This window comes from Achromobacter ruhlandii (genome assembly GCF_902859695.1).
GTDB lineage: Bacteria > Pseudomonadota > Gammaproteobacteria > Burkholderiales > Burkholderiaceae_B > Achromobacter > Achromobacter ruhlandii.
Map to the genome: position 1 here is coordinate 115,344 of NZ_CADIJL010000005.1, position 112,085 is coordinate 227,428.

The window sequence follows — 112,085 nt, forward strand, 5'->3', positions numbered from 1 at the left end:
CGTGCTGCTGCTGGACCTGGACGTGCAGCCCACGCTGTCGAGCTACTTCACGCTGGCCGAGCGCGCGCCGGCCGGCATCTACGAGATGCTGGCCTACAACGAGCAGCGCGCCGAGCAACTGGTGTCGCGCACCGCGATCGAGCGGCTTGACCTGGTGCTCTCGAACGACGACCGCGGCGAGCTGAACACGCTGCTGCTGCACGCGCCCGATGGCAGATTGCGGCTGCGCCACCTGCTGCCCACGCTGGCGCCGCACTACGACCTGCTGCTGATCGACACCCAGGGCGCGCGCAGCGTGCTGCTGGAGATGGCGGTGCTGGCCTCGAACTTGGCGCTTTCGCCGGTGACGCCGGAAATCCTCGCGGCGCGCGAGCTGCGGCGCGGCACGCTGCAACTCATCGAGGACATCGCGCCGTACCGCCACCTCGGCATCGAGCCGCCGCCGCTGCACCTGCTCATCAACCGCGTGCATCCGGTGTCGTCGAATGCGCGGCTGATCCAGCAGGCGCTGCGTCAGGTATTCCAGGAGCAGCCTGGCGTGCGCGTGCTGGACACCGACGTGCCGGCGATTGAAGCCTATCAGCGCGCCGCGACGCGCGGACTGCCGGTGCATCGGGTGGAATACCGCCAGCCGGCGGGCCGCACGGCACCTGCCGCATTGGAGACCATGCGCGCGCTGGCCGGCGAGCTGTTCCCGGCGTGGCAGGAGCGCTTTGCGCTCGTCACCGGCCGAGGCGACGCGGGAGGGGCCGGCCATGGCCAGCGCACATGACCTGGCCCGCGGCCACAAGCGGCTGCGAGGGCTGATCGAGTTCGCCCTGGGAGAAGGTTGGAAGGTGGTGCGCACCCGCGGCGGGCACCTGCTGTTCACGAAGCAAGGCTGCGCGCCGATCTACACCAGCTCGACGGCGAGCGACCACCGCGCCGAGCGCAACGCCCGTGCGCAGCTTCGCCGCGCCGACCGACAGGCGGCCCAGGGTGTTGCAGCATCTCAGGAGAATGGCCGTGGCTGACCTGACGCCGCAGGACATGGCCGCCAATCTGCTGGCCTCGGGCTTCGAGCGCAACGGCCCTTCGGTCGCGGCCCTGAGCGACCCCATCGCCGACACGCCGATGGTGGTGACGCTGGACCAGTTGCGCCACTACGACCACGACCCGCGCGTGACGCGCAACCCGGCCTACGAGGACATCAAGGCCTCGATCCGCGAACGCGGGCTCGATGCGCCGCCCGCGATCACGCGCCGGCCCGGCGAACCGCACTACATCATCCGCAACGGCGGCAACACGCGCCTGGCGATCCTGCGCGAGCTGTGGAGCGAGACGAAAGACGAACGGTTCTTCCGCATCCCCTGCCTGTTCCGCCCGTGGCCGCAGCGCGGCGAAGTGGTGATGCTGACCGGGCACCTGGCCGAGAACGAGTTGCGCGGCGGGCTCAGCTTCATCGAGCGGGCCTTGGGCGTGGAGAAGGCGCGCGAGTTCTACGAGCAGGAAATGGGGCGGGACAGCGGCCAGCCGCTGTCGCAGAGCGAGCTGGCGCGGCGGCTTACGGCCGATGGCTTCCCGCTGCCGCAGTCGCACATCAGCCGCATGCAGGACGCCGTGCACTACCTGCTCCCGGCGATCCCCACGCTGCTGTACGGCGGGCTCGGCCGGCATCAGGTGGAACGGCTCGCGGTGCTGCGCAAGGCCTGCGAACGCACCTGGGAGCGGCGTGCCCTGAGGCGCAACCTGTCGATGGACTTCGCTACGCTGTTCCAGGACGTGCTGGCGCAGTTCGACACGCAGCCCGACAACTTCTCACCGCAGCGGGTGCAGGACGAGCTGGTCGGCCAGATGGCCGAGCTGCTGGAAGCGGACTACGACACGCTGAGCCTGGAAATCGACGACAGCGAGAGCCGGCAGCGCGCATTGACCAGCGATCCTGCGCCGCTGCAGGCGGCAAGACCTGCGGTGCCGGCCGGGCCACCGCGACCACCGTCACCGCCTTCGCTGCCGCCCGGCCCCTCGGTGCAGTCGTCGGAGCCTGGCCCTGGCCAGGCTGCGCAGGCCGGTTCCACGCCGGCCGCCAGCGACAAGGGCATGCAGCAGGATGACGAACGCCTGCAGGGTCACATCGTGTCCCCGGCCCCGACCACCGAACGCCTGCAATCCATCCAGCGCATGGTGGCCGATCAGATGGGCGACAAGCTGCCCGACTTCGAGGCCGACGCGCTGCGCGCGATCCCTGTGCAGGCGGGCGGGCTCTACCCCATCTCGGATGTCTGGTACATCGAGCCCGGCCTGGATGTGCCGGATCGGCTGCGGGTGCACATCGCGCAGTTCGCGCGCGAGATCGCCGAGGAAGCCGACGTGGCCGGGCAGGTCGAACCCAGCGAAGGCGGCATGGGCTTCGTCTGCGTGGCGCCCCCGGCGGTGCGCGCATTGCCTCCGTTCGCGTGTGCGGTGCTGACCTTGCTGCATGCGCTGTGCGCCGCGCCCCGACCCGCCCCCGGCTTCGATGGCGCCCGGCTGGCCGACGACCTGGCGGCCTTGCTGCATGGCGGCGGCGCATATCCGCGCCTGAGCGATGCCGGGCTGGTAAAGCTGTTCCGGCTGCTGCGCATGGCGCGCCGGCTGCTGGATCTGGAGACCGGCGCGGCCTCCAGCAACCCCCGCCACGGCGCCTGAGCAGAGGCCATCATGTCGGCACCGCATCCGCTCAACCAGGCCGTCATCGCACAGGCGCTGCACGACCTGCGCAATGGGCAACTGCGGCGCTGCAAGGCGATGGGCTTCGGCGAGGAGGAGCTGGACGCGCTCAAGCACCCCGAACTCGTGAGCATGCTGGTGAACGCCACGGTGTCGTGGTGTTCGGTGTCGGTGAACCGCGATGTGCTGAAGCGGCTGCTGAGCCAAGTGCACGACGTGGAGCGAGAGATCGCGACGGTCGACCGCATGCTGCGCCTGGGCGCCAGCACGGAGATGGTCAGCCGCTTCTACGGGCTTACGCACCAGGAGGTGGCCCTGCGCCGCGACATCCTCGGCCTGCCCAAGCGCAAGGGGCGGCATCCGGTGCTGGACGAGGCGCAGGACACGGCGCTGTGGAAGCAGTGGAAGGCCGGCGTCATGGAGCGCGGCATCGCGCTGGACGATGAGGTGGCGATGCTGACGCTGACCATGGACCTGGCCGAGACCTTGAACCTGCCGATGTCGGTGATCTGGTCGGCGATACGCAACTGGATCGACCAGGGGCTGGTGTAGGCCATGGCGACCGGCGGCGCACCCCGGCGCGATGGCCCCGTGGCGCTGTCGGCACTGTTCGACGACGCGCTGCGGGAACTGGTGCCACGGGCACCACCGACACCGCCAGCCCCGCGCGGCGCTGCTGCTGCATCGCCGGCCGCGCCGGTCAGCGACGGCTTCCTCTACAGCGGCAACCGGCACGAGAGCGTGCCGCGTGCGCTGTTCCTCGACCGGCGCCTGACGCCGCTGGAGCGCAACGCCTGGCAGGTGCTCCGCCTGCAGCTCCAGAGCGACGGCGTGACGGCGTTCCCGACCTACGACCAGCTTCGCCCCTACCTCGCCTCGATGCCCTGCGCGGCGCAGGCCTCGCACGAGACCGTGGCGCGCGCCTTGACGCTGCTGCGGCTGACGCGCTGGCTGAGCCTGGTGCGACGGCGCCGCGACCCGAAGACCGGGCGCATCCTGAGCAACCTCTACATGCTGCACGACGAACCGCTGACACCCTTCGAGGCGATGCAGCTCGACCCCGACTACCTCGGCCTGGTCGGCCAGGCGCTGACCCATGCGGCGAAGGCGGTGCAGATCGTCGGCATGAACACCCTGCGCGAGATCGCCGAAGACCCGATGCTCAACGGCCGCACGCTGCCCACGCGGCTGCAGGTGCTGGCACAGCGCATGGCGCGCAACGAATGGGCGGACGCGAGTTATCCACAAGCGCCTGTGGATCACGAATCCGAAGAAGGCCAGGACGGCCTGCTTCGGAATCTCGAAGGCCCGTCTTCGGAATCCGAAGCAGGGCTGAAATCCGCGCCAGACGGCTCACTTCGGAATCCGAAGGAGGACCGTACTGTACGTATGGATCGTATAAATCAAGTACGTACAGTACCGCGCGCGAAGTCGTTGCAGCACCTGCGCCTGCCCGAGCGCCTGCTGCGCTTGAAGGACGAGCAGCAAAGCGGCGCGATGGTGGCCTTGCAGCAGGTGGACGAGTCGCTGCGGCAGGCGGTGTTGGACGAATGGGATGCGCGCTGCCGCAACAGCGCGGTACGCAACCCGGCCGGCTATCTGTTCGGCATCATCCAGAAGGCGATCCGCGGCGAGTTCAAGGCCTGGGCCGGCGAAGGCGGTTCGCCATCGACGCCGCCTGCGCCGCCGCCACGGCCAGCCGCACCGGCACCGTCTGCACCGCCACCGCCCGCGCCGAACGGCCCTGGCCGCGAGGCAGCGCGGGCCTACCTGGCGAAACTGCGTTCAACCCTGGGCGATTCCTGAGCAGCTATCCCCAGGGGATAGCTGGGACACGAAGCCTTCCAGGCATCGGCTTCGGTTCTGTCATGCGTCGCACGGTCGCAGCCCGGCGCGGACCTATCCCCTGGGGATAGACGGAACACGCGACCTTCCGGGGCGACAACCGGGAGCGCACCCGCTGCGGTTTGTTGACTGACGCCCTTCCGGGCGATGCCGATGCTGGCGGCTCGTTCCCGTACCGCGAGTCGTCACCATGGCCAATGAATCCCAGCCGCCCCTGCAGTTGAATCTCGGATCGCTGCGCAGCGCGATGTCGCTGACGCTGCACACCCACCACGCTTCACGCATCTGGCATGGCCGAGCGCCTGCCGAGGGCCGGCCCGGGATCATCGGCCTGAACGGATACATCAGCGTGATGAACAAGATGAAGCGCGGCGCCGAGCAGGACGATCCCTACTCGGATTTCTGGATGCTGCGCATCGAGGACAAGCTGACGCAGACCAAGGACAGCTTGCAGGCGCTGCGTGAGCACGTGGACCAGGCGCTGGCCGACGTGCCGCCCGCGCTGTCGCTGGGCGAGAACATGAACGTGCAGCCCGTGAAGCTGCCGCTGTTCGTCAATGCGCAGCTCGGCTTCATGGCGGTGTACCTGCTGGCCGACTACGACGACCTGGCCCGCAAGCTGATCCTCGCCCACCACACCGCGCTGATCGACCGCAGCACGCTGGAACGCTGGCTCAACGACGGCGCGCATGCGCTGCGCAGCCTGTTCTCGCTGGCACAGCAGTACCGCTACTCCGGCGCGACGCGCGACGACTTCGCCTCGAAGAACGCGGTGGCGCGGGCGGCGCTGGAGAAGTTCGGCGAGTTGCCGCAGGACGTGCTCGAAGGCACGCGCCGCTCGCGCTTTGCGCCACCGATCGCACGGCGGTCGGGCAAGCCTGGTACAGCCGCGGATGCCGCACCCAGCGCTGGCGCAGCCGACGTGGCGGACGACGACCACGACCATGACGGCGAAGGCACGAAGGCATGACAGCATCGTCTTCCACCGGCCAACCGGCGCGCTTCCTGCCGCTGGAACAGGCGGACTTCCAGCGCCTGGAACACGGCTCCTACCTAAAAGGCCTTTTACAGCCTTTTAAAGGTAAGGGGAGTCTGGAGGCCTGGGCCAACCAGTGCACGGCGCTGCGCGACGACTTAATCGGGCTGGCGCAGCGGCGCGTGCTGCAACAGGCGCGGGCCTACCCCTTCTCGCTGCTCGACGTGCAACTGGCCCAGCAGACCACTGGCGCAGGCACGACCTTCCTGCGCTGGCGCAACCACGACCGTTCTTCCATGGGCGTGGCGCTGTGGGAATCGCTGCTCGACCGCCCGGCGACGCCTGCCTCGCTGATCGACGACCTGTACGCGATGGAGCTGCAGCGCATCGCTTTGAACATGCAGATCAGCCTCCTTCACACGCTGGGCCGCCAGGCCCAGGAGTGCGCCAGCAAGGCCGCGCAGGCCGAAGCGGCTTACCTGCGACGTGTCCACGGGCATGCCGCGTCGGTTCCATCCACCACCCCCAAGGAGTCTCCATGAGCACGCACTTCGTCGGCGAGGGCAACATCGGTTCCGCGCCGGACTATCGCGAATTCCCTAACGGCAACGACGAGCCGCGCCGGCTGCTGCGCCTGAACGTCTACTTCGACAACCCGATCCCAAAGAAGGACGGTGAATTCGAGGACCGCGGCGGCTTCTGGGCGCCGGTGGAGCTGTGGCACCGCGACGCCGACCACTGGAAAGACCTGTACCAGAAGGGCATGCGCGTGCTGGTAGAAGGCCGCACGGTGAAGGACGAGTGGGAGGACGCCGACGACAACGAGCGCACGACCTTCAAGATCGAGGCCCGCCGCATCGGCATTCTGCCGTACCGCATCCAGGCCGTGACCCTCAGCGCCAGGACGCTGGAACCCGAGGCCGCAGTACCGCCGCCGAAGGAGACCAAGGGGACGAAGGCGTCGAAGGAAACCAAGGCCAAGGGCTGATTCCCCGCAGGGGGCGGCTGTAGCAACCGTCAGACGCCCGCCATGCACCAGCTATCCCCAGGGGATAGCTCCAGGGTGTTCCACCGGGTTCCAGCCGCCCTCCCGAAACGACGCTCCCGCTGCGCCAGCCGTTGCGGCTTCGCGCATGCCGCTGCGGCAACGCATCGCCTGCCGATCACAAAGCGGTGTCTGCGCCAATCGGCTTCCTTGCTGCCGTCATCCGCTGGCCCGGCCAAGCTGGGGCCATCCGATGACCGCACACTTCCAAGGAGGCTTCATGCGCGTGTTCCTGTGCGAGAAGCCGTCCCAGGGCAAGGACATCGCCCGTGTGCTGGGCGCCGGCCAACGCGGCAACGGCTGCTACAGCGGTGCGGGTGTCGTCGTGACCTGGTGCATCGGTCATCTGGTCGAAGCGGTTCCGCCCGAAGGCTACGGCGAGCAGTACAAGCGCTGGGGCATCGAGCAACTGCCTATTCTTCCCGAGCGTTGGCGTGTCGAGCCCAAGGCGGCGACCGCGGCGCAGTTCAAGGTCGTGCAGCAGCTCGTCGCCAAGGCGGGCGAACTGGTGATCGCGACCGACGCCGACCGCGAGGGCGAGATGATTGCCCGCGAGATCATCGAGCTGTGCGGCTACCGCGGCCCGATCCAGCGCCTGTGGCTGTCGGCGCTCAACGATGCGTCGATCCGCAAGGCCCTGGGCACGCTCAAGCCGTCCGCCGAGACACTGCCGCTGTACTTCTCCGCGCTCGCCCGATCGCGTGCCGACTGGCTGATCGGGATGAACCTGAGCCGCCTGTTCACGCTGCTGGGCCGCCAGGCCGGCTACAACGGCGTGCTGTCGGTCGGGCGCGTGCAGACGCCGACGCTCAAGCTGGTCGTGGACCGTGATCGCGAGATCGCACGCTTCGTCTCGGTGCCGTTCTGGGCCATCGAGGTCGCGCTCTCGCATGCAGGCCAGTCCTTCGTTGCAAGCTGGACGCCGCCACAGGGCAGCACCGACGACGCCGGCCGCTGCTTGCAGCAGCCGGTGGCGCAGCAGGCCGCCGAACGCCTGCGCGCGGCCGGCACCGCCCAGGTGCTGTCGGTAGAGACCGAGCGCGTTCGCGAAGGCCCGCCGCTGCCGTTCGACCTCGGCACCTTGCAGGAAGTGTGTTCCAAGCAGTTGGGCCTCGACGTGCAGGAGACGCTGGACATTGCCCAGGCGCTGTACGAGACGTACAAGGCAACGACCTATCCGCGCTCGGATTCGGGCTACCTGCCCGAGAGCATGCTGGCCGAGGTGCCGGCCGTCCTCGACAGCCTGGTCAAGACCGATCCCGGTCTGCGGCCGCTGATCGACCGCCTGGACCGCCAGCAGCGTTCGCGGGCCTGGAATGACGGCAAGGTCACGGCGCACCACGGCATCATTCCGACGTTGGAGCCGGCCAATCTCTCGGCGATGAGCGACAAGGAGCTGGCCGTCTACCGGCTGATCCGCGCCCATTACCTCGCGCAGTTCCTGCCGCACCACGAGTTCGACCGGACGGTGCCGCAGCTCACGTGCGGCGGGCAGTCGCTGGTGGCGGTCGGCAAGCAGATCGCGGTGGCCGGATGGCGCCAGGTGCTGGCGGCGCCTGAGCCCGAGGACGGTGACGGTGACGGTGACGGTGAGGATGCACAGCGCGGACAGGTGTTGCCGGCGCTGCAGGCAGGTGCCGCCTGCCAGGTCGGCCAGGTCGAACTGAAGGCGTTGAAGACGCTGCCGTCCAAGCCCTACACGCAAGGCGAGCTGGTCAAGGCCATGAAGGGCGTCGCAAAGCTCGTGACCGACCCGCGCCTGAAGCAGAAGCTCAAGGACACCACGGGCATTGGCACCGAGGCCACGCGCGCCAACATCATCAGCGGGCTGCTGGCCCGCGGTTATCTGTTGAAGAGGGGTCGGTCCATCCGCGCGTCGGATGCCGCCTTCACGCTGATCGACGCCGTGCCTGCGGCCATCGCCGACCCGGGCACCACGGCGGTGTGGGAGCAGGCGCTGGACATGATCGAGGTCGGCCAGATGACGCTGGACACCTTCATCGCCAAGCAATCGAGCTGGGTCGCCCAGCTCGTGCAGCAGTACCGCGGCGCCACGCTGAACCTCAAACTGCCGCCCGCACCGAGCTGCCTGCAGTGCGGCGCACCGATGCGCCAGCGCAGCGGCAGGAGCGGCGCGTTCTGGTCTTGCAGCCGCTACCCGGACTGCAAGGGCACGCAGCCGGTCGAAGATACCGGAGCAGGCAAGCGCGGCGCATCCAGCCGTGCATCAGGCCCACCGCGTCGGCGCCCCAGGGCGAACTGACGCCCCCATCTCCCTCTGCCACGCCGGCTGCTGCCGACGGCGGGGCAAACCTCCCGCGCCTCGCGGGACTCCCCAGCGCGCGTTCCCTTCTGCAACGGTGTGCGCGTCCTGCACGGGCCGATCACGGCTGGCAGGGCGAGAAGGTCATTGTTCCATCGAATCGCGCTCGCCGCGATTCCGCTGATCGACGTGCTTCCGTCCATCCGCGAGCGGTCTCCTGACGCCTTGGCCCGCAAGGCTGCGAGGTGTCAGGAGACCGTTTGCGGTCGACGGTATTCGGTGCCGGTGCCCGCCGGCGGAACAACGGGTTCCCTTTGTGTGTGGATACACGCCAGAGGATGCCGGCCCCAGCCACGAAACGGGCCGGGTGAGATTGCTGACGCAGCGAATGGCTTTGACGATGGCCTGGCCTGCTTGCAGCCCACAGGTGGATTGATTTCTCTCCAGCCGAAGCCTTGCGAGGCTTCGGCGCCTTTGTCGTGGGCGAACGGAATCGTGCATCGCTGCTCTTGCCAGCGCTCGGCCCAAACTGGACGGCGTTCGGTTCCGTTTGATCAGCGACGGAGTGCCGCCGCGCTTTCATTCTTCCCGCATGTGTCGCTGACGGTCGTCAGCACCATGCCCTGGCAGCCCCGGTCCTCAAGGCTGCAACGCGGTTCGCCGCGTTGACCGATCCAGTCCGCTTCGCACCGACCACCGCGGACGCGCGTCGCCACGACGCGGGTGCTTTTCATGTTCAACCCTTCGGGAGGTATCCGCTCCCGTCAGGGCGTGGTGCTCCCGGTCTTCAACCAACAGGAGAAAACCATGTCCCTTGCGCTCGCATCGGCACCTTTGAGTGCTGAACAGGCCCGAGCCGAATCCATCGGCTACCAGGCCCTGGCCTGCGTCGGCAAGCGCCTGCCCCTGCAAGTGCTGTGCAGCGCAGCCGGCCACTACATCGGCACCGCCGATGCGGACGGCCCGGTCTCGCGGGAGTCGGTCAGCTACTTCCGCTCGCACCACGCCGCCGAGCACGCCCTGCAAACGGGCCGCTGGCAGCAGCGCCTCCACCCGTGATGTCCAACCACCAGGAGCCCATGTCATGAACCGTGCCCTGCCTCAAGAGGTACTTGATCAGATCGAGCTGGAACACCAGCACTTCGCCGCCGCGCCCCAAGCCTTCTTCGAGGCGTGGAAACGCGGCGTCGACATCGCCGGAGCCGAATGGTTCGGCGACGGCACCCGCGAAGGCCTGCAGCGTGCCACCACCAAGTGGGATCTGCGGCCGAAGCTGCTGATGCTCAACGATGCCCTCGGCGTCCTGAGCAGCGGCCAGCGGATGTTCCTGTCCGCGATGGTGAGCTTCTACAACGCCCGCGAGGGCGGGGCGATGCTCAAGCGTTGCGGCTTCGAGGGTCTGTCCGACCTGGGCGGCCTCGACCTGGAACGGCGCAAGGTCGTCGCCGACCTGACGCTGAACTACAACGGCTGGTGAGCCGCGCTGCGGCCTGCCGACGTTCTTCTTTTCTTCCCACCCCACGAGGGACATGCGTCCCTGCATGGGGCCATGTCCCTCCTTTTCTTGAAAGGAGTGATTCATGTCCCCTGACTTTTCCATCGGTCTGCTCGTGACCGACGACGACATCGATGCGGTCATCCTTGAAGGCTGGCCGGCCGACGTGCGCAAGCCGCGCATCGTGGTGCTCGACTACGCCGGCAATGATGTGCCCGACGAGTATGTGCTGCATGTCAGCAGCGGAACCCCGAATACCGGATTGACCGGGCGCGAGGTGTTCCCGGTCGAGTACGGACCCGACTGCCGCTACCCATCGCCCGCTGAAGTCCTTTCGGTGCTCGATGCACCTAAGCCGGCCGGAAAACCTTCCGCGCTGAGCATCGCCCGCAACGTGCACCAGAGCATCCTCAACCTGGATGCGCGGCTGGATCGCCTGGAGCAGGCGCCGACCGGCGACGACTACAACCGCCTGTACCAGCTTGCGAATGGCGGCCTGCTCGACCTGTTGAAGGCGCTGGGCGACCCGTCCTCTACCGCTGCCGACTGACCGGCTGCCACTTTATCCACCCGCTGGGGTTCAATCCCCAGCAGGGGATCGCCTCGGCCATCCTCTGCTGGAGAAATCCCATGTCCTACTCGAACAACAATCCCTTTATCCGCGGCTACGATGGCCTGTCGGTCGAGCGGCTGCTCGCCATCTCCTACGATGACGACTGCCCACTGACCTACCTGCCGCTGCATCCCTCGCAGTCGAATCTACCGGACAGCCAGATCGAACGGCGTAGCTGTGTCTTCTCGGACGACTTCGCGCTAATCACCGAAGACCAGGCCGTGCCTGCCGAGCTGGAAGCGCAATGCCGCAGTCACGGCCTCGCCCGCGACGTGGTCTATGCCGTCATGGCCGAGGAAGAAGGCAAGCCGCTGCACGTGGGCGATACCTACTCCGAGGAATCAGCCCGCGAAGTCGTGCAGCGCCTGCGCTTCGAGACCGGCTACTACAGCCGGTGCTGGGAGATCAGCAGCGCGCACCTCGACGTCGACGCGCATCGCTTCCTCGCCGAGCTGGCGGACATCGCCACGCCGACGCTGTTCCTGTTCGTCGCCTTCCGCATCCCGTACAGCCCGGCCATTGGGTTGAAGCTGATCGCCACGCCCTGGACCGACGAGAACCTGCGTGTGGTCGAAGGCATCACGGCCAAGCGGCTGATGCAGGAGCATCGCAAGAAGGGCATGCCGGAATCCCTCATGCACGTGCTGCACCTGGCCGCGCTCGCCGACGTGCGCATGCTGGTCTTCGATGCCGATGCGCAGGTGCTGGACGGCCTGCCGATCTACGACGACTGACACCACCTTTCGAGCCCCCACGCGGGGCTCGTATTCTTTCTGGACGAAGCCGGTGGACGCGCAGTGCCGATTCCCCCGCGTCGCTGGCCCACGCCTGACGCACGCTGCTCGCATGTTCGCTGGCGTTGCCGGCAAGCATGCCCAGGCAGTCGAGACCTTCGAGGCTGCGGCACGGTTCGCCGTGCTGGTTGCTATTCCTTCTCCGGGCGCATGTCGCGTCCATCCACCTCACCCCCAAGGGACACACCTCCCTTGCGGGCGGAAGTCCCTTGGTTGCCACAAGGAGTCTTCCATGGATACCCAAGCCATCCGCGCACAGATGCCGACGCTGGTTCGCGGCCACGTGCCTTCCAACGTCCGCAGCTTCAAGTTCAACATCTTCGACGGCCAGCCCAAGGTTTCGACGCTGGGCTTCCACGTTGATCCCAAGCCCTTCGAGGGCAAGGTCATCGCCACCACCGACGAGGCCATCGTCGTCAAGACGGGGCGGGCCGAGTTCGCGGTGCTCGACAAGGCCCTCGTCACCGACGTGCCCGACGAAGGCGCCAAGGTGCAGGTCGAACCGTATGCGCGGCGCCGCTTCGACGGCTTGCGCGCGGATACGCCCGAGGAGAGCACTGAGTTCACCGCCGACGGCCAGCCGTACACGGTGAAGCGGCTCATCCTGGGTTCCGCGCCGGCCAAGCTGCCGATCCCCGAGCCGCAGTGCCCCGAGCTGCAGGAGCTGATCCACCAACTGGAGCAGTTGCCCGCGCCCGATGGATTCCGCCGCATCACGCACCTGCTGGTGGATGCCGGCGCGCGGGACTTCACGGTGGTCGATCCGAGCCCCAGCAACATCATCGCCACGCCGCCGGCCATCGGCTTCACCGTCGCTTCGGCGAAGTTCCAGGGGCGCGTCACCGTGCTCTACGAACGCGGCCTCGACACCTACGCGGTGGAGCTGCATCGCGAAGGCGAGCTGGTCGAGCGGGTCGATGAAGTGTTCTTCGACACCTTGGGCCAGGTGCTGGAGCGGCTGATCGACGACGGGAGCTGGCGCCTCATCCGCGTACAGCGCCTGTCCGGTCGCAAGCCCGTCCAGCACTGATCCCCTCACGTCCCCAAGCGGCTTCCCGTCCTCGCGGCGGGAAACCTTCTTCCTTCACCGTTGGAGACCACTTCCATGACTGTTCGATTCAAAGGCACCGAGCTTCGGCCCGTGCTTGCCGAGGCGGCGGCCAACCAGTGCCGCGTCATCCTGGTCAAGGACCAGGGCGTGTATTTCATGGCCGAGCACGGCGAGAGCCGGCCCGATGGGCGGCGCAAGACCATCGCCTACGCCGTGGGCTGCAACCCCGATGTCGATGCGTTCGACGACTGGTGGGAACTGGCGCGCGCCGAATTCGGCGGCGACGACTTCGGCGAGTTCTTCGCCCTGCAGGAACGGGTCCTCACCCGTATCCTGCACAGCGAGGACGACCTCGAAGTGTCGGCCACGGTCACGCACCTGTCGATGCAGGCGGTATCCGCTGCACCGGCCGGCCACTGACCGTACTGCTTCCCAGCCCCCTTCACGGGGGCTTCTCTTTATCTCGTGCCGCGGCCCATGGCCGCATCGCACGCGCTCGTCTCCAGTCCGGCTCGGGCCGCTCACGCCGGCATCTGCCGGTGCCACCGCCTGGTGACGCCTGCATGCGAGACCCGTTCAAGATCGAGCAACCGACCTGCATCAGCTTCAGCGGCGGCCGCACCAGCGCGTACATGCTCTGGCGCGTGCTGCAAGCCAACGGCGGCCTGCCCGCAGATGCCGTCGTCTGCTTCGCCAACACCGGAAAAGAAGTGGAAGCCACCTTGCGCTTCGTGCGCGACTGCGCCGAGCACTGGCAAGTGCCGATCCACTGGCTGGAGTACCGGCCCATCGAACCGGGCTTCGTGGTGGTGGACTTCGATACCGCCAGCCGCGCGGGCGAGCCCTTCGAGATGCTGGTCCGCAAGCGGCAGTACCTGCCCAACCCGGTGGCGAGAGGGTGCCACTAATGCGGACAGCCGCCTGTGCCGATTGCCGCTCGCGCGGGCGCGCGCCTGGCGCCACGCTGCCGCCATGTTCCGCTGACGCCCGTCAGCAGCATGCCCAGGCAGTCTCGATCTTCAAGACTGCGACGCGGTTCCGACCGCGTTGATCAACCAGTTCGCTCCGGCATCCCAGCGCGAACAGCCATCGGTTCTCCCGATGGTGATGCCACCCAAGCTGTTCCTTCAACCCACGCGGGGGTTCCACACCTTCCCCGCCTTGGGTCGGGTGTGTCTCCGCCTCATTGTTCTCAGGAGATTCACCATGACCACTTCCACCGACAAGTCCTACTTCGACCTGCACATCACCGGACTCGGGTATCTCAATCGCATCCGCGAAGTGAAGCCCAAGAAAGGCGATGCGTTCCTGGCCTGCGACATCGCGGCGCTCAACGGCCCCAGCGATGACGTGGCCTACGTGCGTTTCGACACGCGCGTCTCGGGCTCCGAAGCGCAGCACCTCGTGCGCCGCTGCATCCAAGCGGTCGATGCCGAGAAGAAAGTGATGATCGGCTTCCGTCTGGGCGACCTGTGGGCCGACACCTTCACCTACTCCAAGGGCAAGCGTGCCGGCGAGCAGGGGGTGAGCTTCAAGGCCCGCCTGCTGTTCGTCAGTTGGATCAAGGTCGACGGCAAGCTCGTCTACAAGGCCGAGCCCAAGCCGACCGATGCCGACCAGCGCGACGAACGCGACGAACGCGACGTGCGTAACACGGATGTCCCCGCGACGTTCGCTGAGCCGCAAGCCGCTGCGTTCGAGCCCGCCAGGCCCGCCGCCGAAGCTGCCGACGAAGCCACTGCCGATGCGCCTGCATTGGAAGTTGCCGAGTCGTTCTGATCCGCAAGGCCCCGTCCCCTGGGGCCTTGTCTTCTTCCCACTCGCGTGCGCATGCGACCGTCGCCATGACGGCCGTGTGCGTGATCGCAGCTTCGTCCGCAGGAGTTCTTCATGATCACCATTCCCGGCCAATTGGCCATCAAGACCATCCACGGCCGTAACGGCGACTTCAACGTCGGGCGCCTTGCGACCTCCATCGGCGAGTTCGTCGTGAAGAACGCCGAACTCGACCAGTACGCCGAAGGCAAGTACGAGGGCGATTTCGCCATCGCGGAGATTCGCCCGTCCACGTACACCGCCAACGGCCGCATGGTCATTGAGATCCGCGCCCTCCTGGGTGGGATGACTTTGTCCAACATCGACGCCCTGAGCCGTGACGACGCCCGCCGGCTGAGTCCGCAGGAAGTCGATCCGATCGACGAGGAAGCGCAGACCGCCACGCCGACGCCGACGACCGCCCCCAAGGCGGCCGGCCGGAAGAAGGCGCGCAGCTCGCGCGACCCGCTGGTCGATACCACGCCGTTCGGCAGCGAGCCGGCTGCTGCGTCTGCCGAGGCTACGGCCCATGCGGACGACGACGGCGACGCGGCGCTGTTCGGCACACTCTGGCCGCTGGGCGATGTCGTCAAGCTCGATGCCACCGTGGATCGGCGCGTGCTGCGTCAGCAGCGCGACCGCCTCGGCGACCTGGGCTACGAGTTCGCTCCGCTGTCCCAGGACTGGCACCTCACCAGGGTCTGATCCCATCGCCATTTCACGCCGCATGCCTGCGGCTTTCCACCACCCGCCGGGGCTCCTTCCCCGGCGGGAGGACTCCGGCCCTTTCTCACAGGAGTCATTCCATGGGCTGGACATTCGTTCGATTGACGCGCGATCAGTTGATCCGCGAGCTGACCGCAACCGAGGAAACCGAGCGGTCGCGCAGTGAGGTCATCGACCACACGCTGGTCGGCAACGTGCTGTGGACGGTGGCGCGCGTCACCGCCAAGCAGGCCGGCGTCCTGGGTCTCGCACCCGGCGAGTCGGCCACCTTGATCGGCTGCCATCTGCTGGAAAGCGAGGGCCGCGAATGGGGCTACAAGTTCCTGGTCGAGGCCGAGCACCCGTACTACTACTCGTGCCCGCTGCGCTATCTCGACATGGCGCCGCAGCGCTGCGCCACCTGGCGCGCAAGGGTGCATGCCTTCCACCAGCAGCCGACGCGCAAAGCGGCCGGCGATGCAGCCACCGACTGAGGCGAACATGGACACCCTCATGTCGTCCTTGCCGCCCGAGCTGCTTCGCTTCGTCGAAGACCAGTTGGCCAACAACGAGGTTTCCGACGACGACGAACTGCGCGAGCACTTCATCGCCAACGGCCTGAGCGAAGAACAGGCGTGGCAGGCACTGACCTACCGCGCGCTGTACCTGCGACACGTCTTCCTCGACGGCTTCACGCCGATCCTCAAAGGCCAGGAAGCGCTTTGCTTCAACCCGCACAGCCGCGGCTGGGAGCCGGTTCCGAACCCATAGGCCGGCCTTCACGCGGCGCACTTCTTCATCCCTTTCATCAGGCCCTGTTCAGCAGGGCTTTTCTTCGTCCTACGCAATCGCGCGCATCCGGCCTCGGCCGCTGGATGCCGATTGCTCCATTCCGCAAGGAGATCATCATGCAACTCGCATCCCGCTTCGCCCCTCGTTCCCCGGTGCTGCGCGCCGACCATCCGTTGTCGGACGATCAGATTCGCACCGTGGCCCCATCCATCTTCGCGGACACCCCGCACGAAAGCCGCTCCGAACGGTACAGCTACATCCCCACGGCGGCTGTGCTGACCGAACTGCGCAGAGAAGGTTTCCAGCCGTTCATGGTGTGCCAGACCCGCGTGCGACACGAGGATCGCCGCGACTACACCAAGCACATGCTGCGCCTTCGCCACGCCAGCCAGATCAACGGCGCCGAGGCGAACGAGATCATCCTGCTCAACTCGCACGACGGCACCAGCAGCTACCAGATGCTCGCGGGCATGTTCAGATTCGTCTGCCACAACGGTCTGGTGTGCGGCGACACCTTCGCCGACGTGCGCGTGCCCCACAAGGGCAACGTCACCGATCACGTGATCGAAGGCGCCTACGAGGTGCTGCACGGCTTCGAGCGCGTGCAGGACTCGCGCGACGCCATGCGCGTCATCACCCTCGACGACGGCGAGGCCGAAGTCTTCGCCAGGTCGGCGCTGACCTTAAAGTACGACGAGTCGGGCAAGGCCTTGCCCATCACGGAGACGCAGATCCTGCGGCCTCGTCGTTTCGACGACAACCGTGCCGATCTTTGGTCGGTCTTCAACCGGGTTCAGGAGAACCTTGTCAAGGGCGGCCTGACCGGCTGTGCCGCCAACGGGCGCCAGCAGCGCACGCGACCCGTTCAGGGCATCGACCAGAACGTCCGGCTCAACCGGGCGCTTTGGCTGCTCGCGGATGGCCTGCGTCAGCTCAAAGCCTGACCCACAAGCGGATCGTGCCTCGCGGCATGGTCCGCTTTTTCTTTGGCGGCGCTGTGCTGCCAGCGCACCACGTTCAGTTTGGCTCGGTGTAACCCTAATGCGGCAATTCGCTGCCGCCGCGAAAATTGCGGTTCGACTGCATACCTCCCTGGCTTTTCCTCCCTGAGCCAAGCAGTCATCTTTGCCGCCTCGGTGTCCCCGGGGCGGTTTTCTTTTGTGGCCGTCCTTCCGGCGCCGCGGGCGATGCGCCAGAGCAAACAGGGTTGCGCGCCGGGTCGGTTTTCCGCTCCCGCGACACGCGCACCTTAGCGCAGGCTATGTCCCATGTCCGTCGGCGTTGCCGACAACATGCCCAGGTAGCCCAGACCTTCAAGGCTACGGCGCGTTGCGACGCACGGTCTGATTCTTCACCACGACGCTCACCGCGTCTTCTTCCATCCCCCTGGGGCAGTGACTGCCCTCGCGGGCGGTGCTGTCTCCGCTCACTTCGAGGACATCACCATGCCTGCACCTTCTTCCCCTAAGACGCTCTATCGCATCGACGAATGCCCCGACCTGATGGCCGATGGCGTCGTCGGTGACGAGAACGGCAACCTGGTCTTCATCTCCCTCTGGGCGCGCGACACCGCCGTCCAGGAATTCCTGGCCCGCCTTACCCTGGGCCGGGACGAACAGGGACTGGATCAGTTCCACCTCATCACCGAGCAGGGCGCGAGCATTCCGATCTTCGTCAGCAACGTCGAGAACCTGGAAAAGCGCAGCGCACGCGCCTACCGACGCACGCTGTTCGGCTCGCTGACCAACATCTGGCTGTTCGATCGGCGCTGCGTCAAGCCCGACAAGGCCAACGCCAGCGCGCTGGCGCTCCTGCCTCGCGATTCCACGCACCGGCTCGACCGGCTGTGGAAGCTGGTGCGGGATACCTGCCCGCTGCCGCTTCTTGATCCCTGGCGCGAACCCGTGCTGGAGCTGCTGCAGGCGAAGTCGATGCTGACGCGCCTGCCGTTCGCCCTCGGACCTCTGGAGGGCCATCGACTCGCCATCGACGTGCCGACGCTGACCCAGGTGCTGGGCGGCCTGATCCGCAGCGGCGCGCTCGTCGCGGGCACACCCGCCAGCCGCACCCCTTCGGCACGACCGCTCGAAGCGGTGGCTTGAGGTTTTCGCATCGGACATGCACGCGCGCATGTCCGCATCCCTTCATCTTCAATGCCAGGAGATTCCCATGGCCCTCATGTTCCCGCGGCTCGCCCGCAACTTCGTCAAGAACGGGTACTTCCCCACGGATGAACCCACGCTCGAAAGAGCACTCGCCGCACTGGCGCCCGCCGAATCCTCGAACGGGCCGCTGTGCATCATCGATCCCTGCGCCGGCGAAGGCGTGGCGATCGCCGAAGCCGCGCACGCCCTCGGGCGCGAGCAGGTCCAGGCCTTCGCCGTCGAGTACGAGGCCGAGCGTGCGCACCACGCCCGGCAACTGGTCGATCGCTGCATCCACGGCGACCTGATGGACACGCTGATCAGTCGGCAGAGCTTTGGCCTGCTGTGGCTCAACCCGCCGTATGGCGACCTGGCCAAGGACACCAACGGCAACGTCGGCTACCAGGGCCAGGGCCGCGCGCGGCTGGAAAAGCTGTTCTATCAAAAGGCGCTGCCACTGCTGCAGTACGGCGGCGTGCTGATCTACATCGTGCCGCACTACGTGCTCGATGCCGAGCTGGTCGGGTGGCTGACCCGGCACTTCGCCGATCTGCGCATCTACCGCGCGGTGGAAGCGCAGTTCAAGCAGGTGGTGATCTTCGGCCGCCGTGTTCGTCAGCGCGACCAGGCATCGGATTCGGTCAAAGCCACGCGCGCGCTGCTGCTGCAGATCGGGCAAGGCGACGCCGAAGCGGAGGAGCTGCCGGTCGAATGGCCGTTCCTGCCGTACACGGTGCCTGCCAGCCCGGCCGAGCCGGAGCACTTCTACCGCGTGACGATGGAGCCCGAGCAGTTCGCCGATGAAGTCGGCCGGCTGCAAGGGCTCTGGCCGACGCTCGACACGCACCTGGGCGCCGCGCAGCAATCGCTGCGGCCTCCGGCGCGGGCCTTGTCGCACTGGCATCTTGCCTTGGCGCTTGCTGCCGGCGCGATCTCCGGCGTGGTGAAGTCCAAGACGGGCCGCGTGCTCGTCGTCAAGGGCGACACCCACAAGGAGAAGACGCTGCAGACGGAATACACCGAACGCGACGACGGCTCCGTGGCCGAGACGCGCATCCTGACCGACAAGTTCGTGCCGGTCATCCGTGCCTGGGACATGACACCAGGCTCGCCGACCTGCGGCGAGGTGTTGACCATCCGCTGATCGCTGTTCCCTGACGGTTCGCCGTCGATCTGTTCTTCCACTGCGGCTTCGCGCCGTTCCCCTCTTCCCACCCCGGGGCATGCCATCGCCCCGCAGGGGAGGTGCATGCCCCATTTTCTTTGGAGCATCACCATGTCCCTCGATACCGACGTTGTTCCCGCCGCCGACAGCACGCCCATCCAGGGCGACCTGCTCGAAGCGGCCGCTTCTCCCTTGGCCTTGAGCCTTCAGGATTTCGTCGCCGAGTTCGGCGACGAGCTGCTGGATTCGCTCAACCGCGCCACCCCTCCCGTCTACACCGGCCAGGCCCGGTCGCACCGCCAGCTCGTGCTGGCCAGTCTCAAGCGCAAGCTGTTCCAGGCGCAGGCCGAGGTGGTACATGCCGTCACCGAGCTGTTGGCCGACCGTGGCGAACGCGCCGCGATCGTCAATGGCGAGATGGGCTGCGGCAAGACGACCGTCGGCATCGCCACGGCCGCCGTGCTGCACGCCGAAGGCTACCGCCGCACTCTGGTGCTGTCGCCGCCCCACCTGGTCTACAAGTGGCGCCGCGAAATCCAGGAGACGGTGGCCGGTGCCAAGGTCTGGGTGCTCAACGGCCCGGACACGCTGGTCAAGCTCATCAAGCTGCGCGAGCAGTTGGGCGTACCGGCGCGCGGCCAGGAGTTCTTCGTGCTCGGGCGCGTGCGGATGCGCATGGGTTTCCACTGGAAGCCCGTCTTCAACGTGCGGCGCACGCGGCACGGCGAAGTAGGCGCATGCCCGGACTGCGGCCAGGTCATCACCAACCTCGACGGCGAGCCGATCAACCCGGTCGAACTCGAAGCCGAGGACTACCGCCGCCGGTGCAGCCATTGCGCCGCACCGCTGTGGACGCTGATGCGACCGAGGAGCCTGTCCGCCAGCGACCAGTCCACGGCCGTCTTCAAAGCCTTGCAGCGCATCCCGACCATCGGGGAAGTCACCGCGCAGAAGCTGATGCGCAAGTTCGGCGACTCCTTCCTGGCGTCCATGCTCGGCGACAACATCCACGAGTTCATCAACCTCATGGATGCCAACGGCGAGCTGGTCTTCTCGGATCGCCAAGCGCACCGCATGGAGCGGGCGATGGCGAACATGGAGTTCGGCTTCGGCGAGGGCGGCTACCAGCTGTCCGAGTTCATCAAGCGCTACCTGCCGCAAGGCACGTTCGACCTGCTCATCGCCGACGAGGCGCACGAGTACAAGAACGGCGGCTCCGCACAGGGCCAAGCGATGGGGGTGTTGGCGGCCAAGGCACGCAAGACGCTGCTGCTCACCGGCACGCTGATGGGCGGCTACGGCGACGACCTTTTCCACCTGCTGTTCCGAGCCCTGCCGGGGCGAATGATCGAAGATGGCTACCGCCCGACCAAGAGCGGCAGCATGACCTCGGCCGCGATGGCGTTCATGCGCGATCACGGCGTCCTCAAGGACATCTATTCCGAGAGCACCGGCACGGCGCACAAGACGGCCAAGGGCAACAAGATTTCGGTGCGCACCGTCAAGGCGCCGGGCTTCGGCCCGAAGGGCGTGCTGCGTTGCGTGCTGCCGTTCACGGTCTTCCTCAAGTTGAAGGACATCGGCGGCAATGTGCTGTCGCCCTACGACGAGGAGTTCCGCGAGGTGGCGATGGACACGGCGCAAGCCGCGGCCTATCGCGATCTGTCAGGTCGGCTGACCACAGCGCTGAAAGAAGCGCTGGCGAAGCGCGACACGACGCTGCTCGGCGTGGTCCTCAACGTGCTGCTGGCCTGGCCGGATTGCTGCTTCCGGTCGGAGGCGGTGGTGCACCCGCGCACGCGCCAGACCTTGGCCTTCGTTCCGGCTCAGTTCAACGAGCTGGAGGTGATGCCCAAGGAGCGCGAGCTGATCGAGATCTGCAAGCAGGAGAAGTCTGCGGGTCGCAAGACGCTGGTCTATTCGGTCTACACCGGCACGCGCGACACCACGTCGCGCCTGAAGGTGCTGCTGGAGCAGGAAGGCTTCAAGGTGGCGGTGCTGCGCGCAAGCGTGGATGCCTCCCGCCGCGAGGACTGGATCGCCGAGCAGTTGGACCGCGGCATCGACGTGCTGATCACGAACCCGGAGCTGGTCAAGACGGGTCTCGACCTGTTGGAGTTTCCGACGATCGTGTTCATGCAGTCGGGCTACAACGTCTACAGCCTGCAGCAGGCGGCCCGGCGCTCATGGCGCATCGGCCAGAAGCTGCCGGTTCTCGTGATCTACCTCGGCTATGCGGCTTCCTCGCAGATGACCTGCCTGGGGCTGATGGCGCGAAAGATCATGGTCTCGCAGAGCACGTCGGGAGACGTGCCCGAGTCGGGATTGGACGTGCTGAACCAGGACGGTGATTCCGTCGAGGTAGCACTGGCCCGGCAACTCGTCGCGGCCTGATCCACCCACCCACGCCGGCTGCCCTTCGGGGCGCCGGCTTCTTTTTTCCGTGCATCGATGGCGCGCGATGAAGTCGGGCGCCTGCCAGTTCCCTTTGTTTGCTGCCCGAACGCTTCGCGGCGGCGATGGTGAGGGCTCCGTGTTCCAGGGAACTTGCCCCATGCAACCACTCACCTGCGTCGCCCACCGCCTGGCTGTGCCTGCATTGCTCGCCGGCTGCGTACTGATGGCCGGCTGCGCCACCACGGGCGTGGCGAATCCCCCGACGGCCGCTGCCACCGCGCCCGAGCCTTCGGCGTTTGTCAGGGCCATCGCCCCGGAGTCTGAGCCGAACCTGATCCCGGTGGCGCGCTACGGGCGCTACACGCTGGTCGAGATGGTGCCCGAGCCGGCGCAGCGCGACCTGCTGCGGCAGGTGATCGAGATTTCGATTCCGCCGACCTTGGACGCGAGCGTCGGCGATGCGCTACGGCACGTGCTGCTGCGCACCGGCTACCGCCTTTGCGACGCGCCGGACGCCGCTTCGCTGTTCACGCTGCCGCTGCCGGCGGCGCATCTGCGGCTCGGGCCACTGCCGTTGCGCGATGCCTTGCTGGCGCTCGCCGGGCCGGCCTGGGAGTTGTCCGTCGATGACGCTGCGCGCGCGGTGTGCTTCGCGCGCGTGACGACTGCGCGTGCGCCGAGTGCAAGCCCGATTCCCGCGCCTCCGGCACCGAGCGCGCCGGCCGACGAACCCGCCGATCCCCATGTGCCCCAGGAGGCCCAGCCATGACCATCCCGCAGCTTCCCGACGAGAATGCCGGCCGCGCGCGCTGGTTGAAGATCACAGCGGCCGCGTGGCTGCTGCTCGTGAGCATCCTCGCGGTGGTCAACAGCGTGGGCCTGTCGCGCCTGAGCGAGCAGAGCCAGGCCAGCGCCCAGGACGCGCACGTGCAGGCGCTCAACACGCGCGTCGCCGAACTCGAACAGCAGGCGGCGACCTCGAAGAATCAGCCCAAGCCTGTCACCCAGCCCGACTTCGAGGCCACCCGCAAGGCGCTGGACGAACGCCTGGCACAGGTGGAGCAGGCCCAGGCCACAGACGCCCATGCCGGCGACGTGCAGGCGCTGCAGGCCCGCGTGGGCGACATCGAAGCCCGCATGAAGCGAACCGCCGCGCCTGCCGCAGCACCCCAGCGCACCGCCGAGCCGGCCAAGCCCAAGGTGCCCGAACCGCCATTCCACGTCGTGGGTGTGGAGCTGCGCGGCGGAGAGCGCTTCCTGTCGGTGACGGCACCCAAGGCGTCGTCGGTGCTGGACGTGTGGCTGCTGCGCGAAGGCGATGCCGTGGGCGCGTGGCATCTGCTGGCGATCGAGGCACGCGCCGCCGTGTTCCGCGTGGACGGCCAGACCCAGCGCCTCGCGCTGCCGTAGGGGCCGGCCATGAAGCACGCCGCGATCTGCTTCGCCGCCATCCTCGCCGCTGTCGCAGGAACGGCAGGCACGGCCTCGGCACAGTCGGCGCCGGTCGCGTCCTCGCGCACGGTGCCCGCCCAGATTCAGAACAGCAGCGACGCCGCGCTGGACGAACGGCTGGCGCGCGATTGGGGCCTGCGCTCCGATGAGTGGGCGCGCTACCGCCAACTGATGCAGGGGCCGCTGGGCATCTATTCCCCGAACCTCGATCCGCTCACGGCGCTGGGCATCGAGGCGCGCAGCGACGAGGAACGCAACCGCTATGCGGAGCTGCAGGTGCAGGCGGAATCGAAGCGCGTGGGCAAGACGCTGGCCTACCAGCGGGCCTACGACGCGGCGTGGAAGCGGCTCTATCCGGGACAGCAGCGCGTGAACATGCCGGGTGCGAAGGCGCCGGGCGCCGGCAACCGGGGCTCGGGCCGGCTGGCGGTTTTCGTGAAGGCCGAGTGCCCGTCGTGCGAGCAGCGCGTGCGCCAGCTGCAGGTGGCCGGCACCGCCTTCGACCTCTACATGGTCGGCAGCCGCCAGGAGGACGCCCGCATCCGCCAGTGGGCGACGCAGGCTGGCATCGACGCCGGCCGCGTGCGCTCGCGCGCCATCACGCTCAACCATGACGCCGGGCGCTGGCTGTCACTCGGCCTGCCCGGCGATCTGCCCGCCGTGGTGCGCGAGGTCAACGGCCAATGGCAGCGCCAATAGCGGCATCGAGTTTGGCTCGCCGCGCCGGCCGCGCGGCAGTGGCCCTGGTGCTCTGCGCCTGCACGGCCATCGCCTTCGGCCAGGAGGTGCCACCACCCGCCTACCAGCTCGCCGCCCAGCAGGCGGGTGTGCCGTCGCCGGTGCTGTACGCGGTGGCGCTGCAGGAGAGCGGCGCGCGGCTGCGTGGCCGCCTGATCCCCTGGCCTTGGACGCTCAACGTCGCCGGCCGCGCCGAACGCTACGCCACACGGGCCGGGGCCTGCGCCGGCATTCGCCAGGCGCTCGCCCGCGTGCCGGCCAATCGCATCGACGCCGGACTCGGCCAAGTCAACCTCGGCTACCACGCGCAGCGCTACGAGCATCCCTGCGAACTGCTCGACCCGTACCGCAACCTCGCCATCGCCGCGGAAATCCTGCAGGAGCAGCACACGCCGGGCGAGGACTGGTTGATCGCCATCGGCCGCTACCACCGCCCCGCGGGCGGGGCGCCTGCCGCCCGCTACCGCCGCAGTGTCCACCAGCACCTGACCCGCGTGCTCGGGCCGGGCGCTGCACTTCCCACTGCCCGGAGCCCCATGTCATGAACCGCATCCTCCTTGCCGCCATGGCGGCACTGCTGGCCGCCACGGCCCACGCACAGGGCCGCGGCCCGGTCATCAAGAGCAGCTCCCCGCCGTTGATCGTCGTCGAGGACAAGGGCGGCAGCTCGGCACTGCCGCACTACCGGGCCTTGAACCCGCAGGATGCGCAGCCCAGTCAGCCAGCCACGCCGCAACCAGCGCCGCAATCCAGGCCGCGCATTGGCGGCCCGACCGATGCCGAGGCGGCCATGCTGCCGGTGCGCTCGATGCGGCTGACACCCGGCGACGAGCCGCGCCGCGTGATCCGCGCGCCGGGCCTGACGCCGCTGTTCCTGGTCGGCGACGACGACCGCTCGCGCGACTGGCTCCAACAGCGGGGCAAGGACTTACAGGCGCTGCGCGCCGTGGGGCTGGTGGTCAACGTCGCGACACCCGAAGCACTGGCCGCGCTGCGCCGCCTCGCGCCGGGCTTAGTGCTGTTGCCCGTCTCGGGCGACGACCTGGCGCAACGCCTGGGCATCAAGCACTACCCGGTGCTGATCACCGCCACGGGCATCGAGCCCTGACGTGACGTGAAGCGCCCGCCATGGCCCAGTCCCAAGCCGTCGAAGTCCTGCTGCGGCCAGCGGTGGAGCTATACACCGTCGCGGTCTGTGCGGGCGCCGCGTTTCTGTGCCTGGTGGCCCCGTGGTCGCTCGCGCTGAGCCCCTTGCTGGGCCTGGGCAGCGCGCTGGCCTTCCTGACCTTCGGCGCGCTGCGCTTGCACGACGCCTGGGCCATCTTGCGCTACCGGCGCAACATCCGGCGCCTGCCGCGCTATGTGATGACCAGCCGCGACGTGCCGGTCAGCCAGCAGCGGCTATTCGTCGGCCGGGGCTTTCGCTGGGACCAGCGCCACACGCACCGGCTGATGCAGACCTACCGGCCGGAGTTCCGACGCTACGTCGAGCCGACGGCGATCTACCGGATGGCGCGGCGCATGGAAGAGCGCCTGGAGTTCGCGCCGTACCCGTTGTCCAAGATGGCGAAGGCCCTGGCCTGGGACAACCCGCTCAACCCGGCGCGTCCGCTGCCGCCGGTGGGCGGTATGCCGCGGCTACACGGTATCGAACCGCACGAGGTCGACGTCACGCTGCCATTGGCCGAGCGCGTCGGCCATAGCCTGGTGTTAGGTACGACCCGCGTCGGCAAGACGAGGTTGGCCGAGCTGTTCATCACCCAGGACATACGGCGCAAGCTCAACGGACAGCACGAGGTCGTGATCGTCTTCGATCCCAAAGGCGATGCGGACCTCCTGAAGCGCATGTACGTGGAGGCCAAGCGTGCCGGGCGCGAGGGCGAGTTCTATGTGTTCCACCTGGGCTGGCCGGACATCTCCGCGCGCTACAACGCGGTGGGACGCTTCGGGCGCATCTCGGAAGTTGCCACGCGCATCGCCGGCCAGCTTTCCGGTGAAGGCAACAGCGCGGCGTTCCGCGAGTTCGCCTGGCGCTTCGTCAACATCATCGCGCGGGCGTTGGTCGAGCTGGGGCAGCGGCCCGACTACCTGCTGATCCAGCGCCATGTCATCAACATCGATGCGCTGTTCATCGAGTACGCCCAGCACTACTTCGCCCGGAACGAGCCCAAGGCCTGGGAGGTCATCGTCCAGCTCGAAGCCAAGCTGAACGACAAGAACATCCCGCGCAACATGATCGGCCGCGAGAAGCGCGTCGTCGCGCTGGAGCAGTACCTGTCGCAGGTGCGCATCTACGACCCTGTGCTCGACGGCCTGCGCAGCGCGGTGCGCTACGACAGGACGTACTTCGACAAGATCGTCGCATCGCTCCTACCGCTGCTGGAGAAGCTGACCACCGGCAAGATCGCGCAGTTGCTGGCGCCGAACTATTCGGACCTCGCCGACCCACGCCCGATCTTCGACTGGATGCAGATCATCAGGAAGCGGGCCGTGGTCTATGTCGGCCTCGATGCACTATCGGACGCGGAAGTCGCGGCGGCGGTCGGCAATTCGATGTTCTCCGACCTCGTATCCGTCGCGGGTCACATCTACAAGTTCGGCATCGACGACGGCCTGCCGGGTGCCGCGACGGGCATCAAGGTGCCCATCAACGTCCATGCCGACGAGTTCAACGAACTCATGGGCGACGAGTTCATACCCATGGTCAACAAGGGCGGCGGCGCGGGCGTCCAGGTCACGGCCTACACGCAGACCCTCTCGGACATCGAGGCGCGCATCGGCAACCGCGCGAAGGCGGGCCAGGTCGTCGGCAACTTCAACAACCTGTTCATGCTGCGCGTGCGCGAGACCACCACGGCCGAACTGCTGACGCGCCAACTGCCCAAGGTCGAGGTCTACACGACGACGGTGATGAGCGGCGCCACCGACAGCTCAGACCCGACCGGCAACACCGCCTTCACGTCGAACACGCAGGACCGCATCAGCAGCAACAGCGTGCCGCTGATCGAACCAGCGCACGTCGTGGGCCTGCCCAAGGGCCAATGCTTCGCGCTGATCGAGGGCGGCCACCTGTGGAAGGTGCGCATGCCACTGCCGGCGCCCGACCCCGACGAGGCCATGCCCAAGGATCTGCAGGAACTGGCCGGCTACATGCGGCAGCACTACGTCGAGGCCGGCGAGTGGTGGGACAACAAGGGGCTTCCCGGCCTGCAGGACCAGGCGCTGCCCGACGATCTGCTGGCCGACTTCAAGCAGATGGCCAGCGCGGATGAAGGGGCCACGGCATGAGCGACCCCGCCGTCGCCGTCCAGCGCCAGCAGGTTCGCCAGCAGGGCCTGATCGCAGGCCTCATCACGCTCCCGTTCCGGCTGTTCGGGGTGTTGGCCGGTTCGCTGGTGCTGTGCATCGCGATCGAGTGCATCGGCATGCACTTCTTCTGGCCCGAGCAGGGCTGGCGCCATGCGCAGGGCATGCTGAACTACGAGCTGTCGCAGGTCTCGGAGCATTTCACGCAAAGCGTGCTGGTGCAGGAGCCGGGGCGCAGCGCCCTCCAGCTCGTCGAGTGGGCCTACCAAGGACTGTTCGTGAAAACGGGCCTGCTGGACTGGATACGCGACGCGGCGGCGCAATCGCGTGCCGGCGCGCGCAGCCAGGCGCAGGACTTCCGCTACTACATCGGTCAGCTCTACGTGCATGTCGAGAGCTACCTGATCGCCTCGGCGTACACAGTGCTGGTGTTCCTCGTGCGGCTGCTGGTGCTGGTCCTGACCTTGCCGCTGTTCCTGATGGCGGCCTTCACCGGCCTGGTGGACGGGCTCGTGCGCCGCGACGTGCGCGGCTTCGGCGCCGGCCGCGAATCGGGCTTCGTCTACCACCGGGCGAGAGCCAGCCTGATGCCGCTGGCGGTGCTGCCCTGGGTCACTTACCTCGCGCTGCCGGTCAGCGTGCATCCGCTGCTGATCCTGCTGCCCAGCGCGGCGCTGCTCGGCGTCGCGGTGTGCATCGCGTCGGCGACGTTCAAGAAGTATCTGTGAAAGCGGTTCAAGATAATCTCCGTCTCACTCTTCATGGCGACTCATCGACACCAAACATCTTTTGACCTTTGACACTGCATCCAGCCTACATCTTCGAGGCCATGTGGCCACTCAGACACACGAACGCAAATGGCCTCAGCGGCGCCTGCTGCGTCCCGGCCACGGTAGCTGCCCAGTGAGTTCAGCCAAGCCACCGTCGTCCTCGACGCGTACACCGAAGCGGTTCACTTCGACCTCAGGTAAATCGTCGCTGTCGAACCAGAGCAGCGAGGTCGTGGTGTCAGTACGTGCGTAGTGCCTGGAGAGTTCCCAGAGATCGAGGCCCTTTTCCCAGTTGTCGAACCAGATGTCTTGTGCAACCTCATCTGTGTCGGCAGCACTGCTGCCTGAAGAACGGAGACGGTGAGCCACAGAGCCGACAGGAATGGCAGACCTGGGAGATATCCAAGCCCCAGCCTGTCGCAAACTGGTGGAGCGTGCCGCGTAGCGCACTGCACCGCGCTCCATGGTGACGAAGGCGCAAGGGATGTCGCTGAGGGAGGCGAACCGCGACGCAGCGGCGGGAAATGATGTGCTGAAAAGCGCCGCCATGCCCTGGATCAGCTCCAGCGAAGGTTCTTCCTTGGGCACAAGCGATAGCCATTGCTGATACGGCATCAGCAACTCGGCGGCGAAAGTGTCGCATGCGATTTCGTTCGGATGCCGCTTCGCATAGGACCAGGACGGCACCTCTTCGTGGCTCGATTCCAGCGCAAGGACGATATGCGCAATTTCGTGGCAGATGGTGAAGCGTTGGCGTTCTTCTGTCTCCAGCGAATTCACCGTGATCACGTGCTTGCCATTCGGCTTGGTGATCGTGTAGCCGGACTCCCCCTCACTAAGCTCCTCTTTCTTGACTTTGGCGTTGGCCGCGACCACATAGGGCGTCAGGTCTTCTCGGATGCCGGACACATCAACCTTCGCAACAAAGGCCCGTGCTTTCTGTGTGACATCCGCTTCATCCATATTCAGTCGTCCTCGTCCTCGAATGCTCGCTGTATCCGGGCGATCAGTGTCGCGGGATCGGGCCTTGTATTTCCACGATGCCTCACGCCTGCTGCAGCCGAAAAGATGTCGATGCTGATGGAAGGATCGTTCAGCACGAATTCAACAAGGCGGGGATCGGCCTCCGCATGGTCGACAAGCCACATCACCAGCGCAGCATCTCTTTCACCTGGTTTGAGAACCTTCAGCAGCTTCTCGACTAAGTCCACTGACGGATTTGTCTTTTCGCCGGACTCCAGCCGGTGGACATAGGCATGGTCCACCGAAGACAGTTGACCGATTTCGCGCAATGAGAGGGTTCTGCGCTCGCGTAGCGTCTTGAGGGCGACGCCCAGGCCTGTTTGTGACATCCGTTCCGTTCCTTGTGGCTGCGGCGGACAACGGTGTGTGTCCGGTCCGAAGCAGTTGCGTTCTGCGGCACCAAGCCCACCATTTGCAGCTTGGCACCAAGTCTGATACATTGTTGTCCAGCCAGACAACAGAAGTGAGTTCTACGACTGCAGCAAGTTGATTTGGCTTGACTCGCCCGTTGTCTGCAAGAGCAACGAATTTTGCTTCAACCGGTGGTCATTGGCAACCCGGCCGGCTGGCCGGGGTCTCGATGGTTCAACTTTAGGAAATTCGCCATGACAGGCAAAAATCAGCATGTAGTTCCTCACCAGGACGGTTGGGCCGTCAAGGGTGCCGGCAATCAACGGGCAACCTCCGTGCACGATACGCAGCAGCAGGCCATTGACGCGGCGCGGGACATCGCACGCAACCAGCAGTCCGAACTGGTCATCCACCGTCCGGACGGTCGCATCCGTGACAAGGACAGCCACGGTAACGACTCCTTCCCGCCGAAGGGCTGAGTGCCATGATGGGCGTGCCCACCTACCATGTGCTCGCCCTGTCTGGGGGCGGCTATCGCGGCTTGTACACAGCGACGGTTCTTGCCGAGCTTGAAGCCGTGCTAGGCCGCCCCATCGCTTCGCACTTCGACCTGATCTGCGGCACCTCTGCAGGCGGGATGCTGGCCTTGGGGCTGGCCGCGGAAATCCCCGCCATTGAACTCAAAGCCTTGTTCGAACGACAGGGCTCCCGCATCTTTGGTTGCCGAAGTCTCGCTCGGCGCCTTCTGGGCTTCTGGTTGACCGCCAAGCACGACTCCGCAGGGTTGCGGGGCGTGCTGACCGAGCGCTTTCAAGACGCCACGATCGGCAACTTGAAGCACCGCGTTCTCGTGCCAGCCGTCAACTACTCGACGGGGCGCGGCCAGTTCTTCAAAACGCCTCACCATCCCTCATTTGAGATGGACCACCGCATGAGGATCGTGGATGTGGCGTTGGCGACCGCCGCTGCGCCCGTTTACTTTCCGCTAGCGCGCAACGATCGTGGCGTCTTTGCGGATGGAGGACTGGTCGGCAATGCGCCAGGACTGTTCGGGCTGCACGAAGTCAATACGTTCCTCGCGCCGAAACAGAATGCACTGGTCCGGGTGCTGTCCATCGGCACGATGACGATCGGTGCAACCGTCCGTGGCGGCGCCAGCCTCGACCGCGGATTCGGCAAGTGGCGCGGAGGGCTGTTCGATCTGGTGATCTCTGCCCAGGAGTCGTCGGTGGACTACATGCTGCGCCAGTCGTTGGGTAGCAACTACTTCCAGATCGACGACAAGGCCACGCCCGATCAAAGCAAGGACGTAAAGGCGCTGGACCGGGTTTCCATCGGCGCCACGAATACGCTGAAGGACCGCGGCAATCATGCAGCGCAGCGCGCGCTTGGCGACCCTCTTTTCCAACCGTTTCGAGCGCACCAGGCCGGCGCACCCACCTTCTATCACGGCCCCAACAAGAATGTGCCGGAGGCCGAATGCTGAACCTGAGCCCGCTTTTCTTTACCACCGTCGATGACGAATCCTGCATGCATGACGAGCTGGATCTGTCGCCCGAGCAACGAGCCTGGATCGCCAGCGCCCGAAATGATGTCAGGAACTGCCTTCGCACCGGAATTCCGCGCGTGCTGCGCGAACGCGGGTACACGGACGACGTGCCGCAGCCACGCTTCTTCACGCAAGGATCGTGGGCGTACAAGACCTTGAACGGCCCGGCACAATGGCCCCAGCAGGCGGATGTCGATGATGGTTGCTATCTGCCGTTGAGTTTTGTCTCGCAGACGAAGCGTCCCAGCAGGGCCACAACGGTGTTCTTTGCAGCTGCTGAAGAAGCCTTGAGGCTGTTGGTCGAGGAGAAGCACTGGAAGCTTGTCACCGACAAGCCGACATGCATCCGGATTGTCATTGCGGCCTATGCCCACATCGACATTCCGTTGTACGCCATCCCCGACGAAGAATTCGTCACGCTCGCGAAAGCCTCGATGGAGCGATACGGCTATGACTCGCTGACGGAGGCGGTGAACATGGCAGAGCGGGATGCCTGGACGGCATTGCCCGCTGATAAAGTGCTCCTGGCTCACCGCGAGTGCAACTGGATGCCCTCCGACCCCAGGCCTGTGAAGGAATGGTTTTTGGGCGAGGTGGAGGCCAGGGGCGAACAGTTCCGCCGCGTGATTCGCTACTTGAAGGCGTTTCGCGATTGGCGGTGGTCGAGCGGTGGACCGGCTTCGATTCTGTTGATGGCCGCTGCGGCTCCGCTATTCGAGAAGCGGGATCGGCGCGACGACCTGGCGTTGCTGGATGTCGTCGCGGCATTGCCGGCCCGGCTGCGCGCGGGGGTGAACAACCCCGTTGATGAGTCGGAGTCGCTTACTGCACGCCTTGGTAAAGAGGGCGTCGAAGAGGCTGCGAAAGCGTTCGAAGCATTCGAAAAAGTGCTGCGCGGAGCCACCAACGCCGGCAGCCCTTCACAGGCCTGCGTCTGGATGCAAGGCGAATTCGGTCCGCGTTTTCCGAACGAGCCGGACCGGGTCAAGGTGGTATCCGTTGTCGCCACCATTGCCGCAGCGCCGGCTACGGCTGGTCCGAGCGAATTGGTCGGGCGCACGAAGGCCGGATGAGCAGCGTCGCCGTGGTCTCCGATGTGGTCGAAGCCTTCAGGCTGCAAGGCTTCGAGTTTGTCGGCAAGACGGACGACGGCTGGTTCAAGCTGAGGGGGCCGTTGATCCCGTGCGGCGCGGACGATGGCATTCCATGTGAGGTTCAGCTCGACCCTACCTTCTTCGACCTGCCTCGCATTCGGCTGCTCGAAATTCCGCCTGAACTGCCCAATGCAGTTCCTCATCTTGGCGCGGAGGGCGGCCTTTGCTATCTGGCCAAGGGAACTGTCGTGCTGGACATCTACGATCCTGTAGGGCAGTCCTTGGCGTGCCTGCAACGGGCGGCAGCGGTGCTCGGGCAGATCTTGAAGGGCGAGATGATCGAAGATCTCGCCGAAGAGTTCTTTGCCTACTGGAACGGCTGGCTTTGTTTTGTGGACATGCAAGGCGAAGATCTGGGGCGACAAAACTGTATCGTTGCGCAAGCCAATGGGAATCCACTCTGGTTCATCACCGACAACGAAGATCGAACAACAAGAAAGTTGCATTCACTCGGCTACCAGGTCACTGATAAAACGGTGCTGACATACCGGGTCAAGACCACCGCGCAACCCCGCCCACTAACCAGCCACTGGCCCCCCGAAACGGTGGGGGACGTCTTGGCTTGGCAAAGCACCCTGGACCCACGGTGTCGGCGCAAGATTCACGAACGAATCAAGGAAGGGCAAAGCAAAAAAGCAAATGGCGTCCTGATCATCATCGAATCGCCACTGATGACCTACGGCTTTGCCGTGCTCTTTGACCACCAAGTGAGTCAAAAGACCAAGCTTGCTGATCGCAGGGATTCGAGTTTTGGGCTGAAGGTAATGCCCGTCTCAGTGATCAGGATCGATGAACGGTATCTGGCCCAGCGCAACATCCCCAAGTCGAAAACGTTGGCGGGGAAACGAATCGCACTTGTGGGTTGCGGCACGATCGGCGGATACCTCTCGGACATGCTGGTCAAGGCCGGGGCAGGATCATGCGGAGGGAAACTCACGCTGGTGGATTTTGATGGCCTCCTTCCACAGAACATCGGACGGCATCGGCTCGGCTTCCCGGACCTGTTGTCGAACAAGGCTGAGGCGATGGCGAAGGAACTCAAGCGCTTGTCGCCAGGCGTCGAGGTTCATGCGCTCCCCGTGGACGTGAGACAGGCCCAACTGGGAAAGCTGGACCTACTCATCGATGCCACCGGCGAAGAATCCCTCGGGCATTGGCTGTGCGGCCGCTACAGGGCTCCCACGCCCATGCTTTCTGTTTGGATCGAAGGGCCGGGAACGGCTGTGCGTGCGCTCCTGAGAACGAACGCATCGGGTGCGTGCTACCGATGCCTATGGCAGAGCCACAGAAGAGGCGAACTTCGCTCGACCATTGATGCTCTGCCTAACATCTTGGCAGGCCACGGGTGCGAGGGCTTGTATGTGCCATTTCCGGCTTCGGTGTCGGTGCAGGCAGCCAGCTTGGGTGCTGAGATGGCCCTTGATTGGGTCAAGGGCGTCCACTCTCCTGCATTGCGGACCCGGCTGATCGACCAGACCCATCATCTGGCCACGCCTGACTGCGATCCTCTGCGAGATCATGATTGCCCTCTATGCAATTCCTAGGGTCCTGGGCAACTGGCGACAAGAGCAGGTTGCTGCATTTTTCGACCCAGACGCTGGAGACATTCAGTCAGCATATCCAGGCTAGTGATGCCGACTGCGAAGCGGGCGGACTCTTGCTTGGTTCTGTACATGGAGCCCATTTGCTCATTGAGCAGGCGACGGTTCCTACCGCGTGGGACAAGCGGTTTCGCTATCTGTTCGAGCGGATGCCGTTTGGTCATGAGGCTATTGCGTTGTCGCGATGGACGGCGAGTCAGGGAACTGTCCGCTATTTAGGCGAATGGCATACCCACCCGGAAGACCATCCCCAGCCTTCTAGCCTTGACAGATCTGAATGGACTTTGTTGGCAGCGCAGCGTCGGGACAAGCGGCCAGTGCTCGCTGTCATCATCGGGCGTAGATCTCTGTATGCAGAGTTGGTGCCGAGATCAGGCGAAGGGTCGATATTCTTCCCCGTGGAGTAGAGCACTAGCGCAACAACCATCATCGTCTTGACTTGCACCTCCACTCAGACGGTAGTGCATTAAAGACGACGTCATCGGGGAAATTCCTTCCTCTGCAGCGGAGTTTGCCGCGGAAAGCGGTGGCTGGCCGGTTCCGATTGATTGCGGCGCCGGAAGACCGGCCGTTTGAGCATCGAGCCATCCGCATCCCTCGGAGAACGGCTCGATGGAAACCACTCGCAATCCCGCGCAGGTTCGGCGCTTCGCCGTCGAGGCACCCTGGGCCGTGCGTGTTGCCGCGCTGCTGCTTGCCGCTGCCGGATTGCAGCCCGCCATCGCCGCTGACGCCTCCGACAACGCTGCGGAGCGCGAGATGCTCGCCGCGGTAACGCGCCAGCTCGAACTGCTGGACCGCCTCGCCGAGCACGCCGCCACCACCGCGCCGCAGGAGCGCGCCCGCTACCACTTCGACTACGCGCGGCTGCGCGCCGACCTGGAGCGCGTGCGCACCGGCGTGCGCGACTACCTCGTTCCGCAACGCGCCCAGCCGCGTGATCCCGTGCCGCTGGCCGGTGACTACACGCGCAGTAACGCGGCGCCTGCGACGTCGCCCAAGGAGGCGCCGTCGCCATGACGCCTTCCGCCGATCAGGTCGCCGCCTTCACGGCCAACGGCGGCTTCGCGCCCGGGGCCGTCTCCACCGTCGTGCTCGGCTTCGTCTTCGCCATCCTGCTGCTGTGGGGCGTGTGGGCGATGCGCACTGCCTATGTCGGCTGGGCCGAGCACCACCTGACCCAACGCCAGTTCCTCGGCGTCATCGTGCGCTTCGTCGCGATGTACCTGGTGCTGGGCTTTTTCCTCCTGTCCTGACCCCATGAAAGGTACTTCGCCATGAACGCTCCCGCTACTTCTCGCCGTCCCACGTCGCGGCCCGCCGCGCGCATCGCCGCGCTGCTGATCCCGCTGGGCATCGCCGCCACGCCGCTGCCGTCGTTCGCCGACCTTCCCACGCTGGAAGACCCGTCGCGCGGCACCGGCAGCGGCATCATGCAGACGCTGCAAAACTACGGCTACGACATCGTGCTGCTGATCGCGCTGCTCGTCGTCGCCTCGATGTTCGTCGGCGTCTGCTACCACGCCTACACGCGCTACGCCGAGATCCACACCGGCCGCGCAACGTGGGGGCAGTTCGGGTTGACCGTCGCGGTGGGCGCGATCCTGCTGGTCGTCGGCATCTGGCTGCTGACCAAGGCTACCGGCGTCCTGTAAGGCCCGGCAACGATGGCCGGCGCCCTGGAGAGTCCGTCGCGCGACGGGCTCGTGACCTTCCTGCCGCACCGCCTCAACCGCCACCCGGTGGTCGTGCGCGGGCTCACGGCCGACGAGCTGTGGGTCTGCGCCGGGCTGTCCGGCGCGGCCGGTCTCGTGGCCGGCGTACCGCTGGCCTGGCTGACGCACAGCATCGCGATGGTGCCCACGCTGATCGTCGCCGGCATCGGTGTCGGTGTCTTCGTGGGCGGCGGCCTGCTGCGGCGGTGGAAGCGCGGCCGGCCCGACACCTGGCTGTACCGCCAGCTCCAGTGGCGCCTCGCGCTGCGCTACCCCGCGCTGGCTGCGCATGCGGGCGGGGGCCAGCTCATCACCCGGTCGGGCTGGTGGTCCACGCGGCGCCTGCGGCCCGATCCGTCCCTGCGTCGAGGTAGACCATGAGCCGATTCAAGAACGAGGTCGCGCACCTGCAGGCGCATGTGAAGACCTTGCGCCTGGCTGGCGCCGCACTGTTCGTCGTGGCGCTGCTGCTCGGCTTCGGCTGGTGGAGCGCACCCAAGAGCCTGACCATCCACGTGCCACCCGACCTGCGCTCGGGCAGCACGCGCAAGTGGTGGGACGTGCCGCCGGAGAGCGTCTACGCCTTCACCTTCTACATTTGGCAGCAGGCCCAGCGCTGGCCGACCAATGGCGAGCAGGACTACCCGCGCAACCTGCATGCACTGTCTGCGTACTTCACGCCGAGCTGCCGTGCCTTCCTGCAGCAGGACTACGAATTCCGGCGCAGCAACGGCGAGCTACGCCAGCGCGTGCGCGGCATCTACGAGATTCCCGGCCGCGGCTACGGCGACGAGCCGGCCATGCGCGTGCGCACCGTGTCGGCCAACAACTGGATCGTCACGCTGGACGTGAGCGCCGACGAGTACCTGGGCGCCGAGCAGGTCAAGCGCGCGCTCGTGCGCTATGCACTCAAGGTTGTGCGCATGGACGTGGACCCCGAGCGCAACCCCTTCGGCCTGGCGCTGGACTGCCATGCACGCGCGCCGGAGCGCATCGAGACCCCGCCGCCTGCGGCGCCGCCCGGCCGGGCCGCAAGCGCCGGCTCCAACTTGCAGGGAGACACCCCATGAAGTCCCTCGTGAAGCGTTCATCTGCGGCGGCCCTGGCTGGCCTGCTGCTGTGCCTGGCCTTCGTGCCTGCGGCCCATGCCGTCGAAATCCTGCGCTGGGAGCGCCTGCCGCTGGCGGTGCCGCTGGTGGTCGGCCAGGAGCGCGTGGTGTTCATCGAGCGCAACGTGCGCATCGGTGTGCCGCCCACGGTTGGCGAGCAGTTGCGCGTGCAGAGCGCTGGTGGCGCGATCTACCTGCGCGCGAGCGCGCCGATCCCGCCCACACGGCTGCAACTGCAGGACGTGGAGTCGGGCGCGCTGATCCTGCTGGACATCGCGGCCGAGCCGGCGAAGGCGGGCCAGCCTGCACTCGAACCCGTGCGCATCGTCGAAGGCGACGTGCCGGCGACGCGCTACGGCGAGCCGGCCAAGCCGGCGGACGACGATGCGGAGCGCACCGTACCCGCAGCGAAGCGCGCCACGCCGGTGGCGGTTGTGCTCACGCGCTATGCGGCGCAGAACCTCTACGCGCCGCTGCGCACCGTGGAGCCCGTTCCCGGCCTCGGCCGCGTCAATCTGCGCCGTGGGCTGGAGCTTTCCACCTTGCTGCCCACACTGCCGGTGCGTGCGCAGGCGCTGGCCGCTTGGCGGCTCGAAGACCAGTGGGTGACGGCGGTGAAGCTCACCAACGCCTCCGGGCGCTGGCTCGACCTCGATCCCCGCGCGCTGCAGGGCGACTTTCTCGCCGCGACCTTCCAGCACCCGAATCTGGCGCCGGCCGGCCGCGCCGCCGACACCACGGTGGTCTACCTCGTGACCCGTGGCCACGGCCTGGCCGAGTCGCTGCTGCCCAAGCTCTCACCGATCGACGCGACGGTGAACCTGCCGCCGGCCGCGGCGGCCGGCCAGGCCGAAGGAGGTGCCCGCCATGAAAAGTAACCCCCTCCTGAAGTGGCTGCTGATCCCGATGGCGCTGGTGCTGCTGTTCGTCGGCATCAAGATGTTCTCCGGGGATCGCGGCGCCAAGCCCGTTCCGGCCGGCAGCGCCAACTCGCTCACGCCCGAAGAGATGAAGGCGCTGGGCATCGAGGGCGACACGCCGCGCGATACCGTTGCCACACTGGTGGCCCAGGTCAAGCAGTTGCGCAACGAGCTGCAGACGGCGCTCAACGACAACAAGAACCAGAAGAGCGAGAACGAGCGTATGCGCGCGCGGGAAAGCGCGATCGACCAGCGCATCCAGTCCGCGCTGGATGGTGAACGCGGCCGCCTGCAGCAGGACCGCGAGCAGTTGGCCGGCGACCGCCAGCAGACCCAGGGCCTGCTGCAAGACCTGCAGCGGCGCCTGGATGGGCTTTCCGGCAAGGGCGGCCAGGCCGATCTGCCGGTCGGGCTCGGCCTGGAGGACGGCGACGGCAAGGGCTTCAGCGGCAGCCAGGGCGGCGCCGCGCGCAGCACCAGCGGCACGCGCTGGGTGGAACCGGACGATGCGAAGCCTTCGGCGAAGAACGGCAGCAGCGGCGGCCTGAACTTTCCGACCAGCTTCGGGCCGGCGCAGAAGACGCTTTCCGACACGGCCGACAACGTGGCCAGCACCGTCGCGGATGCAGGCAGCCGCGCCGTGGGCACGTCGTCCAAGCCGGTCTACACGGTGCCGTCGAACTCGACGCTGATGGGCTCCATCGCGATGACCGCGCTGATCGGCCGCGTGCCGATCGACGGCACGGTCAACGACCCGTACCCCTTCAAGGTGCTGATCGGCCCGGACAACCTCACCGCCAACGGCATCGACATTCCCGACGTGGCGGGCGCGGTGGTCAGCGGCACGGCCTCGGGCGACTGGACGCTTTCCTGCGTGCGCGGGCAAATCCGCTCGGTGACGTTCGTCTTCAACGACGGCACGGTGCGCACCATGCCGGAGGACGGCAACCGCAACCAGAACGGCGGCTCGGGCGGCAACGCGAACAGCACCACGCACGGCGGCCTGGGCTGGATCAGCGACCCCTACGGCGTCCCCTGCGTCAGCGGGGAACGGCGCAGCAACGCGCAGCAGTACCTCGGTTCGCAGGCCCTCATCACCGCGGCCGGTGCCGGTGCGGCCTCCCTCATCAAGTCGGACAACGGCAGCGTGGCCGTGGTCGCCAACAGCAACGGCTCGCTCGGCACGGTGGGCATTACCGGCAACGAGGCCATGGGCCGCATCCTGGCCGGCGGTGTGCGCGACATGGCCGATTGGGTCAACAAGCTTTACGGGCAGGCCTTCGCCGCCGTCTACGTGCGCCCCGGCGCCAAGGTCGCCGTGCACCTGGAGCAGCCGCTCAACATCGACTACGACGCCAAGGGGCGCCGGGTCAATCACCGCATCGGAGGCAAGCATGCGTCGGATTTGGATTGAATCGGCCGTGGTGCTGTGCGCGGTCGTGGTGCTGGGCGGCTGCGCCACCAGCAAGGACAAGGTACTCCCGCACGGCGACTACACCATGCTCGACGTGTGGAACCAGGAGACGGGCGGCAGTGCCGGCGGCGGGCAAGCGGCGCGGCAACTGCTCGATGCACGCCAGGGCCTGCGCCGGCCGCTGACGGAGGCCGACGTGCATGCGGCGCCCGCCGCCGCTACCGCCTACACGCGCACCGCGGCCAACGAGATCTACCGCCAGTTCCACCGGCTCCCCAACCCCGATCTGGTCATGTACGTGTTCCCGCACCTGGCTGGCAGCGATCCGGTGCCAGTGCCTGGCTACACCACCGTCTTTCCCCTGTATCAGAGGGTCCAGTACGCCATGCCCGGCGAACGCCTGGAGGACTACTGATGGCCTGGACCTTGCCCTGGCCGTGCAAGGCCCTCGCATCGGCTGGCCCTGAGCTGCACGACGAGGATGCCTGGTCGCGGCATGTGACGACACTGGCGGCACACGGCATCCCGGAGCCGGGCACCGTCGCGGATGACCGGCGGCACCGTCCTGCTACCGAGGCGGACCAGCAGGCGCTCTACGGTGTGGCGCCGTCCTTCGCCGACCTGCTGCCTTGGGTGGAGTACCTGCCGGGTTCCAAGAGCATGCTGCTGGAAGACGGCCAGTCGGTGGCGGGCTTCTTCGAGCTGGCGCCGGTGGGCACCGAGGGCCGCGAGATGGCCTGGCTGTGGCAGGCGCGCGATGCGCTGGAGAACGCACTGCAGGACTCCTTCGACGAACTCGACGAGAACCCCTGGGTGGTGCAGCTCTATGCCCAGGACGAATCGAGCTGGGACAACTACCTGCGCGGGCTGGCCGACTACGTTCGGCCGCGCGCCCAGGACAGCGCCTTCACCGACTTCTACCTGCGCTTCTTCGGCCATCACCTGCGCGCCATCGCCAAGCCCGGCGGCCTGTTCGAGGACACGACGGTGACGCGCCTGCCGTGGCGCGGCCAGGTGCGGCGCGTGCGCATGGTGGTCTACCGGCGTGCGAGCGCTACGACCGCATCGCGGCGCGGTCAGTCGCCCGAGCAGGCACTGACGACGATCTGCGACCGGCTCGTGGGCGGCCTCGCCAACGCGGGCGTGAAGTCCCGGCGCATGGCGGCCGACGACATCCACGACTGGCTGCTGCGCTGGTTCAACCCGCACCCGACGCTGCTCGGCCCCAGCGCCGATGACCGCGAGCGCTTCTACGAGCTGACCCGTTACCCCGAGGAAACCGAGCAAGGCGAGATCGAGCTGGCCAGCGGGGACTTCGCGCACCGCCTGTTCTTCGGCCAGCCGCGCTCGGACATGGCGAACGGCACCTGGGTGTTCGACGGCATGCCGCACCGGGTCATCGTGATGGACCGGCTGCGCATGCCGCCCGCCACCGGCCACGTCACCGGCGAAACCCGCAAGGGCGGCGATGCGGTCAATGCGCTGTTCGACCAGATGCCCGAGGACACGGTGATGTGCCTGACGGTCGTCGCGACGCCGCAGGACGTGCTCGAAGCTCACCTGAACCACCTGAGCAAGAAGTCGGTCGGCGAGACGCTGGCCTCGGAGCAGACACGCCGCGACGTGCAGGAAGCGCGCGGGCTGATCGGCAGCGCGCACAAGCTGTACCGCGGCGCGCTCGCCTTCTACCTGCGCGGGCGCGACCTGGCGCAGCTCGACGCCCGCGGCCTGCAACTGGTCAACGTCATGCTCAACGCCGGTCTGCAGCCGGTGCGCGAGGAAGACGAGGTGGCGCCGCTGAACAGCTACCTGCGCTGGCTCCCGTGCGTGTTCGATCCGGCGCTGGACAAGCGCCAGTGGTACACGCAACTGATGTTCGCGCAGCACGCCGCGAACCTTGCGCCGGTGTGGGGCCGCAGCCAGGGCACGGGGCATCCGGGCATCACGTTCTTCAACCGCGGCGGCGGGCCGATCACCTTCGATCCCTTGAACCGGCTCGACCGCCAGATGAACGCGCACCTGTTCCTGTTCGGGCCGACCGGCTCTGGCAAGTCGGCAACGCTCAACAACATCTTGAACCAGGTCACGGCCATCTATCGGCCGAGGCTGTTCATCGTGGAGGCTGGCAATAGCTACGGTCTGTTCGGCGACTTCGCCACGCGGCTCGGCCTCAAGGTGCATCGCGTGAAGCTCGCGCCCGGCGCCGGCGTCAGTCTCGCGCCGTTCGCCGACGCGCACCGGCTGGTCGATACGCCCAGCCAGGTGCAGACCTTGGATGCCGATGCGCTGGACGAGGACCAGGAGCCCGCAGCGCAGGCGGCGAGCCGCAGCGACGAAGTGGACGAGCAGCGCGACGTGCTCGGCGAGCTGGAAATCACCGCGCGGCTGATGATCACCGGTGGCGAGGACAAGGAAGAGGCGCGCATGACGCGCGCCGACCGCAGCCTGATCCGCCAGTGCATCCTCGATGCGGCCCAGCGTTGCGTGGCCAACCAGCGCACCGTCCTGACGCGCGACGTGCGCGATGCGCTGCGCGAGCGCGCCCGCGATACGGCACTACCCGAGGTGCGGCGCGCGCGGCTGCTGGAAATGGCCGACGCGATGGATATGTTCTGCCAGGGCGTGGACGGCGAGATGTTCGACCGGCCCGGCACGCCCTGGCCCGAGGCCGACATCACCATCGTCGATCTGGCGACCTTCGCACGCGAGGGCTACAACGCGCAGCTTTCCATCGCCTACATCAGCCTTATCAACACGGTCAACAACATCGCCGAGCGCGACCAGTTCCTCGGCCGGCCGATCATCAACGTGACTGACGAGGGGCACATCATCACCAAGAACCCGCTGCTTGCGCCCTACGTCGTCAAGATCACGAAGATGTGGCGCAAGCTCGGCGCCTGGTACTGGCTGGCGACGCAGAACATCGACGACCTGCCCAAGGCCGCCGAGCCCATGCTCAACATGATCGAGTGGTGGATCTGCCTCTCGATGCCGCCCGACGAGGTGGAGAAGATCGCGCGCTTTCGCGAGCTGAACGCGGCGCAGAAGGCGCTGATGCTGTCGGCCCGCAAGGAGGCCGGCAAGTTCAGCGAGGGCGTGATCCTTTCCAAGAGCATGGAAGTGCTATTCCGCGCGGTGCCGCCCAGCCTGTACCTGGCGCTGGCTCAGACCGAGCCGGAAGAGAAGGCCGAGCGTTTCCAGTTGATGCAGCAGTACGGCATCGGCGAACTGGACGCCGCTTTCAAGATCGCCGAGAAGATCGACCGCGCCCGCAGCATCGAGCCGCTGGTGCTCGATGCGCTGGCGTGACGGGGAGTCCACGATGCGCATCCCTCGCTTCGCGCCGTCCCGCACCGTCCTTGTCGTCGCGCTGCTGATGGCCGCGGCCCTGACAACGGCCGCATGGCTCGGCCTGCGGCCGCAGTCGCCGCCCGCCGAACCCGATTTTCCTTCGGCAGAAGCAACGCCTGCGCCGGCAACGGCACCAGCCGGCCCGCCCTGGCGCTATGGCCGCGCCGATGCGCGCTTCACGGTGGTCGAGTACGCCGACCTCGAATGCCCGTTCTGCCGCGCCTACTTCGCAGTGCTCAAGCGCTGGATCGACGCGCACCCGGACGTGAGCTGGCAATGGCATCACCTGCCGTTGCCGTTGCACGAGCCGGCCGCGTCTGCCGGTGCGCGCCTGGTGGAGTGCGTCGGCGAGGCCGGCGGCCAGGCCGCGTTCTGGCAGGCCGCCGAGTGGGTCTACACGCACACCCGCGGCGACGGTCAGGGCCTGCCCGAGGGCCTGCGCTATCCCGACCTCACGCCGGCCGCGCAGCAGTGCCTCGACAGCGACCGCCCCGATGCGCTGATCCGCGCACAGTCGGCGAGCGCGGCGCAGGAGGGCATCAAGGTCACGCCCACGCTGCGCCTGCAGGATCGCCAGTCCGGCAAGACGCTGCTGCTGCACGGCCCGGTCGAAGGAGATGCCTTGCTGTCCGCGATCGACCTGCTGGCGGCCAGTGCAGCGGCCGAGCCCGCATCGAAGGAAATGCCTGCCGAGTCTCTCGGAGACATGCCCAGGTAGCCACGATCTTCAAGGCTACGACGCGGCTTGGCCGTGCTGATCGACCCCGTTCGCTGCGCATCCCTGGACGCGAACAGCCACTGTGCATGCGGTGGCGGATGCCCGCTCTTCTGCCGCTTGTTCTTCATCGTCCCCGGAGGGTTTGTCCCTCCCGGGACAGGCGTCCTCCGACTTCATCCCGTGGAGGTTCGCCATGTCCTATGTCGTCGCCGACTCGCGTCCCGAGTCGCTCAGCCTGATCGCCGCCCAGCACGAAGACTGGATCATCCGCCAGGCCATCGCCTTGCTGGAACAACGCATCTTCAAGGCCGGCCCGATGCTGAACAGTCCCGCCGCCGTGCGCGACTACCTGCATCTGAAGCTGGTCGCGGAGCCCAACGAGGTCTTCGCCGTCGTGTTCCTCAACTCTCAGCACCAAGTCCTCGCCTACGAGCCGATGTTCAAGGGCACGGTCGATCAAACCTCGGTGTACCCGCGGGTGCTGGTGCAGCGCGCCCTGGCCCTCAACGCCTCGGCGGTCATCCTGGCCCACCAGCATCCATCTGGCATGACCGTGCCTTCGGCCGCCGATCAGGCGCTGACCGACCGGCTCAAAGCCGCCCTGGCGATAGTCGATGTCCGGGTGGTGGATCACTTCATCGTCGGCAAGGGCACGCCGTACTCCTTCGCCGAATTCGGCCTGCTGTAGCGCCGCTGACCGCCTGGTCCCCGCGGGAGCCTCGGCTCCCGCTTTTCTTTCGCCTGTCTGCCCAAAGCGGAGCGCGCGCGGTGCGCATTCCTTGTCGCGGTTGGACTGCCTTCGGCGTTCGACTAGAGCCTTGCTCTCATTCCCAGGACACCCGCCATGACGGCTCCCTTCTTGAAACCCATCCCGCGGCTGCGGTGTACGCGCATCGCCTGCGCGGGAGGGCTGCTGCTGTGCCTGCTCGGCCAGGACGCATCCGCAGCCGACGTGCTGGTCGTGACCGACAGCCGCCATCCCGTGCAGTCCGCATCCGGCGCGCGCGTGATCGAGCTGGATCTGCCCGAGCGCATCGAGGCCGAACTGGCCGCGGGCCTGCCTGCCGATCCGGGCCGCGCGGCCGCGCTCGTGCAGCAACGCCTGCGCGATGGCAGCCAGGCACTACAGCGCCGCATCGGCAGCGCCTACCAGGGCGTCGCCGATGCCTGGGGCTTGGGGCTGGCCAAGGTGCCTGCCGTGGTGGTCGATCGCCGCTACGTGGTCTACGGCGAGCCCGATGTCGCGCGCGCCGTGGCACGCATCGAATCACATCGGAGGGCACAGCCATGAACCGCCTGCTGTCGGCGTCGTCGCGCCGGGCCCGCCTTGCCATCGCTTCGGTGCTGCTCGGCGGCGCCGCTTCGAGCTTCGCGCTGAACACGGCTACCATCGTGTCCTCGGCCCTGTCGCCCGACTGCCTGGAATATCGCGTCGTCGGCATCTGCTACTGGCTGTTCTGCACCTGGACGGGCTGCACGGTGCGCACCTCGGTGAAGGTGCGCCACTACATTCCCGACGCGGTGGTGTCGAGCTACAGCAACACCGGCGAGAACCCGTGGATCGAGGTGCGCGCCATGAGCATGCCCAATCCCACGGCGCAGGCCGGCGGCGACGGGACGACGAACCACGACAACGAGAACAACCTGGCGAAGTTCAAGAACGCCGACGTGATCGGGCATCCCGGCGGTTCGGTGTTCAGCCAGTTCGCCAGCGCGTCCGGCTACGCCTGCCAGGGCGCAGGCACGGCCTTCATGCCGTACCTGCTGAGCACCCTCGACACGCTGGCCTGGCGCTACAACGTCCCGGAGATGGTGTACCCCGAGGCGGTGATCCCCGGCATGCGCGAGATCGGCGGCCGCACGACGCTCAACCTGTGGGGCAACGTCTATCCGCGCGGCGGCTTCCTGCATCAGACCGACGACTACAAGAGCGGCGCCGTCGTCGCGCAGCGCGCGGGCGATGTCGTCACGCGGCGCATGCAGCCGCACGTCTACCAGCCGCTGCTCGCGAGTTCGAGCGACGGCTATTGGCCGGCCGGCGCCCTGGTGGAGAGCGATGCCTCCACCGGCAAGTGGCAGGAGCTGACGCCGACCCTCTCCAACTCCTGCGCCGTGTTCCCCCACTCCAACACGCGCGTGCAGGCCCAGCAAGGCGACTACGCCTGGGCGCTGTGGCGGCCCTATGCCTGCTGCCAGCGCCGCGGGCAGGTCTTCCTCGGCAGCGTCGATTTCCTCTGAGGTATTCCGATGAAAGCGTCTCTCTCCCGTTTCGCACAGCGCGCCAGGCCCTACGCGCTCAGCATCGCGCTCGCCTGCGCCGTCACGGCCGCAGCCGGCGTCGCGTGGGCGCAGACCCGCATCAGCCCCACCGGCGTCGGCGTGAGCGGCAGCGTCATCGGCGACGACGTGCTCTACAGCATCGGCGGCGGCCGGGCCGTGTCCATGGGCGGCGCCGGGAACATGCAGAGCATCGGCGTGGGCATCGGCTGGAACAGCAACCTGATCTGCGGAAACATGAGCATCACGACGACGCTGCAGAACCAGTTGAACGGCCTCACCAATGGCTTTCAGCAGATCATGTCCTCGGTGATCCAGAGCGCCACCAGCGCCGTGGCGTCGCTGCCGGCCCTGATCATCCAGCGCGCCGATCCGGGCCTCTACAACCTGCTGACCAACGGCGTGCTGCAGGCTCGGCTCGATTTCGACCGCAGCAAGTTGACGTGCAAGGCGATGGCCAACCGGATGGCGGACATGGCCGGCGGCCAGGCCGGGTGGGATCAGCTCGCCGAAGGTTTCGCGCTGCGCGATGCGGTGAGCAGCACCGATGCGGTGTCCGCCGTCGAGCAGGCCGAATCGAACAAGGGCAACAACGGCGTGCCCTGGGTGGGCGGCGGCAACGCGGGCGGCTCGGGCCAGGGTTCCATCAAGGTGGTCGGCGACGTGACCCGTGCCGGCTACAACCTGCTCAACAGCCGCGGCGTCAGCGACACCTCATCCATCCCGCGCGCGTCCTGCGGCAACCGGCTGACCTGCCAAACCTGGTCCTCGCCGCAGGCCGCAGCGGACTTCGCAACCCGCGTGCTCGGCGAGCGCGAGCAACGCACCTGCGAGACCTGCACCAAGACGCAGACCACGCCTGGCGTCGGCCTGACGCCGGTGATCCAGGAAGAGTACGAGACCAAGCTGCAGGCACTGCAGGGCCTCGTGACGGGCTCGACGCCGATGACGGTGGCAAACCTCGAAGCCGCCGGCAGCAACTCGCTGCCGATCACGCGCGGCGTGATCGAGGCGCTGCGCGACGAGCCCGATCAAGACCTGCTCGGCAAGCGCCTGGCGTCCGAAGCCGCGCTGTCGAGCGTGCTGGAGAAGGCCCTGCTGTTGCAGCGCACGCTGCTGACCGGCAAGAAGGAGCCGAACGTCGCCGCCAACGAGCTGGCCGTGAAGGCGGTCGATCAGGAGAACAACGCGCTGGAGCAGGAGATCAACAACCTCAAGACCGAGCTGGAGCTGCGGCGCACGCTGGCCGGCAATTCGGCGATGGCGATCGTGCAGCGCCACGGCACCCGCGCCGCGGGCTCGCGCGGCATCTTCGAGGGCGACACGACGCGCGACCGGCTCAAGGAAGTGCAGAAGCCGCGGAGCGGGCCATGACCAGCCGGGCCTGGCTGCGGCCGGCACGGCTGCTCGGCCGCCGCGTCGGCATCGTGCTGCTGTGGGTGCTGCTGGTGGCGGGCATCGCGGTCGGCGTGAACGTCGTCGGCCTCCACATCGTCGGCAGCATCGACGGCTGGGAGCAGTGGCTGCGCGAGCACTCGGGCCACTTCCTCGTCTGGCGGCTGCTGCTCTACGCGGCGACGGCCTACGGCTGGTGGTGGATGCGTCGGCGCCTGCGCGAACGCGAGCCATTGGCCGAGACCCATCAGCGCCTGCTGCGCGCCGAGATCGCGGCCGTCGCCACCCTCGTGCTGCTCGAAGGCAGCCAGCTACTGCGCAATGGCTGAGCCCTGGAGAACGCCATGACGCTCAACACAACGGACTACCTGGAGTATTACCTGACCCTGGTCGGATGGATCGTCAGCAACGGCATCTGGAACATCCTCGTGGCCAGCGGCGTATTCGCGCTGCCCTTCGTGGTCATGGTGGTGCAGGAATGGCTGCGCGCGCGGGCCGAGGGTGCGGACGAGGGCAACAAGGGGGTGCTGTCATCGATGCGCATCGAGAACCGCGTGTGGGTGGCGATCGTCGTCATCCTGTTCGCCGGCATCCCCTTCATTCCGGTCGACCTCAGCACCATCAAGTTCGACACGACGCGCTCCGCGCAATGCCAGGTCAGCGTCCCGCAGCCCACCGACACGGGCTGGTCGAACGCCTACACCACGCTCAACAACCAGAGCGCGCTGGTGCCGGTGTGGTGGTTCTTCATGCACGCCATCTCGAAGGCGGTGACGGGCGGCGCGGTGGCGGCCATCCCCTGCGGAACGGATCTGCGTCAGATGCGCATGGACGTGGATGCCACGCGCATCGATGACCCGGTGCTGGCCCAGGAGGTCGGCGACTTCGTGCATGACTGCTACGGCCCCTCGCGCGCCAAGCTGTTCATGTCTCGGCCCACGCTCTCCGACGAGCAGATGAATGACGTGACCTGGATCGGTTCGAGCTACTTCCTGAACAACGCGGGCTTCTACGACACCTACCACTCGAACACGCCACGCACGGCCTGGCCCTACGACGCGACGCGCGATGCGGGGCTGGCCCAGGTGGATAGCGGCGGGGGCTACCCCACGTGCCGGCAGTGGTGGTCGGACGGCGGCAGCGGCCTGCGCGCGCGCCTGCTGGCCCAGGTCGATCCCGACCTGCTGACGCGCATCGGCCGCTGGGCGGGCTTCCTGTCGCAGAGCGAGGTGAACGACTCGGTGATCCGCGCCGTGGTCTCGCCGCGGCAGCAGAAGATGAACCAGGGCTCGGTCTACACCGACTACGGCGGCCAGATCGAGAAGACGCTGCCCAACGTCGTGACGCGCGGCGCCGGCGACCTGGGGCTGACCATGGGCTCGCTGGGCTTCTTTCCGGCGATGGACGTGGTACGCCAGGCGCTGCCGATGGTGCTGTCGCTGCTCAAGATGGCGCTGGTGATCTGCATCCCGCTGGTGCTGGTCTTCGGCACCTACGAGCTGAAGGCGCTGGTCGCGGTGAGCTGCGTGCAGTTCGCGCTGTTCTTCGTGGATTTCTGGTTCCAGCTCGCGCGCTGGCTGGACAGCACGATCCTCGACGCGCTCTACGGCTGGGGGTTCGGCGCGAACCGGCCGCACAGCAACTTCGATCCGCTGATCGGCCTGAACAACGCCTTCGGCGACATGCTGCTGAACTTCGTCATGGCGACGATGTTCATCGTGCTGCCTACCTTCTGGGTGGCTGCGCTGGGCTGGGTAGGCGTGCGCGCGGGAACGGCAATTCAAGGGCTGGCGGCAGGAACCAGGGATGCCCAAGCTGCTGGCGGCAGGGGTGCGGGTGTCGCTATGAAAGCAGCGAAGTAACGCCTCTAGGCTTGCTCGTCTTCTGGATCGTGGGGGTCGATCCGGTAATCGTCATGGGTGTAGAGGCCGTACCCGGCAGGGCCGTATCGCCATTCCGGCTTGTGTTCCTCGTCGTAGCTCCCATCGTCGTTGCGGACTACCCAGGCGCCGACCAGCGCGAACGCAAGCAGCAGTGCCAGCCAGAACGCGGTGTAGAGCAGGACACCGATCGCAGCGAGCTTGACGGCCAGCAGCGCGGCCTTGGCAATGCCAGGCGCCCATCCCTGCGCGAGCAGCCAGCCCTGCGCCCGCCGATCCAGACGCGCGCAGCCTCTCCACGCCCGGCCCAGTGTCCGGCCGAGGCGTTCTGCGAAGGTGGTCTGTGCGGCGGTCTTCATGGTGGCTACCTCATGTTCATCCTGTCGTGTGGCTGTGATCCCTGTCCGTGTCGCGATTGAAACCTGTGCTGTTCTTCAACCGCGGTCTAGTCCTTGTCTGCTGCGCGCCAGTCGGCCTGGCTTGCGGCCACCAGCGCCGCCCAATCGTCCGGCGGGTTGCCGCGTCCCAACATCTTCTCGAACACCGCATAGGGGTCGGACTTGCTGCCCGACGACCGCAAGGTCTGCTCGTCGTTGACCCAGGCGAACACGATCGCCTTGGCCTTGGAGTCGAAGCGGAAGAACAGCCGGAACCGCCTCCCGATCTTTGCGCGCCGCCAGTGCCGGTAGGCCGGCCCCAAGGTGTTGCCCTGGCGGAATTCGTCGCGCGCAGGATCGCTCGGCACGACATCCATGATCAACTGGCTCAACGCCCGGAACAGCTTGACGTTGGCGTTGCTCTCGAACCCCTGCGGGTCGTTCTGTTCGGCCCGTTCCGCGGCCGCGTGCAGCTTGCGCAACTGCTCGATCACGCCCTCGTGGAACAGGAGCGTCCAACCGTGCCGCTGCATCAGAGCGCCACTTCGCCTTCGATGTCTTCATCGAGGTTCACCGCGTGGTGCGCGTTGGCCAGCATGGCCCGCGCCAGATCGTCCGGCAGGGACTGGACGTGCCGCCCGGCCCGGATGTCCGCTTCCAGCAGCCCCAGGAAGGCGCCGATGGCCGGGTCTTCATGGTCGGCGTCGGCGCGGGTCACGACGACTTCGCCGCCGCGCAGGTCGAACGCCACCTTGCCGCCGGTGTCCACGCCCAGCGCTTGCCGGATGGACTTGGGCAGCGTGATCTGACCCTTGGAGGTCAGCGTCGCGACTTCGTGGATTTCGGGCATGGCGGCACTCCTGATGGCAATGCCTGGATGGTAAGGAAGTTTCCTTACCTTGTCAATCTGGGTGTGCATGGTGCTCCGTCCGGTCGATGAAACGGCTCCATCGTAGGGGCGGCACAGCCAGCCTTCCCGCATCAATCCGACTTGGGCCAAACCCGCATTGGTTGTGGTTCGGCAGGCGTCGTTGCCCTATATCCAAAGGTTTCCGTAAAGGCCAAAGGGCTGGGGAAGGGGCAAGGGAATGGGGCCAAGGGGAAAGGCCCTACCCGAAAAGGCCAAAAGGCTCTCCCGACCGGCCCGCCGTCTGGGGTTCGCCATGCTCTCGCTGTTCCAACGCAAACGGGTGCCACCTGCCGCCAGTGCGCCACCGCCCAAACCTCCCGCCGAGCCCGGCAAAGGGCTGATGCGGCCGGAGCCGGCCGCATCGCTGCTGGCGACGCCGCGCCGGCAGAAGCTGCTGGAACACATCTGGCAGCGCACCTCGCTGTCGCGCCGGCAGTTCGCCACGCTGTACCTCGCCCCGCTGGAACGCTACGCCGAGCTGGTCCAGCAATTCCCCGCGTCGGAGGCCCATCACCACGCCTATCCGGGCGGCATGCTGGACCACGGCCTGGAGATCGTCGCCTACGCGCTCAAGCTGCGGCAGTCGCATCTGCTGCCCGCCGGCGCCACGCCGGAGGCGCAAGCCGCCCAGGCCGAGGCCTGGACCGCAGGCACCGCCTATGCTGCGCTGCTGCACGACATCGGCAAGATCGCGGTCGACCTGCACGTCGAGTACGCGGACGGCACGGTCTGGCATCCCTGGCACGGCCCGCTGCGGCGGCCGTACCGCTTCCGCTACCGCAGGGAGCGCGAATACCGGCTGCACAGCGCCGCCACCGGGCTGCTCTACGCCCGGCTGCTCGATCCGGGCATCTTCGACTGGCTCGCCGACTACCCCGACCTGTGGGCCGCGCTGCTGTACGTCCTGGCCGGCCAGTACGAGCACGCCGGCATGCTCGGCGAACTGGTCGTGCAGGCGGACCAGGCATCCGTCGCCCAGGAACTCGGCGGCGATCCGAGCAAGGCCCTGGCAGCGCCCCGGCACGCACTGCAGCGCAAGCTGCTCGATGGCCTGCGCTACCTCCTGAAGGAAGAATTCAAGCTGAACCAGCCCCAGGCCTCGGATGGCTGGCTGACCCAGGACGCGCTCTGGCTGGTGAGCAAGACCGTCTCGGACAAGCTGCGCGCGCATCTGCTGTCGCAGGGCATCGACGGCATCCCGGCCAGCAACACGGCGGTGTTCAACGTGCTGCAGGATCACGGCATCGCCTTGGCCACACCGGACGGCAAGGCGATCTGGAAGGCCACCGTCACCAGCGATGCCGGCTGGTCGCACAGCTTCACCTTCCTGAAACTGTCTCCGGCCATGGTCTGGGATGCGGCCGACCGGCCGGCGCCGTTCGCGGGTCGCGTGCAGGCCGACGAGGAACAAGGGGCGCCGACACCGCAGGCACCGGCATCCGAAGCGCCAGGCTTGGAAAGCGCCGATACGGCGCCACCAAGCATCGCGCCGACCGTCCCTATGCCCACCGACAACGGCGTGGCTGCGCTGCTCGATCTGCTGAGTGACACGGCCCCACCCGTAGCGCCGGAGGCCCCGAGCGAACCCGAGCCTGCCTCGCCACCGGCGCCTACGGTGCTGCCGCAGATAAGCCTCGCGCCATTTCAGGATCGGCCGGAGCCATCCGGCGAGCATTTCATGGCCTGGCTGCGTCAGGGCATCCAGACGCACAAGCTCATCATCAACGACGCCAAAGCCTTGGTGCACAGCGTCGCCGGAACGGCCTACCTGGTGAGCCCCGGCGTCTTCCAGCGCTATGCGCAGGAACATCTGCAAATCGCCGCACTGGCGAAACCGGAGAACCTGGAGGGATGGCAGTGGGTGCAGAAGCGTTTCGAGAAGCTAGGCCTGCACCGCAAGCAAGCCAGCGGGCTGAATATCTGGACCTGCGAAGTCACGGGGCCGCGCAAATCCAGGCGACTGCACGGCTACCTGCTGAGCGCTCCCGAAGCGCTGTTCCAGGAAATGCCTCCGGACAATCCATACCTGCGCCTCCTCACCGAGGCCGTAAAGCGCGAAAATTCAGCCGCCGGTAATAAGAACGACAACGAACAGGGGTAGACAAGGAGCCACGGCGCGGGCCGGCTTCAGTCCGCTGATTTAGGCGGAGCCGTCTCTGCCAGCTTGGCTTCAGTCAGCGCCATCAAGTGGGCAGAACTGCATTTCAGCGCACGGGCGATTTTGAGAATGAGGGGGAGCGTGGGGACATGCTCGCCACGCTCGATCTTTCCCATGTGCGAACGCTCGATTCCTGACAGATGAGCCAGCGTTTCCTGGGCGATGCCTTGACTGGTTCTTTCTTCGCGCACGGAGGCCCCAAACGCGATGGCTGGTTCCGCTTCGTAGGTTGTTGTCCCGGTGGGCCGGCCTCTTTGAATCGAACGCTTTTGCATTGCCAAAAGCGTCGAGGATTGACACGATATAAACCACGTTAAACTTAACTCAATAGAAGCGACTTCATCGGTCGCCGCGAGTTCACTGCCTGGAGGAACTGGACGTGAAATCGAGCGATGCCTCCACTGAAATCCGGGTGGCTGTGCTCGGCGAGTGGGTGCCTTCACCGCTTGCCGACTTGCTGGCGTTGCAGCGCGCCGAAGAGCCAGAGACCGCCACCGCCTTGATCGGATGCAGTTCCACAGCGCAGGCGCAGGAACTGCCGCACGATAACTTTGACTTGGCCCTGTCCACAGCCGCCTGGGAGTGGCCAGGCTGGGTGTGCGAGCCGTTGTGGCATGACACGCTGGCAGTCGCCGTCGCCAAGCGCTCGCACCTGCTGTCCTACCGTGAAGTGCCTCGCCAAGAGCTGCTCAAGCAGCCGTTGATCTGCGCGCAGTCAACGGCCGACGAGCCGTGGCGCGCGGTGGCGCATGGCCTGGTCGAGGATGCACCGCAGGGCCATGAGCAGACCGTCAGCACCTTCGACATGGCGATGACGCTCGTCTCCGCGGGCTACGGCATTGCCGTCGCACCCGCCGCGAGACTGACCTGCTACCTGCGTCGCGGCATCGCCGCGCGGCCATTGGCTGGCGCACCCATCATCGTGATGGCCTACCTGCTTCGCCCGTCCTCGTCCTTGACCGAGCCCCAGGAAAGATTCGCCCGCCGCGCGCGCTCCGTGTCCTGAGACAGGGGCGCGCACTGCTGGGCGCTGGCGCGCTACGCAAACGCCACCTGCTGCGGGGACCACTCGCTTTCCTTCACCGTCGTGCTCACCGCCATGATGATCTTGTCGAGATTTGTGGCACTGACGCTTTCCAGAGCCGAGCCGCCGCGCAGCTTCGCGCGCGGCTGCAGGAGCGCGTTGTAGATCTGCCAAGGGTCGGCGCCCCTGGTCAGCTTGAGGACCGCCTGGATCAGCGCGTGCTTGACCGGATCGAGATGCCAATCCGGCACGCGCTGACCACGGTTGCCCAGGTTCAGCGCCAGCAGGTTGCCGGCCTTGATCTCGTAGCTGATCCACCGGCGGGACTTGCCCGCCATCTTCGCGTACTCGGCGACTGGCAGGTTGTGTGGTGCCTCGAAGACATCGACCAGTTCCATCCGCTGGCGCTGTATGTCGGACAGCGGTTCCTCCATGACGGAACGCGGCAACGGCACTGCGGGCAGCCGATGCGTCTCGGCTGACACCAGTGGCATCGCGTCTCCCGGCCTGGTCACGATCAGGAGCGGCGCCGACGCGGCCGCTGGTTTGGGTGGCGCACTCGCGGCTTCCTCATCCGAGAGGACGGGCACGCCCTCCAAATGAATGGTGAGCGGCATGCTCGCTGCCTCGACCATGTTCTGCTCGAAGAGATCGAGCCGGTCGGCCCAATCCTGCATCATCCGCCGCCGCTGCTCGACGTACTCGGCGTGGTTGTAGGTGGCACTGACCTTGTTGGGATCGACGTGCGAGAGTTGCGCGTCCACCCACACCTTCGGGTAGCCGATCTCGTTGAGCGCGGTGGACATCGTGCCCCGGATGCCGTGCCCGGTCAGCAGGTCGCGATAGCCCATGCGCTTGAGCGCGCCGTTGAGCGTGTTCTCGCTCATGCGCTTCTTCAACTCGCTGTCGTGGCGGAACAGATAGTGCTGGGCCGGTTTGAGCTGTTCGAGCAGGTGCCGGACGATCTCGATGGCCTGCACCGACAGCGGCACGATGTAGGGTGGAATGTCCTTGGGCAACTGGCGCTTCCTGCGCATGTCCACCTGGAGCTGCTTCACGACCTCGGGCGGGATGATCCAGAGGCCCCGATCGAGGTCGAACTGATCCGGCGTCGCCAGGCGCAGCTCGCCCGTGCGCACGCCGGTGAATAGCAGCAGCCGCAGACCGAGCTGGGTCTGCAGCCGGCCACGATACTTGCGCAGGCGCTGCAACAGCTTCGGCAACTCGGCCATGCGCAGGAACGGGTTGTGGTTCACCGGGGGCAGCGGCAGCGCCACCACGTCGAGGTCGGAAGCCGGGTTCTGCTCCAGGCCCGGCACGACCACCAGCGCGTAGCGGAACATCTGGTTGAACCACGTCCTGACTTTCTCGGCGACGGAGAGCGCCTTGCGCCGCTCGATCCTGGCGATCACTTCCAGCAGGTCAGGGCGTTTGATGTCGTAGATCGAGCGCTTGCCCAGCAAGGGCAGCACATCCTTGGCGAAGACGCGAGGGAGGATCGAGAGGGTGGTCTGCCGGCCCTTCTTGAGGCCGAGTTCGCGGTGGGCAAGCCACTTCTTGTAGATCGCCTCGAAGGTGTTTTCACCGGCGAGTTTGACCGCGGCGCGCTTTTGCTTGCGGTGAAGGCGCGGGTTGATGTCCTTGGCCACCAAGGCGCGCGCCTCGTCACGCAGGGCGCGTGCCTCACGAAGGGACACCTCGGGATAGGTGCCCAGCGACATGCGCTTGGGCTCCTTCATCCAGTAGTAACGGAAGTGCCAGCTCTTGCTGCCCGTGGCCGTCACGGCCAGGGAGAGACCATCGATGTCTGGAAGTGTGTAGGCCTTGCCGGTGGCTTTGGCTTGGCGGACCACCAAGTCTGAGAGTGCCATGCTCTAGCTCCTGAACATGAGTCAGGAACCAGATGCTTAACCCATCGACCTCAGCGCCCTAGCAACAATCCGGAAGCCGTCGTGCCCGCAAAAATGGACACAAAAATGGACATAAACGTCGTGGCTTCAGGTGGATTTCCGTGGAGCCCACTGGAACATCGAGGTGTCGAAAACTCAACCAGAATCAACGACTTACGATGCCTCTTGGACTTCCTCAGAATTCCCTGGAACGATGCAGTGGAGCGGGTGAAGGGAATCGAACCCTCGTATGAAGCTTGGGAAGCTGCCGTTCTACCATTGAACTACACCCGCTCGGGTGTCGTGCCCCGGCACAAGACCGGAGCAGAGGCAGGAATTATAGCCTGGGTTTTTCCGCCCCAGGCCAGCGCCATCAGTTCGCCGTGATCCCCGCCGCCTTCACCACCTTGCCCCAGCGGTCCAGCTCGGCCTGGGTGTAGTCGCCCAGCGCCTTCGGCCCCAAGAATTCGGCCTCGGCGCCCTGCTCGGCCGCCTTCTGGCGGAAAGCGTCGGTCTGCATGATCTTCTGGATTTCACCGGCGATCTTGTCCACCACCGGCGCGGGCGTGTCCCTGGGCGCGTACATGGCGAACCAGGACGAGACGATCAGGTCGGGATAGCCGGCCTCGGCGGCGGTGGGCACGTCCGGCAGCGACGCCAGGCGCGTGTTGCCGGTGACGGCCAGCGCGCGCAGCTTGCCGGCGGCGATCTGGCCGAGCAGCGGCGGCGGCGTGGTGATGGTCATGTCGACGGCGCCGCCCAGCAAGTCGTTCAGCGCCGGGCCGGTGCCCTTGTAGGGAATGTGGGTGATCTGCGTGCCCGCCATCTGGTTGAGCAGTTCGGTGGCGACCTGCTGCAATGAACCATTGCCGGACGAGGCGTAGTTGAGCTTGCCCGGGTTGGCCTTGGCGTACGCGACCAGGTCTTTCAGCGACTTGATCGGCAGGTCCGGCCGCACCACCACGACCTGGGGCGCGGACAGCACATTGGCCACCGGCGCGAAATCCTTGATCGGATCCCAGCCGGAGGTCGGCGTGACGTGCGGGGTGATGACCTGGAAGCCCGAATACTGCAGCAACAGCGTGTAGCCGTCGGGCTTGGCGCGGGCCACCGCCTGCGCGGCGATGCCGCCGGAGGCGCCGGGCTTGTTCTCGACAACCACGCTCTGGCCGAGGGCGGCGCCCAGGGGCTGGGCGATGAGCCGGGCGGCGATGTCGGTGGTGCCGCCGGGCGCGGCCGACACGATCAGCGTGACGGGACGGTTGGGAAAATCCGCCTGGGCGTGGGCGGCGCCAGCGGCGGCCAGGCCCAGCGCGATGGCGCAGGCGCGTAGAACGGGAACGGAACGGAAAGCGGTCATGCGGTTGTCTCCTTGCTGTTTTTGTATGAAGCGCCCGAGAGCCGGGCGCGTGGTGTGAAGCAAAACCTAGGCGGCGTCGCCGGCCGGCCCGAACCGCTCCGCCAGCCACGCGGGCGGCGGATGCGCGGCCAGGCGCGGTCCGGCGCGCAACAACGCCATGGGCAACTCGCGGCCGACCAGCCCCGGAAGTCCGCGCAGGATGGCAAGCAGCGATTCGAGCGACACGCCTGTCCGCACGCCCATGCACTCGAACATGTGGACCAGTTCTTCGGTGTTGACGTTGCCGCTGGCGCCGGGCGCGTACGGGCAGCCGCCCAGGCCGCCGGCGGCGGCGTCGAAGCGGGTGATGCCGGCCTGCCAGGCGGTGACGGCGTTGGCCAGCGCCATGCCGCGCGTATTGTGCAGGTGAACGGTAAGCGCCACGCCCGGCAGGCGCCGCGCCGCGTCGGCGCACAGTTCGCCCACCTGATTGGGATAGGCCATGCCGGTGGTGTCGCACAGCGTGATGCCACCGGCGCCGGCATCGACCAGGCGGGCGGCCAGGTCCAAGACCTGTTCCGCCTGCACGTCGCCGTCGAACGGACAGCCGAAGGCGGTCGACAGCGACACATTGCAGGGCGCGCCGGCGCGCGCGGCGGCGGCTAGCACCTGGCTGAGTTCGTCGAACGATTGCTGGCGGGTCATGCGCAGGTTGGCGCGGTTATGCGTCTCGCTGCATGACATGACCAGGTTCATCTCGTCGACGCCGGCTTCCAGCGCCCGCTCCAGGCCGCGGATATTCGGCACCAGCGCCGTATAGATCACGCCGGGCCGGCGGCGGATGCCCTGCATCACGGCGCCCGCGTCCGCCAGGGCCGGAATGGCCTTGGGCGAGGTGAAGCTGGTGACCTCGATGCGGGCAAAGCCGCAATCGGACAATGCATCGACGAAGGCGATCTTGTCTTCGGTCGGCACCATGCGCGCCTCGATCTGCAAGCCGTCGCGCGGGCCGACCTCGTTGATTTCCAGGACGGGGGAACCGGTGTTCATGAGCGCATCCTCGCTGCCGGATTAAGGGAAATGGCGCGGTTCATGCGATCACGCCGCGCGCCCGCAGCGCTTCGCGCTGTTCCGGGCTCAGGCCCGCTGCCGCCAGCACCGCGTCGGTGTGCTCGCCCAGCGTCGGCGCGCGCTCGCGCACCGCGCCCGGGTTGGCCGACAGGCACGGAAACACCGCCGGCATGTCCACCGCGATGCCGCTGGCGGCCTCCAGGCGGGTGATGGCGCCGCGCGCCTGATAATGCGGATCGTGGGCAATATCAGCCACCGAATAGATGCGGCCCGACGGCACGTCGGCTTCGCGCATGGCCTGCAACACCTCGTCGATGCTGCGTTCGGCGGTCCAGGCGCCGATGGCCTGGTCGATCTCGGCCACGCGGCGCGCGCGGCCGTCGTTGTGCGCCAGCTCGGGATCGCGGCCCAGGTCGTCGCGGCCGATGCGCGCCATCAGCCGGGTGTAGATGGCGTCGCCATTGCCCGCGATCAGCACATAGCCGTCGCGGCACGGATAGGCGTTGGACGGCGCGATGCCGGGCAGCGATGCGCCGGCCGGTTCGCGCACCGCGCCAAACACCGAATACTCCGGCAGCAGGCTCTCGCTGAGGTTGAACAGGCTCTCGTACAGCGCCGCGTCGATGACCTGCCCCTGGCCGCCACGGGCATCGCGCTGGTACAGCGCCAGCAGCACGCCCAGCGCGCCATGCAGGCCGGCGATGGTGTCGCCCAGCGACAGGCCGGCGCGCACCGGCGCGCGGCCGGGCTCGCCATTCAGGTAGCGCAGGCCTGCCATGGCTTCGCCAATCGCGGCAAAGCCCGGCTCGCGCGCCTTCGGCCCGGTCTGGCCATAGCCGGAAATGCGCAGCATGATCAGGCGCGGGTTCAACGCGTGCAGCGTCTCCCACGACAGGCCCCACTTCTCCAGCGTGCCGGGACGGAAATTCTCGATCAGCACGTCGGCCTCGGCCGCCAGCTGGCGCACGATGTCCTGGCCCTCGGGCTGGCGCAGGTCCACGCACACGGACTGCTTGTTGCGCGACTGCGCCTCCCACCACACCGAGGTGCCCTCGTGCAGCAGGCGCCACTTGCGCAGCGGATCGCCCTGCCCGGGCGGTTCGATCTTGACGACCTGCGCGCCAAAGTCCGCCAGCGTCTTGGCGGCGAACGGCCCCGCGATGAGTTGTCCCAGTTCCAGCACGCGTATGCCGGCGAGTATCTGCCCTGCCATGTCGCCTCCCGGGCGCATCCAACCGATGATGGCCCGCAGTGTGCGTCATCGCCCGGGGCGGCGGAATGGACGATTCGGGAAGGGGGCATTCCCGGATCGAGAAAGCCCGGCGCGGCGGCCGCGCCCCGGTCGGACAGGCCAACCCGGACAGGCCAACCGATTGCCGGCCGCCACCAAGCGCTTTTTTGCGTGCGAGCCGGCCTCTAGGCCGTGCCCGGGTCCTGCGCGCCGCGCAGATGCGCCAGCAGCAGCCGCGCCGCCACCGGCAGCGCATCGGCATCGCGCACGCCCAGCAGCAGCCAGCGTCGCGCCCAGTCGTCGGACAGGGCAATCAGGCGGATCGGCATGGAGCGCGCATGCGGCTCGGCCGCCAGCCGCGGCAGGATGCCGACCCCGCGCGTGGCGGCCACCATGCGGCAGATGGCGTCGAAGCTGCGCACCTGGATGCGCAGCCGCATGTCGCGGCCCAGCCGGCCGCTCTCGTCGGCCAGGCGGGTGGCCAGCGAGGTCGCGGGCGGCAGGCCGACGTAGTCGTAGGCCAGGGTATCGGCGAACGCCACGCTGGCCTGGCGCGCCAGCGGATGACGCTGCGGCACGATCAGCACCAGTTCGTCGAGCCGATACGGCACGGTGGCCAGGCCCGCCGCCGGGGTGCGGTCGGCGAACACGCCGATGTCGGCGCGGTTCTCCAGCACGGCGGTGACGATGTCGCTGCTGTTCTGCTCTTCCAGGTCGATGCGAACGGCCGGATGCGCTTCCATGAAGGACGCCAGGTCTTCCGGCAGGAACTGGGTCAGCGACGAGGTATTGGCGGCGATGCGCACCTGCCCGCGCACGCCCCGGGCATAGTCGGACAGGGTGCCCGCCATCTGCTCGACTTCCTGCAGCACCCGCAGGGCATGGACCAGGCAGGCCTGGCCCGCCTCGGTCAGCTCGACGCCGGCCGCGTTGCGGTAAAGCAGCTGGGTGTCCAGCGCGGCCTCCAGGTCCGAGATCCGCTTGCTGGCCGCCCCCACCGCCAGGTGCGACGCGCGCGCGCCGGCCGAGATGCTGCCCTGGCGGGCCACCGAGACGAAAAGCGAGAGCGTGACGAGGTCGATGCGGGCGATATTCATGATGGACGCGCGGCGCCAGGCGGACGCCGCGGCTGCACTATAGCGCGCAGGCCCGGGGCACCCGCCCCCGCTGACCGTCCGCGATAAGTCCCCATTTAAACCAAAAGGCGGACTGCAGCCCGGCGGGGCTGCCACTACAATCCCGCCTATGACAACGAACAGCTCTGCGACTCCCCCCGTGAACACCCCCGCAACACCCGGCAACCCCGACGCGCCCGCGCCGGTTTCCCCCCAGACCGAAGCCGCGCTGGCCAGCGCCGCGCACGCCCCCAACAGCCCGGGCGCCACCCACATCCGCAGCTTCGTGCACCGCCGCGGCCACATCACCCAGGGCCAGTTGGCCGCGCTTGAGCAACTGCTGGGCAAATGGTCGATTCCCTACGCCGCCAGGCGCCTGGACCCCGCGGCCGCCTTCGGCCGCGAAGCGCCGACGGTGCTGGAAATCGGCTTCGGCATGGGCGAGACCACCGAGAAGATCGCGCTGGCCCGTCCCGGCGACAACTTCCTGGGCGTGGAAGTGTTCAACGCCGGCGTCGGCTCGCTGCTGCGCCGCATCGAGGATTCCAGCATCCCCAACCTGCGCATCATCCAGCACGACGCGGTCGAGGTGGTGCGCGACATGATCGCGCCGGACTCGCTGGCCGGCGTGCACATCTACTTCCCCGACCCGTGGCCCAAGAAGCGCCACCACAAGCGCCGCCTGATCCAGCCGCCGTTCATCGCGCTGCTGGCCAGCCGCATCGCGCCGGGCGGCTATATCCATTGCGCCACCGACTGGGAAGACTATGCGGTGCAGATGCTCGACGTGCTGGGCAACGAGCCGCAACTGAAGAACACCACGGACGGCTACGCGCCGCGCCCTGATTACCGCCCCCTGACCAAATTCGAGACGCGCGGCCTGCGATTGGGCCATGGCGTCTGGGACCTGATCTTCAAGCGAGTCGCCTGATGCTCTACCCCGCGATCGAACCCTACCGCCACGGCATCCTGGATACCGGCGACGGCCATCAGGTCTACTGGGAACTCTGCGGCAACCCGCAGGGCAAGCCCGCCGTGTTCCTGCACGGCGGCCCCGGCAGCGGCTGCTCGCCAGTGCATCGGCAACTCTTCGATCCCAAGCGCTACAACGTGCTGCTGTTCGACCAGCGCGGCTGCGGCCGCTCGACGCCGCACGCCGGCCTGGACAACAACACCACCTGGCACCTGGTGGCCGACATCGAACGCCTGCGCACCGAAATCATGGGCGCCGACCAATGGCTGGTGTTCGGCGGCTCGTGGGGTTCGACGCTGGCGCTGGCCTACGCCGAAACGCATCCGCGGCACGTCAGCGAACTGGTGGTGCGCGGCATTTTCACGCTGCGCCGCGCCGAAGTGCAATGGTTCTACCAGGAAGGCGCGTCGTGGCTGTTCCCCGATCGCTGGGAAGAGTACCTGGCCCCCATCCCCGAAGCCGAGCGCGGCGACCTGGTGGCGGCGTACCACAAGCGCCTGACGGGCGATGATCCCGCCGAGCAGTTGCGCGCCGCCAAGGCCTGGAGCAAATGGGAAGACAGCACCATCACGCTGCTGCCCAGCCCGCGCCACCAGCAGAGCCACGCCGCCGACCGCGCCGCGCTGGCCTTCGCCCGCATCGAGAACCACTACTTCGTCAACGCCGGCTTCATGGAAGAAGGCCAGTTGATCCGCGACGCCCACAAGCTGCGCGGCATCCCCGGCACCATCGTGCAGGGCCGCTACGACGCCTGCACCCCCGCGCGCACCGCCTGGGACCTGCACCGCGCCTGGCCCGAGGCCGAATTCCATATCGTGCCCGACGCGGGCCACGCCTTCGACGAACCCGGCACGCTGGCGCGCCTGATCGCCGCCACCGACGCCTACGCCAAACGCTGAGGAGACCGACCCATGCACATCACCCTGAACGGCGACGCCCGTGAATTTCCGCTCGACACCACGGTGAACGAACTGCTCGAAACGCTGGGCTATGCCGGCAAGCGCGTGGCGGTGGAACGCAACGGCGAGATCGTGCCCAAGAGCCAGCACGCGCAGACCGCGCTGACCGACGGCGACCAGGTCGAGATCGTGGTGGCGGTGGGCGGCGGCTGAGCGCCGGCCGGCAAGCGCCGGTCGCCACCCGCGGAAGGGCTGCAGCAATGCAGCCCTTTTTTTCATTATCCTGACGGGTGGCTAGCAACCTGTTACACGATTACCCCTCTCTCGCGGCGACCTGGCGAGTCATAATCGTTGGTGCCGGCGCGTCCGGGCCTGGCCCGGCAAGCGGATTTGCATGCCGACGCCCCGCCAATCCGGGAGCGACGGCAACGCCGGCACCATGCGCAGAAGTCCGGGGACCGCGCGCCCTGACACGCATCGCTCTTTCTCTCACCGCAACATAGATAAAGGAAACACGATGGGTCTGCTCAATTTCATCAAGGACGTTGGAGAAAAACTCTTCGGCGCCAGCGAAGCCAAGGCGGCCACGCCGGATGAGCTGAAGAAGGAACTCGACAAGCACGGCCTGAATGCCGATGGCCTGCAGATCTCGGTCGATGGCGACAAGGTCACCGTCACGGGCGAGGCCGCCAATACCGAGGCCGCCGAGAAGATCGCGCTGGCGCTGGGCAACACCGTTGGCGTGGCCGCGGTGGACAACCAGTTGAAGGTCAAGCAGGCCGCGCCCGAGGCCAAGATGTACACGGTGCAGAAGGGCGACAACCTGTGGAAGATCGCCGAGGCGCAATACGGCAAGGGCCAGGGCGCCAAGAACACCCTGATCTTCGAGGCCAACAAGCCGATGCTGACCAGCCCCGACAAGATCTACCCGGGCCAGGTGCTGCGCATCCCGCCCCTGTCGTAAGCCACGAAACAGAATGGGCCCTTGCGGGCCCGTGTCGCGGCGCAGAACCCCCTGCCTGCCGCGATGATTTGGCCAGGCGCAACGCCTGGCCATTTTTTTGGTGGAAATCCCCGCGGGCAAGCGCCGGCAGTCAGCGGCAGCCCCGAGGGACCGGCCCCGTCGCCGGGCGGCGGCGTGCCGGTCAGCCCTTCATGAAGCGGCCCATGCCCTTCATGCCGCCCATGGCGCGCATCATCTTGGCCATGCCGCCCTTCTTCATCTGCTTCATCATGCCCTGCATCTGCTCGAACTGGGCCAGCAGGCGGTTGACTTCCTGCACCGGCACGCCCGAACCCGCCGCGATGCGGCGCTTGCGCGAGGCCTTGATGAGTTCCGGCTTGGCACGCTCGGCGGCCGTCATGGAATTGAGGATGCCCTCGGTGCGGCGCAGCTGCTTTTCGGCCTGGCCGCCCTGCAGCTGGCCGGCGGCCTGCTGGAACTGGGCCGGCAGCTTTTCCAGCAACGAGCCCATGTCGCCCAGCTTCTTGACCTGGCCGAGCTGGTCGCGGAAGTCGTTCAGGTCGAACTTGTTGCCCGACTTGATCTTGGCCGCCAGCTTCTGGGCCTCGGCGATGTCGATGTTCTTCTGGGCCTGCTCGACCAGCGAGACGATGTCGCCCATGCCCAGCACACGCTGCGCCATGCGCTCGGGGTAGAACGGCTCCAGGCCGTCCAGCTTTTCCGAGACGCCGACGAACTTGAGCGGCTTGCCGGTGACGTGGCGCACCGACAGCGCCGCGCCGCCGCGGGCGTCGCCGTCCAGCTTGGTCAGCACCACGCCGGTCAGCGGCAGCGCCTCGGCGAAGGCGCGGGCGGTGTTGACCGCGTCCTGGCCCTGCATGGCGTCGACCACGAACAGCGTTTCGACCGGCTTGACCAGGTCATGCAACGCGCGGATCTCGCGCATCATGGCCTCGTCGATGCCCAGGCGGCCGGCCGTGTCCAGGATCAGCACGTCGTAGTGGTGACGGCGGGCGTGGTCGACCGCGTTGCGGGCGATGTCCTCGGGCTTCTGGCTGGGATCGGACGGCAGGAAATCGACGCCGACCTGCGCCGCCACGCTCTTCAACTGGTCGATGGCGGCCGGGCGGTAGACGTCGGCGGACACCACCAGCACCTTCTTCTTGCCGGTCTTGCGGCCGTGCTGGGTGTGCTGGCCTTCGCTCAGCCAGCGGGCCAGCTTGCCGGTGGTGGTGGTCTTGCCCGCGCCCTGCAGGCCGGCCATCAGGATGACCGCGGGCGGCTGCACGGCCAGCGACAGTTCGCCGGAATCGGCGCCCAGGTCGCCGCCCATGAGGGCGGTCAGTTCCTTGTGGACCACGCCCACCAGGGCCTGGCCGGGGCTGAGGCTGCTGGCGACTTCTTCGCCCAGCGCCTTTTCCTTGACCCGGGCGACGAAATCGCGCACCACGGGCAGCGCCACGTCGGCTTCCAGCAGGGCCATGCGCACTTCGCGCAGCATTTCCTGGGTGTTGGCCTCGGTCAGGCGGGCTTCGCCGCGCAGTGTCTTGACGACGCGCGACAGGCGTTGAGTTAGGTTATCGAGCATGAGAGGCGTTTCCGCTTAAACTAGTTGATTGAACGGTGGCCGCAGGCGCGGATTCTGCGCTGTCGGGCGGCATGCGCCCCCAGGCCCCATCCAGACAACGGTTTCTATGTCACTAGGCATTGTATTTCACACAGCGGCCGCCTTGGCGTACGCCGTGCTGGGAGGGTCCCTCTGGATCCGCCTGGCGGGCGCCGGGGAAGTCGAGCAAACGGGCAAAGTCGCCCGTCTGTGCCTGCTGGGAGCCCTGGTTCTCCATGGAATCGGGCTGCAACAGTCCATGCTGGGGGCCCCGCACCTGTTCATCGGGTGGGCGCTGGCCCTGTCGGCCGCCATCTGGCTGGGCATGGTCGTATTCTGGCTCGAAAGCCTGCTGGTGCGCATCGACGGCCTGCAATTGCTGCTGCTGCCTGCCGCCACCCTGGCCAGCGGCCTGGCCGCCCTGTTTCCCCAGGGACAATTCGTGCCCCACGCCGACAACGCCTGGCTGCGCGTGCATTTGCTGATCGCGCTGGGCGCCTACGGGCTGATCACCATCGCCGCCCTGCACGCCATGCTGATGGCGCTGCTCGACCGCCACCTGCACCGCCCCCTGGACGCCCCCGCCGAACGCAGCATCATCGGCCGCGTGCTGGACTCGCAGCCGCCGCTGCTGGTGCAGGAACAACTGCTGTTCCGCATCATCTGGATCGGCTTCGTGGTGCTGACCCTGGCCGTCGGCTCGGGCTCCATCGCCTCCATGAAGCTCACCGGTCAGATCCTGCCGTTCGACCACAAGACCGTCTTCACCCTGCTGTCCTGGTTCACCTTCGGCGTGCTGCTTGCCGGGCGCCACATCTGGGGCTGGCGCGGCCGCGTCGCCCTGCGCTGGACCCTTACCGGCTTCGGTTTCCTGATCCTGGCCTACACCGGCAGCCGGTTCGTGCTGGAAGTCATTCTGCATCGAGGCTGACGTGGGCAAACTGCTGTTCTGGATCGTCATCATCATCGGCGTGCTCTTTGTGGCCCGCATCGCCGGCCGCATGGCCGCCGCCCGCCAGGATTCCACCGCCAGCGCCAAGCCGCGCGCCACGCCCAACCCGCCCGCCACCGGCGCGCCGGAGGCCATGGTCCGTTGCGCCCACTGCGGCATCCACCTGCCGCGTTCCGAGGCCCTGCTGCAGGGCGGCCAGACCTGGTGCAGCCAGGAACACGCCCGGCTGGGACCGGCGGCGAAATAAAAGGCGGGTCTGAGCGACCGGCCGGCCCGGATCCGCGGGCCCGCCATCCCGCCATTCCGCCAGCCAGCCCAGCCAGCCAGACAGCCCGGAGAGGCTCGCCCATCACAGGACGCAACCACAGCACCGCCCCCGGGTGGCTCCGCCCTCATTCGCCCCCTTTTCACACGCACGGCATAATGCACGTTGGATACCAACCTGCTTTCCTCCCATGCCCCTGCTTCTGGATCGACATGGCTGGCTGGCGCCGGCCCCGGGCGTTTCCCGGCTGCCCTCCCCCAACTGCGACGCGCGTCCCCAGGACGCCCAGGTGTCGCTGCTGGTGCTGCACAACATCAGCCTGCCGCCCGGCCAATTCGGCGGCCCCGAGGTGGCCGGCCTGTTCCTGAACACGCTGGACTACGGCTCGCACCCCTGGCTGGAACGCCTGCGCGGCCTGCGGGTATCGGCGCATTTCTTCATCCGCCGCGACGGCCGCATCGTGCAGTTCGTCTCCACCGATGCGCGCGCCTGGCATGCCGGCGTCTCGCGCTTCGCCGGCCGCGAGCGCTGCAACGATTTCTCCATTGGCATCGAGCTGGAAGGCACCGACACGCTGCCCTACACTGACGAACAGTACCTGGCCCTGCGCCGGCTGACGCCGGTGCTGCGCGCACGCTACCCCCTGGCGGCCGCCTGGGGCCACGAACACATCGCGCCGGGCCGCAAGACCGACCCGGGGCCCGCTTTCAACTGGACGCGCTTCGGGCGCGACAGCGGCTTTGCGCGGCGGCAGTTGCCGCCCGTCTGACCCTTACAAGGACCGGTTATGTTGAAGATCTGGGGACGGCTGACGTCCGTCAATGTGCAGAAAGTGATGCTGGCCGTGCGCGAACTGGCGCTGCCGCACACCTTCATCGAGGCCGGCGGCCCGTTCGGCGTGGTCGACACGCCCGAGTACGCCAAAATCAACCCCAACCGCACCGTGCCCGCCATCGACGACGGCGGTTTCGTGCTGTGGGAATCGAACGCCATCGTGCGCTACCTGGCCGCCCGCTACGGCGCCGGCACCCTGTGGCCCGAGGACGTCTGCCTGCGCGCCGACGCCGACCGCTGGATGGACTGGCAGACCACCGAATGGCAGGGCGCCATGGGCCCGGCCTTCCTGGGCCTGATCCGCACGCCGGAAGAAAAGCGCGACCACGCCGCCATCGAGCTGTCGGTCAAGCGCAGCAACGCCCGCGCGCAGATTCTGGACCGGGCGCTGCAAGGCCGCGAGTTCATCGCCGGCCGCCACCTCACCATGGGCGACATCGCCCTGGTGTGCTCGGCGCACCGCTGGCTGGCGCTGCCGATCGAGCGGCCGGACACCCCGGCGCTGTCGGCGTGGTACCGGCGCGTGATGATGCGACCGGCGCCGCAGGGGGTGTTGACGTTGCCGTTGGAGTGACAGCTCCGGCAGGCTGAAGGCATGCAACCGCATGCCTTCAGCCCCCCGCATTCGAGGCGCATTTTGATTTAGCCGAAGAAGAAATTATCGCTGTCGAGATAGGGATAATTACTGCCGATCACGTCGGCCATCATGTAGCCGTATCCGTTCGGCGTGGAAGGATCGGCGTAGTTCGTATATTCGATGAAGAAGTCCGCTATCCCATCGCCGGTTCTGTCTCCCTCCAGGCTTACGGTGGACGCCCGCCACCAACCGCTTTCGTCATCATGAGTGACGGGCCAATTCAGTCCGTGATGGTCCTCGGTCACATACCGGAGCTCTCCGGCATGCCCGGTGAACTTTCCTGTACCGATAAACCGCATGGCCTGATGTCCCTCGGTATTCAGGTCGCCATCCAGATTTGAAAAATCGAGCACGTCCGGCTCGATCCGCAGCCCCCCATATCCCCCGAGATAGGCCGGCTGGTAGTGCTTGAGGTCGAAATCGCGCGCTTCGCGGACCGTGGTCAAGCCATGGATGAACTTCGTCGTGATTTCCCCGGAGTCCGGATCGGCGAAATCACCATCGTTGAACACGATGCGATTGCCGCCGCCATGCACGACGAAGGTGTCGTTGCCGCCACGGCCCGTGAACGTCATTCCCCCAAGCACGTCGCCAACCAGGATATCGTCGTAGTCGCTGCCAATGACATAGTCGATATTGCGATATTCTCCCTGGCACCACTCGCCGCACGAACCGGATTTCAACTCCACAGGCGCGTACCCCCGAAGTTTCCCCAAGGCACTTTCATGGGTGAGGAAATGACGATTGATGTCATAGTCCTTGAGTCCAAAGGCGCTGGCCCGATCGGCAATCCACTTGTCCATGCGATCGTTGCCACTCACAACGATGTCGACGCCCCACTCGTTCAAGGAAAAATCCAGGATGTTGTATCCATCCGGATTGCCCACAACCTTGTTGGACCAATCAAAGTCGCTTCCCGGCATGAACCAGTTGATTGCATTGCCGCCGACCATTTCACTGGGGGTATTGTCACCGATGAACACATAGGATTTTCCATCCTGAGCGGTGAAGGACTTTACGCCGCCGTCCGCCGCCAGATCGGCATAAAAGACAACGTCAGGTGGTGGTCGCATGCTCGGGCCGTCGGATTGGCGTTCGGTATCCGCAGCGCCACCAATCGGACGATCCCTCCCGATTTCCGCCAGAATTTCGGGAAGGATGGCGGCCGCTTCCGGATAGTCCGCGGGATGTGTCGCAATTTCCCGCATCGCCAGATAGATTTGGTAGTCGGAGAATCTGGCACCGTCACTAACGGCGGCGACATCCGCAGCAGGCGGGCCACTGTCAACGCTCGAAAGCGTAGCGTGGGAGAGCTGCTGGTCAGGCAATGACTCCGTCGGCATACCTCCCGTATGAAGAGGGATATGCGTTCCTTCATTGACGAGCACGTCTTGGATGAATTTCGCCGCCGCCCCCTTGAGGTCGATGAGATCAGGCAGGGATGAAGCGATAGCAACGATAGCCATGCCGGCTACAACCGTTGGTATGCCTCCGCCAACCATGAGCAAAGTGCCCATTCCCGCGATCGCCCCCGCTATTGCAGCACCTCCCCACACAGACGCCACCTCGGAGCCGATCGCAACCTTGGGAGGAGTGCCTGAAGCAATATCCTTCTGGATGACGCTCCAGCTGAAAATTCCTTGCATGAACTTCTCATGCGTTTGCGCCATCACGTTCAAATACTTGAAGGCTTGTTTGTCCAGCCGGGATTCCAACAAGTCGCGAACGTATCCCAGGAATTTTCCTGTTTCCGGAATGAGCTTGTTGACCAACGGTTCCACCATCCCACGCGTCGTCTTCGGATCGTGGTAATACCTCGATTCCTCGCTGTAGTGCGAAAAGTAATACGCTTCCTTTTGGTTGAGAATCTGCGCGATGTACCACGCGGGAACGATCCGGGGCGTCGAGAAGTAAGACCAGCCGATGCCGTCCCACAGCCCAGACCCTAATCCACCGCCCCAACTCGGGGGCTCCGGCGGCCAAGTGCCATAAACGGTGACGGGGGCAAGCGTAGGCGTGGGCATGATGCGGCTCCTGATCGCGGATCATCAATAGCCGCCCGCAGACACGCAGGCGACCGTCCATAGACATAACGGTTGAGCCGCGATTTACAGTAAAAAAAAGCCGCAATTCAGACCAGTTCTCAGACACTGGCCCGCGTCCCGCGATCTGGAGCATGTCGCCGCAATCGCGGGAACTCCATCTGACGCCCTACTCCACCCAAGGCGTATTCGCCCAGATCTGCCGCAGCCTCCCATCATCCTGCTTCAAGCGTTCCTGCCACTGCGGCCCGTCCAGATAATCCATCTCGGTGAACTGCTGCTTCATCTGCGCCTGGAATTCCGGATTGGCGGCGACCTTGCCCAAGGCCTGGCGCAGCTTCTCGGCGACATCCGCCGGCAAGCCCTTGGGCGCGACAATGCCGCGCTCGGACGCGAACACCAGGTTCACGCCCAGTTCCTTGAAGGTCGGCACGTCCGGCCCCAGCGGCGAGCGCGTCGCGCTGGCCTGGGCCAGCACGCGCATGTTCTTGCCGTGATAGGGCATGACTTCGCCAAGGTTCAGGCCGCCGATCACGGTGTGCCCGCCCAGCACCGAGCTGCGCAACGGCCCCGCGCCGTTGTACGGCACATGGTTGAGCTTGGTGCCGGTCAGGTTCTGGAACAGCACCAGCGCCAGGTGATCATCGGTGCCCACGCCGGTCGAGCCATAACTGATCGAACCCGGCTTCTCGCGCGCCGCCTTGATCAGGGCATCCAGCGTCTGGTACGGACTGTCGGCGGCGACGCTGAAGGCGCTCGGGTCGCGCACCAGATTGGCCAGGTAGGTGAAGTCGGCGGTGGTGAAGCCGGCCTTGCGTTCGATCGGCAGCGACACCAGCCCGGGCATGTTGGTCATGGCCAGCGTATAGCCGTCGGGCTTGGCGCGCGCCACGTACGACAGCGCGATGGCGCTGGACGCGCCCGGCTTGTTCTGCACCACGATGGTGGTGCCCAGCTCTTTTTCCAGGAACACCGCCAGCGAACGCGCCGTCAGGTCGGTGCCGCCGCCGGGCGCGAAGCCCACCACCAGTTCGATGGGATGGTCGGGCCAGGCCCAGGCCGGCCACGCGGCGCACAGCGCGGCCACGGACAGCGCGGCGCGAGCGGCCGCCTTGCGTGTAAAGAACATGGTTGTCTCCTGTGTGGGTACTGCTGTTGTTATGCGTTGTGATGAGCCGGACAGGCCGGCCAGTCACGCGGGACGGCTGCGACGGCCGCCCCGGGTCAAATTGTTCGCTCGCCGACAGGCAGGGACTGCAGGCAGACGCCTTCCCTCCTCGACGCGCGCGCCCGGCATTCTGCGCAGCTATCGGCAAGCCCCCTAGGCCGGAACACGCGCCAGGCATCGTGGTTACCCCCTCTTCTTGCCCCCTTCCTGCGCCTCGCGCCACGCCAGCAGGCGCGTCACGCCTTCGGCCATGCCCACTTGCGGCTGCCAGCCGATCTGTTGTCCCGCCAGATCGTGCGGGATATGGAAGGCGCCGCCCGAGGTCAGGCGCACGGTGCCCGGAGGGTCCGGCCGGATCTCCGGTTCCAGGCCGCTCTTGCAGTAGCCGAGCACCAGCCGCACCAGTTCGCCGGTGGTGATGGGCGCCGGGCCGGACACGTTCACCGCGACATCGGTCGCGTCGCTTTGGAACGCGGCGACGTTGGCGCGCGCCACGTCCGAGACGTGCACGAAGTGCTTGGTATCGGTGCCGTCGCCGGGCAGCACGGGGCGCTCGCCCTGGCGCACGCGGTCGTAGGTCTCCATGATGTACAGCGAATTGGCGGCGCGGTAGTGCTGGCGCTCGCCATACACGGTGGAATAGCGCAACACCACATAGTCCAGCCCGCACTTCTGGTGGTACTGGCGGCACAGCTGTTCGCCCATGATCTTGGAGGCGCCGTACAGGATCGCCGCGGGCGGCGCGCCGACGGAATGGAACGGGCCGTTCTCGGCCAGCGCGCCGGCGATGCCGCTGCCGTAGCCATAGACCGCGTTGGACGAGGCGAACACGAACTTCTTGACCTTGTTGGCGCGGCAGGCTTCCAGCATGTTCTGCGCGCCGCGGATGTTCACGTCCACCGCTTGCCACGGCGTCTGCGCGAAGCCCAGCGTCATATACGCCGCCAGGTGCAGCACGCCGTCCACGCCTTCGGTCGCGGCCAGCAGGTCGGGCAGGCGCATCAGGTCGCCGCGCACCACTTTCACGCGCGGATTTCCCTGTAGGTGGGCGATGGCCTCGGGCGTGCCAAACGCGAAGTTGTCCAGCAGGATCACTTCGCGCACGCCGGCGGCCAGCAGCGCGTCGGCAGTGTGCGAGCCCACCAGGCTGGCGGCGCCGGCGATCAGGATGCGGGCATCGGCCAGCGGCAGCGCCGCGCTTTTCTTGTCGGTCGTCATGTGATTCACAGTCCCATCGGTTGATTGTGCATGCCCCAGTACAGGCTCTTGACCTGACTGTAGAGGCGCAGGCCATGCAGGCCCTTCTCGCGGCCGATGCCGCTGGCCTTGAAGCCGCCGAACGGCGTGGCGATATGCGATTGCTTGTAGGTGTTGATCCAGACCGAGCCCGCCTCGATCTCGCGCGCCACGCGCCAGGCGCGTGCATAGTCGCCGGTCCACATGCCGGCGGCCAGGCCGAAGGGCGTGTCATTGGCCTGTTCGATCACATCTTGCTCATCCTCGAACGGCAGCGCCACCAGCACCGGCCCGAAGATCTCTTCCTGGCAGACGCGCGCGCCATTGCCCAGGCCGTCGATCACGGTGGGCAGGTAGAACCAGCCGTTGGCCAGCTCGGCGCGATCCGGCGCGGCGCCGCCGACCAGCACACGGCCGCCTTCGGCGCGGCCGATGTCGACATAGCCTGCCACCTTGTCGCGATGCGCGCGCGACACCAGCGGCCCCATCTGCGTGGCGGGATCATCGGGCAGGCCCACGCGCACCTCGCGCGTGCGTTGCACCAGCGCCTCCATGAAGCGGCCATAGATGGACTTCTGCACGAACAGGCGCGAACCGGCCACGCAGCTTTGCCCGGCCGAGCCGAAGATGCCCGACACCACGCCGGCCACGGCGCGGTCCAGGTCGGCGTCGTCGAACACGATGTGCGGCGACTTGCCGCCCAGTTCCAGGCCCACGGGAATCAGGCGCTGACCGGCGATGCCGCCGATGGCGCGGCCCGTTTCGGTGCCGCCGGTGAACGACACCATGCGCACGCCGGGATGCTTGACCAGCGCGGCGCCGACGTCCTCGCCGTGGCCCGGCAGCACCGTCAGCAGCCCTTCCGGCAGGCCGGCCTCGGCACAGATGCGCGCCAGTTCCAGCGCCAGCTGCGGCGTCTCCTCGGACGGCTTGAGCAGCACCGCGTTGCCGGCCGCCAGCGCCGGCGCGGCCTTCTGCGCCTCGTTCATGATGGGCGAGTTCCAAGGCGTGATGGCCGCGATCACGCCGAACGGCTCGGCCAGCGCCATCGAAAAATACTCGCCGCGCGGCGAGGTCATCTCGTTCTGCCAGGTCTCGCACACCGCGGCGTAATAGCGGAAATGCCCGGCCGCGCTGTCGACCATGTTCAGGCATTCCTTCCACGGCTTGCCGCTGTCGATCATCTGCAGCCGCGCCAGCGGCTCGCGTTCGGCGGCCAGGCGCCGGCCGATCTCGTACAGCGTGGCGGCGCGCTGGTCGGGGCGCAGCTTGCGCCACGGCTGGCGCTGGAACGCGTCCCAGGCGATGGCGACGGCGGCATCCACGTCGCGCGGCAAGGCGCGCGCAACGATGCCGGCAACGCTGCCGTCGGCGGGATTGATGGAGGTGATGACGGCGTCGCCGTCCTGGCCGTGGCGCCATTCGGCGCCCAACCGGAAGGGCTTTGGGCTCGATGCTTGCATAAGGTCGGGGCAATCCAGAGGTCTCGGTAGACGCATCATCGGCCGGCCGACTATTAGGCACAATTCGATATTTTTCTTATATTCTTAGTCCATGGCTATGAATATCAAGTACCGATCGCTCAAGGCCTTCCTGCTGGCGGTCGACACCGGCTCGTTCACCCACGCCGCCAGTCAGCTCGGCGTGACGCAGCCCTCGTTCACCGCGCTGATCCAGGACCTGGAGGACGTGCTGGGCCTGCGCCTGTTCGAACGCACCACCCGCAGCATCAGCCTGACCTCGGCGGGGCAGGACTTCCACGCCCGCGCGCAGCGGCCCATCGCCGACCTGGAGGAAGCCTATCGCAGCCTGGCCGACCTGGCGGCAGTGCGGCGCGGCAACGTCACCCTGGGCGCCCTGCCCTCGACCGCGCTGGCGCTGCTGCCCGTGGCGGTCGGCGCGTTGCGCCAACTGCACCCGGCGCTGAAGGTGCGCGTGGTCGAGGCCCACAACGACGAACTGGTGGCCATGCTGCGCACCAACCAGATCGAGTTCGCCGTCGGCGCGCTGGCCGAGCCGGCGCCGGACCTGTCGTTCGCGCCGCTGGCCGAGGATTGCTTCTGCGCCATCTACCCGGCCGGCCATGCCCTGGAGAAAAAACGCGGCCCGCTGCACTGGCGCGACGTGCTGCGCTATGACCTGATCCTGCTGTCGCAAGGCTCGAACGCGCGCCAGCAGTTCGACCGCGCGGTGCGCGAGGAAACCGGCGCGCCCGCCACCGCGCTGCGCTATGACGTGACCAACATGGGCACCGCCGCCGGCATGGTGCGCCAGGGCCTGGGCGTGAGCGTGCTGCCGCGCCTGGCGCTGCCGGAATTGAACCTGTCGGGACTGCGCGCGGCGGCGCTGTGCGATGCCTCGGCGCGCCGCGCCATCGGCCTGCTGCACCGGCGCGATCGCTCGCTGTCGCCGGCCGCGCAGGCGCTGGCGGCGCAGTTGGAAACGGCCATGGACCAGATCGCGAGGCGGCTGTTGCCGTTGCCGCCCTTGAAGTGAGCCGGCCGCTCGCGCCTGTCAGCCAGCGCAAGCGGCCAGAAAGGCGGGCACGGCGAATGACGAACCGCGCCACGCCAAGCCGCCGCGGCCTGCCACGCGCTCGTTGCGCGGTCGCGGGGGCCTTCTCGGCCGCGGCTTCCGTTCAAACGCGGATTCAGCCCGCCGCGAACAGCGCGCCGATGCGCGCCACGTCTTCATCGTCCAGCACCCCCGCCTGCCAGCGCAGCGTCAGCCACGCCAACAGGTTGTCGTAACGCGCGCGGTCCAGTTCGCGCAGCGCCTCGAAGCGCTGGCGCTCCGCGTCCAGCACGTCCAGGTTGGTGCGTTCGCCGCCCAGCACGCTGCGCCGCGTGGCCTGCACGCGCAATGCGGCGGCCTCGGCGGCCTGCCGGTAGGCCGCGATGCGTGCGCGGCTGCTGGCAAAGGTATGGAACTGCCGCGCCAGGTCATCCAGCAACGCCCACGTGGCGGCATCGAGCTTGTGCTGCGCTTCTTCCTGCTCGGCCAGCGCCTGGCCGCTGGCCGCCGACGTGCGCCCGCCGGAATACAGCGGAATGCTGACCTCGATGCCCACCGACCCGGTGTCATAACGTTGCCCGATCTGGTTATCGCCATTGGAATGCGTCAACTGCTTGCGGGCCACCAGCCTGGCCGTCGGCAGATGTCCCGCGCGGGCGGCCTCGTAGCGCTGGCGGCTGGCTTCCAGCAAGTGCCGCTGCGCCAGCAATTCGGGGTTGCCTGCCAGCGCCAGCTCGCGCCACGCCGGCAGGTCGCGCCCCTCCACGGCCAGCCCGGCCAGCGCGGCCGCCCGCAAGGGCGCCAGCGGTTGCTCGGCCAGCGCCGGGCCGACAATCGCGCCCAGCGCATTGCGCGCATCGCGCAACTTGTCCCGCGCCTCGATCTCCTGCGCCTGCACCACGCGGGCGCGCGCCTCGATCTCCAACTGATCCGTGCGCGTGCCCTGGCCCGCCGCCACGAAGCGTTCGCTGCGGCGCGCGTCCTCCTGCAACGAACGGCCCTGCGACTGCGTCAATGCCAAGGCTTGCTGCGCGTAGAGCACGGCGGTATACGCCTGCAGCACGCGCACCGCCAGCGCCTGGCGGGCGCGCTGCAACGTCAATCCGCCCGCCTCGGCGCGCTCGCGCCCGGCACGGTACTGCGCAAAGGCCGCCGCGTCGAACAACGGCTGGCTCAACGTGAAGCCCGAGGCGGAGCTGGCGTAGCGCGACCGTTGCTCCAGCGTGCCAAACCGCGTCTCCTGGCGAGACGACGTATCGTTGCGGGCGCCGCTGTAGTGGTAGCTCAGGTTCGGCAGCAAGCCGCCGCGCCCCAGCGCCTCTTCCTGCGCATCGGCCCGCTCGCGGGCCTGCGCGGCCTGCCAGGTGGGATCGGACGCCAACGCCATCGTGTACGCCTGCTGGAAATCCAGCGCCTGCGCCGCCCCCAACGCGGGCAGCAACAGCGCCCCCATCAACATCCACGCCGCCGCCGGCGCGCCCCGCCAGCGATTCATGCGTCCCCCCACGCCAGCCGCGCACGATCGAGCAAGGGCTTGAACAGATAATTCAGCAGCGAGCGCTCGCCCGTGCGCACGAACACCTCCACCGGCATGCCGGCGCGCAGCGGCGCATCGCCAATGCGGCGCAACTGACCCGGCGCCACATCGGCGCGCAGGCGATAGTAGGGACGACCGTTGCGGTCATCATCGAACCGGTCCGCCGACACCAGCGTCACGGTGCCTTCCAGTCGTGGCGTGCGGCTGGCATCAAAGGCGGTGAACATCAGCTCGACCGGCAGGCCCGTGCGCACCTTGTCGATGGACTCCACCGGCAAGCGCCCCTCGACCACCAGCGGCACGTCCTCGGGCACGATCTCCATCAGGCGCGCGCCCGGCTGCACCACGCCGCCCACCGTGTGCGCGGCCAGCGCCACCACAGTGCCGCTGACCGGCGCGCGGATCTCGCTGTGCGCCAGATCGAATTCCGCCGCCGCCAGCTTCTGCGTCAACTGTTCGCGCTGCACGCGGGTCTCCGCCAGATCGGTGCGCACCTCGCGCTGGAATGCGTCGCGGCGTTGCTGCCCGCGCAGCGCCAGTTCCGCGATCTGCTGGCGGGTCTGGCCCAGCGCGCCCAGGTCCGAGGCCATGTCACCGTCCAGTTGCGCCAGGCTGCGCTCCAGGTCCAGCACCCGGTTGCGCGGCACGTAGCCTTCGCGCGCCAGATCGCGCAGGTTGCCGACCTGTTCCCGCAACAGGGTGCGTTGCGTGCGCTTGTGCGCCAAGGTCGATTCCAGGCCGGCGGCCAGGGCCCGGCTGCCGGCCAGCGTCGCGTCGATGCCAGCCAGCTCGCCCGCCAGCGCCGCCCGCCGGCTGGCGAACAGATGACGCTCCATCGCGTAGGCGGCCGCCACTTCGGCGTTCGCTTGGGCATCGGGCGGCGCAAGATCATCCCGCCCATCGCGCTCGGCCAGCAAGCGCGCTTCGCGGGCCATGACCGCCGCCTGCTGCGCGCGCAGGCTGTGCGCCTCGCCACGCACCCGGGTGTCGTCCAGCCGCACCAGCGCCTGGCCGGCCCGGACCTGGTCGCCTTCGGCCACCAGCAAGGCGCTCACCACGCCGCCCTCGATGCTGTCCACCGCCTGCCGCTCGCCGGTCACGACGACGATGCCGGGCATCGCCACGCCGTTGTCCAGCGGCGCCCATGCCGCCCATGCCAGGAAGCCGCCAAAGCCCAGCGCCAGCACCCACCAGCCGAAGCGGGCCGACCAGCCGCCATGGTCTTCGGCATCAACCGCGCCCGCATCGCCCTTGTTCAGCTCGGGCCGCAACACCACCACCCGATTGCCCGCGGCGCGCCCCGTCATGCCTTGCCTCCGAGGATTCGCCCCGCAAACGCGCCACCGGCCAACGGATAGACCTGCGCCGCCGACCCGCCCGGGCGCGTCTGTGGCGGCGAGCCGGCTACGCCGGACGCCCCCGCCCCCGTCGCGCCGGCCATCGTCGCCGCGCGGCCGCCGGGCTCGGCGGACGCCGTTGGCGGTGATGGCCTCGCCCCGGGCGCTCCCTCGGGCCCCGGCCGCAACACGTCATGGGTGGCGCCGAAGCGCTGCGCGCGGCCATCGCGCAGCAACAGCAAGTGCGTGGTCGCCGCCAGCACCTTAGGCCGGTGCGTCACCAGCACCACCGTCGCGCCGATCTCGCGCAGCCGGCCCAGCGCATCGAGCAAGGCCTGCTCGCCCGCGTCGTCCAGGCTGGCGTTGGGTTCATCCAGCACCACCAGGCGCGGCGTGCCGTACAGCGCCCGCGCCAGCGCGATACGCTGGCGCTGCCCGCCCGACAACCCCTGGCCTCCGGCGCCCAGCGGCGTGTCATAGCCGCGCGGCAGGGCCAGGATGATGTCGTGCGCGCCGGCCAGCCGCGCCGCGTCGATCACCCGCCGGGCCAACCCCTCGCCATCGCTGTCCGGCCCAGGAAAGCGCGCGATGTTCTCGGCCACGGTCCCGGAGAACAACTCCACGTCCTGCGGCACATAGCCCAGCCACTCCCCCAGCCGCGCGCGTTCCCATTGCTTCAGGTCGGCCCCATCCAGCCTCGCCGTGCCCAGGCGGGCCGGCCACACACCCGCCACCAATCGGGCCAACGTCGACTTGCCCGCGCCCGACGGGCCGACCACGCCCAGCACCTGCCCCGGCTCCAGCGCGAACGACACGTTCACCAGCGTCGGCTGCGCCGCGCCCGGCGGTGTCACCGTCACGCCCTCCAAGCGCAATGCGCCCTTCGGGTCTGGCAGCGTCAGGCCCGTGGACGGCTTCGGATACGTCGTCAGCAGCTCCTGCAGGCGCCGCCACGCCAGCCGCGTGCCCGCCCATTGCCGCCAGGCGCCGATCACCTGATCGATCGGGCTGAGCACGCGCCCCATCAGGATCGAGCCCGCAATCATCATGCCGGCGCTGACATGGCTTTGCAGCACCAGCCACGCGCCCAGCCCCAGCACCAGCGATTGCAGCGCCATCCGCACAGTCTTCGACAGGCTCGCGATCATCGCCGAGCGCTGGCTGGCCAGGCCCTGGCGCCGCACATAGCCCACATGCAGCCGCTGCCAGCGCGCGCGCAACCGGTCCAGCATGCCCATGGCCTGGATGGCTTCGGCATTGCGCAGTTGCCCTTCGGCCTCCACCCCGGCCCGCACCGACAACCCGCCCGCCTCGGCCAACAGCTTGCGCGACACCTGCTCGTTGAGCCACGCCAGCGCCACCAGGATGATGGTTCCCGCCAACGCCAGCGTGCCCATCCAGGGATGGAACAGGAACATCACCAGCAGGAACAGCGGAAACCACGGCGCGTCGAAGAACGCGAACACCGCGCTGCCGGTCAGGAACTGGCGCACGGTGTTCAGGTCGTTGACCGCCTGCCCCGCATTGGCGGGCACGCCCGCCAGGCCGCGCTGGAACGCCGCTTCGTGCACGCGCCCGGCCAGCGCCGCGTCAAAGCGCGCGCCGATCTGGATGATGACGGCGCTGCGCGCATAATCCAGCGCGCCCATCAGCGCGAGCAAACCGACGATCATCAGGCTCAGCATCACCAGCGTGAAGACGTTGCCGGATGCCAGCACGCGGTCATAGACCTGCAGCATGTAGAGCGACGGCGCCAGCATCAGCAAGTTGGTGGCGACACTGAACGCGGCCACGCTGTACCAGCCCGTGCGAAAGCGCGCCAGGAGCGCCTTGATATCCAGGACGTCCGCGCCCTGTGCCGCGCCCGCGCGCGTCTGGGTTTGCTGCATTGAATTTCCTTGCCCGGATGACTGCCGGGACACGCAGAATGAAGAAACAAAAAGACGGTCGCGACGGGGGATAGGCCCGCCGCGACCGTGACCCACGCGCCCGAGAAAGCGCGGGGAAACTCACGGGTGGGTTACGCCGCCAGGGCGAGGTCGGTTTCGGTGGCGAAGTTGTGGGCGACCAGGTCGGCGATGGACATGCTGATGTCCATGCCGTTCTGCGCAAGGGCGCCAAACAGACCGTGATGCGACATGACGCCGGCCTTGACGTCGTCGAAGCCATCGACATTGCCGTTCATCAAACCCCATACGATGTCATGTACGTCGTTACCGCGCCCTTCCGACACGTCGCCATAGACCGGCGCATCGAACGTGAACGTGATGAGAGGATCGACCGCATGTCCGGCCTGATCCACCCCACCACCCAAGGTGATGGAGTCCATCGTGCCCCACACGGTATGCGGCGTGGCGCCTTCGACCTTGGGGCCGCTGTACGGCGGGAAGTAGTAGTTCAGTTCACCCGAGGCAACGAAGGCATAGTGGGCAACGTTTTTGCTAGCATAGCCATAGTCGGTTCCGTTGAAAGGGCCGCCACCGAAAAAGCCTCCATAGTTCTTGCCGACGGTGTGTTCACCGGCGACGCCGTCGTTCTCGAAGACCATCAACATGGATTCCAACGAATCCTCCATCGAGATGCCTTGAGGAAGGTGACTTTCGTCGATAAAACTGATCGATACAGACATTTCCATACTCCATTAACTACAGATTCAGCCGGGTAACCCCGACTCCCTTGGCGCCGCGCCAGGCAGGCGCCAATCATGCGAACCACTCGCATATTCTTTCGAGGGACCGCCATACGCCGGTCCCGATCAACACTAGGCTTAAAAGCGCACCTCCATGCCCACCGTGACGGTGCGGCCAGGGGCGAACGTACGCGCCAGCGCGTCGGAATAGCCTTCCACGTACATACGATTGGTGATGTTCTCGACCGCCGCCATCAACTTGACGTTGTCGTTGGCCTGATAACTGGCATACCAGTCCCAGGTGGTGTACTTGAACCAGACTTGCGCGCCGCCGGTGTCGCGGTTGTACCAACCCTCGCCGCTGTAGTTGAAGCGCACACCGGTATCCACCTTGCGCTCCAGCAGCCGCGCGCCAACGAGCACCATGCCTTTATCGACAGGCTTGGCGATGGCGCTGTTGAAAACGAAGTTGCCGCATGAGGTCCAAGCATCGGCCCACGCCCGCCAGGAGTCATACCCTGCCGCAAGCGCTTCGTCATGCTCTGCGGGATAGCTGCCGTCCGCCCTGCGTTCGTCGAACCTGTTTGGCCCGGACCCCAGGGGATACATCTTTTTGCAGAACTGGTTCGGTCCGCCGAGGTAATGCGTGTAGCTCACGCCGCCATAGACAAAGCCGGCGTCATAGCGCCCTTCCAATTCGAGACCGCGGAACCGGGTGCTGGCGAGGTTATTGGTGAAGACGATCGCGGGGGACAGCGGGAAATAATTCGGCCAAGGACTTTGCTCACGTCCAGGCAGCAGCGACATCATGGAGGAAAACAGATAGTTTTCCGTCCGCGTGTCGAAATAGCCGGCCTTGAATGACAGATTGTCGCCCTGCGCCACGACGTCCTTGAATATGGTGTTGACGCCCACTTCCCAGGTTTTCGCGGTCTCAGGTGCCAGGAAGGGGTTGGGCACGATCGTTTCGAAGCCGTCCGTGGGATGAGCGCCGGCCATCATCAGTTCATTGATGGCCGGCGGGCGCCACGACTTTCCCCAACTGCCATACAACTCCAGCCAGCGCGTGGGGCGGATGGCGGCCGACAGTGACGGCAGCAGCTTGCCACCGCTGCGGCGAACGTCGTATTCGTACATGGTGGGTTGATTGTTCCACCACGTGTCCGGATAATTTATCTCGAGCGGCCGATGAAAACGGTTAAGGCTTTTCTTGCTCACTTTCGGGCTATATAGGATCTCGCCCGTCTGCGGATCACGTCTATCGACAAACTTAACGCCGAATTTTCCAGGCCTGTTTTTAAGGGGAACCAATACACGGTCTCGTAGAGGTTCGTGATATTCAAATACAGGATCCGAATCCCACCATTCTTTCAATGCCGCCAGGTTACCGGTCCTCGCAATGCGGCAGCCTTCCCCATAAATCTCGTTCCTGTTTGTCACATTACCTGGGTTATCAATGACGCTCGCGCTGTTGCAAAGAGTCTGTTCAGCCAGCATCAACGAGGTTCTGTGATACGGCGCGGTCCCAGGCATCTGGGTCTTGCCTTTGACCTGGTAGCGTTCATAGCGCAGGCCCGCGGAGACCGTATAGAAGTCGTCTTCCAGCTTCAACTCGGCGAAGAGGCTGCCCATGCTGCGGCGCGCTCTCGGGTTGAGGGAATCCTTGCCATCCATGTCGACCGGCGAGACTTGGCGACCCTGGTTGTTCCAGCGCCGGCGCGAAGTGGCGCGATCAGAGAAATACTCGATGCCGTAGTGGGCGCTGAGCAGCGTGTCCCTCCCCAACATGAAGCGCGAGGTATTGTCCACCTGGACACCGTGGGTCTTGGTGCGCAAGCGGGTTTCCTTGCCGATGCCGTAGTGGCTACAAACGTCAACCGCATAGTCGGACTTTTGCCCTTCGACTTCACATTTTCCGGTACCGTCAGGCCTCCAGTACTCGAAATGAATACTCTCTCGAATCTGCGCCGGGTCGGTGATCAAGCCGTCAAGCACGATGCGCGGATAGTTCGGTTCGGTGTAGTTCCTGACACGGGTATCAACGGCGTAGAGCTTCACGTTCAAGTCCAGCCACGGTTTGTCCGCCGGCTTGAGCTTGTAGTCCAGCGCATAACTATCCGATTGCGCCTTAGAAGCCCCCAGCTTTCGCCAAGGGGAGCCGCTGTTATCAGGACTCGCCATGACGGATTCCAGGGTGTACGAATAGTTCACCTGCGTACCGACATAACTCAATTGCAGGGACGATGCATCGTTCAACTTCCAGCGCGCCTTGAACAGGCTGGAATCCTGCTCCTGGGCAGCGAATTTCACATCGTTGAATTCGACCTTACTGCGCCGGCCTACACTGTCACGCACTACACTCTGGTTCCACTCGGATTGCCCCCCACGCGACCCAAACCGATAATCCCCGATCGACCGCCGCGACACCGCCGCCATCACTTCCAGGTTCTCACCCGCGCGCGCCGCGCCCGCCGCGCTGCCGATGAAATTGACCCCGTTCCCCTGATATCCCATCCCGGACGTGCCGCGCAGCTTCAGCCCGATATCCCTGCCTTCCCGCAGCACATCCCCAAAATCCAGCGTGCGGAAATCCACACTGCCCGCCATCGCGCCGGTGCCATGCACCCCATGCACCACGCCTCGCTCTACCTCCACCTCGGACAGGAGTTCCGAATCGACATACATTTCTCCATTGCGTTGCATGTGCCCGTTCTGCACGAAATCCTGGCGCATGCCGTCGATCATCATGTTGACGCGGCCGAAGTCCTGCATGCCGCGGATGTTGATCGACAGACCGGGGTTCTGGCGATTGACGGCGCTGGCGACGCCGGGGGTGTCCTGGATGAGTTCGGCGGCGTGGCGCACCGGCACGCGGTCCATTTCTTCACGCGTGACGATGCTGACGGCGCGGGGGGCCTGATAGACGCGCTCGTTGACATCGTTGCCGCGCACCACAACGGGCGCCATCGAGTACACCCGCGCACGCGCGCCGGGACCGTTGTCGACCAGTTGCACGTTCGGTCGGACAGCGCCCGCGGTCCGGCGATAGCGGTAGCCGATAGGACTGTTTCCCAGCAACCGGGTCAGGCCGGTCTCGAGGTTGAAGCTGCCCTTCAGCTCGACACTGGTATAGGCTGAGAGATCGACGTCGCTCATGTACAGGTCAACGCCGGACTGGCGCGCGAATGCCAGTACGGCCTGCGCCATCGCTTGCGCCGGGATGTCGAAAACGAACGTCCGTTGACGTTCATCATCCTTCCGATCGGCGGGCTCCGCCATGCCCGCGGCACGCTCCTGGGTTTGCGCCATGGACACGCACGGTAGCGCCAACGCGCCCGCGGCCAGCATCCGACTCACAATACGGAACGTCACCTGTCTTCTCTTCACTTTCGTCTCTGGTTGTCAATGATGCAAACGCGCATCATTACCATTAACGTTTGAGAATCGAAGTTCAGTAAAAAAAGTTCGAAAAAGGCAATTCCCAGAGGGAGAGCGGTGCGGGTACGTCCTGACTTCGTCTTACTCGGGGCCCGACGATGGCGGCGCGCGCACCGCGATTGGATCGTGCGGTCGGCACGCGAAAGGGTGTCGAATACAAATCAGCGTTTGTTTTTCCGCTTTACAAACCAGGCTTTGTAAAGCCGAACTCGACACTCAAGAAATCGACGCTTTTCAGTACAGCACCGTCACCCCTGGCAGCCGCAACCGCGCAAGCCGCAGCTCGCTACAGAGCGTGGCCAGCGCGCCCTCAAGGTTATCCAGGTGGAACAGCGCATTGACCGGCCTGCGCGCCGCGGCGCGGTTCGCCAGGATCAACAGGCCCGGCCGGAAATCGCCGATGCGTTGCAGGACCTGCTCCAGGGGTTCGCCTTCGAAGATGAGATAGCCGTCGGCCCAGGCGGCCCCGCGCGCGGGCGCGACGGGGCTGCGCGCGATGCCGGCGGCGTGGCTGAAGGTGGCGCTGTCGCCGGCTGTCAGCGCCGCGTAGGCGACGCCCGCGGTGGGCGGGCGATCCATCAGGAGCGCGACACGATGCTGCAATACGCCCATCCAGCCGTGGCCGGCGTCCTGGCGCCGCACGGCGTAGCGCGTGCCCAGCGCGGTCATGCTGGCGCCCGCGCTCTCCACCACGAACCTGCGCGGCTCGGCCGCCCCCGTAGGCGCCGGCGAGAACACCGCTTCGCCGCGCAGCAGGCGCACCCGGCGGGTCGAAGCGTCGTATTCCACATCGAGCGCGCTGTTGCTGCCCAGCAATACGCGGCTGCCATCGGGCAACGCCAGGGAACGGATTTCGCCGACGTCGGTGCGATAGTCGACCAACCAGGGTTCGATGAGGTCCGGCCCATTGATCGTGCCGGCGACGACCAAAGCGGCGCATGCCAGCGCCAACGCGCGCCGTCGGGGCGCCATGAGATGCGCTCGGCACCACGCCGCGGCACAGGCGCGCCAGGGGAGGTGCCGCGCCCTCGGCGCCGGCTGCGCGAGCGAGGGCGCGTCGCGGCAGGCGCCGGCCAGGGCCCAGGTCATTTCGGCATCGGCCAGGGCCGGGCCGTGGCGCGCGTCGCGCGCCAGCCAATGATCGAGGCGGCGTCGTTCAGCCTGGGTGAGCGCGCCGGCCTCCAGGCGCACGGCCCACAGACTGGCCTGGCGACGCAGGCGTCGTTCGCGATGGATAGGTGATGGGATCTTCATGAAAGGGATAACGGGCCAGACGCGAAAGACAGTAAAAAAAGTGGCCAGAGCGCACGTTCATTGCGCAGGCTCACGGATCGCGCCCCAGGCGTTCACGCATCAATTCAAGGGCCATGGCCAGGTGCTTCTGCACCGAACTGGGCGAGATATCCAGATAGCGCGCGGCCTCCGCATGGCTCAGGCCCTCGACGCGGCAGAGCCTGAAAATCTGCCGCGTGCGCGGCGGCAGTTCGGCCAGCGTCGCGGCCAGACGCGCCAGTTGCCGGCGCACGTGCGCATGCACGTCGGGCGCGGCGCGCGGATCGCGCACGCCTTCCAGCAGGTCGTCCGCCCCCATGTCGGTGCGGGATTGATGGTGATTGCGGCGATGGTCGATGAGCAGGCGATTGACGATGGCGTAGAGGTAGGCCAGCGCGCTGCCGTCCGACGGGATGTCTTCCTGATGGGCCAGGAGCCGCGCGAAGCAGTCCTGCACCAGATCGGCGCTGAGTTCGGCTTCGCCGGTCTTCAGGAACAGGTAACGGCGCAGCCGCTCGGCATGGGCGGCATACAGGCGCTCGACATCAGGTTGGGGCGCCACTTGCTCGTCGCCGGGAATCTACTCAATCGTGATGAGCGTCATTGATGATTGAGCGAGAGACTAGCACCGATAGGGCGTCCCGCCGGTCGCGGCGGCATATGGATTAGTCGGAGATTTGACCGACGCCGGCGGTGCCGGCGGACGGCCCGCGTCATGTGTCGAGGTCGCCTTTTTTTGCCAGCGCGACGCGTTATGTGCCGGCGTCGCGCGTCTTGGCGGACCCGCCCTGCACCTTCCAGCCCAGCTCGGCGGAGATGCGCGCCGCCGCGTCCTTGACCACGTCGACCATCTCGTTCATGCGTTCCAACGACATGTACGGCACCGTGCTGGACACGCTGATGGCGGCGACGATGCCGCTGGAAGCGTCGCGCACCGGCGCCGCCACGCAGCGGATCGAGGGTTCGTTGTCTTCCAGGTCGAAGGCGTAGCCGTTGGCCGCGTAGTCGCGCATGCGGTCGCGGAAGGCTTCCCAGGTCTGGCGGCCGCCCGGCGCGCGCGAGGACACCGGCGCGCCGACGCGGTGCAACGCCTTCCATTGCGGCTCGTCGGCATCCAGCAGAAGCGCCTTGCCGACGCCCGTCGCGGCCAGCGGCATGCGGTGGCCGACCCGCGAGCGCATCTCCAGGCCCTTCTTGCCGGGGATCTTTTCCAGGTACAGCACTTCGTCGTTGTCGCGCACCGCCAGATGGATGGTGTCGCCGGTCTCGGCGGCCAGGCCGTCCAGGTACGGACGCGCCAACGTCGCCATGGGAAAGGCTTCGCGCGCCTGGAAGCCGAGTTCGATCAGCTTGGGGCCCAGCACGTAGCCGACGCCGGGAAGCGAACGCAGGTAGCGCTCCTGCACCAGGCAACTGGCGAGCCTGTGCGTGGTGCTGCGCGCCACGCCAATGTGGGCGCAGATGTCCTTGAGGTCGCGCGCGCCGGAGGCGACGGCCTGGATCACGCCTAGCCCGCGCATCAGGGTCTGCGTGCCGGCGGGCGCCGCGGCGTCGGGATCGTAGGCGGGAGAGGCGGGCGAGGAATCGGACATGAGAAAGGAGTGTGAATCGAAACGTGGACCGGGCGGCGAAGACCGGCGGGAGGGCATGGCAAGCGGTATTACGCGGCAGACGGCAAGGGGCAAGCGGCAAGGAGCAAGGAGCAAGGGGCAAGCGGCCGGATTGGCTGCGCAAGGCCGCGGCATGGGAAGTTTTCGCCACTCGCTTTTTTCCCTATATATGGGATTTAATTCTATATTTTGAGATTTTTCAAGCGCTGATCTAGAATTTTTCCCAGCCCGTCCGCCGCCGCCCCGGCGCCGTCGCGGGTCTGACGACAACAAGGCTGGCCAGCCCCTGACTGCCGCGTACGCCGCGAATGCGCGCGCCCGCGCCCGCAGCGCGCCGCCGGCCCGAGACGAGACAGATTCTGATGACAACCGGATCGCCTGCCCGCGCGGCTCTCATAGCGCTGGACTGGGGCACCTCTTCGTTGCGCGCCTATCGCCTGGATGGCGCCGGCCGCACGCTGGATACCCGCCACCTGCCATGGGGCATCATGCGCCTGCCGCAACCCTTGCAGGACGGCGCCGCCACGCCCAGCGGCCAATCGGGTTTCGAACTGGCGTTCGAGCAGGCCTGCGGCGACTGGCTGCGGGCAGAGCCCCATCTTCCCGTGATCGCTTGCGGCATGGTCGGCAGCGCGCAAGGCTGGCGGGAAGCCGCCTACCTGGACGTGCCGGTGGACCTGGAACGCATCGGCACCCTGCTGACCCGCGTCGAGCGCAACGGCGCCACGCCCGTGCACATCGTGCCGGGCCTGATCCAGCGGCATGGCCTGCCCAACGTGATGCGCGGCGAAGAAACGCAGGTATTCGGCGTGCTGTTCGACCAGACCGACGAACCCGCCGACAGCGTGCTGATCGGCTTGCCCGGCACCCATTCGAAATGGGTCAACGCGCGCCGCGGCCAGGTCACGCATTTCGACACCTTCATGACCGGCGAGGTTTACGCCGCGCTGCGCGGCCACACCATCCTGGGCCGCACCATGATCGAGGCGCCGACCTCCGACATGGCGGCCTTTGAGCGCGGCCTGAAGGTGGCTGGCGTGCCGGCCGGCCGCGCCGGCGTGCTGTCGACGATCTTCAGCACCCGCGCGCTGGGGCTGACCGGCGAACTGGCCGGCGTGTCGCAGGCCGATTACCTGTCGGGCCTGCTGATCGGCCATGAGATTTCCGCGCTGGCCGACATGCTGCGGCTGCAGGGCGAGCTGCCGCGCATCGTGCTGTGCGGCGACGACGCGCTGTGCCAGCGCTACATCCTGGCGCTGCGGCACTACGGCCTGGGCACGCCGCGACTGGCGCAACACGCCACCGAACGCGGCCTGTGGCACCTGGCGGTTTGCGCCGGACTGGTGCCCGCCCCCTCTTCTTCCGAGACCACATCATGACCCATACCGGACTGCAAACCGCCATGGCCCATTGCGGCCTGATCGCCATCCTGCGCGGCATCACGCCGGCCGAGGCCGTGCCCGTCGCGCAAGCGCTGTACGAGGCGGGCTTTCGCCTGATCGAGGTGCCGCTGAATTCGCCGGAACCGCTGGCGAGCATCCGCGCCATGCGCGACGCGCTGCCAGCCGACTGCCTGGTGGGCGCCGGCACGGTGCTGAACCCCGATGACGTGGCCCGCATCAAGGACGCCGGCGGCGAGCTGATCGTCATGCCGCACAGCGACCTGGCCGTGGTGCGCGCGGCCAAGGCCGCCGGCCTGGCCTCGTGCCCCGGCGTGGCCACGCCGACCGAAGCCTTCGCCGCGCTGGCGGCCGGCGCCGACGTGCTCAAGATGTTCCCCGCCGAACAGCTCGGCCCGGCCGTGCTCAAGGCCTGGCGCGCGGTGATGCGCCCGCCGATCGCGCTGGTGCCGGTGGGCGGCATCACCCCCGACAACCTTTCCACTTACGCCCAGGCGGGCGCCAGCGGCTTCGGCCTGGGCTCCGCCTTGTACAAACCCGGCCTGTCGGCCACCGAAGTCGGCCAGAACGCGCGCGCTTTCATCGCCGCCTGGCAACGCGCCTATCCCGCCCAGGAGACCCAAGCATGAAGATCACCAAGCTCACTACCTACATCGTGCCGCCGCGGTGGTGCTTCCTGAAGATCGAGACCGACGCCGGCATCGTCGGTTGGGGTGAACCCGTGGTGGAAGGCCGCGCGCATTCCGTGGCCGCCGCCGTCGAGGAACTGTCGGACTACCTGATCGGCAAGGACCCGCGCAACATCGAGGACCACTGGACCGTGCTGTACCGCGGCGGCTTCTACCGCGGCGGCGCCATCCACATGAGCGCGCTGGCCGGCATCGACCAGGCGCTGTGGGACATCAAGGGCAAGGACCTGGGCGTGCCGGTGTCGCAACTGCTGGGCGGCAACGTGCGCGACCGCATCCGCGTGTATTCGTGGATCGGCGGCGACCGTCCGGCCGACACCGCCGCGGCCGCCAAGGGCGCGGTCGAGCGCGGCTTCACCGCCGTCAAGATGAACGGCACCGAGGAACTGCAGTACATCGATTCGTTCGACAAGGTCGAGAAGTGCCTGGAGAACGTGGCCGCCGTGCGCGACGCGGTCGGCCCCAACGTCGGCATCGGCGTGGACTTCCACGGCCGCGTGCACAAGCCGATGGCCAAGGTGCTGATGAAGGAACTGGACCCGTTCAAGCTGATGTTCATCGAAGAGCCGGTGCTGAGCGAACACTACGAAGCGCTGAAGGAACTGGCGCCGCTGACGTCCACGCCGATCGCGCTGGGCGAGCGCCTGTTCTCGCGCTGGGACTTCAAGCGCGTGCTGGCCGACGGCTACGTCGACATCATCCAGCCGGATCCGTCGCACGCCGGCGGCATCACCGAAACGCGCAAGATCGCCGCCATGGCCGAGGCCTACGACGTGGCGCTGGCGCTGCACTGCCCACTGGGCCCGATCGCGCTGGCCACCTGCCTGCAGATCGACGCCGGTTGCTACAACGCCTTCATCCAGGAACAGAGCCTGGGCATCCACTACAACGCCGCCAACGACCTGCTGGACTACGTCAGCAACCGCGAGGTGTTCGCCTACGAGAACGGCATGGTCGCGATTCCGCAGGGCCCCGGCCTGGGCATCGAGGTCAACGAGGAATACGTGAAAGAACGCGCGGCGGTGGGCCACCGCTGGCGCAACCCCATCTGGCGCCACGCCGACGGCAGCTTCGCCGAGTGGTAGGCCGGTAGAAAAAAGCGAAAGAGGAGACCCCCTTGACCACCGCCACCCACCCGGGCCTGCAAAGCGCCCAGCGGCCGACGCGCAGCCGCTATCTCATCATGGTGATGCTGTTCATCACCGTCGTCATCAACTACCTGGACCGCAGCAACCTGTCCATCGCCGCGCCCGCGCTCAAGGACGAGTTCGGCCTGGACACGGTGCACGAAGGCCTGATCCTGTCGGCCTTCGGCTGGACCTACGCCGCCATGCAGATCCCCGGCGGCTGGCTGGTGGACCGCGTGTCGCCGCGCGTGCTGTACGCGGCCGCGCTGATCCTTTGGTCGGCGGCGACGTTCTTCATGGGGTTTGCCGGCAGTTTCGTGATCCTGTTCGTGCTGCGCCTGGCCGTGGGCGCGTTGGAAGCGCCCGCCTATCCGATCAACAACCGCGTCGTCACGACCTGGTTTCCGGAAAAGGAACGGGCCACCGCCATCGGCTTCTACACCTCGGGCCAGTTCGTCGGCCTGGCGTTCCTGACGCCGGTGCTGGCCTGGCTGCAGCACCACTATGGCTGGCACATGGTGTTCGTCAGCACCGGCCTGCTGGGCATCGTCTGGGGCGTGCTGTGGTACCTGATCTACCGTGAACCGCGTCAGTTCAGGGGCGCCAATGCGGCCGAGATCGAGCTGATCCAGAAAGGCGGCGGCGTCGTGGACCTGGACAAGCGTGTGACCGAGAAGAAGGCCCCGTTCAACTGGAACGACCTGGGCCTGGTGATGAGCCAGCGCAAGCTGTGGGGTGTGTACCTGGGCCAGTTCTGCCTGACCTCGACGCTGTGGTTCTTCCTGACGTGGTTCCCCACCTATCTGGTGAAGTACCGCGGCATGGACTTCATCAAGTCGGGCTTCCTGGCGTCGGTGCCGTTCCTGGCGGCGTTCATCGGCGTGCTGTGCTCGGGCGTGCTGTCGGACTTCCTGATCCGCCGCGGCGCCACCGTGGGCCTGGCGCGCAAGCTGCCGATCATCCTGGGGCTGCTGATCTCGACGTCGATGATCGGCGCCAACTTCACCGACTCGACGCCATGGGTGATCTTCTTCCTGGCGGTGGCATTCTTCGGCAACGGCCTGGCGTCGATCACCTGGTCGCTGGTGTCGGCGCTGGCGCCGGTGCGGCTGCTGGGGCTGACCGGCGGGGTGTTCAACTTCGTGGGCAACCTGTCGTCGATCTGCACGCCGATCGTGATCGGCTTCCTGGTGTCGAAGGACAGCTTCGCGCCGGCCATCGTGTATGTGTCGTCGCTGGCGCTGCTGGGCGCGCTGTCGTACATCCTGCTGGTGGGCAAGGTGGAGCGGATCGAGGCCTGACCGGCGCGCACCGCTGCCGCAATGACGAAGGGCGCCCACGTGGGCGCCCTTCTGCTTTGGGTCGTTGTTTTTGCCAGAGTTCCGCGCGAGGAATGGCAATATAATCACGTTATGTTATATCATCCCCAACGATAGAAATTCCCAATGGATCGGAAGCCCTGCGCCGGCGCCCCCGCTCCCCCACCCCCTCCCTTGAATTTCCGGCATCTTCGGACGAAGAAGGATTTGCAGTGCTCGAAGCCATCGGCCTGACCAAACGCTACGGCGACCAGATCGCCCTCCACCCGCTGAACCTGCGCATCGAGCCTGGCGAAATCTATTGCCTGCTGGGCGCCAATGGCGCCGGCAAGACCACCACCATCAACCTGTTCCTGAACTTCATCGCGCCCGACGGCGGCCAGGCCCTGATCCATGGGCTGGACGTGGCGCGCGAGCCGCTGGCCAGCAAGCGCCACGTGGCGTACATCCCGGAACAGGTCAATCTGTACGGCACCCTGACCGGGCTGGAAAACCTGCGCTACTTCGCGGCGCTGGCGCTGGGGGAAGCGCCGCCACGGGCGCGGCTGCTGGAACTGCTGGCCGAGGTCGGACTGGACCAGGCCGCCGCGGACAAGCGGGTGGCCGCCTATTCCAAGGGCATGCGCCAGAAGGTGTGGATCGCCGTGGCGCTGGCCAAGAATGCCCGCGCGCTGCTGCTCGATGAGCCGACCTCGGGCCTGGATCCCTCCGCCGCCGCGGAGTTCACGCGCCTGCTGCAACGCGCCGCCGAGCGCGGCGTCGCCATTCTCGCCACCACGCACGACCTGTTCCATGCGCGCCAGACCGCCACCCGCATCGGCATCATGAAGCGCGGGCGCCTGGTCGAAAACCTGGACGCCCGCCAGCTCGGCGACCTCGACCTGCAGGCCCTGTACCTGACGCACATGAGGACAGAGGCATGATCCTCCTGATCGCTCTCAAGGACCTGCGCGAACGCCTGCGCGACGGCCGGCTCTACTGGGCCGGCGGCATCGTCGCGGTGCTGTTGATGACAGCCCTGGCCGTCGGCTACCTGCATCAGCAGGAAGCGCGGGCCGAACAGGCGGCCGCCCAGAACACCGACTACAGCGACTGGCTGCGCCAGGGCGCGCGCCACCCGCACGACGCGGCGCACCAGGGCATGCACGTCTTCAAGCCCGACACCACGCTGGCGCTGCTGGACCCCGGCATCAATCCGTATATCGGCAGCACGGTGTGGCTGCAGGCGCACCGGCAGAGCGAAGTCAAATTCCGGCCGGCGCAGGATGCCACGGGACTGCAACGCTTCGGCGACCTGTCCGCGGCGTGGATCCTGCAGGCGCTGGGACCGCTGCTGGTGATCGTGCTGGGCTTCAACGCATTTTCGGGCGAACGCGAGCAAGGCATCCTGCGCCAGACCCTGAGCCTGGGCGTCGCGCCCTGGCGGCTGCTGTGGGGCAAGGCCACGGCCCTGGCCATGAGCCTCGGCCTGCTGCTGGCGCCCGCCGCGCTGGTCGCCATCGCCGTGGTGTGGCTGGCGGGAGGACGGCTCGACGCGCTGCTGCGGTTCGGCGTCCTGGCGGGTGGCTATGCGATGTACCTGGCGGCCTTCATCTTCGTCACGCTGGGGGTGTCGGCGACGGCGCGCTCGTCGCGTGTGGCGATCACCGTGCTGCTGGCGCTGTGGATCGCCAATACCGTCATCGCGCCGCGCGTCATGGCCGAGCTGTCGCGCGGCCTGTATCCCAGCCCCACGCGCCTCGAATTCAACCAGGCCTTGCAGGACGACCTCAAGGCCACCTCCGACCGCGTCTGGATGCAGGCCTTCGGCACCACCGAACGCTGGAGCCGCGACGTGCCGCTGAACAAATGGGGCCTGGCGCTCAAGCTGGACGACCAGTCCAGCTATGCCGTCTACGACCGCCATTTCGGCCGCCTGTGGGACACCTGGGAACGGCAGCAGACCGTTCAGGAATCGGCCGGCTGGCTCATGCCGCTGCTGGCGGTGCGCGCGCTGTCGGCCGCCATGGCCGGCACCGACTTCGCCCATCACCGCGACTTCACCACCGCCGCCGAGCAACAGCGCCGCGTGATCCAGGACATCGTCAGCGCCGACCTGGTGGCGCACGCCGACACGCTGGAACACCAGCACTTCTCATATCAGGCCAGCCCGTCGCTGTGGGCCCGCGTGCCGCCATTCCGCTACCAGCCGCCCGAGGCCGGCTGGGCCTTGCACCAGGCGCGCCTGAGCCTGTTGATGCTGGGCGCCGCGCTGCTGCTGAGCCTGCTCTTTGCCTGGCGCGCCGTGGCCCGCCAGACCGCCCTGTAGGAGACCCCTGGTGCACGATACGCAATTTCGCCGCTTCGGGATGGTCCTGCGGCACGAACTCCGCCTGCTGACGCGCGAGCGCGCGCTGTGGCTGTGCGGCCTGCTGTTCCTGCTGCTGGTGGGCTATGCCGTCTTCAACGGCCTGCTGCAGACCTCGCTGCGCGACGAGGCCCAGGCCGCGCTGGCGCGCGCCGATGCGCAGAACCGCGCCAGCCAGCTGGACCAGCTGCAGCGCATCATGGACGGCAGCGAAACCCCGACGCCATTCGGCAACCCGGCCAGCCCCGCCAACATGGGCGGCGGCCTGGGCGCGCACTACGCCATCATGCCCAGCGTGCCGCTGGCCCCCGTGGCGCTGGGCCAGACCGACCTGTTCCCTTCGCAGTTCAAGGTGACCTACGACAGCAAGGTCAACTTCATCCACAACAACGACATCGAAAATCCCTGGCACTTGCTGAGCGGACACTTTGACCTGGCGTTCGTGGTGGTCTACCTGCTGCCGCTGCTGATCTTCGCGCTCGGTCACAACCTGCTGTCCGGCGAAAAAGAAGACGGCACGCTGCGCCTGCTGCTGTCGCAGCCGCTGTCGCTGCTGACGCTGGTCAGCGGCAAGATCGTCCTGCGCGCGGCGGTGCTGCTCGGCGCGGCCGTCCTGCTGCCGGTGGTGGCGCTGCTGATCGCCCGCCCCCAGGCCTTGCAGGCCGCCAGCGCCACGCTGTGGTGGGCGCTGCTGGTGGGCGCCTACGCGCTGTTCTGGTTCGCGGCCGTGGTGGCGGTCAATGCCTTCGGCAAGTCCTCGGCCGCCAACGCCATGATCCTGATGGTCGGCTGGGTCCTGCTGGTGCTGGTGGTGCCGGTGATCCTGAACCTGGTGGCGGCCTATGCCAGTCCGGCGCCGTCGCGCGCCGAGCTGGCCACCCGCACCCGCGTGGCCACGGCGCTGGCCATGCGCGACAACGCCGCCCTGCTGTCGACCGACTATGGGCACATGGATAAACCCGACGCGCTGATCCCGCGCGACGGCCACCTGGAAATCACCGGCCGCCCACTGGGCCATGCGCGGGTCGAGCGCCAGGTGGACGCGGCGATGCAACCCGAGCTGGATCGCTTCGACGCGCAGATGGCGCGCCAGCAGGCGCTGGTCGCCCGGTACAGCGTGCTGTCGCCGGCGGCGGTGGCCTATGAAGGCATCACCGCGCTGGCGGGCACGGGGCAGCGCCGCCACGCGCACTTCATGCGCCAGATCGATGCCTATCACCGGGCCTGGAAGGATTTCTTCCTGCCCCGCATCGAGGCCAGCCGCGCCATCACGCCCGAGGACTTCCCCGGCATGCCGGTTTTCCAGTGGCAGGAAGAGGACCCCGCCGCCGTCCGCGGCCGTGCCCTGCGCGCGCTGCTGCAGCTGCTGGCGCCCGCCGCGCTGCTGCTGGCGCTGGCCGGCTGGCGCCTGCGCCGCTATCGCGTGGTCTAGACACAGGTTTTTCACCCCCATCGAGTTTCGGGAAAGCGTCATGAGAAGAGTCGTATCCACCGCCGCGCTCGCGGCTTGCACCGCCGTGCCCAACGTCCAGGCCCAAGAGGCCCAGGCGCGCGAGGCCGAACTGCCCAGCATCCGCGTGGAGGCCGCCAGCGACGCGGACAGCCTGCATCTGGACAGCCGCAGCAGCAGCGCCTCGCGCCTGGGCCTGACCCTGCGCGAAACGCCCGCCTCGGTCGAGATCGTGTCGCAGCAGGCCATGCGCGAACGCGGCGCCGCCACCCTCAGCGAAGCGCTGCGCGGCGCCACCGGGCTGGCCGGCGGCGGCCCGCCGTCCTCGCCCACCACGTTGACCTCGCGCGGCTTCACCGACATCCTGTATCTGTACGACGGCCTGCGCATGTCGGGCGCCGGTTCGACCAACCGGGTCGAGGACACCTGGAACTACGAACGCATCGAGGTCCTGAAAGGCCCGGCCTCGGTGCTGCAGGGCGACAGCGCCATCGGCGGCATCGTCAACTTCCAGACCAAGCGCCCCGACCGCGACAACCCCTCGCGCGAAGCGATGTTCTCGTATGGCAGCTATGGCAGCACGCGCACCGGCATCGGCCTGGGCGACAATTTCGGCGAGACCGGCGCCTACCGCATCGACTACAGCCACAACGACAGCCGCGTCGGCACCATCGCCCGCAACAGCAACAAGCTGGACCACCTGACCACCGGCGTGGCTTTTGACGTCGCGCCCGCCACCCGCCTGGACCTGTCGTTCGACTACTCGCGCGACACCGGCCATGCCTATTGGGGCACGCCGCTAATTCCGCGCGAACTGGCCAAGGACCCCACCGGCGTGGTCAGCACGCACGATGGCCGCGTCCTGGACCGCGCGCTGGCCGGCAAGAACTACAACGTGCTCGACGATCGCAACGAGGCCGAAGCCTATTGGGTGCGGGCACGGGTCACCCACCAGCTGACGCCATCGTGGACGCTGCGCAATGAGCTGGCAATGAACAAGGTCGACCGGCTGTGGAAGAACTCGGAGTCGGCCACCTTCAGTGCGCCCGGCTCGATCAACCGCGACCAGACCATCATCACGCACCACCAGCGCTACCTGATCGACCGCTTCGACGCGACCCACAACGGCACCCTCGGCGGCCTGTCGAACAAGTTCGTCATCGGCGGGGAACTCAGCAAGACCAGCCTGGACAGCGAACGGCGCTTCTCGAACCGGGCCGCCAGCACCGCCGACGCCCTGCGCGTGTCGCTGTGGAACCCGGACGTGGGCTACTACAACGACGACCCCGCCCTGATGAGCGGCGCCGGCAACCGCACCGACTACACCACCGACGTGCGCGGCGCCGCGCTGTTCCTGGAAGACTCGCTCAAGCTGACCGATCGCTGGACCGTGGTGGGCGGCTACCGCTACGACCGCATCCGCGTCGAGCGCAGCATCACCGACCTGAACGCCGGCACCCACACCGCCTTCGGCACCCGCTACGGCGCCAACTCCATGCGCCTGGGCACGGTGTATGACCTGACGCCGGCGTCCTCGGTCTATGCGCAATACACCAACGCCACCATCCCGGTGGGCTCGCTGTTCCTGCTGTCGCAGTCCAACGCCTCGTTCCCGCTGGCCAAGGGAGAACAATGGGAGGCCGGCTTCAAGCAGAGCCTGGGCGACGTCGAATGGACCGCGGCGGTCTATCACATCAAACTGGAGAACGTGCTGACGCGCGACGCCAACGACCCGCGCGTGACGGTCAACAACGGCCGCCAGTCTTCGCGCGGCGTGGAACTGTCGGCCGACTGGCGCATCACACCGCAACTGACCCTGTCAGGCAACGTCGCCGCGCTGAACGCACGCTTCGATTCACTGACCGAGGCCGACGGCACCTCGCGCGTGGGCAACACCCCGCCCAACGTGCCCGAGCGAGTCGCCAACCTGTACGCCACCTACCGCTTGAAGGAGGTGCCGATGGACCTGTTCGTCGGCCTGAACCACACCGGCAAGATCTACACCGACAACGCCAATCAGATCCGCATCAACAGCCACACCACGGTGGACGCGGCGATCAGCTACCGCATCCGGCCGGCGCTGATCACCTTCCGCGTGCGCAACCTGACCGACAAGCTCTATGCCTACTACGGCGGCCGCGCCACCAGCCAGGTGCTGCTGGCGCCGGGGCGCACTTACGAGCTGGGCGCGACGTTCGAGTTCTGACGGGACGAACCGCGATGTCGCCCCGCTTCACGCTCAGCAGCCCTGCACCGCCAGCTTGCGCTGGCGCTGGTTGGCGGCGCGCTGCCACAGCACCAGCACAAGGCCCGCCGCGGCGATGATTGCGCCCGCAATCGGCACCGCGGCATAGCCCATCCCGGCCGAGATCACGCCGCCACCGGCGGCCGCGCCCACCGCATTGCCCAGGTTGAACGCGCCCACGTTCACCGACGAGGCCAGGCCGGGCGCGTCGGTGGCGGCGCGCATCACGCGCATCTGCAGGGGCGGCACCACGGCGAAGGTGCCGAAGCCGAAGATCAACAGGCCGATCGCGGCGCCCACCGGGGTCTGCGCCAGCCACGGGAAGGCCAGCAGATCGGCGATCACCAGCACCAGGAAGGCGATCAGGCTGCCATCCAGCGAGCGGTCAGCGAAGCGGCCGCCGGCGGTGTTGCCGACGGTGAAGCCGATGCCGATCAGCACCAGCATCGCGGTCACGAAGTGGGGCGACGCGCCGGTCAGTTCGGCCAGCGTCGGCGCCACGTAGGTGTACAGCGTGAACATCGCGCCCGCGCCCAGCACGGTGGTCAACAGCGCCACCAGCACCACCGGGGTCTTGAGCACCGCCAGTTCGTGACGGATGTCCGGGCGCCGCCCGGCTTCGCCCGCCGGCAGCGCGAACCACAGTGACAGCATCGCCACCAGGCCGAGCACCGAGGTCGCGGCGAACGACATGCGCCAGCCGATCACCTGGCCCAGCCAGGTCGCCGCCGGCACGCCGCCGACGTTGGCGATGGTCAGCCCCAGGAACATGGTTGCCACCGCGCTGGCCTGCTTGTGGCGCGGCACCACGCTGGCGGCCACCAGCGAGCCCAGGCCGAAGAAGGCGCCATGGTTCAGACTGGTCACCAGACGCGCCAGCAGCAGCGTGGTGTAGTTGGGCGACAGCGCCGACAGCAGGTTGCCGAGCGTGAAGATCGCCATCAGCACAATCAACGCCTTGCGGCGCGACCAGCGCGACAGCGCCAGCGTCATCAGCGGCGCGCCGACCATCACGCCGATCGCATACGCGCTGATCAGCATGCCGGCGCTGGGGATGGATACCCCCACGCCGTCGGCGATCACGGGCAGCAGGCCCATGGGCGAGAATTCGGTGACGCCGATGCCGAAGGCGCCGACGGCCAATGCCAGCAAGGGCGGGCCGGCTTTCACCGGCGGGGTTTCATGGGAGGACATACGGGTTCCTTGGTTGGATGCGCCGACCAGGGAATCCAGAGGCGTCGCGGCAAAGGCCGGGCGCATGGGGCGCGTCTGATCGGAAGACAGGCGGCCAGTATGACGGGTATACCCTTACGGAAAAAGCGACTAAACGGGGAAAGACTTTTGACCTGGAGTCATGAATGACGTGGGGGTTTCCAGGAGGCGGACAGGATCAGCCCGGCAATTCCCAGCGCTTGGCGAGCTTGCGGGTATTGGCCCGGATCCACTGGCCCAGACGCTCGATCAGCGTGCTTTCCGTCCCCGCCGTGGCCTGCCGCGCCAGGTCGGCCTGCACCGTTTCCAGCGCCGGCGGCAGTGCCGTCACCAGCGCCTGCGCCACGCCAGCCACATAGCGGGGACTGAAGCCCAGCTCCCGGGCCATGGCATCCAGGTGTCCGCGGCCGATGTGGCCGGGCCTGGACTCGCCCCCCACGGTGAACGCGAAATTGCGCGATGGCATGCGCCGCGGGCCATCCCAGCCAGCCATCGTCATAGACGAAACGCAGGGGCCGTTCGTCGAACAGGCGGCCGACGTTGCGATCCGCCTGGTAAAGATCGAGCGCGTCGACGGTCATGGCCGGCCCACGCGCTTGGGACCAACCCGCACTTCCAGGCCCAGCAGGTCCAGCATGTCGAGCACCTTCTGCAACTGCAGCGTCGGCTTGCCCCGCTCCAGGTCCACCACGAAGCGATTGCCGGTGCCGGACAAGCCGGCCAGGTCTGTTTGCAGCAACCCTTGCGCGCGGCGCACCTCCTTCACCAGTTCACCGAGTTCGGCAGAGGTGTGGATGACGATGGCCGCCGCATCGGCGGAAGGTGGCGAGGGCATGGGACTCTCCGAATTACCGTACGGGAAGTCTAGGCGAACATGCCGGAGCTATACAAATAAAATTACCGATCGGTAATTTTATTTGAGAAACCCTCGCGCTTTGCCCGAAAAATTACCGATCAGGAATATTACGGCGCCTTCCCCCGGGCAGCGGCCTGTCCCGCGCCTGCCGAAACCTTGATCTCCCGTCCTGGCCAATGAAAAAGGCGCCCTCGCGGGCGCCCTTTTCCTGCCTTCGTACCGCCGCGCTTATTTCAGCAGCAACGCATTCAGCCGCTTCACAAACGCCGCCGGGTCGGCGATCTGCGCGCCTTCGGCCAGCAGGGCCTGATCGAGCAGCAGGCGGGCCCACTGGTCGAACTCGCCGTCGTCGGCGGCGCGGATGCGGGCCAGCAGCGGGTGTTCCGGGTTGATCTCCAGCACCGGCTTGACGTTGGGCGCTTCCTGGCCGGCGGCCTTCAGCATGCGCAGCAGGTGCGGGCTGAGTTCGTTCTGGCCCACCACCACGCACGCCGGCGAATCCACCAGGCGCAGCGTGACGCGCACTTCCTTGACCTGGTCTTCCAGGGTCTTCTGCAGGCGCTCGACCAGCGGCTTGAAGTCCTCGGCCACTTCGGCCTGGTGCTTCTTTTCTTCCTCGTCGGCCAGCTCGGCCAGGTCGAGGCCGCCCTTGGCCACCGAGACCAGCGACTTGCCGTCGAACTCACGCAGGTACGACAGCATCCATTCGTCGACGCGGTCGGACAGCAGCAGCACCTCGATGCCCTTCTTGCGGAAGATCTCAAGGTGCGGGCTGTTGCTGGCGGCGGCGAAGGTGTCGGCCGTGACGTAGTAGATCTTGTCCTGGCCTTCCTTCATGCGGCCCACGTAGTCGGCGAACGACACGGTCTGGGCCTGGTCGCCGGTGTGGGTCGAGGCAAAGCGCATCAGCTTGGCGATGCGTTCCAGGTTGGCGTGGTCTTCGCCCGCGCCTTCCTTGAGCACCTGGCCGAATTCCGACCAGAACGTGGCGTAGTCTTCCGGCTTGTTCTCGGCCAGGTCTTCCAGCAGCGACAGGATGCGCTTGGCCGAACCTTCGCGGATGGCGCGCACGTCGCGGCTTTCCTGCAGGATCTCGCGCGACACGTTCAGCGGCAGGTCGGCCGAGTCGATCACGCCGCGCACGAAGCGCAGGTACGACGGCAGCAGCTGGTCGGCGTCGTCCATGATGAAGACACGCTTGACGTACAGCTTGACGCCGCGGCGGCCGTCGCGGTCCCACAGGTCCATCGGCGCGTGCTTGGGCACGTACAGCAGCTGGGTGTATTCGCTGCGGCCTTCGACGCGGTTGTGGGTCCAGGCGAGCGGGTCGTCGTAGTCGTGCGACACCGTCTTGTAGAACTCGCGGTACTGCTCCTCGGTCACATCCGCCTTGTTGCGGGCCCACAGCGCGTTGGCCTGGTTGACCGTTTCGAGTTCGTCCTTCTTGACCTGCTCGCCCTTTTCCGAATCCCACTCTTCCTTGGCCATGCGGATCGGCAGCGAGATGTGGTCGGAGTAGCGGCGCAGGATCTCGCGCAGCTTCCAGCCGTTGAGCAGCTCGTCTTCGTCGGCGCGCAGGTGCAGCGTGACGTCGGTGCCGCGCGTGGCCTTGTCGGCGGCGGCGATGGTGAATTCGCCCTGGCCGTCGGACTCCCAGCGGATGGCGTCGGTGGCGCCGGCGCGGCGGCTGACCACCGTGACCTTGTCGGCCACGATGAACGAGGAATAGAAGCCCACGCCGAACTGGCCGATCAGTTGCGCATCCTTCTGCTTGTCGCCGGTCAGCTGCGAGAAGAACTCGCGCGTGCCGGAACGGGCGATGGTGCCCAGGTTGGCCACGGCCTCTTCGCGCGACAGGCCGATGCCGTTGTCGGAGATGGTGATCGTGCGCGCATCCTTGTCATAGCTGACGGTGATGGCCAGCTCGCCATCGCCTTCCAGTAGCGCCGGGTTGTCGATGGCCTCGAAGCGCAGCTTGTCGCAGGCGTCGGATGCGTTCGACACCAGCTCGCGCAGGAAGATTTCCTTGTTGCTGTACAGCGAATGGATCATCAGGTGCAGCAGTTGCTTCACCTCGGCCTGGAATCCCAGGGTTTCGGACGTGGCGTTCTGGCTCATCGTTGTATGAAAAGTCGGAAAATTAGGGACAAAAGGAAGCCGGATCGCGGGGCACATGGCCCAGGCGTTTTCCGGGAAACCCTGTTGTGATGGGGGCCATCTGAAATATTTCAAGGCCCGGAGGGATGCGGCGGCCATCCTGGCGCCTGCCCGGCGCGCGGTGACGGCCGACCGGCGCGGAGTCGTCCGGCGGGAAAACGGGCGAAAGCGGCCAAAGCGCGCTCGGCCCGGCACCAAGGCCACGGCTCCCGCCCCGCCGCGCGCGTGCAAACAAACCCAGACCGCCGCCCCGGCCTCAATCAAAAAGGGACCAGATGCCGCTGCGATAACGCGTCTTGGCCTCCAGCACCGCGTCGGATTCGGGCGCCGCCAGCTTGCCGCCGCGCACCAGCTTGCGGATGTCATCCGCCTTGATCTGCCGGGTCTCCTGGGAGCGCAGCAGGAAATCCGCCGCGGCCGGATCCAGGATGCGATAGATCGGGCTGTGAATCAGTTGGGTCGCCCCCAGTTCGTCCAGGTAATAGAGCGCGTCACCATTGCGCCAGACCGAACCGAAGCCGTGATAGACATCGCCCAGCTTGGCCCATGGCCCCGTGGGCGCATCCTTGAGCCGCAGAATCAGGGTGGACCTGGACAGCAGGCCGCCGCCCCCGCGCGAGCGGTTCCAGACTTCCTTGCTCTGGAAGAACAGCACCTGGCGGCCGTCCCGGAACACGTAGGGCGACAGCGCCGTGAAGCCGCCCGCCGCGAACGGATCGTCGCCGGCCCGCTCCACCGCGCGCTTCTCGCTGTTGTAGAAATAGACGCCGTCCTTGCTGGCGAACAGCGCATGGAGCACATGGCCGCCGGCCTCGTCCAGCAAGCGGTACGGCGCATGCGCCGGGTCGAAGGCCAGCGCGCCCAGGTACACCATGCCGTCGCGCGGATCGAACAGATAGGGCTGGTTGTGGAGATTGCCGACCATGAAGGTGTAGAGCGCCGGATCGTCCGACAGCGGCAGCGGCGTCTCGCGGTAATAGACCCGGCGGCCATCGGCAAAGAAGTCGTTGCCCGGCCGCGTCTCGCCGCGCTGAATCGCGGCGATGCGACGCAACCGCGCCGGATCCGCCTGCGGCATTGCGCGGCCTTCGTAAAAGACGTGGGCGCCGTCGGTGGCCAACTGGCGATCAAGCAGCGGCCGGTAGGGTTGCGCGCTAGCCGGCAGGGCCAGGAACGGATACAGGTAGGTCTGCGGCTTGTCGCCCTTGCCGGCGCGGTACAGGATCCGCTGCCAGAGTTCATCCAGCCGGCCCAGTTCGAGATTGCGCTCGGAGGCGAAGTCGCAAAAGTAGGTGGCCGAGCCGTCGCTGAAATAGCTGTTGCCCAGATAGCGCGTCAATGCGGGCCGCATGCCCGGCAGCACCAGGTTGCCGCAATACACGTGGCGGCCGTCACGCGCCGCCTGCCGGCCGTCGTAGCGGCCCGTGTCGAAGGTCTCGAAACCCGCCGGGTCCGCCTCGCGCATCCGGTAATAGCCGTTGCTGGGCACGGCCGCGTAGACCTCGCCCTGGTAGCGCTTGTAGATACTGCTGCCGTAGGACTCGCCATGGTCGATCGCGGCGAAATCGTCGCCACTGTCATCGATCAGCCAGACCAGCAGCATCATCGGCAGGATGGCCGTCAACAAGACCAGGACGATCACGATTCCTCGGGTGCGCTTGTGCATCGATTCCCGGGCCGGCGGCCCCTGGTTGGCGGACCAAGATTCTATCAAGCCCCCTGCCGCCGCCCCGGGCAGACGCGCTGCGCCCGAGGGCCTTCCCCGCTAAAATGCCGCACTTTCCTCCCCTACCCCCTCCCCGGCCGGCTCCCTGCCATGCAACCCGCCTCCCTGACCCAACCTGCCTCCCACGGCGCGTCCGACGACGCCGAACCCCGCCACGACCTGGTCTACGGCCCCGACGACCGTCCCGCCGCCCCCGTCGCCTTCGTCGCCGCCCTGCAGCACCTGCTGGCCATCCTGGTCCCCATCGTCACCCCCGGCCTGCTGATCTGCCAGGCCCTGGGCGTGAGCAGCCGCGACACCACCCTGATCGTGTCCATGTCGCTGGTCATCTCCGGCATCGCCACCTACGTGCAGTGCAAGCGCTTCGGTCCGCTGGGCGCGGGGCTGCTGATCGTGCAAGGCACCAGCTTCAACTTCGTCGGCCCGCTGATCGCCGGCGGTTCGGTCATGGTCAAGCAGGGCACGCCGGTCGAGGCCGTCATGGCCGCGATCTTCGGCGTCGTCATCGCCGGCTCCTTCGTCGAAATGGGCATCAGCCGCATCCTGCCCTTCGTCAAGCGCCTGATCACCCCGCTGGTCACCGGCATCGTCGTGCTGCTGATCGGCCTGACGCTGATCAAGGTCGGCCTCATCAGCATGGGCGGCGGTTTCGGCGCCATGGCCAGCGGCACCTTCGCCAGCGCCGAGAACCTGACGCTGTCGGGCCTGGTGCTGGGCACCATCATCCTGCTGAACCGCGTGCCGGTGGTGTGGATCCGCAGCACCGCGCTGGTGCTGGCGCTGGCCGTCGGCTACATCGCCGCCGCCTACATGGGCCGCCTGGACTTCACCGGCGCGCGCGAAGCCGCGCTGTTCCAGGTGCCGATGCCGCTGCACTTCGGCCTGGGCTTCTCGTGGGCGCTGTTCGTGCCGATGCTGATCATCTACCTGGTCACCTCGCTCGAAGCCATCGGCGACGTCACCGCCACCAGCAAGGTGTCCAAGCAGCCGGTCGAAGGCCCGCTGTGGATGCAGCGCATCAAGGGCGGCGTGCTGGTCAACGGCGCCAACTCGCTGCTGGCCGGCGTCTTCAACACCTTCCCCAGCTCGGTCTTCGCCCAGAACAACGGCGTCATCCAGCTGACCGGCATCGCCAGCCGCCACGTCGGCGTGTGGATCGCCGGCATGCTGATCCTGCTGGGCCTGTTCCCCGCCGTCGCCGGCGTGCTGCAGGCCGTGCCCGAACCCGTGCTGGGCGGCGCCGCCATGGTCATGTTTGGCGCCGTGGCCGCCTCGGGCATCAACATCCTGGCGGGCATCCACCTGGACCGCCGCGCCCTGCTGATCATCGCCGTGTCGCTGGCCCTGGGCCTGGGCGTGTCGCAGGTGCCGGAAATCCTGTCGCACCTGCCGCACGCCGTGAAAAGCGTGCTGGAATCGGGCGTGGCCACCGGCGGCATCTGCGCGCTGGTCATGAACTGGTTCCTGCCGGAAAAGAAGTAAGCACGCGGGCCGGCGCGCCCCGCGCCGGCCCCTTGCCTGACAATTTTCCCCAGACCGCATATAATCGCGGTCTTCGCTTTACCCGCGACCGTCGCCTGGACGGCTCCGCGACCAGCCTGCCCGGGTGGTGAAATTGGTAGACGCAGGGGACTCAAAATCCCCCGCCGCAAGGCGTGCCGGTTCGATTCCGGCCCCGGGCACCAGATTGAAAAAGCCGCTCCTGCAACGCAGAGCGGCTTTTTGTTTGCGCGGCGTTATGCGTGCGCGGTGTCCTTGCCCTTGGCGACGGCCGTGAGCGATACGCCCAATGCATCCATGACCCGGCGCAGCGTCAGGTAGCTTGGGTTGGCGGCCGGCGCGCCGCCGCAAGAGATCACGATCCGCGTGCAACCCCTCTCAGCCTGAGCGTGATCATTGCTTCACGCCTAGCGCAATCTCAATACCGCCCCCAGCGCCCCTCGTAATACACCCAATGCCCATGCCGCTGGCGCCACTCGGGACGGTGATACACATAGCCCGGCCGCGCCGGCAGCCAGGCGCCCTCGATCCAGGCATGGCGGCCGCCGACCCATTCCCAATGGCCCGGCGCCCACACATAGCCCACGCGCGGCGGCGGCACGACTTCCACCCGGGGCGGCGGCGGCGCCACGTCGATGCTGATGGCCACGCCGGCCTGCGCGACGCCGGGCACGGCGAGCGCCCCCAGGGACAGGACCGCCGCGGCACCCGCGGTCATGGCGGCTTTGACTAGACTCTTCATGATGCATCTCCCTCGCAATCGCGTCCGCCGATGCGGACGCGGTGAGGGCAGTGTGCGCGGAAGGAATTATCGAAATGGTTACGCGCCGGGGGCAGGCGGTTTCAGTGGATTTCCGCAGTGGCGCTCCTCATGCCGGCGGTCCTCGCTGGCGCCATCCGGCCCCGTAAATTCCGCCCAGTGGATTTAACGGGAATTCCCTGATTCTCCGCCCCAGGCCCGGCCGATACCATTCGCCGCATTTCCGCCTCCCGGCGGACATAGACCCATAAGTTGCGCGCCCGCGCGGAGACACCATGAAAGCACTGACTACCGTCGCGGCAGGCGCCGCGCTCCTTCTCTCTTCGTGGGGCGCCAGCGCGGGCGCGACGTTCGAGAACGTCAAGAACAAAGGCTTCGTGCAGTGCGGCGTGTCCACCGGCGTGGCCGGCTTCTCGGTCAATGACAGCAAGGGCGGCTGGACCGGCCTGGACGTGGACCTGTGCCGCGCGTTGGCCGTGACCATGTTCGGCGATGCTTCCAAGTCCAAGATCATGGCCGTCAGCGCGGTGCAGCGCTTCACCGCCCTGCAATCCGGCGAAGTCGACGTCCTGCCGCGCAACACCACCCTGGTCATGACGCGCGACACCACGCTGGGCCTGATCGGCGTGGGCGTGAACTACTACGACAGCCAGGGCATCATGGTGAACAAGTCGCTGAACGTGAAAAGCGCCAAGGAGCTGGACGGCGCCACCGTCTGCGTGCAGCCCGGCACCACCACCGAACTGAATCTGTCCGACTGGTTCCGCTCGCAGAACATCGCCTTCAAGCCGGTGGTGGTCGAGCGCATGGATGAAATCGTCCGCGCCTTCGCGGTGGGCCGCTGCGACGCCTTCACCGGCGACAAGTCGCAACTGGCCGCGGCCCGCACCAATCTCGAAAACCCCGAGAAATACGACATCCTGCCGGAGAACTTCTCCAAGGAACCGCTGGGCCCCATGGTGCGCCAGGGCGACGAGCAATGGTTCAACGTGGTCCGCTGGACCCTGTTCGCGATGCTGGAGGCCGAGGAATACGGCGTCACCTCGAAGAACGTGGACGAGATGCTCAAGAGCACCAACCCCAACGTGCAGCGTCTGCTGGGCGTGACGCCGGGCATGGGCAAGAACCTGGGCGTGGACGACAAGTGGGCCTACAACGTCATCAAGCAGATCGGCAATTACGGCGAGAGCTTCGAGAAGAATCTGGGGGCCGGCAGCCCGCTGAAGCTGGCGCGGGGGTTGAACGCGTCGTATCGGAATGGCGGGTTGATGTATGGGTGGCCGGTGCGGTAAGACGGCTCTCCGACAGGACGAACGGGCGCGCAGAGCGCCCGTTTTCTTGTGCGCCCTGCTGCCATCCATTCCAAGATGTAAGCACAGCCCACCAAGCGCCGGCCGCGTCCTGAACCCCGTTTATGATGGCGTCGTAGCGAGTCCGCCCAAATGCGTTACTCTCCCCACCCCAATCATTCCCCCGCAAGGAGCCCAACATGGCACAAGCCTCCGCCCGCCACATCCTGGTTTCGACCGAAGCCAAGGCCAACGAACTGAAGACGGCCATCGAGAACGGCGCCGACTTCGCCCAGCTGGCCAAGGAAAACTCGAGCTGCCCGTCCAGCCGCGACGGCGGCAACCTGGGCACGTTCGGCCCGGGCCAGATGGTCAAGGAATTCGACACCGTGGTGTTCAGCGCCCCGGTCGGCGAAGTCCAGGGCCCGGTGAAGACCCAGTTCGGTTATCACCTGGTCGAAGTGACCAGCCGCAAGGACTGAGTCCTCGTCGCGTCAGGTCAAGGGACCGTCGCCGGCGCAACGCCGGTGGCGGTTTTTTTTCGTCCAGCATCATGGGCAAGGCGCGCGGCATCGGCAACGAGACACGCCGCTACCATGCGGAATCCGTGAGGCGGTCCACAAAGCTCTCGCCCGACCTTGTCCGTTCTCTGATCGCGGCCATGTCGCACTTCTGCCCGCTCGCGGCAGCACGCCGTGGGTACCCCGGCCCTCAAGCCTTGCCCGTCATCACCATGTGCGCCAGCGCGTCGGCGTCCAGGCCCGCCACGTCGCGCTCCACGACCTTGACGCCGCTTTTCAGAATCGCAACGCGGTCGGCCAGGGCGACCACGTCCGCCATGTTGTGGCTGATCAGGATGACGGTGCGCCCTTCCTCGCGCAGCTTGCGCACCAGGTTCAGGACCAGCGCGGTTTCCTTGACGCCGAGCGCGGCGGTGGGCTCATCCATGATGACGACGCGCGCATCCCAGCGCAGCGCCCGCGCGATGGCCACGGCCTGGCGCTGGCCACCCGACATGCGTTCGACCGGGCGGTCCATGTCGTCGATCGGCACCGACAGGCGTTGCAGGTAGCCGCGCGCCTCCTGCGCCATGCGGCGCTTGTCGAGCACGCGCAGCGGACCGATGCGGCGCACCAGTTCGGCGCCCATGAAGACGTTTTCCCAGATCGACAGGCGCGGCGCCAGCGCCAGGTCCTGGTAGATGGTGGCGATGCCCTGCGCCAGCGCGTCATGCGGCGAGCCGAACACCACCGCCTTGCCATCCAGGCTCAATTCGCCGCCCGTGGGCGCCTGGGCGCCCGAGATGATACGGATCAGCGTGGACTTGCCCGCGCCGTTGTCGCCGCAGATGGCCATGACGCGGCCCGCCGGCACCTCCAGGTCGACGCCCTTCAGGGCCTCGACGGCACCGTAGGACTTGCGGACTTGGCGAAGCGATAGCGCGGCGGGCGGAGCGGCGGTCATGGTGGCGGAAGCGGACATGAATGATGCGGCGGCGGGCGGCGCGGCACGCCGCCTGCCGTGGGCCTATTTGGCGGGAGTCAGGAATTTCTGCACGTTGCTGGCATCGACCAGCACCGAGTCCATGAACAGGTAGGGGCCGGACGCGATCTTGTCCTTGGGTTCCTTCTTGACGACGATGCGGTCAATCGCGTCGACGGCGGTGACGCCCAACTGCTCGAACGGAATCATCATGGTGGCGGTGATGAGGCTGTTGGGATCGGCGATGCGGCGATAGGTCTCCGGGCCGCCGTCGACCGACACCAGCGTGATGTCGCCCTTCTTCATGCCTTGCGCCTGCAGCAGGTCGTCAATCACGTAGGCCTGGCCGTCGAACGAGGCCCAGACGCCCTTGAACTGCCCCTGGTTGCGCAGGAACAGCGCCTGCATGCCGTTGCGCACGTCGTCGCGCCAGCTTTGCGTGCGCGCCATGCTGAACTTGGCCAGGTCCTTGACGGCGGTGTTTTCCGACAGCACCGCATCGAGCATCTTGCCGCGGATGCGGGTGCCCGAATTGCCGTCGAAGCGGGCCGACAGGATGTTGCCCTGGTAGCCCATCTTGCCCAGCAGGTACAGCACCGATTGCGCGCCGGTGGCGTATTCATTGACCTCGACGTCGAACAGCATGTGCGGGCTGGCGCCGGACATGACGCCGACGACGGCGATGCCTTTTTCCTTGGCGGCCTGCAACTGGGCGTCGGTCTCGACCGGCTTGCCCATGGCGATGACGATGGCGTCGACCTTCTTGTTGACCAGCGTGTCGAGCTGCTCGGCCAGCTTGGGCAGCGAGCCTTCGGCGTTCAACTGCGTCACGGTCCAGCCCTTGGCGCGGGCGGCCTCGGCGGCGGCGTTGGCGGCGCGCGCATGGGTTTCCGAGGACATCTGGAAGGCCACCACGCCGACGTCGAAGGCGTGCGCGGCGCTGGCCGCCAGCGCCTGCGCGGCAAACGCGCCCAGCAGCAACGTGCGCTTGATGAATCGGTTCATGCTGTTTCCCCTTCCTATCCGAATTTGAAGGCCGCTTTCTTGAGCACGGCCGATGACACCGCGACGGACGCGACGATGATGAAGCCCAGGACGATGTCCTGCACGTAATAGGCCGCGCCCATCAACACCAGGCCATTGCCCAGGACCTTGAGGATCAGCGCGGCGACCAGCGTGCCGGGAATGTTGGCATGGCCGGGATTGAACATGGTCATGCCCAGCAGCACGGCGGCGATGGCGTACAGGAAATAGTCGCCGGCCATGTTGGGCGCGGCGGAGGACAGGCTGGAAGTCAGCAGCACGGCGGCCATGCCGGCACACAGCCCCGACAGCGCCAGGCCGATGCTTTTCATGGCGCGGATGTTGATGCCCGCCAGGCGGGCGGACTCGCCGGCCTCGCCGGTGGCGGTCATGCGGGCGCCGGTGCGGGTCCACTTGACCAGGAAGAAGGCGAGCAGCACCGCGCCCGCCATCCACAGCACCAGCGCGGGAATGCCGAAAGGCTTGCCGCGCGCCAGGTCGGTGAAGGCGGTGGGCCAGCGGCCCACGTACGAGACGCCGTCCGTCAGCATGAAGGCGAAGCCGCGCGCCATGGCGGCCATGCCGAGCGTGGCGATCAGGGAGGGCACCCGCAGCCGGGTGACGGCAAAGCCATTGAAGAGGCCGCAGAACAGGCCGACGCCCAGGCCGGCGGCGATGGCCAGCAACACGGGCTGGCCGGTATGCACCAGGGCGCCGGTGACCACGGCGGCCAGGCTGGCCACGTCGGCCACGGACAGGTCCAGTTCCGCGGTCACCAGCGCCAGCGTGAAGCCGATGGCGATGATGGCCAGGAAGCTGGTTTCCTTGGCGATGTTCAGCAGGTTGCCGGGCGCGGCGAAATTCGGGGCGGCTATCGCGAAAAAGCCCACCAGGACCAATCCCGCGATTGCCGTACCGTACTTTTCCAGGATGCCGCGCATCGACTCGCCCTTGCTGCATGTGATTGATGGCGGGGCGTCCATCATGCCGCGCCCGCCGGCCGGATCGTGGTCCGGGCCTGTGGCGTCGTAGTGTATACCCGGCACACGCGCGCCGGCAGCGCGGCGCGCCGGATCGCGCCTAGGGTTTTACCCCAGCCGCAGCGCCGTCAATGCATGCGACACGGGCGCCAGCGCGGCTTCGGCGGCGCGGAACTGGGCATACAGGGCCCGATAATCGGCGACCCGGTCGGCGCGCGGCGCGTAGCGCCGGGCGACGCGCGCCAGCGCATCCTGCGCCGCCGCGAAACTGGCGTAACGCCCCACCCCGGTCCAGGCCGTGGCCGCCGCGCCAAGAATGCCGGGCTGGTCGGCCTGGCCGACGATGACGGGACGCTCGCAGATGTCGGCCTTGACCTGGCACCACCGCGCATTGGACGCGGCGCCGCCGCCGAAACGGATTTCGGCCACGGGCTGGCCCAGCGCCGCCTCGGCGCGCTCCAGCACGATGCGGTTCAGGAACGCCACGCCTTCCAGCACGGCCCAGGCCAGGTCGCCCGGGCCATGGCGCCGGTTCAGGCCGACAAAGGCGCCGCGCAGGTGCGGGTCCCAGTAAGGCACGCGCTCGCCCTGCAGGTACGGCAGGAACAGCGCCGGCTGCGGATCGCGCGGCGCGCCAAGCAGGGTATCCATTGACGGGCCGACGCCGGCCATGCCTTCAGCGCCCAGACGGCCCAGCAAAGGCAACAGCCAGGCAATGGTGTCGGCGCCATTCTGGCCCGGCCCGCCGACCTGGTGATGGCCGCCGCCCCAATCCACGGTCATCAGGCCTTCGGCATGCACCGGCTCGGCGCCCACCGCGCCGAACACTTCGGTGGTGCCCGAGATGTTGTAGGCATACCCCGGGCGCAACGCGCCCAGGCCGGCGACGGCGGCCCAGGTGTCGTTGGCGCAGGCGATCACGGGACGGCCGGCCAGGCGGGCCAGCGCGCCCGGCAGCCCGGACCGCACCGGGCCGACGGTGTCCAGGGGATCGAGCAGGTCGGGCACCCAGGCGGGGTCGGCGCCGATGGCGGTGAGCAGGTCGCTGGCGGGCGCCGCCGAAGCCGGCACCTCCGCAACAGCCGGGGACGCCGCCCCGGCGTATATCGGAACAGGGAACGCCGCAGCCGCCAGGCGAGCCAGCGAAACCGTGTCGCTGGCCACCCGGCCGGTCAGGCGCAGATTGAGGTAATCCTTGGGATCCAGCACCGCCCGCACGCGGGCCGCGTGCGCCGGTTCCCTGCGCAACAACCAGGCGATGCGCGCCCAGGGATGAAAGGCGTTGATCTGTCCGATTTCCGGATGGCCGGCCGGCAGCGACGACAACCATTCGGGCAGGTCCGCGGCCGCCCGCGTATCGCGCCAGGTGATGGCGGGCCGGATGGCCGCGCCGTGCGCGTCCACGAACACCTGCGTGCGCGTGACACCGCAGATGGCAATGGCCTGGACCGCGTCGAAAGCCGCCGCGCCGGCCTGCGCCGCCAGGGTGTCCGCCAGCGCCTGCAGGCCGCGCCACCAGGCGTCGGCGTCAATCTCGTCCCAACCAGGCTGAGGCGCGACACCCGCCGGGCTGTCGATGAAGCAGGAATGGGCGATGCCGCCCTCCCCGTCGACCAGCGCCGCGCGAAAGCGCGTGCCGCCCAGGTCCACCGCGAGGACGTAGTTCACAAAAGCATTCATCACATCGATCGAAAAGGGCAAGGGGACGGGCGCGCCGGAACCGGCATATTACGAAAACGCCCCTTCCGGCGCATCAATGGAAGCGATGGCACGGCCCCCGCCCATACTTCGATATACGAGGATGGCACTCACTGAAAGGCCGCTTCGACGACCCGCACGGGCCCCTGCCCCCAATCCCGCCCCCCCTCCGTCGCCGGCCCTCCCTACGCTGCGCCGCAGCACCGGATTCCCTATCAATTGATAATTTCTGTTCAGGTGACAGCGGCCGGCGCCGTGCGACAGAATGGCCTGCGCCTGGCGGGAGACAGCCGGGCCTTCACATCCGAGAGGTCCAGGCCCATGAAGCCATCCAGGAACAAGGTCATCATCACCTGCGCCATCACCGGCTCGGTCCATACACCGTCGATGTCGCCCCACCTGCCCGTCACGCCCGACGAGATCGCCCGCTCCGCCATCGAGGCGGCCGAGGCGGGCGCGGCCATCGTGCACTTGCACGCGCGCCGGCCGGACACGGGCCAGCCGACGCAGGACCCGGCGCTGTATGCGCAGTTCCTGCCGCGCATCAAGGCCGCGTCCGATGTGGTGATCAACATCACCACGGGCGGTTCGCCGGTGCTGCCACTGGCCGACCGCATGGCGCCGGCGCTGCGCTTCAAGCCGGAAGTCGCGTCACTGAACATGGGTTCGATGAACTTCGGCATGTACGAACTGCTGGAGCGCTTCAAGACCTTCTCGCACACCTGGGAACGCCCCTACCTGGAAGGCAGCAACGACCTGATCTTCAAGAACACCTTCAAGGACATCGAGCACATCCTGACATCCTGCGGCGACAACGGCACGCGCTTCGAGATCGAGTGCTACGACATCGGCCACCTGTACACCGCGGCCCATTTCGTCGACCGCAAGCTGCTCAAGCCGCCTTTCCTGATCCAGTCCGTGTTCGGCATCCGGGGCGGCATCGGCACGCACCCCGAGGACGTGATGATGATGAAGCGCACCGCCGACCGCCTGTTCGGCGCCGACTACACCTGGTCGGTTCTCGCGGCCGGACGCAAGCAGACACCGCTGGCCACCATGGCCGCGACGATGGGCGGCAACGTGCGAGTGGGACTGGAAGATTCGCTGTGGGACGGGCCAGGGGAACTGGCGCGGTCCAACGCCGACCAGGTGCGGCGCATCCGCCGCATCCTGGAAGACCTGTCGCTGCAGATCGCCACGCCCGATGAAGCGCGCGCGACCCTGCAACTGAAGGGCGGCCAGGACGTCGCCTTCTGAACCAAGGCGGCGGGGCCATCCACCACAACG

Annotated in this window: 109 protein-coding genes and 2 tRNA genes (1 of these 111 only partly in view); 76 read left to right on the top strand and 35 right to left on the bottom strand. The window is 67.1% G+C overall.

Annotated features, from left to right (window positions below; all coding sequences use genetic code 11):
* From HV742_RS08835 to HV742_RS08985, 31 genes are all read left to right on the top strand, one after another.
* Nucleotides 1–772, top strand: the 3' portion of a protein-coding gene (locus HV742_RS08835) for a ParA family protein (protein WP_003454923.1). Its footprint begins 95 nt before the window's first position; the window shows 772 of its 867 coding nt (coding positions 96–867); its start codon lies beyond the left edge, outside the window; the stop codon is at nucleotides 770–772.
* Nucleotides 756–1,013 (top strand): hypothetical protein, encoded by a 258-nt coding sequence (locus tag HV742_RS08840; protein ID WP_003454921.1) that lies wholly within the window; start codon nucleotides 756–758, stop codon nucleotides 1,011–1,013. Before HV742_RS08835 ends, HV742_RS08840 begins: the two co-directional genes overlap by 17 nt.
* Nucleotides 1,006–2,667, top strand: coding sequence for a ParB family protein (locus HV742_RS08845; RefSeq protein ID WP_175144849.1), 1,662 nt, complete (start codon nucleotides 1,006–1,008; stop codon nucleotides 2,665–2,667). Before HV742_RS08840 ends, HV742_RS08845 begins: the two co-directional genes overlap by 8 nt.
* Nucleotides 2,668–2,679: 12 nt before the next feature.
* Nucleotides 2,680–3,240 (top strand): DUF2857 domain-containing protein, encoded by a 561-nt coding sequence (locus HV742_RS08850; RefSeq protein WP_003454899.1) that lies wholly within the window; start codon nucleotides 2,680–2,682, stop codon nucleotides 3,238–3,240.
* A 3-nt stretch (nucleotides 3,241–3,243) separates the two neighbouring features.
* On the top strand, nucleotides 3,244–4,494 hold the full coding sequence (locus HV742_RS08855; RefSeq protein ID WP_059889447.1) for an STY4528 family pathogenicity island replication protein: 1,251 nt from the start codon (nucleotides 3,244–3,246) through the stop codon (nucleotides 4,492–4,494).
* Nucleotides 4,495–4,723: 229 nt separating this feature from the next.
* Nucleotides 4,724–5,503: a PFL_4669 family integrating conjugative element protein gene (locus HV742_RS08860; protein ID WP_059889449.1), complete on the top strand. Its 780-nt coding sequence runs from the start codon at nucleotides 4,724–4,726 to the stop codon at nucleotides 5,501–5,503.
* Complete coding sequence (locus tag HV742_RS08865) at nucleotides 5,500–6,051, top strand: DUF3158 family protein (RefSeq protein WP_003454894.1); 552 nt, start codon at nucleotides 5,500–5,502, stop codon at nucleotides 6,049–6,051. The genes HV742_RS08860 and HV742_RS08865 overlap by 4 nt, the downstream gene beginning before the upstream one ends.
* The gene (locus HV742_RS08870) at nucleotides 6,048–6,497 is read left to right on the top strand and encodes a single-stranded DNA-binding protein (RefSeq protein ID WP_003454893.1); all 450 of its coding nucleotides are present in this window, start codon (nucleotides 6,048–6,050) and stop codon (nucleotides 6,495–6,497) included. Before HV742_RS08865 ends, HV742_RS08870 begins: the two co-directional genes overlap by 4 nt.
* A 277-nt stretch (nucleotides 6,498–6,774) precedes the next feature.
* A complete protein-coding gene (locus HV742_RS08875) occupies nucleotides 6,775–8,817 on the top strand; it encodes a DNA topoisomerase III (RefSeq protein ID WP_059889451.1) in 2,043 nt (680 codons plus the stop codon).
* A gap of 807 nt (nucleotides 8,818–9,624) precedes the next feature.
* Nucleotides 9,625–9,876 carry a hypothetical protein gene (locus HV742_RS08880; RefSeq protein ID WP_003454891.1) on the top strand — a complete coding sequence of 84 codons (252 nt, stop codon included), beginning with the start codon at nucleotides 9,625–9,627 and terminating at the stop codon, nucleotides 9,874–9,876.
* Nucleotides 9,877–9,901: 25 nt separating this feature from the next.
* Nucleotides 9,902–10,294 carry a hypothetical protein gene (locus HV742_RS08885; protein WP_003454890.1) on the top strand — a complete coding sequence of 131 codons (393 nt, stop codon included), beginning with the start codon at nucleotides 9,902–9,904 and terminating at the stop codon, nucleotides 10,292–10,294.
* 103 nt (nucleotides 10,295–10,397) lie between these two features.
* Nucleotides 10,398–10,862, top strand: coding sequence for a hypothetical protein (locus tag HV742_RS08890; protein ID WP_003454889.1), 465 nt, complete (start codon nucleotides 10,398–10,400; stop codon nucleotides 10,860–10,862).
* An 80-nt stretch (nucleotides 10,863–10,942) separates the two neighbouring features.
* The gene (locus tag HV742_RS08895; RefSeq protein ID WP_175144850.1) at nucleotides 10,943–11,659 is read left to right on the top strand and encodes a DUF5983 family protein; all 717 of its coding nucleotides are present in this window, start codon (nucleotides 10,943–10,945) and stop codon (nucleotides 11,657–11,659) included.
* A gap of 292 nt (nucleotides 11,660–11,951) precedes the next feature.
* On the top strand, nucleotides 11,952–12,749 hold the full coding sequence (locus HV742_RS08900) for a hypothetical protein (protein WP_003454887.1): 798 nt from the start codon (nucleotides 11,952–11,954) through the stop codon (nucleotides 12,747–12,749).
* Nucleotides 12,750–12,824: 75 nt separating this feature from the next.
* The gene (locus HV742_RS08905; protein WP_003454886.1) at nucleotides 12,825–13,190 is read left to right on the top strand and encodes a DUF3085 domain-containing protein; all 366 of its coding nucleotides are present in this window, start codon (nucleotides 12,825–12,827) and stop codon (nucleotides 13,188–13,190) included.
* A 143-nt stretch (nucleotides 13,191–13,333) separates the two neighbouring features.
* Complete coding sequence (locus HV742_RS08910) at nucleotides 13,334–13,678, top strand: hypothetical protein (protein ID WP_003454883.1); 345 nt, start codon at nucleotides 13,334–13,336, stop codon at nucleotides 13,676–13,678.
* A gap of 298 nt (nucleotides 13,679–13,976) precedes the next feature.
* Nucleotides 13,977–14,549, top strand: coding sequence for an STY4534 family ICE replication protein (locus HV742_RS08915; protein WP_059889453.1), 573 nt, complete (start codon nucleotides 13,977–13,979; stop codon nucleotides 14,547–14,549).
* 111 nt (nucleotides 14,550–14,660) lie between these two features.
* Entirely contained in the window at nucleotides 14,661–15,290 is a 630-nt protein-coding gene (locus HV742_RS08920) for a DUF3275 family protein (RefSeq protein WP_003454876.1), read from the top strand.
* A 101-nt stretch (nucleotides 15,291–15,391) separates the two neighbouring features.
* Complete coding sequence (locus tag HV742_RS08925; protein WP_003454873.1) at nucleotides 15,392–15,784, top strand: hypothetical protein; 393 nt, start codon at nucleotides 15,392–15,394, stop codon at nucleotides 15,782–15,784.
* A gap of 7 nt (nucleotides 15,785–15,791) precedes the next feature.
* Nucleotides 15,792–16,061: a hypothetical protein gene (locus HV742_RS08930; protein WP_003454871.1), complete on the top strand. Its 270-nt coding sequence runs from the start codon at nucleotides 15,792–15,794 to the stop codon at nucleotides 16,059–16,061.
* Between the two features lie 137 nt (nucleotides 16,062–16,198).
* Nucleotides 16,199–17,026, top strand: coding sequence for a DUF932 domain-containing protein (locus HV742_RS08935; protein ID WP_003454853.1), 828 nt, complete (start codon nucleotides 16,199–16,201; stop codon nucleotides 17,024–17,026).
* Between the two features lie 501 nt (nucleotides 17,027–17,527).
* The gene (locus HV742_RS08940; RefSeq protein ID WP_003454850.1) at nucleotides 17,528–18,184 is read left to right on the top strand and encodes a hypothetical protein; all 657 of its coding nucleotides are present in this window, start codon (nucleotides 17,528–17,530) and stop codon (nucleotides 18,182–18,184) included.
* A gap of 67 nt (nucleotides 18,185–18,251) precedes the next feature.
* Nucleotides 18,252–19,370, top strand: a complete 1,119-nt coding sequence (locus HV742_RS08945; RefSeq protein WP_003454847.1) for a DUF6094 domain-containing protein — start codon at nucleotides 18,252–18,254, stop codon at nucleotides 19,368–19,370.
* 132 nt (nucleotides 19,371–19,502) lie between these two features.
* Complete coding sequence (locus HV742_RS08950) at nucleotides 19,503–21,785, top strand: DEAD/DEAH box helicase family protein (RefSeq protein ID WP_175144851.1); 2,283 nt, start codon at nucleotides 19,503–19,505, stop codon at nucleotides 21,783–21,785.
* 160 nt (nucleotides 21,786–21,945) lie between these two features.
* A complete protein-coding gene (pilL2, locus tag HV742_RS08955; protein WP_003454835.1) occupies nucleotides 21,946–22,557 on the top strand; it encodes a PFGI-1 class ICE element type IV pilus protein PilL2 in 612 nt (203 codons plus the stop codon).
* Complete coding sequence (locus HV742_RS08960) at nucleotides 22,554–23,198, top strand: hypothetical protein (protein ID WP_059889457.1); 645 nt, start codon at nucleotides 22,554–22,556, stop codon at nucleotides 23,196–23,198. The genes pilL2 and HV742_RS08960 overlap by 4 nt, the downstream gene beginning before the upstream one ends.
* Nucleotides 23,199–23,207: 9 nt before the next feature.
* Nucleotides 23,208–23,939 (top strand): TIGR03759 family integrating conjugative element protein, encoded by a 732-nt coding sequence (locus HV742_RS08965; protein ID WP_003454822.1) that lies wholly within the window; start codon nucleotides 23,208–23,210, stop codon nucleotides 23,937–23,939.
* Nucleotides 23,924–24,523: a lysozyme family protein gene (locus HV742_RS08970; RefSeq protein ID WP_033873711.1), complete on the top strand. Its 600-nt coding sequence runs from the start codon at nucleotides 23,924–23,926 to the stop codon at nucleotides 24,521–24,523. The genes HV742_RS08965 and HV742_RS08970 overlap by 16 nt, the downstream gene beginning before the upstream one ends.
* Nucleotides 24,520–25,086, top strand: a complete 567-nt coding sequence (locus HV742_RS08975; protein ID WP_059889462.1) for an integrating conjugative element protein — start codon at nucleotides 24,520–24,522, stop codon at nucleotides 25,084–25,086. The genes HV742_RS08970 and HV742_RS08975 overlap by 4 nt, the downstream gene beginning before the upstream one ends.
* A 20-nt stretch (nucleotides 25,087–25,106) precedes the next feature.
* Nucleotides 25,107–27,266, top strand: coding sequence for a type IV conjugative transfer system coupling protein TraD (gene traD / locus HV742_RS08980; RefSeq protein WP_003454810.1), 2,160 nt, complete (start codon nucleotides 25,107–25,109; stop codon nucleotides 27,264–27,266).
* A complete protein-coding gene (locus HV742_RS08985) occupies nucleotides 27,263–28,012 on the top strand; it encodes a TIGR03747 family integrating conjugative element membrane protein (protein ID WP_004265580.1) in 750 nt (249 codons plus the stop codon). The genes traD and HV742_RS08985 overlap by 4 nt, the downstream gene beginning before the upstream one ends.
* Nucleotides 28,013–28,147: 135 nt before the next feature.
* On the opposite strand, the gene HV742_RS08990 is transcribed toward HV742_RS08985, so the two are convergent.
* Both HV742_RS08990 and HV742_RS08995 read right to left on the bottom strand, forming a co-directional pair.
* Nucleotides 28,148–29,017, bottom strand: coding sequence for an ImmA/IrrE family metallo-endopeptidase (locus HV742_RS08990; protein ID WP_003454806.1), 870 nt, complete (start codon nucleotides 29,015–29,017; stop codon nucleotides 28,148–28,150).
* Nucleotides 29,018–29,019: 2 nt separating this feature from the next.
* Nucleotides 29,020–29,406, bottom strand: coding sequence for a helix-turn-helix domain-containing protein (locus tag HV742_RS08995; protein ID WP_003454804.1), 387 nt, complete (start codon nucleotides 29,404–29,406; stop codon nucleotides 29,020–29,022).
* A 276-nt stretch (nucleotides 29,407–29,682) separates the two neighbouring features.
* Here HV742_RS08995 and HV742_RS09000 point away from each other — a divergent pair, with 276 nt between their 5' ends.
* From HV742_RS09000 to HV742_RS09100, 21 genes are all read left to right on the top strand, one after another.
* A complete protein-coding gene (locus HV742_RS09000; RefSeq protein WP_003454802.1) occupies nucleotides 29,683–29,907 on the top strand; it encodes a DUF2188 domain-containing protein in 225 nt (74 codons plus the stop codon).
* A 5-nt stretch (nucleotides 29,908–29,912) separates the two neighbouring features.
* Complete coding sequence (locus HV742_RS09005; protein ID WP_003454800.1) at nucleotides 29,913–30,914, top strand: CBASS cGAMP-activated phospholipase; 1,002 nt, start codon at nucleotides 29,913–29,915, stop codon at nucleotides 30,912–30,914.
* A complete protein-coding gene (locus HV742_RS09010; protein ID WP_059889464.1) occupies nucleotides 30,908–32,050 on the top strand; it encodes a CBASS cGAMP synthase in 1,143 nt (380 codons plus the stop codon). Before HV742_RS09005 ends, HV742_RS09010 begins: the two co-directional genes overlap by 7 nt.
* A complete protein-coding gene (locus tag HV742_RS09015; RefSeq protein WP_059889466.1) occupies nucleotides 32,047–33,675 on the top strand; it encodes a ThiF family adenylyltransferase in 1,629 nt (542 codons plus the stop codon). Before HV742_RS09010 ends, HV742_RS09015 begins: the two co-directional genes overlap by 4 nt.
* Entirely contained in the window at nucleotides 33,663–34,139 is a 477-nt protein-coding gene (locus HV742_RS09020; RefSeq protein ID WP_003454794.1) for a Mov34/MPN/PAD-1 family protein, read from the top strand. Before HV742_RS09015 ends, HV742_RS09020 begins: the two co-directional genes overlap by 13 nt.
* Nucleotides 34,140–34,344: 205 nt before the next feature.
* On the top strand, nucleotides 34,345–34,752 hold the full coding sequence (locus HV742_RS09025; RefSeq protein ID WP_003454792.1) for an integrative conjugative element protein, RAQPRD family: 408 nt from the start codon (nucleotides 34,345–34,347) through the stop codon (nucleotides 34,750–34,752).
* Nucleotides 34,749–34,988, top strand: a complete 240-nt coding sequence (locus HV742_RS09030) for a TIGR03758 family integrating conjugative element protein (protein ID WP_003454790.1) — start codon at nucleotides 34,749–34,751, stop codon at nucleotides 34,986–34,988. Before HV742_RS09025 ends, HV742_RS09030 begins: the two co-directional genes overlap by 4 nt.
* Nucleotides 34,989–35,009: 21 nt before the next feature.
* A complete protein-coding gene (locus HV742_RS09035; RefSeq protein WP_003454787.1) occupies nucleotides 35,010–35,387 on the top strand; it encodes a TIGR03745 family integrating conjugative element membrane protein in 378 nt (125 codons plus the stop codon).
* 12 nt (nucleotides 35,388–35,399) lie between these two features.
* Nucleotides 35,400–35,828: a TIGR03750 family conjugal transfer protein gene (locus HV742_RS09040; RefSeq protein ID WP_003454784.1), complete on the top strand. Its 429-nt coding sequence runs from the start codon at nucleotides 35,400–35,402 to the stop codon at nucleotides 35,826–35,828.
* Nucleotides 35,825–36,517 (top strand): PFL_4703 family integrating conjugative element protein, encoded by a 693-nt coding sequence (locus HV742_RS09045; protein ID WP_003454780.1) that lies wholly within the window; start codon nucleotides 35,825–35,827, stop codon nucleotides 36,515–36,517. Before HV742_RS09040 ends, HV742_RS09045 begins: the two co-directional genes overlap by 4 nt.
* Nucleotides 36,514–37,434: a TIGR03749 family integrating conjugative element protein gene (locus HV742_RS09050; protein WP_003454777.1), complete on the top strand. Its 921-nt coding sequence runs from the start codon at nucleotides 36,514–36,516 to the stop codon at nucleotides 37,432–37,434. Before HV742_RS09045 ends, HV742_RS09050 begins: the two co-directional genes overlap by 4 nt.
* On the top strand, nucleotides 37,424–38,890 hold the full coding sequence (locus HV742_RS09055) for a TIGR03752 family integrating conjugative element protein (protein ID WP_003454772.1): 1,467 nt from the start codon (nucleotides 37,424–37,426) through the stop codon (nucleotides 38,888–38,890). The genes HV742_RS09050 and HV742_RS09055 overlap by 11 nt, the downstream gene beginning before the upstream one ends.
* On the top strand, nucleotides 38,871–39,305 hold the full coding sequence (locus tag HV742_RS09060) for a TIGR03751 family conjugal transfer lipoprotein (protein WP_033873709.1): 435 nt from the start codon (nucleotides 38,871–38,873) through the stop codon (nucleotides 39,303–39,305). Before HV742_RS09055 ends, HV742_RS09060 begins: the two co-directional genes overlap by 20 nt.
* On the top strand, nucleotides 39,305–42,199 hold the full coding sequence (locus tag HV742_RS09065) for a conjugative transfer ATPase (protein WP_175144852.1): 2,895 nt from the start codon (nucleotides 39,305–39,307) through the stop codon (nucleotides 42,197–42,199). The genes HV742_RS09060 and HV742_RS09065 overlap by 1 nt, the downstream gene beginning before the upstream one ends.
* A gap of 13 nt (nucleotides 42,200–42,212) precedes the next feature.
* On the top strand, nucleotides 42,213–42,959 hold the full coding sequence (locus HV742_RS09070) for a DsbA family protein (protein WP_003454752.1): 747 nt from the start codon (nucleotides 42,213–42,215) through the stop codon (nucleotides 42,957–42,959).
* A gap of 193 nt (nucleotides 42,960–43,152) precedes the next feature.
* The gene (radC, locus tag HV742_RS09075) at nucleotides 43,153–43,647 is read left to right on the top strand and encodes a RadC family protein (protein WP_059889473.1); all 495 of its coding nucleotides are present in this window, start codon (nucleotides 43,153–43,155) and stop codon (nucleotides 43,645–43,647) included.
* Nucleotides 43,648–43,803: 156 nt separating this feature from the next.
* Nucleotides 43,804–44,250, top strand: coding sequence for a TIGR03757 family integrating conjugative element protein (locus HV742_RS09080; RefSeq protein ID WP_003454745.1), 447 nt, complete (start codon nucleotides 43,804–43,806; stop codon nucleotides 44,248–44,250).
* The gene (locus HV742_RS09085) at nucleotides 44,247–45,197 is read left to right on the top strand and encodes a TIGR03756 family integrating conjugative element protein (protein ID WP_003454742.1); all 951 of its coding nucleotides are present in this window, start codon (nucleotides 44,247–44,249) and stop codon (nucleotides 45,195–45,197) included. Before HV742_RS09080 ends, HV742_RS09085 begins: the two co-directional genes overlap by 4 nt.
* Before the next feature lie 9 nt (nucleotides 45,198–45,206).
* Nucleotides 45,207–46,610, top strand: a complete 1,404-nt coding sequence (locus HV742_RS09090) for an integrating conjugative element protein (protein WP_003454739.1) — start codon at nucleotides 45,207–45,209, stop codon at nucleotides 46,608–46,610.
* Entirely contained in the window at nucleotides 46,607–46,960 is a 354-nt protein-coding gene (locus HV742_RS09095; RefSeq protein ID WP_004265620.1) for a hypothetical protein, read from the top strand. Before HV742_RS09090 ends, HV742_RS09095 begins: the two co-directional genes overlap by 4 nt.
* Before the next feature lie 15 nt (nucleotides 46,961–46,975).
* Entirely contained in the window at nucleotides 46,976–48,493 is a 1,518-nt protein-coding gene (locus HV742_RS09100; protein WP_003454733.1) for a conjugal transfer protein TraG N-terminal domain-containing protein, read from the top strand.
* Nucleotides 48,494–48,498: 5 nt separating this feature from the next.
* Here the strand turns inward: HV742_RS09100 and HV742_RS09105 are convergent, their stop codons facing one another.
* The 3 genes from HV742_RS09105 to HV742_RS09115 form a co-directional block, all read right to left on the bottom strand.
* Nucleotides 48,499–48,870, bottom strand: a complete 372-nt coding sequence (locus HV742_RS09105; protein ID WP_003454730.1) for a DUF3742 family protein — start codon at nucleotides 48,868–48,870, stop codon at nucleotides 48,499–48,501.
* Between the two features lie 86 nt (nucleotides 48,871–48,956).
* Nucleotides 48,957–49,421 (bottom strand): type II toxin-antitoxin system YhaV family toxin, encoded by a 465-nt coding sequence (locus HV742_RS09110; protein ID WP_003454727.1) that lies wholly within the window; start codon nucleotides 49,419–49,421, stop codon nucleotides 48,957–48,959.
* A complete protein-coding gene (locus HV742_RS09115; RefSeq protein ID WP_003454724.1) occupies nucleotides 49,421–49,738 on the bottom strand; it encodes a type II toxin-antitoxin system PrlF family antitoxin in 318 nt (105 codons plus the stop codon). The genes HV742_RS09110 and HV742_RS09115 overlap by 1 nt, the downstream gene beginning before the upstream one ends.
* Before the next feature lie 313 nt (nucleotides 49,739–50,051).
* On the opposite strand from HV742_RS09115, the gene mobH reads away from it, so the two are divergent.
* Nucleotides 50,052–51,899 carry a MobH family relaxase gene (gene mobH / locus HV742_RS09120; protein ID WP_031329115.1) on the top strand — a complete coding sequence of 616 codons (1,848 nt, stop codon included), beginning with the start codon at nucleotides 50,052–50,054 and terminating at the stop codon, nucleotides 51,897–51,899.
* 26 nt (nucleotides 51,900–51,925) lie between these two features.
* On the opposite strand, the gene HV742_RS09125 is transcribed toward mobH, so the two are convergent.
* On the bottom strand, nucleotides 51,926–52,231 hold the full coding sequence (locus HV742_RS09125) for a helix-turn-helix domain-containing protein (protein WP_003454714.1): 306 nt from the start codon (nucleotides 52,229–52,231) through the stop codon (nucleotides 51,926–51,928).
* A 104-nt stretch (nucleotides 52,232–52,335) separates the two neighbouring features.
* On the opposite strand from HV742_RS09125, the gene HV742_RS09130 reads away from it, so the two are divergent.
* Nucleotides 52,336–52,962, top strand: a complete 627-nt coding sequence (locus HV742_RS09130) for a LysR substrate-binding domain-containing protein (RefSeq protein WP_003454711.1) — start codon at nucleotides 52,336–52,338, stop codon at nucleotides 52,960–52,962.
* Between the two features lie 32 nt (nucleotides 52,963–52,994).
* Here HV742_RS09130 and HV742_RS09135 read toward each other — a convergent pair whose 3' ends face one another.
* The 6 genes from HV742_RS09135 to HV742_RS09160 form a co-directional block, all read right to left on the bottom strand.
* A complete protein-coding gene (locus HV742_RS09135; protein ID WP_003454710.1) occupies nucleotides 52,995–54,851 on the bottom strand; it encodes a tyrosine-type recombinase/integrase in 1,857 nt (618 codons plus the stop codon).
* A gap of 238 nt (nucleotides 54,852–55,089) precedes the next feature.
* Nucleotides 55,090–55,163 (bottom strand) — tRNA-Gly (locus tag HV742_RS09140).
* Between the two features lie 79 nt (nucleotides 55,164–55,242).
* The gene (locus tag HV742_RS09145) at nucleotides 55,243–56,229 is read right to left on the bottom strand and encodes a Bug family tripartite tricarboxylate transporter substrate binding protein (protein ID WP_175144853.1); all 987 of its coding nucleotides are present in this window, start codon (nucleotides 56,227–56,229) and stop codon (nucleotides 55,243–55,245) included.
* A gap of 66 nt (nucleotides 56,230–56,295) precedes the next feature.
* Nucleotides 56,296–57,258, bottom strand: a complete 963-nt coding sequence (locus HV742_RS09150) for a hydroxymethylglutaryl-CoA lyase (protein WP_063580112.1) — start codon at nucleotides 57,256–57,258, stop codon at nucleotides 56,296–56,298.
* A gap of 40 nt (nucleotides 57,259–57,298) precedes the next feature.
* Nucleotides 57,299–58,492: a CaiB/BaiF CoA transferase family protein gene (locus tag HV742_RS09155; RefSeq protein ID WP_049076361.1), complete on the bottom strand. Its 1,194-nt coding sequence runs from the start codon at nucleotides 58,490–58,492 to the stop codon at nucleotides 57,299–57,301.
* A gap of 203 nt (nucleotides 58,493–58,695) precedes the next feature.
* On the bottom strand, nucleotides 58,696–59,607 hold the full coding sequence (locus HV742_RS09160) for a LysR family transcriptional regulator (RefSeq protein WP_059272644.1): 912 nt from the start codon (nucleotides 59,605–59,607) through the stop codon (nucleotides 58,696–58,698).
* A gap of 178 nt (nucleotides 59,608–59,785) precedes the next feature.
* On the opposite strand from HV742_RS09160, the gene trmB reads away from it, so the two are divergent.
* The 4 genes from trmB (at nucleotide 59,786) to lysM (ending at nucleotide 62,461) form a co-directional block, all read left to right on the top strand.
* Nucleotides 59,786–60,556 (top strand): tRNA (guanosine(46)-N7)-methyltransferase TrmB, encoded by a 771-nt coding sequence (trmB, locus tag HV742_RS09165; RefSeq protein WP_100504879.1) that lies wholly within the window; start codon nucleotides 59,786–59,788, stop codon nucleotides 60,554–60,556.
* Complete coding sequence (gene pip, locus HV742_RS09170) at nucleotides 60,556–61,497, top strand: prolyl aminopeptidase (RefSeq protein WP_175144854.1); 942 nt, start codon at nucleotides 60,556–60,558, stop codon at nucleotides 61,495–61,497. The genes trmB and pip overlap by 1 nt, the downstream gene beginning before the upstream one ends.
* Nucleotides 61,498–61,509: 12 nt before the next feature.
* Entirely contained in the window at nucleotides 61,510–61,710 is a 201-nt protein-coding gene (gene thiS, locus HV742_RS09175) for a sulfur carrier protein ThiS (RefSeq protein ID WP_006391536.1), read from the top strand.
* Between the two features lie 304 nt (nucleotides 61,711–62,014).
* Entirely contained in the window at nucleotides 62,015–62,461 is a 447-nt protein-coding gene (lysM, locus tag HV742_RS09180) for a peptidoglycan-binding protein LysM (protein WP_006385755.1), read from the top strand.
* Between the two features lie 181 nt (nucleotides 62,462–62,642).
* Here lysM and ffh read toward each other — a convergent pair whose 3' ends face one another.
* Nucleotides 62,643–64,049: a signal recognition particle protein gene (ffh, locus tag HV742_RS09185; RefSeq protein ID WP_049076369.1), complete on the bottom strand. Its 1,407-nt coding sequence runs from the start codon at nucleotides 64,047–64,049 to the stop codon at nucleotides 62,643–62,645.
* Between the two features lie 106 nt (nucleotides 64,050–64,155).
* Between ffh and HV742_RS09190 the strand changes: the two genes are divergently transcribed.
* From HV742_RS09190 to HV742_RS09205, 4 genes are all read left to right on the top strand, one after another.
* Nucleotides 64,156–64,998 (top strand): cytochrome C assembly family protein, encoded by an 843-nt coding sequence (locus HV742_RS09190; protein ID WP_049076371.1) that lies wholly within the window; start codon nucleotides 64,156–64,158, stop codon nucleotides 64,996–64,998.
* Between the two features lies 1 nt (nucleotide 64,999).
* On the top strand, nucleotides 65,000–65,266 hold the full coding sequence (locus tag HV742_RS09195) for a PP0621 family protein (RefSeq protein ID WP_175144855.1): 267 nt from the start codon (nucleotides 65,000–65,002) through the stop codon (nucleotides 65,264–65,266).
* Nucleotides 65,267–65,474: 208 nt separating this feature from the next.
* Nucleotides 65,475–66,053, top strand: coding sequence for a 1,6-anhydro-N-acetylmuramyl-L-alanine amidase AmpD (gene ampD, locus HV742_RS09200; RefSeq protein ID WP_054500574.1), 579 nt, complete (start codon nucleotides 65,475–65,477; stop codon nucleotides 66,051–66,053).
* A gap of 18 nt (nucleotides 66,054–66,071) precedes the next feature.
* The gene (locus HV742_RS09205; RefSeq protein ID WP_059272646.1) at nucleotides 66,072–66,692 is read left to right on the top strand and encodes a glutathione S-transferase family protein; all 621 of its coding nucleotides are present in this window, start codon (nucleotides 66,072–66,074) and stop codon (nucleotides 66,690–66,692) included.
* Nucleotides 66,693–66,760: 68 nt separating this feature from the next.
* On the opposite strand, the gene HV742_RS09210 is transcribed toward HV742_RS09205, so the two are convergent.
* From HV742_RS09210 to HV742_RS09225, 4 genes are all read right to left on the bottom strand, one after another.
* The gene (locus HV742_RS09210; RefSeq protein WP_175144856.1) at nucleotides 66,761–68,779 is read right to left on the bottom strand and encodes a hypothetical protein; all 2,019 of its coding nucleotides are present in this window, start codon (nucleotides 68,777–68,779) and stop codon (nucleotides 66,761–66,763) included.
* Between the two features lie 187 nt (nucleotides 68,780–68,966).
* Nucleotides 68,967–69,926: a tripartite tricarboxylate transporter substrate binding protein gene (locus tag HV742_RS09215; protein ID WP_049076377.1), complete on the bottom strand. Its 960-nt coding sequence runs from the start codon at nucleotides 69,924–69,926 to the stop codon at nucleotides 68,967–68,969.
* Nucleotides 69,927–70,148: 222 nt separating this feature from the next.
* Nucleotides 70,149–71,183 (bottom strand): NAD-dependent epimerase/dehydratase family protein, encoded by a 1,035-nt coding sequence (locus HV742_RS09220; RefSeq protein ID WP_175144857.1) that lies wholly within the window; start codon nucleotides 71,181–71,183, stop codon nucleotides 70,149–70,151.
* A 5-nt stretch (nucleotides 71,184–71,188) separates the two neighbouring features.
* On the bottom strand, nucleotides 71,189–72,664 hold the full coding sequence (locus tag HV742_RS09225) for an aldehyde dehydrogenase (protein WP_175144858.1): 1,476 nt from the start codon (nucleotides 72,662–72,664) through the stop codon (nucleotides 71,189–71,191).
* A 91-nt stretch (nucleotides 72,665–72,755) separates the two neighbouring features.
* On the opposite strand from HV742_RS09225, the gene HV742_RS09230 reads away from it, so the two are divergent.
* Complete coding sequence (locus HV742_RS09230; RefSeq protein ID WP_254601016.1) at nucleotides 72,756–73,697, top strand: LysR family transcriptional regulator; 942 nt, start codon at nucleotides 72,756–72,758, stop codon at nucleotides 73,695–73,697.
* A gap of 154 nt (nucleotides 73,698–73,851) precedes the next feature.
* Here HV742_RS09230 and HV742_RS09235 read toward each other — a convergent pair whose 3' ends face one another.
* The 8 genes from HV742_RS09235 to HV742_RS09270 form a co-directional block, all read right to left on the bottom strand.
* A complete protein-coding gene (locus HV742_RS09235) occupies nucleotides 73,852–75,210 on the bottom strand; it encodes a TolC family outer membrane protein (protein WP_175144859.1) in 1,359 nt (452 codons plus the stop codon).
* On the bottom strand, nucleotides 75,207–76,559 hold the full coding sequence (locus HV742_RS09240) for an HlyD family type I secretion periplasmic adaptor subunit (RefSeq protein WP_175144860.1): 1,353 nt from the start codon (nucleotides 76,557–76,559) through the stop codon (nucleotides 75,207–75,209). The genes HV742_RS09235 and HV742_RS09240 overlap by 4 nt, the downstream gene beginning before the upstream one ends.
* Nucleotides 76,556–78,478, bottom strand: coding sequence for a type I secretion system permease/ATPase (locus HV742_RS09245; RefSeq protein WP_175144861.1), 1,923 nt, complete (start codon nucleotides 78,476–78,478; stop codon nucleotides 76,556–76,558). Before HV742_RS09245 ends, HV742_RS09240 begins: the two co-directional genes overlap by 4 nt.
* Before the next feature lie 131 nt (nucleotides 78,479–78,609).
* Nucleotides 78,610–79,218, bottom strand: a complete 609-nt coding sequence (locus HV742_RS09250; RefSeq protein WP_175144862.1) for a heme acquisition protein HasA — start codon at nucleotides 79,216–79,218, stop codon at nucleotides 78,610–78,612.
* A 138-nt stretch (nucleotides 79,219–79,356) separates the two neighbouring features.
* Nucleotides 79,357–82,590 (bottom strand): TonB-dependent hemoglobin/transferrin/lactoferrin family receptor, encoded by a 3,234-nt coding sequence (locus HV742_RS09255; RefSeq protein WP_254601018.1) that lies wholly within the window; start codon nucleotides 82,588–82,590, stop codon nucleotides 79,357–79,359.
* A gap of 300 nt (nucleotides 82,591–82,890) precedes the next feature.
* Complete coding sequence (locus HV742_RS09260; RefSeq protein ID WP_175144863.1) at nucleotides 82,891–83,910, bottom strand: FecR family protein; 1,020 nt, start codon at nucleotides 83,908–83,910, stop codon at nucleotides 82,891–82,893.
* A 70-nt stretch (nucleotides 83,911–83,980) separates the two neighbouring features.
* Nucleotides 83,981–84,490: an RNA polymerase sigma factor gene (locus HV742_RS09265; protein ID WP_175144864.1), complete on the bottom strand. Its 510-nt coding sequence runs from the start codon at nucleotides 84,488–84,490 to the stop codon at nucleotides 83,981–83,983.
* Between the two features lie 190 nt (nucleotides 84,491–84,680).
* Nucleotides 84,681–85,520, bottom strand: coding sequence for an IclR family transcriptional regulator (locus HV742_RS09270; protein ID WP_100504893.1), 840 nt, complete (start codon nucleotides 85,518–85,520; stop codon nucleotides 84,681–84,683).
* A 380-nt stretch (nucleotides 85,521–85,900) separates the two neighbouring features.
* Between HV742_RS09270 and HV742_RS09275 the strand changes: the two genes are divergently transcribed.
* The 8 genes from HV742_RS09275 (at nucleotide 85,901) to HV742_RS09310 (ending at nucleotide 96,076) form a co-directional block, all read left to right on the top strand.
* A complete protein-coding gene (locus tag HV742_RS09275; protein WP_175144865.1) occupies nucleotides 85,901–86,917 on the top strand; it encodes a 2-dehydro-3-deoxygalactonokinase in 1,017 nt (338 codons plus the stop codon).
* Entirely contained in the window at nucleotides 86,914–87,567 is a 654-nt protein-coding gene (locus tag HV742_RS09280) for a 2-dehydro-3-deoxy-6-phosphogalactonate aldolase (protein WP_049076405.1), read from the top strand. Before HV742_RS09275 ends, HV742_RS09280 begins: the two co-directional genes overlap by 4 nt.
* Nucleotides 87,564–88,712 carry a galactonate dehydratase gene (gene dgoD, locus HV742_RS09285; RefSeq protein ID WP_006391563.1) on the top strand — a complete coding sequence of 383 codons (1,149 nt, stop codon included), beginning with the start codon at nucleotides 87,564–87,566 and terminating at the stop codon, nucleotides 88,710–88,712. The genes HV742_RS09280 and dgoD overlap by 4 nt, the downstream gene beginning before the upstream one ends.
* A gap of 32 nt (nucleotides 88,713–88,744) precedes the next feature.
* Nucleotides 88,745–90,055, top strand: a complete 1,311-nt coding sequence (locus HV742_RS09290) for an MFS transporter (RefSeq protein ID WP_054446752.1) — start codon at nucleotides 88,745–88,747, stop codon at nucleotides 90,053–90,055.
* 230 nt (nucleotides 90,056–90,285) lie between these two features.
* A complete protein-coding gene (locus tag HV742_RS09295; protein ID WP_049076408.1) occupies nucleotides 90,286–90,996 on the top strand; it encodes an ABC transporter ATP-binding protein in 711 nt (236 codons plus the stop codon).
* A complete protein-coding gene (locus tag HV742_RS09300) occupies nucleotides 90,993–92,381 on the top strand; it encodes an ABC transporter permease subunit (RefSeq protein ID WP_049076410.1) in 1,389 nt (462 codons plus the stop codon). The genes HV742_RS09295 and HV742_RS09300 overlap by 4 nt, the downstream gene beginning before the upstream one ends.
* 10 nt (nucleotides 92,382–92,391) lie before the next feature.
* Entirely contained in the window at nucleotides 92,392–93,852 is a 1,461-nt protein-coding gene (locus HV742_RS09305; RefSeq protein ID WP_175144866.1) for an ABC transporter permease subunit, read from the top strand.
* Nucleotides 93,853–93,892: 40 nt separating this feature from the next.
* Entirely contained in the window at nucleotides 93,893–96,076 is a 2,184-nt protein-coding gene (locus HV742_RS09310; protein ID WP_175144867.1) for a TonB-dependent receptor, read from the top strand.
* A 33-nt stretch (nucleotides 96,077–96,109) separates the two neighbouring features.
* Here HV742_RS09310 and HV742_RS09315 read toward each other — a convergent pair whose 3' ends face one another.
* From HV742_RS09315 to HV742_RS09335, 5 genes are all read right to left on the bottom strand, one after another.
* Nucleotides 96,110–97,309, bottom strand: coding sequence for an MFS transporter (locus tag HV742_RS09315; RefSeq protein WP_175144868.1), 1,200 nt, complete (start codon nucleotides 97,307–97,309; stop codon nucleotides 96,110–96,112).
* A 196-nt stretch (nucleotides 97,310–97,505) separates the two neighbouring features.
* The gene (locus HV742_RS09320; RefSeq protein WP_156524566.1) at nucleotides 97,506–97,793 is read right to left on the bottom strand and encodes a HipA domain-containing protein; all 288 of its coding nucleotides are present in this window, start codon (nucleotides 97,791–97,793) and stop codon (nucleotides 97,506–97,508) included.
* Nucleotides 97,794–97,904: 111 nt separating this feature from the next.
* The gene (locus tag HV742_RS09325; protein ID WP_175144869.1) at nucleotides 97,905–98,162 is read right to left on the bottom strand and encodes a type II toxin-antitoxin system Y4mF family antitoxin; all 258 of its coding nucleotides are present in this window, start codon (nucleotides 98,160–98,162) and stop codon (nucleotides 97,905–97,907) included.
* 249 nt (nucleotides 98,163–98,411) lie between these two features.
* On the bottom strand, nucleotides 98,412–100,301 hold the full coding sequence (gene htpG, locus HV742_RS09330) for a molecular chaperone HtpG (protein WP_063587946.1): 1,890 nt from the start codon (nucleotides 100,299–100,301) through the stop codon (nucleotides 98,412–98,414).
* Nucleotides 100,302–100,596: 295 nt separating this feature from the next.
* Nucleotides 100,597–101,982, bottom strand: a complete 1,386-nt coding sequence (locus HV742_RS09335; protein WP_254601020.1) for a DKNYY domain-containing protein — start codon at nucleotides 101,980–101,982, stop codon at nucleotides 100,597–100,599.
* A gap of 174 nt (nucleotides 101,983–102,156) precedes the next feature.
* Here HV742_RS09335 and HV742_RS09340 point away from each other — a divergent pair, with 174 nt between their 5' ends.
* Together HV742_RS09340 and HV742_RS09345 are read left to right on the top strand one after the other, a co-directional pair.
* Nucleotides 102,157–103,548, top strand: coding sequence for a nucleobase:cation symporter-2 family protein (locus HV742_RS09340; protein ID WP_059272667.1), 1,392 nt, complete (start codon nucleotides 102,157–102,159; stop codon nucleotides 103,546–103,548).
* Between the two features lie 118 nt (nucleotides 103,549–103,666).
* Nucleotides 103,667–103,751, top strand: a tRNA-Leu gene (locus HV742_RS09345).
* Between the two features lie 233 nt (nucleotides 103,752–103,984).
* On the opposite strand, the gene HV742_RS09350 is transcribed toward HV742_RS09345, so the two are convergent.
* Entirely contained in the window at nucleotides 103,985–104,308 is a 324-nt protein-coding gene (locus HV742_RS09350) for a YXWGXW repeat-containing protein (RefSeq protein WP_049076479.1), read from the bottom strand.
* 293 nt (nucleotides 104,309–104,601) lie between these two features.
* Here HV742_RS09350 and HV742_RS09355 point away from each other — a divergent pair, with 293 nt between their 5' ends.
* Both HV742_RS09355 and HV742_RS09360 read left to right on the top strand, forming a co-directional pair.
* Nucleotides 104,602–105,618: an amino acid ABC transporter substrate-binding protein gene (locus HV742_RS09355; protein WP_059272682.1), complete on the top strand. Its 1,017-nt coding sequence runs from the start codon at nucleotides 104,602–104,604 to the stop codon at nucleotides 105,616–105,618.
* Nucleotides 105,619–105,815: 197 nt separating this feature from the next.
* Entirely contained in the window at nucleotides 105,816–106,097 is a 282-nt protein-coding gene (locus tag HV742_RS09360) for a peptidylprolyl isomerase (protein ID WP_006385706.1), read from the top strand.
* Nucleotides 106,098–106,326: 229 nt separating this feature from the next.
* On the opposite strand, the gene HV742_RS09365 is transcribed toward HV742_RS09360, so the two are convergent.
* The 4 genes from HV742_RS09365 to HV742_RS09380 form a co-directional block, all read right to left on the bottom strand.
* Nucleotides 106,327–107,097 carry an ATP-binding cassette domain-containing protein gene (locus HV742_RS09365; protein ID WP_175144871.1) on the bottom strand — a complete coding sequence of 257 codons (771 nt, stop codon included), beginning with the start codon at nucleotides 107,095–107,097 and terminating at the stop codon, nucleotides 106,327–106,329.
* 45 nt (nucleotides 107,098–107,142) lie between these two features.
* Nucleotides 107,143–108,102, bottom strand: coding sequence for a sugar ABC transporter substrate-binding protein (locus HV742_RS09370; protein WP_054414631.1), 960 nt, complete (start codon nucleotides 108,100–108,102; stop codon nucleotides 107,143–107,145).
* A 14-nt stretch (nucleotides 108,103–108,116) separates the two neighbouring features.
* Nucleotides 108,117–109,061 (bottom strand): ABC transporter permease, encoded by a 945-nt coding sequence (locus HV742_RS09375; protein WP_175144913.1) that lies wholly within the window; start codon nucleotides 109,059–109,061, stop codon nucleotides 108,117–108,119.
* Nucleotides 109,062–109,208: 147 nt separating this feature from the next.
* A complete protein-coding gene (locus HV742_RS09380; protein WP_175144872.1) occupies nucleotides 109,209–110,768 on the bottom strand; it encodes a xylulokinase in 1,560 nt (519 codons plus the stop codon).
* A 351-nt stretch (nucleotides 110,769–111,119) separates the two neighbouring features.
* Here HV742_RS09380 and kce point away from each other — a divergent pair, with 351 nt between their 5' ends.
* Nucleotides 111,120–112,055 carry a 3,5-dioxohexanoate:acetyl-CoA acetone transferase gene (gene kce, locus HV742_RS09385; RefSeq protein WP_049076490.1) on the top strand — a complete coding sequence of 312 codons (936 nt, stop codon included), beginning with the start codon at nucleotides 111,120–111,122 and terminating at the stop codon, nucleotides 112,053–112,055.
* Nucleotides 112,056–112,085 lie beyond the last annotated feature (30 nt).

What these genes read in the sequence shown, in the direction of transcription:
- HV742_RS08840 (WP_003454921.1), top strand. Translation starts at nt 756, where the DNA reads ATGGCCAGCGCACATGACCTGGCCCGCGGCCACAAGCGGCTGCGAGGG.
- HV742_RS08850 (WP_003454899.1), top strand. Translation starts at nt 2,680, where the DNA reads ATGTCGGCACCGCATCCGCTCAACCAGGCCGTCATCGCACAGGCGCTG.
- HV742_RS08855 (WP_059889447.1), top strand. Translation starts at nt 3,244, where the DNA reads ATGGCGACCGGCGGCGCACCCCGGCGCGATGGCCCCGTGGCGCTGTCG.
- HV742_RS08860 (WP_059889449.1), top strand. Translation starts at nt 4,724, where the DNA reads ATGGCCAATGAATCCCAGCCGCCCCTGCAGTTGAATCTCGGATCGCTG.
- HV742_RS08865 (WP_003454894.1), top strand. Translation starts at nt 5,500, where the DNA reads ATGACAGCATCGTCTTCCACCGGCCAACCGGCGCGCTTCCTGCCGCTG.
- HV742_RS08870 (WP_003454893.1), top strand. Translation starts at nt 6,048, where the DNA reads ATGAGCACGCACTTCGTCGGCGAGGGCAACATCGGTTCCGCGCCGGAC.
- HV742_RS08875 (WP_059889451.1), top strand. Translation starts at nt 6,775, where the DNA reads ATGCGCGTGTTCCTGTGCGAGAAGCCGTCCCAGGGCAAGGACATCGCC.
- HV742_RS08880 (WP_003454891.1), top strand. Translation starts at nt 9,625, where the DNA reads ATGTCCCTTGCGCTCGCATCGGCACCTTTGAGTGCTGAACAGGCCCGA.
- HV742_RS08885 (WP_003454890.1), top strand. Translation starts at nt 9,902, where the DNA reads ATGAACCGTGCCCTGCCTCAAGAGGTACTTGATCAGATCGAGCTGGAA.
- HV742_RS08890 (WP_003454889.1), top strand. Translation starts at nt 10,398, where the DNA reads ATGTCCCCTGACTTTTCCATCGGTCTGCTCGTGACCGACGACGACATC.
- HV742_RS08895 (WP_175144850.1), top strand. Translation starts at nt 10,943, where the DNA reads ATGTCCTACTCGAACAACAATCCCTTTATCCGCGGCTACGATGGCCTG.
- HV742_RS08900 (WP_003454887.1), top strand. Translation starts at nt 11,952, where the DNA reads ATGGATACCCAAGCCATCCGCGCACAGATGCCGACGCTGGTTCGCGGC.
- HV742_RS08905 (WP_003454886.1), top strand. Translation starts at nt 12,825, where the DNA reads ATGACTGTTCGATTCAAAGGCACCGAGCTTCGGCCCGTGCTTGCCGAG.
- HV742_RS08910 (WP_003454883.1), top strand. Translation starts at nt 13,334, where the DNA reads ATGCGAGACCCGTTCAAGATCGAGCAACCGACCTGCATCAGCTTCAGC.
- HV742_RS08915 (WP_059889453.1), top strand. Translation starts at nt 13,977, where the DNA reads ATGACCACTTCCACCGACAAGTCCTACTTCGACCTGCACATCACCGGA.
- HV742_RS08920 (WP_003454876.1), top strand. Translation starts at nt 14,661, where the DNA reads ATGATCACCATTCCCGGCCAATTGGCCATCAAGACCATCCACGGCCGT.
- HV742_RS08925 (WP_003454873.1), top strand. Translation starts at nt 15,392, where the DNA reads ATGGGCTGGACATTCGTTCGATTGACGCGCGATCAGTTGATCCGCGAG.
- HV742_RS08930 (WP_003454871.1), top strand. Translation starts at nt 15,792, where the DNA reads ATGGACACCCTCATGTCGTCCTTGCCGCCCGAGCTGCTTCGCTTCGTC.
- HV742_RS08935 (WP_003454853.1), top strand. Translation starts at nt 16,199, where the DNA reads ATGCAACTCGCATCCCGCTTCGCCCCTCGTTCCCCGGTGCTGCGCGCC.
- HV742_RS08940 (WP_003454850.1), top strand. Translation starts at nt 17,528, where the DNA reads ATGCCTGCACCTTCTTCCCCTAAGACGCTCTATCGCATCGACGAATGC.
- HV742_RS08945 (WP_003454847.1), top strand. Translation starts at nt 18,252, where the DNA reads ATGGCCCTCATGTTCCCGCGGCTCGCCCGCAACTTCGTCAAGAACGGG.
- HV742_RS08950 (WP_175144851.1), top strand. Translation starts at nt 19,503, where the DNA reads ATGTCCCTCGATACCGACGTTGTTCCCGCCGCCGACAGCACGCCCATC.
- pilL2 (WP_003454835.1), top strand. Translation starts at nt 21,946, where the DNA reads ATGCAACCACTCACCTGCGTCGCCCACCGCCTGGCTGTGCCTGCATTG.
- HV742_RS08960 (WP_059889457.1), top strand. Translation starts at nt 22,554, where the DNA reads ATGACCATCCCGCAGCTTCCCGACGAGAATGCCGGCCGCGCGCGCTGG.
- HV742_RS08965 (WP_003454822.1), top strand. Translation starts at nt 23,208, where the DNA reads ATGAAGCACGCCGCGATCTGCTTCGCCGCCATCCTCGCCGCTGTCGCA.
- HV742_RS08970 (WP_033873711.1), top strand. Translation starts at nt 23,924, where the DNA reads ATGGCAGCGCCAATAGCGGCATCGAGTTTGGCTCGCCGCGCCGGCCGC.
- HV742_RS08975 (WP_059889462.1), top strand. Translation starts at nt 24,520, where the DNA reads ATGAACCGCATCCTCCTTGCCGCCATGGCGGCACTGCTGGCCGCCACG.
- traD (WP_003454810.1), top strand. Translation starts at nt 25,107, where the DNA reads ATGGCCCAGTCCCAAGCCGTCGAAGTCCTGCTGCGGCCAGCGGTGGAG.
- HV742_RS08985 (WP_004265580.1), top strand. Translation starts at nt 27,263, where the DNA reads ATGAGCGACCCCGCCGTCGCCGTCCAGCGCCAGCAGGTTCGCCAGCAG.
- HV742_RS08990 (WP_003454806.1), bottom strand. Translation starts at nt 29,017, where the DNA reads ATGGATGAAGCGGATGTCACACAGAAAGCACGGGCCTTTGTTGCGAAG.
- HV742_RS08995 (WP_003454804.1), bottom strand. Translation starts at nt 29,406, where the DNA reads ATGTCACAAACAGGCCTGGGCGTCGCCCTCAAGACGCTACGCGAGCGC.
- HV742_RS09000 (WP_003454802.1), top strand. Translation starts at nt 29,683, where the DNA reads ATGACAGGCAAAAATCAGCATGTAGTTCCTCACCAGGACGGTTGGGCC.
- HV742_RS09005 (WP_003454800.1), top strand. Translation starts at nt 29,913, where the DNA reads ATGATGGGCGTGCCCACCTACCATGTGCTCGCCCTGTCTGGGGGCGGC.
- HV742_RS09010 (WP_059889464.1), top strand. Translation starts at nt 30,908, where the DNA reads ATGCTGAACCTGAGCCCGCTTTTCTTTACCACCGTCGATGACGAATCC.
- HV742_RS09015 (WP_059889466.1), top strand. Translation starts at nt 32,047, where the DNA reads ATGAGCAGCGTCGCCGTGGTCTCCGATGTGGTCGAAGCCTTCAGGCTG.
- HV742_RS09020 (WP_003454794.1), top strand. Translation starts at nt 33,663, where the DNA reads ATGCAATTCCTAGGGTCCTGGGCAACTGGCGACAAGAGCAGGTTGCTG.
- HV742_RS09025 (WP_003454792.1), top strand. Translation starts at nt 34,345, where the DNA reads ATGGAAACCACTCGCAATCCCGCGCAGGTTCGGCGCTTCGCCGTCGAG.
- HV742_RS09030 (WP_003454790.1), top strand. Translation starts at nt 34,749, where the DNA reads ATGACGCCTTCCGCCGATCAGGTCGCCGCCTTCACGGCCAACGGCGGC.
- HV742_RS09035 (WP_003454787.1), top strand. Translation starts at nt 35,010, where the DNA reads ATGAACGCTCCCGCTACTTCTCGCCGTCCCACGTCGCGGCCCGCCGCG.
- HV742_RS09040 (WP_003454784.1), top strand. Translation starts at nt 35,400, where the DNA reads ATGGCCGGCGCCCTGGAGAGTCCGTCGCGCGACGGGCTCGTGACCTTC.
- HV742_RS09045 (WP_003454780.1), top strand. Translation starts at nt 35,825, where the DNA reads ATGAGCCGATTCAAGAACGAGGTCGCGCACCTGCAGGCGCATGTGAAG.
- HV742_RS09050 (WP_003454777.1), top strand. Translation starts at nt 36,514, where the DNA reads ATGAAGTCCCTCGTGAAGCGTTCATCTGCGGCGGCCCTGGCTGGCCTG.
- HV742_RS09055 (WP_003454772.1), top strand. Translation starts at nt 37,424, where the DNA reads ATGAAAAGTAACCCCCTCCTGAAGTGGCTGCTGATCCCGATGGCGCTG.
- HV742_RS09060 (WP_033873709.1), top strand. Translation starts at nt 38,871, where the DNA reads ATGCGTCGGATTTGGATTGAATCGGCCGTGGTGCTGTGCGCGGTCGTG.
- HV742_RS09065 (WP_175144852.1), top strand. Translation starts at nt 39,305, where the DNA reads ATGGCCTGGACCTTGCCCTGGCCGTGCAAGGCCCTCGCATCGGCTGGC.
- HV742_RS09070 (WP_003454752.1), top strand. Translation starts at nt 42,213, where the DNA reads ATGCGCATCCCTCGCTTCGCGCCGTCCCGCACCGTCCTTGTCGTCGCG.
- radC (WP_059889473.1), top strand. Translation starts at nt 43,153, where the DNA reads ATGTCCTATGTCGTCGCCGACTCGCGTCCCGAGTCGCTCAGCCTGATC.
- HV742_RS09080 (WP_003454745.1), top strand. Translation starts at nt 43,804, where the DNA reads ATGACGGCTCCCTTCTTGAAACCCATCCCGCGGCTGCGGTGTACGCGC.
- HV742_RS09085 (WP_003454742.1), top strand. Translation starts at nt 44,247, where the DNA reads ATGAACCGCCTGCTGTCGGCGTCGTCGCGCCGGGCCCGCCTTGCCATC.
- HV742_RS09090 (WP_003454739.1), top strand. Translation starts at nt 45,207, where the DNA reads ATGAAAGCGTCTCTCTCCCGTTTCGCACAGCGCGCCAGGCCCTACGCG.
- HV742_RS09095 (WP_004265620.1), top strand. Translation starts at nt 46,607, where the DNA reads ATGACCAGCCGGGCCTGGCTGCGGCCGGCACGGCTGCTCGGCCGCCGC.
- HV742_RS09100 (WP_003454733.1), top strand. Translation starts at nt 46,976, where the DNA reads ATGACGCTCAACACAACGGACTACCTGGAGTATTACCTGACCCTGGTC.
- HV742_RS09105 (WP_003454730.1), bottom strand. Translation starts at nt 48,870, where the DNA reads ATGAAGACCGCCGCACAGACCACCTTCGCAGAACGCCTCGGCCGGACA.
- HV742_RS09110 (WP_003454727.1), bottom strand. Translation starts at nt 49,421, where the DNA reads ATGCAGCGGCACGGTTGGACGCTCCTGTTCCACGAGGGCGTGATCGAG.
- HV742_RS09115 (WP_003454724.1), bottom strand. Translation starts at nt 49,738, where the DNA reads ATGCCCGAAATCCACGAAGTCGCGACGCTGACCTCCAAGGGTCAGATC.
- mobH (WP_031329115.1), top strand. Translation starts at nt 50,052, where the DNA reads ATGCTCTCGCTGTTCCAACGCAAACGGGTGCCACCTGCCGCCAGTGCG.
- HV742_RS09125 (WP_003454714.1), bottom strand. Translation starts at nt 52,231, where the DNA reads ATGCAAAAGCGTTCGATTCAAAGAGGCCGGCCCACCGGGACAACAACC.
- HV742_RS09135 (WP_003454710.1), bottom strand. Translation starts at nt 54,851, where the DNA reads ATGGCACTCTCAGACTTGGTGGTCCGCCAAGCCAAAGCCACCGGCAAG.
- HV742_RS09145 (WP_175144853.1), bottom strand. Translation starts at nt 56,229, where the DNA reads ATGACCGCTTTCCGTTCCGTTCCCGTTCTACGCGCCTGCGCCATCGCG.
- HV742_RS09150 (WP_063580112.1), bottom strand. Translation starts at nt 57,258, where the DNA reads ATGAACACCGGTTCCCCCGTCCTGGAAATCAACGAGGTCGGCCCGCGC.
- HV742_RS09155 (WP_049076361.1), bottom strand. Translation starts at nt 58,492, where the DNA reads ATGGCAGGGCAGATACTCGCCGGCATACGCGTGCTGGAACTGGGACAA.
- HV742_RS09160 (WP_059272644.1), bottom strand. Translation starts at nt 59,607, where the DNA reads ATGAATATCGCCCGCATCGACCTCGTCACGCTCTCGCTTTTCGTCTCG.
- pip (WP_175144854.1), top strand. Translation starts at nt 60,556, where the DNA reads ATGCTCTACCCCGCGATCGAACCCTACCGCCACGGCATCCTGGATACC.
- thiS (WP_006391536.1), top strand. Translation starts at nt 61,510, where the DNA reads ATGCACATCACCCTGAACGGCGACGCCCGTGAATTTCCGCTCGACACC.
- lysM (WP_006385755.1), top strand. Translation starts at nt 62,015, where the DNA reads ATGGGTCTGCTCAATTTCATCAAGGACGTTGGAGAAAAACTCTTCGGC.
- ffh (WP_049076369.1), bottom strand. Translation starts at nt 64,049, where the DNA reads ATGCTCGATAACCTAACTCAACGCCTGTCGCGCGTCGTCAAGACACTG.
- HV742_RS09190 (WP_049076371.1), top strand. Translation starts at nt 64,156, where the DNA reads ATGTCACTAGGCATTGTATTTCACACAGCGGCCGCCTTGGCGTACGCC.
- ampD (WP_054500574.1), top strand. Translation starts at nt 65,475, where the DNA reads ATGCCCCTGCTTCTGGATCGACATGGCTGGCTGGCGCCGGCCCCGGGC.
- HV742_RS09205 (WP_059272646.1), top strand. Translation starts at nt 66,072, where the DNA reads ATGTTGAAGATCTGGGGACGGCTGACGTCCGTCAATGTGCAGAAAGTG.
- HV742_RS09210 (WP_175144856.1), bottom strand. Translation starts at nt 68,779, where the DNA reads ATGCCCACGCCTACGCTTGCCCCCGTCACCGTTTATGGCACTTGGCCG.
- HV742_RS09215 (WP_049076377.1), bottom strand. Translation starts at nt 69,926, where the DNA reads ATGTTCTTTACACGCAAGGCGGCCGCTCGCGCCGCGCTGTCCGTGGCC.
- HV742_RS09220 (WP_175144857.1), bottom strand. Translation starts at nt 71,183, where the DNA reads ATGACGACCGACAAGAAAAGCGCGGCGCTGCCGCTGGCCGATGCCCGC.
- HV742_RS09225 (WP_175144858.1), bottom strand. Translation starts at nt 72,664, where the DNA reads ATGCAAGCATCGAGCCCAAAGCCCTTCCGGTTGGGCGCCGAATGGCGC.
- HV742_RS09230 (WP_254601016.1), top strand. Translation starts at nt 72,756, where the DNA reads ATGGCTATGAATATCAAGTACCGATCGCTCAAGGCCTTCCTGCTGGCG.
- HV742_RS09235 (WP_175144859.1), bottom strand. Translation starts at nt 75,210, where the DNA reads ATGAATCGCTGGCGGGGCGCGCCGGCGGCGGCGTGGATGTTGATGGGG.
- HV742_RS09240 (WP_175144860.1), bottom strand. Translation starts at nt 76,559, where the DNA reads ATGACGGGGCGCGCCGCGGGCAATCGGGTGGTGGTGTTGCGGCCCGAG.
- HV742_RS09245 (WP_175144861.1), bottom strand. Translation starts at nt 78,478, where the DNA reads ATGCAGCAAACCCAGACGCGCGCGGGCGCGGCACAGGGCGCGGACGTC.
- HV742_RS09250 (WP_175144862.1), bottom strand. Translation starts at nt 79,218, where the DNA reads ATGTCTGTATCGATCAGTTTTATCGACGAAAGTCACCTTCCTCAAGGC.
- HV742_RS09260 (WP_175144863.1), bottom strand. Translation starts at nt 83,910, where the DNA reads ATGAAGATCCCATCACCTATCCATCGCGAACGACGCCTGCGTCGCCAG.
- HV742_RS09270 (WP_100504893.1), bottom strand. Translation starts at nt 85,520, where the DNA reads ATGTCCGATTCCTCGCCCGCCTCTCCCGCCTACGATCCCGACGCCGCG.
- HV742_RS09275 (WP_175144865.1), top strand. Translation starts at nt 85,901, where the DNA reads ATGACAACCGGATCGCCTGCCCGCGCGGCTCTCATAGCGCTGGACTGG.
- HV742_RS09280 (WP_049076405.1), top strand. Translation starts at nt 86,914, where the DNA reads ATGACCCATACCGGACTGCAAACCGCCATGGCCCATTGCGGCCTGATC.
- dgoD (WP_006391563.1), top strand. Translation starts at nt 87,564, where the DNA reads ATGAAGATCACCAAGCTCACTACCTACATCGTGCCGCCGCGGTGGTGC.
- HV742_RS09300 (WP_049076410.1), top strand. Translation starts at nt 90,993, where the DNA reads ATGATCCTCCTGATCGCTCTCAAGGACCTGCGCGAACGCCTGCGCGAC.
- HV742_RS09310 (WP_175144867.1), top strand. Translation starts at nt 93,893, where the DNA reads ATGAGAAGAGTCGTATCCACCGCCGCGCTCGCGGCTTGCACCGCCGTG.
- HV742_RS09315 (WP_175144868.1), bottom strand. Translation starts at nt 97,309, where the DNA reads ATGTCCTCCCATGAAACCCCGCCGGTGAAAGCCGGCCCGCCCTTGCTG.
- HV742_RS09320 (WP_156524566.1), bottom strand. Translation starts at nt 97,793, where the DNA reads ATGCCATCGCGCAATTTCGCGTTCACCGTGGGGGGCGAGTCCAGGCCC.
- HV742_RS09325 (WP_175144869.1), bottom strand. Translation starts at nt 98,162, where the DNA reads ATGCCCTCGCCACCTTCCGCCGATGCGGCGGCCATCGTCATCCACACC.
- htpG (WP_063587946.1), bottom strand. Translation starts at nt 100,301, where the DNA reads ATGAGCCAGAACGCCACGTCCGAAACCCTGGGATTCCAGGCCGAGGTG.
- HV742_RS09340 (WP_059272667.1), top strand. Translation starts at nt 102,157, where the DNA reads ATGCAACCCGCCTCCCTGACCCAACCTGCCTCCCACGGCGCGTCCGAC.
- HV742_RS09350 (WP_049076479.1), bottom strand. Translation starts at nt 104,308, where the DNA reads ATGAAGAGTCTAGTCAAAGCCGCCATGACCGCGGGTGCCGCGGCGGTC.
- HV742_RS09355 (WP_059272682.1), top strand. Translation starts at nt 104,602, where the DNA reads ATGAAAGCACTGACTACCGTCGCGGCAGGCGCCGCGCTCCTTCTCTCT.
- HV742_RS09360 (WP_006385706.1), top strand. Translation starts at nt 105,816, where the DNA reads ATGGCACAAGCCTCCGCCCGCCACATCCTGGTTTCGACCGAAGCCAAG.
- HV742_RS09365 (WP_175144871.1), bottom strand. Translation starts at nt 107,097, where the DNA reads ATGTCCGCTTCCGCCACCATGACCGCCGCTCCGCCCGCCGCGCTATCG.
- HV742_RS09370 (WP_054414631.1), bottom strand. Translation starts at nt 108,102, where the DNA reads ATGAACCGATTCATCAAGCGCACGTTGCTGCTGGGCGCGTTTGCCGCG.
- HV742_RS09375 (WP_175144913.1), bottom strand. Translation starts at nt 109,061, where the DNA reads ATGCGCGGCATCCTGGAAAAGTACGGTACGGCAATCGCGGGATTGGTC.
- kce (WP_049076490.1), top strand. Translation starts at nt 111,120, where the DNA reads ATGAAGCCATCCAGGAACAAGGTCATCATCACCTGCGCCATCACCGGC.